The organism is Myxococcales bacterium (assembly GCA_016720545.1).
In the GTDB taxonomy this organism is placed as follows: Bacteria; Myxococcota_A; Polyangia; order Polyangiales; family Polyangiaceae; genus JAAFHV01.
The window spans coordinates 175,172-290,514 of sequence record JADKKK010000006.1; the positions used below are offsets into that span (position 1 = coordinate 175,172).

93 protein-coding genes, 5 tRNA genes and 2 pseudogenes (2 of these 100 running past the window's edge) are annotated in these 115,343 nt (G+C 71.5%); 66 read left to right on the plus strand and 34 right to left on the minus strand.

Translation table 11 applies throughout. The annotated features are described in order from the left end of the window. Both IPQ09_14490 and IPQ09_14495 read right to left on the minus strand, forming a co-directional pair. Positions 1 to 388, minus strand: the 5' end (the start) of a protein-coding gene (locus IPQ09_14490) for an MATE family efflux transporter (protein MBL0195409.1). The gene continues 953 nt to the left of window position 1, outside the view; only the first 388 of its 1,341 coding nucleotides appear in the window; it begins with the start codon at positions 386 to 388; its stop codon lies beyond the left edge, outside the window. Beyond that, positions 385 to 1,134: a histidine phosphatase family protein gene (locus IPQ09_14495; GenBank protein ID MBL0195410.1), complete on the minus strand. Its 750-nt coding sequence runs from the start codon at positions 1,132 to 1,134 to the stop codon at positions 385 to 387. The genes IPQ09_14490 and IPQ09_14495 overlap by 4 nt, the downstream gene beginning before the upstream one ends. A gap of 112 nt (positions 1,135 to 1,246) precedes the next feature. Between IPQ09_14495 and IPQ09_14500 the strand changes: the two genes are divergently transcribed. From IPQ09_14500 to IPQ09_14530, 7 genes are all read left to right on the plus strand, one after another. Beyond that, complete coding sequence (locus IPQ09_14500; GenBank protein MBL0195411.1) at positions 1,247 to 1,489, plus strand: DNA-directed RNA polymerase subunit omega; 243 nt, start codon at positions 1,247 to 1,249, stop codon at positions 1,487 to 1,489. A gap of 95 nt (positions 1,490 to 1,584) precedes the next feature. Then, positions 1,585 to 2,397 carry a methyltransferase domain-containing protein gene (locus IPQ09_14505; GenBank protein MBL0195412.1) on the plus strand — a complete coding sequence of 271 codons (813 nt, stop codon included), beginning with the start codon at positions 1,585 to 1,587 and terminating at the stop codon, positions 2,395 to 2,397. Beyond that, positions 2,394 to 3,083, plus strand: coding sequence for a YggS family pyridoxal phosphate-dependent enzyme (locus IPQ09_14510; protein MBL0195413.1), 690 nt, complete (start codon positions 2,394 to 2,396; stop codon positions 3,081 to 3,083). The genes IPQ09_14505 and IPQ09_14510 overlap by 4 nt, the downstream gene beginning before the upstream one ends. Before the next feature lie 224 nt (positions 3,084 to 3,307). After that, complete coding sequence (locus IPQ09_14515; GenBank protein MBL0195414.1) at positions 3,308 to 3,988, plus strand: hypothetical protein; 681 nt, start codon at positions 3,308 to 3,310, stop codon at positions 3,986 to 3,988. A 7-nt stretch (positions 3,989 to 3,995) separates the two neighbouring features. Continuing rightward, positions 3,996 to 4,499 carry a hypothetical protein gene (locus tag IPQ09_14520; GenBank protein ID MBL0195415.1) on the plus strand — a complete coding sequence of 168 codons (504 nt, stop codon included), beginning with the start codon at positions 3,996 to 3,998 and terminating at the stop codon, positions 4,497 to 4,499. A gap of 97 nt (positions 4,500 to 4,596) precedes the next feature. Further along, on the plus strand, positions 4,597 to 5,490 hold the full coding sequence (locus tag IPQ09_14525; GenBank protein MBL0195416.1) for a hypothetical protein: 894 nt from the start codon (positions 4,597 to 4,599) through the stop codon (positions 5,488 to 5,490). Further along, positions 5,487 to 6,050, plus strand: a complete 564-nt coding sequence (locus tag IPQ09_14530; protein MBL0195417.1) for a BPTI/Kunitz domain-containing protein — start codon at positions 5,487 to 5,489, stop codon at positions 6,048 to 6,050. Before IPQ09_14525 ends, IPQ09_14530 begins: the two co-directional genes overlap by 4 nt. Positions 6,051 to 6,067: 17 nt before the next feature. Here the strand turns inward: IPQ09_14530 and IPQ09_14535 are convergent, their stop codons facing one another. From IPQ09_14535 to IPQ09_14550, 4 genes are all read right to left on the minus strand, one after another. Next, positions 6,068 to 6,970, minus strand: a complete 903-nt coding sequence (locus tag IPQ09_14535) for a hypothetical protein (GenBank protein MBL0195418.1) — start codon at positions 6,968 to 6,970, stop codon at positions 6,068 to 6,070. Next, positions 6,967 to 8,613, minus strand: coding sequence for a hypothetical protein (locus tag IPQ09_14540; protein ID MBL0195419.1), 1,647 nt, complete (start codon positions 8,611 to 8,613; stop codon positions 6,967 to 6,969). The genes IPQ09_14535 and IPQ09_14540 overlap by 4 nt, the downstream gene beginning before the upstream one ends. Before the next feature lie 175 nt (positions 8,614 to 8,788). Further along, positions 8,789 to 10,042 carry a CapA family protein gene (locus IPQ09_14545; protein MBL0195420.1) on the minus strand — a complete coding sequence of 418 codons (1,254 nt, stop codon included), beginning with the start codon at positions 10,040 to 10,042 and terminating at the stop codon, positions 8,789 to 8,791. A 1-nt stretch (position 10,043) separates the two neighbouring features. Beyond that, a complete protein-coding gene (locus IPQ09_14550; protein MBL0195421.1) occupies positions 10,044 to 10,565 on the minus strand; it encodes a L,D-transpeptidase in 522 nt (173 codons plus the stop codon). An 81-nt stretch (positions 10,566 to 10,646) separates the two neighbouring features. Between IPQ09_14550 and IPQ09_14555 the strand changes: the two genes are divergently transcribed. Continuing rightward, positions 10,647 to 11,891 (plus strand): CapA family protein, encoded by a 1,245-nt coding sequence (locus IPQ09_14555; GenBank protein ID MBL0195422.1) that lies wholly within the window; start codon positions 10,647 to 10,649, stop codon positions 11,889 to 11,891. Here the strand turns inward: IPQ09_14555 and IPQ09_14560 are convergent. Further along, positions 11,879 to 12,601, minus strand: a complete 723-nt coding sequence (locus IPQ09_14560; GenBank protein MBL0195423.1) for a hypothetical protein — start codon at positions 12,599 to 12,601, stop codon at positions 11,879 to 11,881. The two genes, IPQ09_14555 and IPQ09_14560, sit on opposite strands and share 13 nt — an antisense overlap. 102 nt (positions 12,602 to 12,703) lie before the next feature. On the opposite strand from IPQ09_14560, the gene IPQ09_14565 reads away from it, so the two are divergent. Genes IPQ09_14565 through IPQ09_14575 form a run of 3 tightly spaced genes read left to right on the plus strand, consistent with a single transcriptional unit; the run spans position 12,704 to position 16,970 of the window. Beyond that, on the plus strand, positions 12,704 to 14,254 hold the full coding sequence (locus IPQ09_14565; protein MBL0195424.1) for a fucose isomerase: 1,551 nt from the start codon (positions 12,704 to 12,706) through the stop codon (positions 14,252 to 14,254). Next, positions 14,251 to 15,945, plus strand: a complete 1,695-nt coding sequence (locus IPQ09_14570) for an FGGY-family carbohydrate kinase (GenBank protein MBL0195425.1) — start codon at positions 14,251 to 14,253, stop codon at positions 15,943 to 15,945. The genes IPQ09_14565 and IPQ09_14570 overlap by 4 nt, the downstream gene beginning before the upstream one ends. 23 nt (positions 15,946 to 15,968) lie before the next feature. After that, complete coding sequence (locus IPQ09_14575) at positions 15,969 to 16,970, plus strand: substrate-binding domain-containing protein (protein ID MBL0195426.1); 1,002 nt, start codon at positions 15,969 to 15,971, stop codon at positions 16,968 to 16,970. A 51-nt stretch (positions 16,971 to 17,021) separates the two neighbouring features. Here IPQ09_14575 and IPQ09_14580 read toward each other — a convergent pair whose 3' ends face one another. Beyond that, positions 17,022 to 17,804 carry a hypothetical protein gene (locus IPQ09_14580; protein ID MBL0195427.1) on the minus strand — a complete coding sequence of 261 codons (783 nt, stop codon included), beginning with the start codon at positions 17,802 to 17,804 and terminating at the stop codon, positions 17,022 to 17,024. Positions 17,805 to 17,879: 75 nt separating this feature from the next. Here IPQ09_14580 and IPQ09_14585 point away from each other — a divergent pair, with 75 nt between their 5' ends. From IPQ09_14585 to IPQ09_14595, 3 genes are all read left to right on the plus strand, one after another. Further along, a complete protein-coding gene (locus IPQ09_14585; GenBank protein MBL0195428.1) occupies positions 17,880 to 18,293 on the plus strand; it encodes an acyl-CoA thioesterase in 414 nt (137 codons plus the stop codon). A gap of 95 nt (positions 18,294 to 18,388) precedes the next feature. Beyond that, complete coding sequence (locus IPQ09_14590; protein MBL0195429.1) at positions 18,389 to 19,810, plus strand: adenylate/guanylate cyclase domain-containing protein; 1,422 nt, start codon at positions 18,389 to 18,391, stop codon at positions 19,808 to 19,810. Between the two features lie 56 nt (positions 19,811 to 19,866). Beyond that, complete coding sequence (locus IPQ09_14595) at positions 19,867 to 20,475, plus strand: DUF2202 domain-containing protein (GenBank protein ID MBL0195430.1); 609 nt, start codon at positions 19,867 to 19,869, stop codon at positions 20,473 to 20,475. Between the two features lie 29 nt (positions 20,476 to 20,504). Here the strand turns inward: IPQ09_14595 and IPQ09_14600 are convergent, their stop codons facing one another. The 4 genes from IPQ09_14600 to IPQ09_14615 all read right to left on the minus strand — a co-directional run bounded on the left by IPQ09_14600 (position 20,505) and on the right by IPQ09_14615 (position 23,712). Next, on the minus strand, positions 20,505 to 20,696 hold the full coding sequence (locus IPQ09_14600) for a hypothetical protein (protein MBL0195431.1): 192 nt from the start codon (positions 20,694 to 20,696) through the stop codon (positions 20,505 to 20,507). Further along, positions 20,672 to 21,637: a BamA/TamA family outer membrane protein gene (locus tag IPQ09_14605; GenBank protein ID MBL0195432.1), complete on the minus strand. Its 966-nt coding sequence runs from the start codon at positions 21,635 to 21,637 to the stop codon at positions 20,672 to 20,674. Before IPQ09_14605 ends, IPQ09_14600 begins: the two co-directional genes overlap by 25 nt. Continuing rightward, the gene (locus tag IPQ09_14610) at positions 21,634 to 22,365 is read right to left on the minus strand and encodes a hypothetical protein (GenBank protein ID MBL0195433.1); all 732 of its coding nucleotides are present in this window, start codon (positions 22,363 to 22,365) and stop codon (positions 21,634 to 21,636) included. The genes IPQ09_14605 and IPQ09_14610 overlap by 4 nt, the downstream gene beginning before the upstream one ends. 372 nt (positions 22,366 to 22,737) lie before the next feature. Further along, on the minus strand, positions 22,738 to 23,712 hold the full coding sequence (locus tag IPQ09_14615; GenBank protein MBL0195434.1) for an aldo/keto reductase: 975 nt from the start codon (positions 23,710 to 23,712) through the stop codon (positions 22,738 to 22,740). Positions 23,713 to 23,839: 127 nt separating this feature from the next. Here IPQ09_14615 and IPQ09_14620 point away from each other — a divergent pair, with 127 nt between their 5' ends. Further along, positions 23,840 to 24,721, plus strand: a complete 882-nt coding sequence (locus IPQ09_14620; protein MBL0195435.1) for an MBL fold metallo-hydrolase — start codon at positions 23,840 to 23,842, stop codon at positions 24,719 to 24,721. 59 nt (positions 24,722 to 24,780) lie between these two features. Continuing rightward, on the plus strand, positions 24,781 to 25,293 hold the full coding sequence (locus IPQ09_14625) for a hypothetical protein (protein ID MBL0195436.1): 513 nt from the start codon (positions 24,781 to 24,783) through the stop codon (positions 25,291 to 25,293). A 237-nt stretch (positions 25,294 to 25,530) separates the two neighbouring features. On the opposite strand, the gene IPQ09_14630 is transcribed toward IPQ09_14625, so the two are convergent. Continuing rightward, positions 25,531 to 25,695 carry a hypothetical protein gene (locus IPQ09_14630; protein MBL0195437.1) on the minus strand — a complete coding sequence of 55 codons (165 nt, stop codon included), beginning with the start codon at positions 25,693 to 25,695 and terminating at the stop codon, positions 25,531 to 25,533. 281 nt (positions 25,696 to 25,976) lie between these two features. Between IPQ09_14630 and IPQ09_14635 the strand changes: the two genes are divergently transcribed. Next, positions 25,977 to 26,834, plus strand: coding sequence for a hypothetical protein (locus IPQ09_14635; GenBank protein ID MBL0195438.1), 858 nt, complete (start codon positions 25,977 to 25,979; stop codon positions 26,832 to 26,834). Between the two features lie 701 nt (positions 26,835 to 27,535). Here the strand turns inward: IPQ09_14635 and IPQ09_14640 are convergent. Then, positions 27,536 to 28,660: pseudogene (locus IPQ09_14640) on the minus strand (MBL fold metallo-hydrolase). 913 nt (positions 28,661 to 29,573) lie between these two features. Between IPQ09_14640 and IPQ09_14645 the strand changes: the two are divergent. The 6 genes from IPQ09_14645 (at position 29,574) to IPQ09_14670 (ending at position 32,027) form a co-directional block, all read left to right on the plus strand. Further along, positions 29,574 to 29,644: transfer RNA gene (locus tag IPQ09_14645), tRNA-Lys, on the plus strand. An 816-nt stretch (positions 29,645 to 30,460) separates the two neighbouring features. Beyond that, positions 30,461 to 30,535, plus strand: a tRNA-Arg gene (locus tag IPQ09_14650). A 201-nt stretch (positions 30,536 to 30,736) separates the two neighbouring features. Then, positions 30,737 to 30,807, plus strand: a tRNA-Gly gene (locus tag IPQ09_14655). A 290-nt stretch (positions 30,808 to 31,097) separates the two neighbouring features. Continuing rightward, positions 31,098 to 31,172: transfer RNA gene (locus IPQ09_14660), tRNA-Leu, on the plus strand. A 189-nt stretch (positions 31,173 to 31,361) separates the two neighbouring features. Further along, positions 31,362 to 31,865, plus strand: a complete 504-nt coding sequence (locus tag IPQ09_14665) for an HNH endonuclease (protein ID MBL0195439.1) — start codon at positions 31,362 to 31,364, stop codon at positions 31,863 to 31,865. An 89-nt stretch (positions 31,866 to 31,954) separates the two neighbouring features. Further along, positions 31,955 to 32,027 (plus strand) — tRNA-Pro (locus tag IPQ09_14670). A gap of 278 nt (positions 32,028 to 32,305) precedes the next feature. Here the strand turns inward: IPQ09_14670 and IPQ09_14675 are convergent. Beyond that, positions 32,306 to 33,796 (minus strand): FAD-dependent oxidoreductase, encoded by a 1,491-nt coding sequence (locus tag IPQ09_14675; protein ID MBL0195440.1) that lies wholly within the window; start codon positions 33,794 to 33,796, stop codon positions 32,306 to 32,308. A 42-nt stretch (positions 33,797 to 33,838) separates the two neighbouring features. On the opposite strand from IPQ09_14675, the gene IPQ09_14680 reads away from it, so the two are divergent. The 4 genes from IPQ09_14680 to IPQ09_14695 all read left to right on the plus strand — a co-directional run bounded on the left by IPQ09_14680 (position 33,839) and on the right by IPQ09_14695 (position 39,470). Further along, the gene (locus tag IPQ09_14680) at positions 33,839 to 35,413 is read left to right on the plus strand and encodes an FAD-binding oxidoreductase (GenBank protein MBL0195441.1); all 1,575 of its coding nucleotides are present in this window, start codon (positions 33,839 to 33,841) and stop codon (positions 35,411 to 35,413) included. Between the two features lie 162 nt (positions 35,414 to 35,575). Next, positions 35,576 to 36,250: a TetR/AcrR family transcriptional regulator gene (locus tag IPQ09_14685; GenBank protein ID MBL0195442.1), complete on the plus strand. Its 675-nt coding sequence runs from the start codon at positions 35,576 to 35,578 to the stop codon at positions 36,248 to 36,250. Next, positions 36,202 to 38,730, plus strand: a complete 2,529-nt coding sequence (locus IPQ09_14690) for a hypothetical protein (protein ID MBL0195443.1) — start codon at positions 36,202 to 36,204, stop codon at positions 38,728 to 38,730. The genes IPQ09_14685 and IPQ09_14690 overlap by 49 nt, the downstream gene beginning before the upstream one ends. Next, a complete protein-coding gene (locus IPQ09_14695) occupies positions 38,727 to 39,470 on the plus strand; it encodes a radical SAM protein (GenBank protein ID MBL0195444.1) in 744 nt (247 codons plus the stop codon). The genes IPQ09_14690 and IPQ09_14695 overlap by 4 nt, the downstream gene beginning before the upstream one ends. 535 nt (positions 39,471 to 40,005) lie before the next feature. Here IPQ09_14695 and IPQ09_14700 read toward each other — a convergent pair. Then, positions 40,006 to 40,446: a hypothetical protein gene (locus IPQ09_14700; protein ID MBL0195445.1), complete on the minus strand. Its 441-nt coding sequence runs from the start codon at positions 40,444 to 40,446 to the stop codon at positions 40,006 to 40,008. Between the two features lie 1,225 nt (positions 40,447 to 41,671). Between IPQ09_14700 and IPQ09_14705 the strand changes: the two genes are divergently transcribed. The 11 genes from IPQ09_14705 (at position 41,672) to IPQ09_14755 (ending at position 53,153) form a co-directional block, all read left to right on the plus strand. Next, entirely contained in the window at positions 41,672 to 43,690 is a 2,019-nt protein-coding gene (locus tag IPQ09_14705; protein MBL0195446.1) for a hypothetical protein, read from the plus strand. Continuing rightward, positions 43,687 to 44,118 carry a hypothetical protein gene (locus tag IPQ09_14710; protein MBL0195447.1) on the plus strand — a complete coding sequence of 144 codons (432 nt, stop codon included), beginning with the start codon at positions 43,687 to 43,689 and terminating at the stop codon, positions 44,116 to 44,118. Before IPQ09_14705 ends, IPQ09_14710 begins: the two co-directional genes overlap by 4 nt. Beyond that, complete coding sequence (locus tag IPQ09_14715) at positions 44,115 to 44,348, plus strand: DUF4266 domain-containing protein (GenBank protein MBL0195448.1); 234 nt, start codon at positions 44,115 to 44,117, stop codon at positions 44,346 to 44,348. Before IPQ09_14710 ends, IPQ09_14715 begins: the two co-directional genes overlap by 4 nt. Beyond that, positions 44,333 to 45,463: a DUF3570 domain-containing protein gene (locus tag IPQ09_14720; protein MBL0195449.1), complete on the plus strand. Its 1,131-nt coding sequence runs from the start codon at positions 44,333 to 44,335 to the stop codon at positions 45,461 to 45,463. The genes IPQ09_14715 and IPQ09_14720 overlap by 16 nt, the downstream gene beginning before the upstream one ends. 4 nt (positions 45,464 to 45,467) lie before the next feature. Further along, a complete protein-coding gene (locus tag IPQ09_14725; GenBank protein ID MBL0195450.1) occupies positions 45,468 to 46,049 on the plus strand; it encodes a hypothetical protein in 582 nt (193 codons plus the stop codon). Next, positions 46,028 to 48,499, plus strand: coding sequence for a hypothetical protein (locus IPQ09_14730; protein MBL0195451.1), 2,472 nt, complete (start codon positions 46,028 to 46,030; stop codon positions 48,497 to 48,499). The genes IPQ09_14725 and IPQ09_14730 overlap by 22 nt, the downstream gene beginning before the upstream one ends. Before the next feature lie 18 nt (positions 48,500 to 48,517). Further along, on the plus strand, positions 48,518 to 49,555 hold the full coding sequence (locus tag IPQ09_14735) for a hypothetical protein (protein ID MBL0195452.1): 1,038 nt from the start codon (positions 48,518 to 48,520) through the stop codon (positions 49,553 to 49,555). Positions 49,556 to 50,312: 757 nt separating this feature from the next. Beyond that, positions 50,313 to 50,570, plus strand: coding sequence for a hypothetical protein (locus IPQ09_14740; GenBank protein ID MBL0195453.1), 258 nt, complete (start codon positions 50,313 to 50,315; stop codon positions 50,568 to 50,570). Between the two features lie 141 nt (positions 50,571 to 50,711). Then, positions 50,712 to 51,599: a hypothetical protein gene (locus IPQ09_14745; protein ID MBL0195454.1), complete on the plus strand. Its 888-nt coding sequence runs from the start codon at positions 50,712 to 50,714 to the stop codon at positions 51,597 to 51,599. Positions 51,600 to 51,845: 246 nt separating this feature from the next. Beyond that, a complete protein-coding gene (locus IPQ09_14750) occupies positions 51,846 to 52,490 on the plus strand; it encodes a M23 family metallopeptidase (GenBank protein MBL0195455.1) in 645 nt (214 codons plus the stop codon). 84 nt (positions 52,491 to 52,574) lie between these two features. Beyond that, positions 52,575 to 53,153, plus strand: coding sequence for a hypothetical protein (locus IPQ09_14755; GenBank protein ID MBL0195456.1), 579 nt, complete (start codon positions 52,575 to 52,577; stop codon positions 53,151 to 53,153). 6 nt (positions 53,154 to 53,159) lie between these two features. Here the strand turns inward: IPQ09_14755 and IPQ09_14760 are convergent, their stop codons facing one another. Next, positions 53,160 to 56,894, minus strand: coding sequence for a protein kinase (locus IPQ09_14760; protein ID MBL0195457.1), 3,735 nt, complete (start codon positions 56,892 to 56,894; stop codon positions 53,160 to 53,162). Positions 56,895 to 56,962: 68 nt separating this feature from the next. On the opposite strand from IPQ09_14760, the gene IPQ09_14765 reads away from it, so the two are divergent. Together IPQ09_14765 and IPQ09_14770 are read left to right on the plus strand one after the other, a co-directional pair. After that, on the plus strand, positions 56,963 to 58,333 hold the full coding sequence (locus tag IPQ09_14765; protein MBL0195458.1) for a sigma 54-interacting transcriptional regulator: 1,371 nt from the start codon (positions 56,963 to 56,965) through the stop codon (positions 58,331 to 58,333). Between the two features lie 346 nt (positions 58,334 to 58,679). Further along, positions 58,680 to 59,207 (plus strand): hypothetical protein, encoded by a 528-nt coding sequence (locus IPQ09_14770; protein MBL0195459.1) that lies wholly within the window; start codon positions 58,680 to 58,682, stop codon positions 59,205 to 59,207. 104 nt (positions 59,208 to 59,311) lie between these two features. On the opposite strand, the gene IPQ09_14775 is transcribed toward IPQ09_14770, so the two are convergent. After that, positions 59,312 to 60,232: a UbiA prenyltransferase family protein gene (locus IPQ09_14775; protein MBL0195460.1), complete on the minus strand. Its 921-nt coding sequence runs from the start codon at positions 60,230 to 60,232 to the stop codon at positions 59,312 to 59,314. A gap of 126 nt (positions 60,233 to 60,358) precedes the next feature. Here IPQ09_14775 and IPQ09_14780 point away from each other — a divergent pair, with 126 nt between their 5' ends. Further along, positions 60,359 to 64,132, plus strand: a complete 3,774-nt coding sequence (locus tag IPQ09_14780; GenBank protein ID MBL0195461.1) for a DUF3857 domain-containing protein — start codon at positions 60,359 to 60,361, stop codon at positions 64,130 to 64,132. A gap of 60 nt (positions 64,133 to 64,192) precedes the next feature. Here the strand turns inward: IPQ09_14780 and IPQ09_14785 are convergent, their stop codons facing one another. Next, a complete protein-coding gene (locus IPQ09_14785; GenBank protein MBL0195462.1) occupies positions 64,193 to 64,498 on the minus strand; it encodes a DUF1232 domain-containing protein in 306 nt (101 codons plus the stop codon). A gap of 91 nt (positions 64,499 to 64,589) precedes the next feature. Then, on the minus strand, positions 64,590 to 65,768 hold the full coding sequence (locus IPQ09_14790; protein ID MBL0195463.1) for a DUF2914 domain-containing protein: 1,179 nt from the start codon (positions 65,766 to 65,768) through the stop codon (positions 64,590 to 64,592). Positions 65,769 to 65,939: 171 nt separating this feature from the next. Between IPQ09_14790 and IPQ09_14795 the strand changes: the two genes are divergently transcribed. After that, entirely contained in the window at positions 65,940 to 68,837 is a 2,898-nt protein-coding gene (locus IPQ09_14795; protein ID MBL0195464.1) for a hypothetical protein, read from the plus strand. A gap of 109 nt (positions 68,838 to 68,946) precedes the next feature. On the opposite strand, the gene IPQ09_14800 is transcribed toward IPQ09_14795, so the two are convergent. After that, positions 68,947 to 69,975, minus strand: coding sequence for a flippase-like domain-containing protein (locus IPQ09_14800; protein ID MBL0195465.1), 1,029 nt, complete (start codon positions 69,973 to 69,975; stop codon positions 68,947 to 68,949). An 11-nt stretch (positions 69,976 to 69,986) separates the two neighbouring features. Then, complete coding sequence (locus IPQ09_14805; GenBank protein MBL0195466.1) at positions 69,987 to 71,018, minus strand: hypothetical protein; 1,032 nt, start codon at positions 71,016 to 71,018, stop codon at positions 69,987 to 69,989. Between the two features lie 137 nt (positions 71,019 to 71,155). Here IPQ09_14805 and IPQ09_14810 point away from each other — a divergent pair, with 137 nt between their 5' ends. Continuing rightward, the gene (locus tag IPQ09_14810; GenBank protein ID MBL0195467.1) at positions 71,156 to 71,341 is read left to right on the plus strand and encodes a hypothetical protein; all 186 of its coding nucleotides are present in this window, start codon (positions 71,156 to 71,158) and stop codon (positions 71,339 to 71,341) included. A gap of 84 nt (positions 71,342 to 71,425) precedes the next feature. After that, positions 71,426 to 71,749 carry a hypothetical protein gene (locus tag IPQ09_14815; protein MBL0195468.1) on the plus strand — a complete coding sequence of 108 codons (324 nt, stop codon included), beginning with the start codon at positions 71,426 to 71,428 and terminating at the stop codon, positions 71,747 to 71,749. 508 nt (positions 71,750 to 72,257) lie between these two features. Here IPQ09_14815 and IPQ09_14820 read toward each other — a convergent pair. The 3 genes from IPQ09_14820 to IPQ09_14830 form a co-directional block, all read right to left on the minus strand. Then, positions 72,258 to 73,115 carry an SDR family oxidoreductase gene (locus IPQ09_14820; protein MBL0195469.1) on the minus strand — a complete coding sequence of 286 codons (858 nt, stop codon included), beginning with the start codon at positions 73,113 to 73,115 and terminating at the stop codon, positions 72,258 to 72,260. 69 nt (positions 73,116 to 73,184) lie between these two features. Continuing rightward, positions 73,185 to 73,775, minus strand: coding sequence for an N-acetyltransferase (locus IPQ09_14825; GenBank protein ID MBL0195470.1), 591 nt, complete (start codon positions 73,773 to 73,775; stop codon positions 73,185 to 73,187). 120 nt (positions 73,776 to 73,895) lie between these two features. After that, on the minus strand, positions 73,896 to 74,633 hold the full coding sequence (locus IPQ09_14830) for a ribonuclease HI (GenBank protein ID MBL0195471.1): 738 nt from the start codon (positions 74,631 to 74,633) through the stop codon (positions 73,896 to 73,898). A gap of 102 nt (positions 74,634 to 74,735) precedes the next feature. Here IPQ09_14830 and IPQ09_14835 point away from each other — a divergent pair. The 3 genes and pseudogenes from IPQ09_14835 (at position 74,736) to IPQ09_14845 (ending at position 78,688) form a co-directional block, all read left to right on the plus strand. Further along, positions 74,736 to 76,273 (plus strand): annotated as a pseudogene (locus tag IPQ09_14835) (2,3-bisphosphoglycerate-independent phosphoglycerate mutase). A gap of 7 nt (positions 76,274 to 76,280) precedes the next feature. After that, positions 76,281 to 77,711 (plus strand): serine/threonine protein kinase, encoded by a 1,431-nt coding sequence (locus tag IPQ09_14840; protein MBL0195472.1) that lies wholly within the window; start codon positions 76,281 to 76,283, stop codon positions 77,709 to 77,711. Next, positions 77,708 to 78,688: a LysM domain-containing protein gene (locus tag IPQ09_14845; protein ID MBL0195473.1), complete on the plus strand. Its 981-nt coding sequence runs from the start codon at positions 77,708 to 77,710 to the stop codon at positions 78,686 to 78,688. Before IPQ09_14840 ends, IPQ09_14845 begins: the two co-directional genes overlap by 4 nt. 40 nt (positions 78,689 to 78,728) lie before the next feature. Here the strand turns inward: IPQ09_14845 and IPQ09_14850 are convergent, their stop codons facing one another. Then, positions 78,729 to 80,693 (minus strand): hypothetical protein, encoded by a 1,965-nt coding sequence (locus IPQ09_14850; GenBank protein ID MBL0195474.1) that lies wholly within the window; start codon positions 80,691 to 80,693, stop codon positions 78,729 to 78,731. Between the two features lie 224 nt (positions 80,694 to 80,917). Here IPQ09_14850 and IPQ09_14855 point away from each other — a divergent pair, with 224 nt between their 5' ends. The 6 genes from IPQ09_14855 to IPQ09_14880 all read left to right on the plus strand — a co-directional run bounded on the left by IPQ09_14855 (position 80,918) and on the right by IPQ09_14880 (position 87,204). Continuing rightward, positions 80,918 to 81,232: a hypothetical protein gene (locus tag IPQ09_14855; protein MBL0195475.1), complete on the plus strand. Its 315-nt coding sequence runs from the start codon at positions 80,918 to 80,920 to the stop codon at positions 81,230 to 81,232. A 153-nt stretch (positions 81,233 to 81,385) separates the two neighbouring features. Beyond that, positions 81,386 to 82,807: a hypothetical protein gene (locus IPQ09_14860; GenBank protein MBL0195476.1), complete on the plus strand. Its 1,422-nt coding sequence runs from the start codon at positions 81,386 to 81,388 to the stop codon at positions 82,805 to 82,807. A 116-nt stretch (positions 82,808 to 82,923) separates the two neighbouring features. Then, on the plus strand, positions 82,924 to 84,198 hold the full coding sequence (locus IPQ09_14865; GenBank protein MBL0195477.1) for a hypothetical protein: 1,275 nt from the start codon (positions 82,924 to 82,926) through the stop codon (positions 84,196 to 84,198). Between the two features lie 79 nt (positions 84,199 to 84,277). Next, entirely contained in the window at positions 84,278 to 84,742 is a 465-nt protein-coding gene (locus IPQ09_14870) for an acyl-CoA thioesterase (GenBank protein ID MBL0195478.1), read from the plus strand. A gap of 68 nt (positions 84,743 to 84,810) precedes the next feature. Continuing rightward, on the plus strand, positions 84,811 to 85,830 hold the full coding sequence (locus tag IPQ09_14875; protein ID MBL0195479.1) for an aspartyl protease family protein: 1,020 nt from the start codon (positions 84,811 to 84,813) through the stop codon (positions 85,828 to 85,830). 93 nt (positions 85,831 to 85,923) lie between these two features. Then, positions 85,924 to 87,204 carry a hypothetical protein gene (locus tag IPQ09_14880; GenBank protein ID MBL0195480.1) on the plus strand — a complete coding sequence of 427 codons (1,281 nt, stop codon included), beginning with the start codon at positions 85,924 to 85,926 and terminating at the stop codon, positions 87,202 to 87,204. Between the two features lie 642 nt (positions 87,205 to 87,846). Here the strand turns inward: IPQ09_14880 and IPQ09_14885 are convergent. Next, on the minus strand, positions 87,847 to 89,742 hold the full coding sequence (locus tag IPQ09_14885) for a radical SAM protein (GenBank protein ID MBL0195481.1): 1,896 nt from the start codon (positions 89,740 to 89,742) through the stop codon (positions 87,847 to 87,849). 92 nt (positions 89,743 to 89,834) lie between these two features. On the opposite strand from IPQ09_14885, the gene IPQ09_14890 reads away from it, so the two are divergent. The 7 genes from IPQ09_14890 to IPQ09_14920 all read left to right on the plus strand — a co-directional run bounded on the left by IPQ09_14890 (position 89,835) and on the right by IPQ09_14920 (position 97,861). Further along, entirely contained in the window at positions 89,835 to 90,503 is a 669-nt protein-coding gene (locus IPQ09_14890; GenBank protein ID MBL0195482.1) for an AgmX/PglI C-terminal domain-containing protein, read from the plus strand. 130 nt (positions 90,504 to 90,633) lie between these two features. Then, positions 90,634 to 91,527 carry a hypothetical protein gene (locus IPQ09_14895; GenBank protein ID MBL0195483.1) on the plus strand — a complete coding sequence of 298 codons (894 nt, stop codon included), beginning with the start codon at positions 90,634 to 90,636 and terminating at the stop codon, positions 91,525 to 91,527. A gap of 395 nt (positions 91,528 to 91,922) precedes the next feature. Then, on the plus strand, positions 91,923 to 92,333 hold the full coding sequence (locus tag IPQ09_14900; protein ID MBL0195484.1) for a YjbQ family protein: 411 nt from the start codon (positions 91,923 to 91,925) through the stop codon (positions 92,331 to 92,333). Next, positions 92,330 to 93,799, plus strand: a complete 1,470-nt coding sequence (locus IPQ09_14905; GenBank protein MBL0195485.1) for a hypothetical protein — start codon at positions 92,330 to 92,332, stop codon at positions 93,797 to 93,799. Before IPQ09_14900 ends, IPQ09_14905 begins: the two co-directional genes overlap by 4 nt. Further along, complete coding sequence (locus IPQ09_14910) at positions 93,796 to 95,028, plus strand: MFS transporter (protein ID MBL0195486.1); 1,233 nt, start codon at positions 93,796 to 93,798, stop codon at positions 95,026 to 95,028. Before IPQ09_14905 ends, IPQ09_14910 begins: the two co-directional genes overlap by 4 nt. Positions 95,029 to 95,229: 201 nt before the next feature. After that, positions 95,230 to 96,876, plus strand: coding sequence for a DNA mismatch repair protein (locus IPQ09_14915; protein ID MBL0195487.1), 1,647 nt, complete (start codon positions 95,230 to 95,232; stop codon positions 96,874 to 96,876). A gap of 1 nt (position 96,877) precedes the next feature. Beyond that, on the plus strand, positions 96,878 to 97,861 hold the full coding sequence (locus IPQ09_14920) for a hypothetical protein (protein MBL0195488.1): 984 nt from the start codon (positions 96,878 to 96,880) through the stop codon (positions 97,859 to 97,861). Here the strand turns inward: IPQ09_14920 and IPQ09_14925 are convergent, their stop codons facing one another. The 3 genes from IPQ09_14925 to IPQ09_14935 form a co-directional block, all read right to left on the minus strand. Continuing rightward, entirely contained in the window at positions 97,862 to 100,027 is a 2,166-nt protein-coding gene (locus IPQ09_14925) for a serine/threonine protein kinase (GenBank protein ID MBL0195489.1), read from the minus strand. A gap of 43 nt (positions 100,028 to 100,070) precedes the next feature. Next, a complete protein-coding gene (locus IPQ09_14930) occupies positions 100,071 to 100,682 on the minus strand; it encodes a hypothetical protein (protein ID MBL0195490.1) in 612 nt (203 codons plus the stop codon). 93 nt (positions 100,683 to 100,775) lie between these two features. Beyond that, positions 100,776 to 102,668, minus strand: coding sequence for a hypothetical protein (locus tag IPQ09_14935; protein MBL0195491.1), 1,893 nt, complete (start codon positions 102,666 to 102,668; stop codon positions 100,776 to 100,778). A 605-nt stretch (positions 102,669 to 103,273) separates the two neighbouring features. On the opposite strand from IPQ09_14935, the gene IPQ09_14940 reads away from it, so the two are divergent. From IPQ09_14940 to IPQ09_14960, 5 genes are all read left to right on the plus strand, one after another. Beyond that, positions 103,274 to 105,028 carry a DEAD/DEAH box helicase gene (locus IPQ09_14940; GenBank protein ID MBL0195492.1) on the plus strand — a complete coding sequence of 585 codons (1,755 nt, stop codon included), beginning with the start codon at positions 103,274 to 103,276 and terminating at the stop codon, positions 105,026 to 105,028. A gap of 192 nt (positions 105,029 to 105,220) precedes the next feature. Further along, on the plus strand, positions 105,221 to 106,444 hold the full coding sequence (locus IPQ09_14945) for an ATP-grasp domain-containing protein (GenBank protein MBL0195493.1): 1,224 nt from the start codon (positions 105,221 to 105,223) through the stop codon (positions 106,442 to 106,444). Continuing rightward, on the plus strand, positions 106,441 to 107,568 hold the full coding sequence (locus IPQ09_14950; GenBank protein ID MBL0195494.1) for a hypothetical protein: 1,128 nt from the start codon (positions 106,441 to 106,443) through the stop codon (positions 107,566 to 107,568). The genes IPQ09_14945 and IPQ09_14950 overlap by 4 nt, the downstream gene beginning before the upstream one ends. Then, positions 107,565 to 108,722 (plus strand): enterochelin esterase, encoded by a 1,158-nt coding sequence (locus IPQ09_14955; GenBank protein MBL0195495.1) that lies wholly within the window; start codon positions 107,565 to 107,567, stop codon positions 108,720 to 108,722. The genes IPQ09_14950 and IPQ09_14955 overlap by 4 nt, the downstream gene beginning before the upstream one ends. A gap of 7 nt (positions 108,723 to 108,729) precedes the next feature. Beyond that, the gene (locus IPQ09_14960) at positions 108,730 to 109,965 is read left to right on the plus strand and encodes a hypothetical protein (protein ID MBL0195496.1); all 1,236 of its coding nucleotides are present in this window, start codon (positions 108,730 to 108,732) and stop codon (positions 109,963 to 109,965) included. 232 nt (positions 109,966 to 110,197) lie between these two features. Here IPQ09_14960 and IPQ09_14965 read toward each other — a convergent pair whose 3' ends face one another. Further along, entirely contained in the window at positions 110,198 to 111,085 is an 888-nt protein-coding gene (locus tag IPQ09_14965; GenBank protein MBL0195497.1) for a tetratricopeptide repeat protein, read from the minus strand. Between the two features lie 84 nt (positions 111,086 to 111,169). Between IPQ09_14965 and IPQ09_14970 the strand changes: the two genes are divergently transcribed. Then, positions 111,170 to 112,573, plus strand: a complete 1,404-nt coding sequence (locus tag IPQ09_14970) for a deoxyhypusine synthase family protein (protein ID MBL0195498.1) — start codon at positions 111,170 to 111,172, stop codon at positions 112,571 to 112,573. Between the two features lie 84 nt (positions 112,574 to 112,657). Here the strand turns inward: IPQ09_14970 and IPQ09_14975 are convergent, their stop codons facing one another. The 3 genes in view from IPQ09_14975 to IPQ09_14985 are tightly spaced (at most 47 nt apart) and all read right to left on the minus strand, a layout consistent with a single transcriptional unit that may run on beyond the window. Next, positions 112,658 to 112,999 (minus strand): alkylphosphonate utilization protein, encoded by a 342-nt coding sequence (locus IPQ09_14975; GenBank protein ID MBL0195499.1) that lies wholly within the window; start codon positions 112,997 to 112,999, stop codon positions 112,658 to 112,660. 47 nt (positions 113,000 to 113,046) lie between these two features. Continuing rightward, positions 113,047 to 114,369 carry an acetyl-CoA hydrolase/transferase family protein gene (locus IPQ09_14980; protein MBL0195500.1) on the minus strand — a complete coding sequence of 441 codons (1,323 nt, stop codon included), beginning with the start codon at positions 114,367 to 114,369 and terminating at the stop codon, positions 113,047 to 113,049. A 39-nt stretch (positions 114,370 to 114,408) separates the two neighbouring features. Next, a protein-coding gene (locus tag IPQ09_14985) for a succinylglutamate desuccinylase/aspartoacylase family protein (GenBank protein MBL0195501.1) crosses the window boundary here: on the minus strand, positions 114,409 to 115,343 show its 3' portion. The gene runs 250 nt beyond the window's last position; the window shows 935 of its 1,185 coding nt (coding positions 251-1,185); the start codon falls outside the window, past its right edge; the stop codon is at positions 114,409 to 114,411.

Genomic DNA, 115,343 nt, shown 5'->3' on the forward strand with positions numbered 1-115,343 from the left:
ACGCCCGGGCCGGCGCCACGAGAGACGCCTCGACGCCGAGCGCCGGCAGGGCGAGCGTGATCGCCCACGCGAGCAGCACGGTGGGCACCCACACGAGCGCGAGCGCGCCGAGCGTCCGCGTGAGCGCGCCCCACGCCCGACCCCGCTCGCCCGCCCCGACGGCCTGCGACGCGAGCGGCTCGAGCGCCCCCGCGATCCCGATGCACACGGCCATCGCTGCGAAGCCGACCGAGCGCCCGATGGACGCGCCCCCGAGATCGGCGACCGACACGCGCCCGAGGAACGCGACGTCGACGAGGCCGAGCAGCATGAGCCCGAGCTGCGCCACCGCGATGGGCCAGGCGAGGCGGAGGAGCTCGGCGAGCTCTCTGCGGGTCGCCCCGCTCATGGGAGTCGCCGCGAGGAGCGAGCAGCCGGCGGCGGCGAGGCGGTCTTGGCGGCAGTGAGCACGGCGTCGCGGAGGTGCGCGACATCGTTCCAGGAGACGAGGCGGGCGGCGCCGTTGGGCTCGCGCTCGAGCACGGTGACCGACGTGTTCGCGAGCGGGCCGAGGCGCCTCATGGCGTCGGCGACGCCGCCTCGGGAGCCCAGCACGCCCGCTACGTAGGCCTTGATGGCGGCGCCGTGCGAGACGACCATCACGTGGCAGCGCGCGCTCGGCCCCGACGCCGCCTGGGCCGCCGACGACGCCGCGAGCACCGCGCGGTCGACCGCCTCGCCCACGCGGGCCGCGAGCTCGGCGTAGGTCTCGCCGCCGCCGCGCGGCACGTCGAGGCCGGCCCGCCACGCGGCGTGCTCTTCCGGGAAGAGCGTCTCGACCTCGCGCGCGGTCTTGCCCTGCCAGGTGCCGACGTACACCTCGCGCAGACCCTCGTCGACGCGCACCTCGAGCCCGAGGACCTGCGAGAGCACCGTCGCGGTGTCCACCGCGCGCTCGAGGTCGGAGCTGTAGAGCGCGTGGAGATCGACTCCGGGCTCGAGCTCGGCGAGCCGGAGCGCGAGCTTCTCGGCCTGCACGCGGCCGCGCGCGTTGATGCCCCGGCCGCCTTGCCCCTGATACACCCCCGAGTGGTTGTCGTCGGTCTCGCCGTGGCGCACGAGGAAGAGGCGCGCGCATGGACCAGAAAAAGGCATGGTCGGGGCTCTCCTTCTGCCACACGCTTGCGGTCTCGGGCAAGGAAGGCTAAGTGGTCCTGCCCCGTCGTTATCGCCCCGCCCGCGCGGGGCCTCGCTGAAGGATTACCCCATGGCGCGTGTCACCGTCGAAGACTGCCTCGAGCGTGAAGAGAACCGCTTCGCCCTGGTGCTGCTCGCGGCCACCCGCACGCGCCAGCTCATGAAGGGTCAGCCTTCGCTCGTCCCGTCGAAGAACAAGGCGGCCGTCACGGCGCTCCGCGAGATCGCGGCGGGCAAGGTGCACTACGACCGCTCGAGCAACGACGTCGTCTCGGAGTGGATCGACGCCAAGGCGCGCGCCGGCCAGCCTTGAGCCGAGCGGTCTCGCCGCCCGCCGCGCGTGCGCCCCGTGCGCCGCGCGCGCAGCGCGCGAAGACCCCCTCCACCCCGACCGATCCCGCCGCCGCGCTGCGCAGGCTCGGCTCGTTCGCGCACTACGCGGACCCTGCATACTACACGCACACGTACGCGGCTCGCGACGCCGACGTGCGGTACTACGTGGAGCAAGGCAAGCGCGCCCGCGGGCCGGTGCTCGAGCTCGGGGCGGGCAATGGACGCATCACCCTGCCGCTCGCGCGCCACGGCGTCGAGGTCGTGGCGCTCGACCACTCGCGCCCGATGCTCGCCGACCTCCGCGCGCGCCTCGCGGACGAGCCTCCCGAGGTGCGCGCCCGGGTGCGCGTGGTCGAGGGCGACATCCGCGCCGCGCGCCTCCGGAGGCGTTTCGCGCGCGTGTTCTGCCCGTTCAACACGGCGCTTCACCTGTACACGCGCGACGATGTCGAGCGCTTTTTTGCTACGGTGAGACACCACCTGGCCCCGGGCGGCGAGCTCGTCGTGGACCTGTCGGTGCCGCTCGCGGAGAACCTCGCGCGCGACCCCGAGCGCCCCTACGGCGCGCCCCGCTTCCGCCACCCGACCGAGGGGCTCGTCCGCTACAAAGAGCTCTTCGACTACGATCCCGCGACGCAGGTGCTGCTCGTGACGATGCAGTTCTTCCCCGAGCCGCCGCGCGCCCCGTTCGCGACCGTGCTCGCGCACCGGCAGTACTACCCGAAGGAGTGGGAGGCGCTGCTGCACTACAACGGGTTCACGCGCCGCTCGGTGTTCGGTGACTTCTTCGGCGGCCCGCTCACGCGCGACAGCGACGTGATGGTCTGGCACGCACGACCTCGCCCCGCGGTTGGGCGCGCGCAGACGCGGACACGGGGGGGCGCGTGACCCTCGAAGGCCGCCTCGCCGATCGCCTCCAGCGCGTGCTCGGACGGATCGCCGAGGCGGAGCGCGCTGCGGCGCGAGCGCCGGGCGAGGTGAAGCTCGTGTGCGTGTCGAAGCGCCAGCCCATCGAAGCGATCCGGGAGGCCTACGCGCTCGGCCAGCGCCGCTTCGGCGAGAACTACGCCCAGGAGCTCGGCGAGAAGGCCGAGGCGCTCGCCGACCTGACCGACCTCGAGTGGCACTTCATCGGGCACCTGCAGTCGAACAAAGCGAAGGTCGTCGCGCGGTGGGCTTCGGTCGTCCACGCGATCGACGCCGCGAGCGTGGCGCGCGAGCTCGGACGCCGAAGGCTCGCGCTCGGCCTCCCGCCGCTCGCGGTGCTCCTCGAGGTGAACCTGGGCGGCGAGGCGCAGAAGCACGGCATGTCGGCCGCAGAGCTCCCCGAAATCGCGGCCCGCGTCGCCGCGGAGCCCGCCCTCGCCCTCCGCGGCCTCATGACCGTGCCGCCCGCCGGCGACCGCGAGGCCGCGCGACGCGTGTTCTCCACGCTGCGCACCTTGCGCAACGTCGCCGCGCCGTCGCTCCCCGAGCTCAGCATGGGCATGAGCGACGATCTCGACGTCGCGATCGCCGAAGGCGCCACCTATGTACGCGTAGGTACGGCGATTTTCGGCGAGCGGCGCGCCTGACTCTGCACCTCGTCGCCGCCGCGGAGCCCGCACCCACCCGACCGCGGGCACCGGTCGCGCGCCACTCAGCCGCGCCCGCGGCATCGGCGCAAACTGTGACACCACGCGCACGAATTGCGCGTCTCGAACGAGAGCGTCGCCGCAACCCCGCGAGAACTCTACGACTCCCATCGGCCCAAGACGGCACGATCTCTGCAAGATCCTGGGCAACGAAGGAGGACGGCATGCACACGCGTCGTTGGCTCGCTGGCGGACTCGGTTTGGTGACGATGGCGGCGGCCATCTCGTGCTCGAGCTCGACCCCTCCCGCGGAAATCCCGCTCGACGTGCTCGGGGGCGACACGAACGTTCCTGCCGCGCAGGTAGGGAACGTGGTCTCGCTCGGCACGGTGAAGGTGGGAGCCGACTCGGTCGACGTGAACGCGCGCATGACGATCACGAAGAACGAAGGCGGCCTCGTCACGGCGCGGGTGACCGCCGATCCGACGAAGGACCCGCGGATCGCCAAGTTCGCCGCGCTCATCCCCGCCTCGGCGAAGAAGGCCGACGGCACGGTCGACACCGAGGTGAAGTTCCGCGTCACGACAGAGGGCGTCCAGGACTTCTTCAACAAGGACGGCAAGCCGCACACGGTCGTGAAGTACGCGGGCAACGTCGGCGACACCTACAAGGTCTCCAAGTCGGACGGCGTGGTCATCACGCGCACGGTGGTCGCCAAGTCGGACAAGGACGACTTCCCGTATGGCTTCTTCAGTATCAAGACCATGACGATCGAGCAGGACTCGCGTATCCCGGGGATCAAGAAGATCGTCATTCGCGCGAATCACAAATTCGGTATCGTCCACGTCGAGGCGGTGGCCGATGACGGCAGCACGATGAGCTCGTACGTGCTGTCGAAGAACTGAGCGCAGGGTGGGCGCGCCGTCCTCGCAGCGGCCCCCGGCCGCGCTCCCGTGGCTCCCGGCAGCGCTACGGCCCGCCGGGCTCGCGCTCACGGTCGCCGGGGGTGCGCTCGGCTTCGCGGCGCTCGCGCGCGGCTTTCGCCCGCGCCTCCTCGACGTGAAGGTGTTCGCGCTGCACGCGCGCTACTTCGAGTCGAAGAGCTTCCAGGTCATCGAGAAGAACGTGACTCTCGAGATGGCGGCGCTCCTCCTCTTCGGGGGGCTCTTCTTCATGGCCTTCGCCCGCGATCGTGTGGAGACCGAAGAGACCGAGCGGATCCGACTGTGGGCGCTCGCCTGGGCCACGTGTCTCGGCGCGGCGCTCTTGCTCGTCGCCACGCTCACCCTCTTCGGCCTGGGGTTCGCGTACGCGCTGGGCGCCCACGCGGTCGTCACGCTCGCGCTCGCGTCAGCCCTCGCAGCGGCCTCTCGGGCGCGCACCGCGCTCGCGCGGAGACGAGGCGCGACACCATGAACGTGGCGAGCCCGCGCGGCAGGCGAGGTGTCGCCATGAACCTGGAGGTGAGCCCCGGGGCGACCGTCCTGTGCCGCCCGTCCGAAGGGAGGAAGGCATGAACGAAGCGGGGAACGAGCTCCTCTCGCGCACCTCGTGGCTCTACACGAAGCTCGTCGAGGGGCCGTTCTTCTTCTTCGACCTCTGGTCGCTCGCGCACCTGTACTCGGGCTTTTTCGTCATGCTCGTGGTCCTCGCGCTCCGCGCGCGGCGACCTTGGGCCTGGCTCGTCGCCGCGCTCGTCGCGTACGAGCTCGTGGAGCTCGCGTTCATCTACGTCGCGTTCCACGCCTTCCACCCCGAGACCTTGAAAGACCAGGTGACCGACGTAGTGGTAGGGTCGCTCGGCGCGCTCGTGGCGACCCAGCTCGTGCGGCGATGCGCGGCGACCCCCGGGCCAGGTCGAGCGCGAACCACCCGGCACGCGGCGGCCGCGCTGATGGCGGTCGCGATCGCCTTCGAGTGGGTCGGCAATTACGGATACCACTACAGCCGCCCCCTCTTCAACTCCCCGGGCCTCTGCTGGTGGGCATTCTTTCTTTGGACTCTTGGGTTCATCGCGATCGGCGAGGGATATGCCCTCTTCGAGGCGCGACTCGCCTCGCGCCTCAAGGCCCTCGCGGTGACCGTGCTGGGTTATGGGGCCGTGCTGGGTGTGGTGGAGTACCTTGGCTACGCGGTGCTCGAGATCCGCGAGGTGGGGCACCCGGAGCGGACCGCGCTCGCGCTCGACCTCGTGCACGGCACGCGAGCGCTGCATGCCTTCTATCTCGCGGCGCCCTGGGCTGGCGTGGCGGCCTTCGTGGGCCTGCGTGGCCTCCTTCGCCGGGCGACGGTAGCGGGCTGCGCTGGCGGCGTGGCGGGCGCGCGCGCGGACGCAGCGGAAAAAGGCGGCGCGAGACGGGGCACGGCGGTTGACCGCCGCGTAGAACGACGGATACTCACGCCATGAAGCGCCTCGCCCTCGCCCTCGCCCTCGGGCTCTCGCTGTTCGCCGTCGCGGCGCCGGGCTGCGATGGCTTCGTGAAGTCTTCCGACGACGCGGGAGCCACCGACTCGGCTTCCCCGCCAAGCGACGCGCCTCCGCTCGTGGACGCGACTCCGCCCGACGCCGCCGCCCCCGACAGCGCCTCGCGTGACGCCTCACTCGAAGCGTCAAGCGACTCTGGCGCCTGCGGCCTCCCGAGGGTGGTCGGGCCGTGCGAGGCCGCCATTCCGCGCTTCTGGTTCAACTCCGGAACCGGCCGCTGCGAGCCCTTCGTGTACGGCGGCTGCGGAGGGAACGCGAACAACTTCAAGGATGTAGCCGAGTGTGCCGCGGTCTGCGCCCCGGCGGTCGCGAACCCGTGCGAGATCACCGACTGCGGCGGCTCGGCGCGGTGCGTGTTCCAAGCCTCGGTGCCGCGGTGCGCTGAGCCGTGCGACGACGCCGGCGCGTGCGGCGCCCCCGCCGCGTGCAATTGCGGAGCGAGCTGCGCGAACTGCCGCGACTGCATCAAGGTCTGCCTGTAGCAGCCCGTGCCGTCGCGCTACTCGGCGGTGCTCACGAGCTGGACGCGGGTCACGGTCCCCGCGATGATCGGGTACTTGCCCGTGTTCACGGGCACGACGAGCGTCGGCGGCGCCACATGGCAGGCGCCGCGCTTCCCTGCGACTTCAAGCGCCCCCGGACCAGGGTTCACGTTTGAGATGAAGGCGAACGCCACGTCGCTCGTGACGGTCGCCTCGAGGGACGGCTCGGGTGTGAAGGTACTCCCGCCATAGCTGATTCTGGCCTCGGGGTGGTCGACGACGGTCAGTTGGTAGCCGCCGGTATCGCAGGCGCCGACCGGGTCGACCTCGACCAGGAAGTGGGCCTTTGACGGGTTGAACACGCCCGCGAACGGGTCCGGAACGGGGCTGCCGGCCAACTGCGGGTCCAGGGCGCCCTGCGAGATGAGGGGTACCACCACGTCGGCGCGAAGGTCTGGGTACTCGAAGTTCCAGATCTCGCTTGCGCTCGGGTAGTACCCCGGAGTCACCGATTCGACCCTCACGTAGAACGCGGCTCCGGTCGATGGGCTCACCCGCACAATCCCAGCGCCGCGAACCGGCGCCACGGAGCCTAGGCAGGCGTCGACGAGCCGCACGTTCACTTCAGGGCTCGCGACCTGCGTTCCGCGATACCGCCCGTCCAGCCGCGGCTCGACGTCGAGCTTCCCGGGCGTACCGCACGGCTTCGCGGCGTCCACCACCGGCGGGGGGGAAGCGTCGACCGGGGGGGGGAAAGCGTCGACCGGCAGCGCCGCGTCCGGCCCAGGCGTCGGCGGGGGTGCCGGCGGGGGCGCAGGCGCGGCCGGCGTGCTGCTGCAGTGGAGCAAGATGCCACAGCTGGCGATCGTTAGCGGGAGGAAGCGCAGGCGCTCCGCGAGGCGTCCGACGGGCGGGTTCAAGGTTCGACCGAAATCTTCCACATGTCGGCGATCCAGCGGTCGACCGGCACGACGGGGCCCGCGTCAACCTCCGAGTCTGCGAGGCCCGCTTCCGCCGCGCCCCCGTCGTCGGCGCCGGCGTCTTCGGAGTCGCCGAGGCTAGGGAGGTCCTCGTTTTCGGTGTTCCCGAGTCCCAAGTAGAGCGCGTCCCGGAACTGCCAGGTAGACGCGGCGTGGCGCCCTATGTAGCCCGGAGGAGTCACGAGCTCATACCAGTTGGACCCATCCGCGGTGTAAAACACATCCCTCAGGTTGCTTGTCTGGCCGAGCACCTGCTCGTTCGAGGCGCCGCCGAGGACCCAGAGGCGGTCGTCGAAGACGTCGACGTTGAGCATGTGACGAGGAATGAACGGCGTGTGCTCGAGATCGCGCCGCCAATTCACGCCGTCCGCGCTGCTCCAGACGTCGTCGTATTGCACGCGCTCGGGGCGGCTCGGCTCGTCGTAGAGTCCGCCCGAGACGAGCCACATGCGGCCCTTGAAGACGGCTGGTCCGAAGATCATGCCGCGAGGCGCCCAAAGCGGGCCCTCCGTTGGGACACGGGTCCACGTCGCCCCGTTCTGGGAGGACCACACGTCTGGGTAGGCCAGGGTGAACTCGCTGAAAAATGTCTGCCCGCTCACCACCCAGAGCTTGTCCTGGAAGCTGAACACCGGCTGAAGCACCCGCGCAGGGTAGTTCGTATTTGCCGAGACGCGGGTCCACGCGACGCCGTCCGTCGAGCTCCACACGTCACGTGTGGGTGTGTGGACGCCGTCGCCACCGACGATGAACATCTTCCCGGCGTGCGTGACGCAGCCCATCGTATGCCGCCCGCTCCAGTCGCTCGAGCTGTCGAAGGTCGCGGGGTCGTAAAACGTGTTGGGCTTGATGAGCTGCCACGTGCTCGCGTCGGTGCTGCGCCAGACGTCGTTCGCCGTGATCGCGGGGTACGCGAGCGGATTGTCGGGGTTCCAGCCGCCGAGCAACCACATCGCGCCGTCGTGCACGAGACCGCAGGCGCCGTCGCGCGGCCGGATCGGCAACTGTTCGGTTACGCGCACAAACGAGTACTTGCGCTTCTGCGAAGGGATGAGCGGGATCGACCGGCTGTCGACTTGGTGGCGTCCGGCCGTGACGCGCACGCGAATGGTGGTCCCGCCAGTCGCCGGGACGGTGATCCGGGCCCGCCGGGCGACCTCGTCCACCATGAGGCGTCCGGTCTCTCGGTCGTGTCGCGGGACGCTCGTCCAGGTCGCGCCCTCGTCGAGGCTGTAGGAGATCGTGACGCTACGAGCGCTGGAAAAGGGGTTCCGCGCGTACTTCTGAGTGGGCACGTCCCCCCAGAGGACCGCGTGCTCGCTCTCGCGTGCCCACGGCGTCTCGGCGGCGGAGGGCGAGACGAGGCGAAGGACCGGCCCGGCGTCCGGCGGCGTGGAGACGCCGCCCTCGGGCAGGGCGCTGGGGGGGACGGGCGGGGTGCTGCTGCCGCTGCCGCTGCTGCTCCCGACCGCCCCATCGGCCGACGACGGCGCGGCGCTGTCCGCTTGGCCGCATGAAGCGACCCACCCGACCGCCCCCGCGCACGCGACGAGGAATCCGAGGCGACGGGTCCTGAGGCTCATGAGTCTCCAGCGGATGAAATCCCTCGTGAAGTCGAGGAGTAGCGAGGGGTGGCGTAGCACGTCGCGGTGCGCCTGTCACGGTGGCTCGCGACGGAGCTCAACCTTTGCGACTTGGCCGGTCGCGGGCGGCAGCCGTCGACGACCTCCCGTCGCCCGCGCCGCATCGGCACGGCGGTCATCGCTCCGGTCCGGACTTCGGGGCGACGGCCGCGCAGCCATCGGCGCCGGTCGCCGCGACCTGGAGGCGCTCCTCGACCAGCCAGCTCACGCGGCGCAGCCGCGAGAAGAAGGTGCGCTCGAAGGCGTCACGACCAGGCACGCCCACGAAGGGCGTGGGCGTGAGGCCCACGATGCGAAAGGGGCACACTTCGAGCCGCGGTACCCCGCCGCGGGCGAGCGTGAGCCGCGCGAGGTAGCCGTAGGCGGTCGCCGGCACCCCACGGTGGGCCTGCATGAGCAGGTTGCCCATGCTGTAGAGGATCGGTTTGCCGCGGTACCACTCGATGCCCTGCACCACGTGGACGTGGTGCCCGAGCACCGCGTCGGCGCCTGCGTCGACGACGGCGCGCAGCAGGCGCCGCGTGCGCAGCGTGGGCGCGTCTTGGTATTCGTCGCCGCCGTGGTAGCTCACGACGATCGAGTCGAGCGAAACGTCGCGACGGAGCTCGGCCACCTGCCGCGGCAGGCGCTCGCGGTCCGCGTCTGCGACGAGATCGCGCGCGACGTGCGCGGCGAGCGGCCCCTGGTTCCAGATGTCGGTCACCGCGAGGAGCGCGAGCCTGTGCCCCTCGTGCTCCAGGATCACGGGGCTCAGCGCCTCGTCGCGCGTCCTGCCCGTGCCGACATGCCGCACCCCCACCCGGTCTAGGTTCTCCAGCGTCTCGACGAAGGCTCGACGCCCGAAGTCCCACGCGTGGTTGTTCGCGGTGGACACCACCGTGATCCGCGCCCGCGCCAGCGCGTCGGCCCCGACCGGCGGGCCCACGAAGACCAGAGAGTTTTGCCGCGAAATGGTGACACCCCCCTGCTCGCTGAGCTGGCTCTCGAGGTTCGCGAAGCGCACGTCTCCCGACGCGAGCAGCGGCGCCAGCGTGGCGAGCGGGTCGGTGGCCGGATCGCTGAGCAGCCGCTGGCCCATGGCTCGGGCGAGCTCGAGGTCACCACCGGCCACGAGGACGAGGCGCCCGGTCCCTACGCGCGCGGCAGCGGCGCCGGCGTCGCTCGTGCGCGCGCCGCCGTCCGGGGGCGCCGCAGAGACCTCCGCGCCCGCTTCACCCGTCGGCGCGGGCGCGGGCGCGGGCGGCGCAGCGGGTGGGACGCCGGGGTCGGTCTTCGCGGTGACGACCGGCCCGCAGGCCGCCGCGAACGCCAGCCAACACACCAGCCACCACGCGAGACGCCACGCGAGCGGTGCGCCTCGCGTGGCCACGTCAGTCGACGATGTCGACGTCGGTGCCGTCGGCGACGAGGGCGGCGATGACGTCGATCTCCGATTTCTCGAGCACCACACACCCGTGGCTCTGGTAGCTCGCCTTTTTGAAGGGGTGCTGGTCCGGCGGCGGTCCGTGGATGCCGATGTCGTTGCCGATGGTCGCGCCCTTGGGGAGCTCACCGCTCGCCTTCAGGCGGTCGAACCGGGCCTTGTCGTCCGCGTTCGGGTAGTCGAGCTCCAGGAAGATGTGGAGGTGCGACGGCGCGTGACGGACCACGTGGTAGTGCCCCACGGGCGTGACGAGATCCCCGGCACGGCGCTTCGGCCCGGCGCCGCCCTTGCCTACCGCGACCGCGTAGGTGAGGACCGCTCGGTCGCCGCTGTAGAGCTCCAGGGTGCGCGCGCTCTTCGTCACGACCACCCGCGTGACGGGCGGCATCGCGGGCGTGTGGCGAACCTCTCCGCAGATGAGCGGGAAGATCCCCATGAGAAGAGCGCTCGGAAGCCACCCGAAGGCCATGCTCCAAGTCTAGCTCCCTCGGCGACGACGGACCGCTTTTTCGACCGCGCGATAGGCCGCTGGTAGGCTCACGCCGACTCCATGGGACCCCCGCCCGGCCCGCCACCGCAGCGCACGAGTCCACGCCTCCCCGCGCGCGCTCGGCGCTGGGCTCGGCTCTGGATGGCGCCGCTCGCGCCCCTCGCGCTCGCTGCCGCCTGCTCGCGAGCCCCCGTCCAACCGAGCGCCCCGCCGCCGGGGCTCGCGCCAGCGCCGACAGCCAAGCGCGCGTGGGCCCCGTCGCCGGCGCCTCGTCCTTCGGGCACCGCGCCGGCCGTCGCGGCCGCGAGCGCCGTGACACCGGAGGAGGCGCTCCCCACGACCGCCGGCCCCGTGCGGCTCCTCGCCGTCGGCGACATCATGCTGGGGCGCACGGTCGGCGAGCGCATCGCGCGCGCGCCCCACAGCTCCCCGTTCGCCCACGTCGAGGACCTGCTCCGCGGCGCCGATCTCGCCGTCGGCAACCTCGAGTGTGTGCTCGGAGAGGGCGGCGTCGAAGCAAAGAAATCCTTTACATTTCGAGCACCTAGCGAGGCACTCCCGCTCCTCAAGGCCTCGGGCCTCGACGTCGTGCTCGTCGCCAACAACCACATCCTCGACTTCGGCGTGGAGCCGCTCGGCCCCATGCTCGCCTCGCTCGACGCGAGCGGAATACGCCACGCCGGCGCGGGCCTCACGGAGGACCAAGCGCACGCCCCGGCGATCGTGACGAGCCGCGGCCTCCGCGTCGCGTTCCTGGGCTACGTGAGCGTGCCGCGCGAGGGCGGCGGCGAGAGCGGCTTCAACGCGCGCGAATGGGAGGCGCGTGGCGCCCAGCCGGGCGTGGCGTGGGCCGATCCCCCGCGCGTCGCCACAGAGGTCGCCGCGGCGCGCGCCCGGGCCGACGTCGTCATCGTGCTCCTCCACGCGGGCAACGAGGAGCTGCGCACCACGAGCCGCGCTCAGCGGGACGCAGCCCGCGCCGCGATCGACGCGGGGGCGGCGGCCGTGCTCGGCAGCCACCCACACCGCGTGCAGGCGCTCGAGCGCTACCAGCGGGGAGTCATCGCCTACAGCCTCGGCGACTTCGTGTTCGACGGGCGCGACATTCTCTCGGCGATGCTGGAGCTGGAGCTCACGCGGAGCGGCGTCACGGCCACGCGGTGGATCCCGCTACACACCGCGCGCGGCACGCCCACGCCGTACGTGGGACGGGCGCGCGCAGACTGGAAGCTCTATCTCGAGCGGCTCGCGCCACCCGAGCCACCGCCGCGGCCGCGCCGTCCCGCGCGCGATCAGCCCCGGTAGGGGCCCTCGCCGACTCCCCGCTTCGCGGCGCTCAGCGCCTCCTCGAACGTGGCGGCAGCGTACTCGACGCTCGCCTGATCACTCCCCTGCACGTCGAGGTCACGGAAGCTCCCGTCGTCGAGGTTCATCGCCACGCTGTAGGTGGTGTTCTTGCCGTGCGTGACGCGGGGCGAGAACCCGAGGACGCGCTCGAGCGGGAGCGTCGTGTTGCCGCGGTCGGGCACCGGCCCACTGCGCCAGCTCACGGCGTCGCGCCCGATCGTGAGGCGCCGGGTGTTGAGCAACGTGACGAAAGCCTTGTGCGTGAGAAACACCCCCGCGCCGAGGTGCAGGACCCCGAAGGCCGCCATGAGCCAGGTGCCGCTGGAGAGCGCGATCGCGTACCAGACGATCATGAACGTGTCCCACACGAAGCAGAAGAAGAGCAGCGGCACCGCGGCCACGCGGTTCGGCGGGAGCACGCCCTCCCAGCGAGGCGCGGCCGCGTCGCCCGAGGTGCGCTCGACCAACCTGTACGACTCAGGCCGGTACACGCGGCCCGTCGCTGGCGAGAGCGGCGTGGGCGAGAACGGGGTGACCGCGACGGGGCTGGGCGGCATCACGGGGAACGGCACGATCTCGCCGCAGGGGCGGCACACACCGACCCCGCGCGACACATCCAGGTCCTCGCCCGGAACGGCCTGACCACACCGCGGACACTGAAGCTGCATGCGTGCTCTCTCCCCGAAGGCGACCGTAGCACCGGTGCTCGTCCTTTGGCTGGCTCGCGCCGCGTGCACGGCGCAGCCGTTGGGTCTACCCTTGCACGCGCGATGACACACGCGCAGGCTACGGCCCGGGGCCACGAAAAGAAGGTCGCGCTCTTCTGGCCGGGCGACGCCCGCGCGAAACCGAACGAGCTCGCCCGCGCCAGCGTGGCCGAGACGACGACCCAGCTCGAGCGCGCGCTGCGCAAGCTCGGTCGCACGCCCTACCTCGTCGAGGGCTTCGTCACGAAGCCGTGCGAGTCGATCGAGCGCCTCGGGCCCATCGACGATCCGATGATCGGCGTGTGTGTGCACTGGATCTACGGGCCACACACGACAACGGGGGTGGCCGGCAAAGACAACCCGCTCCTCCTCGCGAGCAACTTCTCGGGGCGCTGGCCGGGGCTCGTGGGGCTGCTCAACACCGGCGCCTGCCTCGAGATGCTTCGTCGCCCGTTCTCGCGTGTGTGGACCGACGCGGCGGATTGGACAGCCGATCCCGCGTTCATGGAGCGCCTCGACGAGTGGTGCTCCACGGGTCGCATCGCCTACCCGACGAGCGAGGTGCGGATGCACGCCGCGATCTCTCCCGAGGCCGCGGCGCGCGCCCGTGAGGTGGCGGCGGGGCTCCGCCGACGACGCGCCCTCATCCTCATGCTCGGCGACACGTCGATGGGCATGATCAACGGCTATTTTGGCCCGCGTCTGCTCCAGCCGCACGGCTTCGCCGAGCACAAGGTCGACCAGGCGTGGCTCCTCGACCGCGGGCCGCGCATCGCCGAGAAGCGCATCGACGACGCGCTCGCGTTCGTGAAGGACCGAGGCCTCACGTTTCATTGGGGCGAGGGCGGCGCCGCCGACTTCGACGAGCGCGCGACGCGCGAGCAGCTCCGCGACTACCTCGTCGTGCTCGACCTCCTCGCGGAGGAGCGCGCCGACTGCCTCGGATGGCAATACCAACTTGGGCTCCTGCCCCTCCGGCCCCCGTCCGACCTGTCCGAGGGCCTGCTCAACTCGGCGTGCCGGCCCGAGTCGAACGGCCACCCGATCGCCTGCGCGACGGAGGCCGACCAGGGGAACGTGGTGCCGATGGAGCTGCTGAAGCGCCTCCTCGTGGCGAAGGGCCTCCACGACGCCGTCATGTTCCACGACGTGCGCTGGGGCGCCGAGCACGAGGGCCGCTTCCTGTGGGTGCTGCTGAACTCGGGCTCGTGCGGCGCCTACGCGTTCAACCACGACCCCACGACGCTGCGCGGCGCCCACAGCTACCGCCAGCCCGCGGAGTACTTCCCCATCGCGGGCGGCACGCTGGCCGGTGAGAGCCTGCCGGGCGTCATGACCTGGGCGCGGGCCTACGTGAAGGACGACGTGCTGTGGATGGACGTCGGCAAGGGCGAGGTGGTGAAGCTCCCGCCCGAAGTGCGCGACGCCTGGTGGAACGGCACCACGCGCGAGTGGCCGTTCATGGCCGCCGACATGGGGATCTCGCGCGACACGCTGATGGCGCACTACCTCTCGAACCACGTGGCCGTGGCGTACGGCGACGTGTTCGAAGAAATGGTCGCGCTCTCGCAAGAGCTCGGGTTCCGCGTGCGCATCCTCGGGCGCGCCGCATGACCCCCCTCACCTTGGGCGTCGACGTCGGGACAGGCAGCGCGCGCGCCGGGCTCTTCGACGCGAGCGGCGCCCTCCGCGGGCTCGGCGTGTGCCCGATCGCGATGGGCACCCCCGAGGAGGACTTCGCCGAGCAGTCCTCCGAGGACATCTGGCGCGCGTGCGGCGTGGCCGTGCGCGCGGCGTTGGCCAGCGCCGGCGCGACCGCCGACGACGTCGCGGGCGTGGGCTTCGACGCGACCTGCTCGCTCGTGGTGCTCGACGCGGACGACGCGCCCGTCACCGCGAGCCCCACCGGCGACGACGCGTGGAACGTCATCGTGTGGATGGACCACCGCGCGATCGACCAGACGCGCCGCGTGAACGACGCGGCGCGCGCGGGCGGCCACGAGGTGTTGCGGTACGTGGGTGGCGCGATCTCGGTGGAGATGCAGACGCCCAAGCTGCTCTGGCTGAAGGAGCGCCTGCCGGCGAGCTTCCAGCGGGCACGACGCTTCCTGGATCTCCCTGATTTTCTTACGTTTCGCGCCACAGGCGACGACACCCGATCCCTGTGCTCCACGGCCTGCAAGTGGACCTACCTCGCGCGGAGCGCTCCTCGCGACGCGCGCGACGCGGTCACCGAGTCCGGCTGGCAGGCGCCGTTCTTCCGGGACGTGGGCCTCGGCGAGCTCGCCGACGAGGGCTTCTCGCGCCTCGGCCAGCGCGTGGCGCCGATGGGGCAGCGGGTCGGCGGGCTCACCGAGCGCGCCGCGCGCGAGCTCGGGCTCCGCGCCGGCACCCCGGTCGGCGCTTCGATCATCGACGCCCACGCGGGCGGCCTCGGTCTCCTGGGCATGACGATCGACGGGCAGGCACCCACCGCAGAGACCCTCGACCGCCGCCTCGCGCTCATCGGCGGCACCTCCACGTGCCACATGGCGGTGTCGCGGGAGCCGCGCTTCATCCCCGGCATTTGGGGCCCCTACTTCTCCGCCATGGTCCCCGACCTCTGGCTGACGGAGGGCGGGCAGTCGGCCACCGGCGCGCTCCTCGATCACACCCTCGCCACCCACGCGCTCGGCGCCGAGCTCTCGCGCGACGCGGCCGCGAGGGGACTCCGCGCGACCGATCTCTTGCACGAGCGGCTCGACGCGCTCGCCGCAGGCGCGCCGTTCGCGGCCGCCCTCACGCGCGACCTCCACGTGCTGCCCGATCACCACGGCAACCGCTCACCGCGGGCCGACGCGAGCCTGCGTGGGATGGTCTCGGGGCTGAAGCTCACAGGCTCGATCGACGCGCTCGCGTTGCTCTACCTCGCCACGGTGCAAGCGCTCGCGCACGGCACGCGCCACATCGTCGATACGATGAACGCCCACGGCTACCGCATCGACACGCTGCTCGCGACCGGCGGCGACGCGAAGAACGCCGTCTTTCTGCGCGAGCACGCCGACGCGACCGGGTGCCGCATCGTGCTCCCGCGCGAGCCCGAGGCCGTGCTGCTCGGCGCGGCCATGCTCGGCGCCACCGCGGCCGGACACCACCCAGGCGTGCTCGCCGCGATGAACGCGATGAGCTCGGCGGCGCGTGTCATCGAGCCGGCGCGCGGACCGGTCGCCGCGTTCCACGACGCGAAGCACCGGGTTTTTCTGCGAATGCACGACGACCAAGTGGCCTATCGCGCGCTCATGGCCTCGGGAGACTCCACATCTTGAAACGCCGCTCCCTCCTCGCCGCGCTGCTGGTCGCGCCGCTCGCGCCCGCAGCGCTCGTGTCGTGCAAACGCGACACGGCGCCTGCCGCCACGAGCTCCGACGGCGGCGCGAAGGCCACACGCCTCCGGGTCGCGGTCATCCCGAAGGGCACCACCCACGAGTTCTGGAAGGCCGTGCACGCCGGCGCGAACAAGGGCGGCGTCGAGGCCGGCGTCGAGGTCCTGTGGAAGGGCCCGCTGAAGGAAGACGACCTGAAGGCCCAGATCGACGTCGTCCAGTCGTTCGTCGCGCAGGGCGTGGCCGGCGTCGTGCTCGCGCCGCTCAGCGACACGGCGCTGCGCGGCCCGGTGAAGGCCGCGGTCACGGCCGGAATTCCGGTCGTGGTCTTCGACTCCGACCTCCGCGGCGACGATCACGCGAGCTTCGTCGCCACCGACAACGTGGCCGCCGGACGGCTCGCCGCCGACGCGCTCGCGAGGTCCCTCGGAGGCAAGGGGCGCGTGCTCGTGCTGCGCTACCAGGTCGGCTCGGCCAGCACCCAAGGCCGCGAGGAGGGCTTCCTCACCGCCATCAAGGAGCACGCGGGTATCCAGGTCGTGAGCGACAACCAGTACGGGGGGGCGACCACCGAGAGCGCGTTCTCCACGAGTGAGCGGCTCCTCGCAGCGCAGCGCGCCGGCGCCGACGGCGTGCAGGGCGTGTTCACCCCGAACGAGTCGACGACGTTCGGCATGCTGCTCGCCCTACGGAAGGGTGGCCTCGCGGGGAAGGTGAAGCTCGTCGGCTTCGACGCCTCCGAGAAGCTCCTGGCCGCCTTGGAGGGCGGCGACGTCGAAGGCCTCGTCGTCCAGGATCCCTTCAAGATCGGCTACTTGGCCGTGAAGACCATGGCCGCGCGGCTCCGCGGGCAGCCGATCGAGAAGCGCATCGACACGGGCGCGCGCCTCGTGACGAAGGCCACCCTCGCCGAGCCCGAGGTGCGCGAGCTCGTGCGGCCCGACCTCAAGAAGTGGCTGAGCGAGTGAGCGCGCGCGGACCCGCTACGGACGCGGGATCCGCCCAGGGGCGATGGAGGCTCACTGCTCGAAGCAGTAGAGGTGGCGCGCGTTGGCGCAGAGGTTCGTGCCCGAGCTCGTCCAGAAGCCTGGGAGATCCGCCCGGCCCACGGTGCCCATGAAGCGGCCGCCCGTGTCCCACCCGCCGCAGTGCTGGAGGGAGGTCCCCGCGGGGCTCGCGCCCGTCCACACGAGGATCGCCGTGCCGAGCGCCCCGGTCTGATCGGGGATGGATTCAAGCGGCTGGCCGCTCGCGGGGTTGCCCGTGAAGAGGAGCTTCGTGCGCGTGACGTCGTAGTAGGGGCCGGGCGCCGTGATGCGCTGCGCGGCGGACTGCGTCGAGTCAGACAACCACGCGCGGAAAGTGCCCGAGAGGCGCGCGCCCGCCGCGACCTGCGCGCAGACGAAATCGCCCCCGCGGGCGCCCGGGCCGCCGCCTCGCGCCCCCAGGGTGTCGCCCGCGTAGGTGGTGGACGTGAAGAACACTCTGCGCAGCGGCCCAGCGTCCGCGGCGTCGAGGCCTGCGTCGGGGCCTGCGTCGGGGCCTGCGTCGAGGCTCGCGTCGGAGCTCACGTCGGCCGCACCGTCACGGGGTGGGGCCACCTCCTGCGCCGCCGCGTCGCTGATCGAGGGCCGACTGGCGTCCTCCGGCTGCAATTCGGGCGCCTCGGGCGCGATAGCGTCGGGTTCGACGTCGAACCGACCGCCGCAGCGGACGAGCGCGAGCGCGACGAGGAGCCCCCCGCCCACCCTCGCGAGGCGCCGCAGCGCCCGTGTCCCGCTTCGACCGCGCATGATGGCCACGCTCGCAGCGTAGCGCACCCGCACGCGACGGCCACGCTGCATCGGAGCGCGCCGGCTTCGAGGTAGGCTGCGGGGATGTCCCTCCCTTCGAGATTCGTCACGCTCGCGCTCGACGTCCAGTGGGGCGACATGGACGCGCTCGGGCACGTCAACAACACCCGCTACCTCACCTGGTTCGAGTCTGCGCGCATCGCGCTGTTCGGTCGGATCGGCCTCGCGTCGGTGGCGCCGCTCACGGTCGGGCCCATCCTCGCGACCACCACCTGCGACTTCCTCCGCCCGGTCGTGTTCCCGGCGAGGGTGGAGGTCGGCGTGCGCGCCGTGTCGATCGGGGAGACCAGCGTCAAGATGGAGTACGAGGTGCGTGACGCCGCCGCGGCCGAGACCCTGTACGCCCGCGGCACGTCGGTCGTCGTCATCATCGACTACCGCACGATGCAGAAGATCCGCGTGCCGGACGACGTGCGCGCCGCGATCGCTGCGCTCTAGCTCTAGCAGCCTCGCGGGGCAGATGCATATTGCACGCTCCCCCGAACGATGGGGCGCGCTGCGGGCCTCGCGAACTCCTGGTAGCCTCCCAGGGCATGAGCACCGAGCCGCCGATCAACTCCGATCTCCTCGAGGCCCGCCTCGACAAGCTCTCGGGCGGGCCCGCCATCGAGCGCATTCGCGCGCGCCTCCAGGGAGCGGACGACCGCAGGCTCTTCCGCGTGAACCCGTATACGTTCGCCGCAGAGGAGGGCGTGGCGCCCGAACGCGCCGTGGAGCTCTTCCTTCGCGCGGCCGCCCTGGGACTGTTCCGCGCCGAGTGGCTGCTCGTCTGCCGCGGCTGCGGCGAGTACGTCCTGACCCACGCCGGCCTCCGCGACCTCGAGGCCGTCGTCCACTGCGTCACGTGCGCGCGATCGCGGGACGCAAACCTGGACGAGAGCGTCGAGGTGGCGTTCACCGTGCACCCCGACATCCGCCAGATCCGCTACGCGAACCCCGCGTCGCTCACGCCGGAGGACTACTTCACGTCGTACGCGCTCTGCCCGAGCATCCTGGTGCGCGGCGAGGGGCGCTCGCTCGTCGAGCACGTACGCCTCGGGGCGAAGGTGATGACCCGCCTGGCGGCGGGCGCGAGCCACACGTTCGACGTGGAGCTCGAGGTCGGGTGGATCGTAGGCAGTCCGCGAATGATGATCACCGTGGAGGGCGAGCCCACCTCCGAGCTGCGCGAGGTCACGCTGCGGCTCGAGGGCACGGCCTTCACGCCTCGGCCGAAGCTCGCGCCGGGCCCCGCGAGAGTGACGCTCGTCAACGGCACGGACCGCGACACGTTCGTGCTCTCGTACTTCACGCCCATCGTGACGTATTTCGACTACCTCCCGTTCCTCTCGGGCCAGCGGCTCCTGAACTCCCCCGAGTTCCGCCGGCACCTCGGCACCGAGGTCGTGCGCCCGGGCTCTGCCATCCCCACGCGCGACAACACGCTTCTCTTCTCCGACCTGCGCGGCTCCACGGCGCTCTACGACCACGTTGGCGACGTCGCCGCGTTCGAGCTCGTGTCGACCCACCTCGAGCGCCTCGCGCGGGTGATCACGCGGCACTCCGGCGTCGTCGTGAAGACCATCGGCGACGCCGTGATGGCGTCGTTCACGCGGCCCGTGGACGCGGTCCGCGCGGCCTTCGAGATGGGCGGCGAGCTCCAAGGCCTCGGCGACGAGGGGCAGCTCGCCCTCAAGATTGGCATTCACAGGGGGCCCTGCCTCGTCGTCAACGTGAGAGACGAGATTGACTACTTCGGACAGACCGTGAACATCGCGGCGCGCGTCCAGGGCCTCGCGAAGAGCGGGGAGGTGTGCCTCACCGACGCCGTGCTCGAGGGCGCCGAGGTCGCGCAGGTGGTCGCCGAGCACCGCCAGGCGGCCCACCCCGGGAGCGCTGCGTCGCCGCTGCCGAGCGAGTCCGTTGGGCTGCGGGGCGTGGGCACCCCGTGCGTCGTCCACCGCCTCGGTGGGTGACCGGCGAGACGCGAACCCATCCTGGCGGTCGCGGGCTCTCACGGGCGAGGTGCCCCATGAGGAAGACGTGCTCGCTCTCCTGGCTCTGGCGGCTCTGGCCCATGACCGCGCTCCTGCTGCCGCTTCTTGCCTGCGCGAGCAGCGCGAACGCGCCGCTCTCCGCCGCGGAGCGCGACGGCCTCGTGTTCACCCGCGAGGAAGAGAAGCTCGCGCGCGACGTGTACAGCGCGCTCCAGCGCCACGATCCTTCGTTCGTGAACGTCGGCGCGAGCGAGCAGAACCACATGGACGCGATCGAGACCCTGCTCGACCGCTACGACGTGGCGGATCCAGCGGAAGGGCGCGCGGTCGGCGAGCTCACGAACCCCAAGCTCAAGGGCCTCCACGACGCGCTCGTCGCGAGCGGCTCGCGCTCCCGCGAGGCGGCGCTCGCCGTGGGAGTCGAGATCGAAGAGCTCGACATCGTGGACATCGAGACGGCCCGCCAAGCCGTCACCCACACCGACATCCTCACGACCTACGACAACCTCACGCGGGGCTCCCGGAATCACCTGCGCACCTTCCACGGGAAGCTCGTGGCCGCGGGCGGGAGCTACACGCCGAAGCACCTCGACGCGGCCGCCTTCCGCGCGATCGTCGAGTCCGGCACCGAGCGAGGCCCATGACTCGCCAGAGCTAGCTAGCTTAGCTATCGCTAGAACGCCTCGTTGATCTGGATGTAGAAGGCGCTCGTGCCGTCGTTGGCCACGCCCACGTCGAAGCGACCGTTGAGTCGCTCGTCGCGGTCGAACATGAAGCGCAGGCCGCCGCCGGCGGTGCCCTTGATGTCGTGAAAGTCGAAGTCGAGCAGGCCGGGCGCGACTACTCCCGCGCTCGCGAACCCCACCCGCCGAAACGCCACACGATGGGGAAGCGGTACTCCACCTGAGAGATGATGGCGTTCTGATCGCGAAAGCGGCCGTCGAAGTATCCGCGCATACGGAACTGCCCGCCGAGCCCGGGCAGCTGGGTGAACGGCACGTTCCACGCCGTCGAGGCGGCGTAGCCCTGAATGGCGAACACGTGGTTCCACCAGAGGGGGAAGTACTTGCGCGCGTCGAGCGTGAAGAGCGAATAAGTGTGGGTGCCGCCCATCGCCGAGGAATAGAACATCCCCGCCGCGCCGAAATAGGCGCCTCGCGTGGCGGAGAGGTAGTTGTCGCGAGAGTCGTAGGTGAGGCGAAAGCCCAGCCCCGAGACAGTGCTCCCGCCCGCGCCCAGCACCGACGGGTTGGTGGCCAGGTTCGCGTCCTCCCGGTCGCGCTTGGTCACCTCGACGTGCTCCGCGTGGTACTGCATCCCGAAGTACGCGAACGGCGCGAGCCGACGATAGAGGCCGAAGCGCACGCGGAGGAGGTCGTAGTTGAACGTCTCCTCGTTTCGCTGGGGCGTGTTCGGGCCCACGCCGTAGAACCGGTCGAAGAGGCGCTCGTAGCTCACCTCGCTCTCGATGAGCAGCTTGCCGTGCGACAAGTACACAGTGGGCGTGAGCTGCACGAGCAGCTGCTTGTTGACCGTGTAGATCACGTCGCCGTCGACGTTGGAGGGGCGGTCGTCGAGCGTCTCGCCAGGGAGACGGAAATAGTAAAAGCCCGCGACGCCGAGCGCGAGCTTGGTCTCCGGGGAGTAGTACACCGCCGGCACGACGAGGCCGCCCGAGCTCGTGCGCTCGTCCTTCTTCTCGGGGCGCGCGCGGCGATCGTCGGTGGCTTGGGCCGCGGCCCGGTGCGCCGTCGCCAGCGAGGCGAGCGCGACGAGTGTGGCAAAGGCGGCGGCCGCGCGCCTCAAAACGGGAACTCCGGTAGGTAGACCTGAAAGCCTAGGTAGAGCCCGAACTCGGTCGAGTTGAAGCGAATGGCTCGGTCGTTCTCGCGGCCGGTGAGCCGCGCGAGCTGGGCCTTCCCGACGACGTCGAACGCGATGCCGCGCGCGAGAAAGTAGGTGAACCCGGCGCCGCCGCCGAGCGCGATGCCCTTGGCGGTCGCGGTCAGCGGGACACGGGTGTCGAGCGCGCTCTCCTCGCGAGAATAGAACGCGGTGTAGCCCCAGTCGGCCTCGCCGAAGATGGCCCAGCCGTCGGACATGGGCACGTAGTACCGAAACCACGGGCCGAGCGAGAAGGTCTCCTCCGAGCCCTCGGAGACGGTGCGGGTGTTGTTGCCCTCGCCCGTCGTGTCGCGACGGATCTCGACCTCGTACGCGAGGCGCAAGCCGACGATGAACCGCTTGGCGAGAAAGTAGCCGTTTCGTGAGGTGACGCCGTAGCGTGAGGCGCGGAGGCTGGTCGTGCTGGCCGAGCGGGCGCTGCGCTCCGTGGACAGCGCGCTGCCCGCGAAGCCCGCCGCCCAGGTGCCGGCGGGGAAGTACTCCGTGGGCGGGGTGAAATCCGGCTTAGGGGGGGCGCGATGGGGCTCGTCGGCCCGCGCCGACCCCGCACCGAGGCCCGCGGCGAGCCAGAGCGCGCTGAAGAGCGCGAGGCCGAGACCGACAGGTCGCTGGGGGAGGCGGGAACGCAATGCACCCGCGGCATAGCAACCCGCGTGCCGCGTGCGCAAACCCGAAAATTCGGGATCGCGCGGGTTCCGTGAACGACGGGCGACGCCCGGCGACGCGCGACAAGGTCACGGAAAGAAAAGCCCCACACGGGGGGATGTCCGTGTGGGGCGGTCCTCCTCGCGCAGGGAGGGTTTGCGCAGGAGAGAAGTAGAGGCGGCATGCGCCGACCGGATGGGGGGATGACCGACCGGCGCTTGCCTGAAAGGGCAGTTGCAACGAGCGGGCCAACCGCACGCGACAAGGTTCCGGGGGTTAGGGGCGACGGGCGGGAGGGTTTCGTTTTCGGAATCGGTCGTGCGTCCGTGCACTGTCACGGAGCGCGGTAGCTCGCTTCAGCCGAGATCGCCGCGCGCTGTCGCTTCGTCGATCTGCGCCATCAGCTCTGCCGTGAGCTTGGGCGCGATCGCGAGCGCGCGGAGGTTCTCGGTCAGCTGCGAGACCCGGCTCGCGCCCAGAATGACCGTGCTCACGCGCGGGTTCTTCAGGCACCAGGCGATCGCGAGCTGGGCGAGGGTGCACCCGAGCCCCTCGGCGATCGGCCGCAGCCGGTCCACCGCCGCGAGGCGCTCGGGCTTCGTGACCTGGGGCTCGAGCCACGAGTAGCCCTTCAGCGCCGCGCGGCTGTCCGCCGGAATTCCCTGCTGGTACTTGCCTGTCAGCAGGCCCGACGCGAGGGGGCTCCACGTGGTGGTGCCGAGGCCAACCTCATCGTAGAGCGGCCCGTATTCGACCTCCACGCGCCTCCGGTGGAGCAGGTTATACTCGGGCTGCTCGACGACCGGTCGGTGCAGGTGGCGTTGCTGGGCAACCCGGTGCGCCTCGCGGATCTCCTCGGCGCTCCACTCGGACGTTCCCCAGTAGAGCGCCTTCCCGGCGGTCACCATGTCGTGCATCGCCTGTACGGTCTCGGCGATGGGGGTCTCGGGATCGGGGCGGTGGCAGTACGCGACGTCGACATAGTCGAGCCCGAGCCGGGCGAGCGACCCGTCGATCGCCTCCCGAAGGTACTTGCGATTGAGGGTGTTCTTCTCGTTCGGGCCGTCGTGGAGACCCCAGTAGAACTTGGTGGAGACGAGGTAGCTCCCCCGTCGGAAGCCGAGCCGCTTCAGGGCCGCGCCCATGACCTCCTCCGAGCCGCCGCGGGAGTACACCTCGGCGTTGTCGAAGAAGTTCACGCCCGCGTCGTAGGCAGTCTTCATACATTCCACGGCCGCGTCGACGTCGACCTGTTTGCCGTAGGTGACCCACGAGCCGAACGAGAGCTCGCTCACCTTCACGCCTGCCTGCCCGAGTCGCCGGTAGCCCATGGGGATGCTCATCGCGCACGAGCCTACACGAGCCCCGCGCGCGCCCGCTACTGCGGGGTCGAACGCTCGAACGCTCGCCGCTCGAACCGTTCGCGCGGGGTACCGGCTCTCACGCACGGAGGCGACCATGAAGGTCCACGCGCTGTTCGATCCCGCCACGTACACCCTCACCTATGTCGTCTACGACGAGGCGACCCGCGACGCCGTCGTCATCGACCCGGTGCTCGACTACGACGCCGGCGCGGCGGCGACGAGCACGACGTCGCTCGACGCGCTCGGCGCGTTCGTAGCCCAGCACGGTCTCCGCGTGCACTTCGCGCTCGAGACCCACGCGCACGCCGACCACGTCTCGGGCGGGGCCGTGCTCCGAAAGCGCCTCGGCGCCCAGGTCGTCGTGGGCGCGCGCATCACCGAGGTGCAGCGCACGTTCCGGGGGGTGTTCGACCTCGGTGACGCCTTCGCGATCGACGGCAGCCAGTTCGACAGACTCGTCACCGAGGGAGAGCGCCTCGAGGCCGGCTCGCTCTCCGTCGGCGTCCTGGAGACCCCCGGCCACACGCCGGCGTGTGTGTCGTTCCTCGTCGGCGACGCGGTCTTCACCGGCGACGCGCTGTTCGTAGAGGACTACGGCACCGGCCGCTGCGACTTCCCCGCCGGCAGCGCGAGCGCCCTCTACACCTCGGTGCACGAGCGCCTCTACGCCTTGCCGGACGAGACCCGGGTGTTCGTGGGGCACGACTACCAGCCCGGGGGGCGAGAGCTCCGCTTCGAGACGACCATCGGTGCGTCGAGAGCCCACAACGTGCACATCCGACAGGACACATCGCGGGCGCAGTTCGTTCACCTTCGCGAGTCGCGCGACGCCACCCTCGCTCCCCCGAGGCTGCTCTTCCCGAGCGTGCAGCTCAACGTCAACGGCGGACGTCTCCCGCCCGCGCACGCCAACGGGCGCCGCTACCTCAGCGTCCCCTTGAACCTCTTTCGGCCCGCGACCGAGGACGACGTGTGACGGCGTCCCGCGCGAAGGACGTCGTGGCGCGCCAGACGCGAGCCTGATAACGAGAGCGTATGCGGCTACCGCGAGAGGCTCGTCACTGGCGCGCGCGGCGCCTCTTCGCCCTCCTCTTCGCTGCCTCGTCGGCGGCGTGTGGGGCGCTCGCGGCCTGCTCGAGCGGCACGACCGAGCCCGGCGGCCCTGCCGCCGCCGTGCCCTCCACGTCCGGGGTGGACGCCGGCGATCCCGAGGTGCGCCGTAACGCCCGCTTCCTCGCCGACCTCACCCTCGACGAGCGAAAGCAGCTCTGCGACTGGACGGCGGCGATCGGAGGCGGCTACGGCAAGGTCACGGCGTGCGAGGGCGGCCTCTCGGTCTCCACTCTGCGCGACCAGGCTGCCTGCCTCGAGGCGTACCTCGACGCGTGCGACACGGCCACGGTCACCGACTGGGAGACGTGCCGCCGCAAGGAGGTCTCCGACCCGTGCGCGCTCTTCCTCTACTCGGCCGAGGAGTGCCGCGAGATGCGCCGCTGCCTCGGGCGCACCGACGGCGGCCCGCCCCCCCCAGGCCGAGAAGGAGGCTGAGATGCGCCGCAAAATAGGTCTGATGTGTCTCGTCGCGCTCGCAGCCTGCAGCAGCGAGGGCGAGCCCGCGGGCGGTCCCGCCGATCCTACGAGCCTCTCCGAGCCGATCGCGACCGGCATCGCGATCGCCGAAGTGGCGATGTTCCAGTCGCTCAAGTTCCCGCTGGCGAACGCAGGCGCCGCCGCGCCGAGCGGGCGCGTCCCCCTCGTGGCGGGCCGCGACGCGCTGCTCCGAGTCTACGTCAAGCCGGAAGCAGGCTGGAGCGCGAAGCCAGTGACTGCCCGGCTCAAGCTCGTCACCGAGTCGCCGACAGGGACCTTCACGAAGTTGCTCTCGGCGACCAAGACGGTGAGCGGCGCCTCCACCGAGGCCGACCTCGAGTCCACTCTCAACGTGCCCATTCCGGGCGCGTTCCTCCAGCAGGAGGCGCGGTACGTCGTGGTCCTGAACGAGGCCGGCGGGACGCCGCCCAGCGCCGCGCCGTCGCCCGCACGCTTTCCCCAGGACGGCGCGCTCGCGCCGCTCGGCGCACGCGGCGCCGGGGAGTCGCTCCGGGTCACCCTCGTGCCCGTCGAATACCGCGCCGACGGCTCGGGCCGTCTGCCCGACACGACCGACGAGCAGGTCCGGCGCTACCGCGAGATGTTGTACAAGCTCTACCCGTCCGCGCGTCGAGGTCACCGTGCACGCGCCGTTCGTGTGGTCGGAGCCCGTCGCGGCCAGCGGGAAGGGCCTGAGCGAACTGCTCGCCGCGATAGGCCAGCTGCGCCGCAGCGAGAACCCGCCAAACAACGTGTACTACTACGGGGCAGTGAACCCCGCCGACACGTTCGACGCCTTCTGTCGCGGCGGGTGCACGACGGGGCTCAGCCCCACGGGCGCGGCGCACAGCGTCGGCGTCGGGTTCGGCGGCGAAGGCGGGCGGGGCGACAAGTCGGCCGAGACGGCCGCCCACGAGATAGGCCACGCGCACAACCTTCGCCACGCGCCGTGCGGCGGCGCGGGCGGGCCCGATCCGGAGTACCCCAGCGACGCGGACCACGCCGGCGCGAAGATTGGTGTCTGGGGCTACAACCTCATCACGAAGAAGCTGGTCGATCCGGGCGGGGCCGAGCCACCGAAGGACCTGATGGCCTATTGCCGTCCTAGCTGGATCAGCGACTTCCACTACGCGAAGCTGCTCGAGCGCGTGCGCAGCGATCACGAGCTGCTCGCCGGGCGCTCGCCGGGCGCGGCGGAGGCCGACGAGTACGACGGCTACCTGGTCGAGGCCACCGGGGTCATCACCCCCAAGGGCGTGTCGTCACGCTCGTGGGAGCTCGCGCGCGGCGAGGCGCACGCGCTCGCGTGGCTGGGCCCCACCGGGGCGCGGCTCGGCCCCGACGGGACGCCGCGCGCCGGCGCCGTCGTGCGGTATTTTCCGTACGATCACCTGCCGGGCGGGGAGCTGTGGGTCCCGCGCGCACCTGCCGGCGCGGTCGCGGCGGAGGTCGTGGGGCTCGGCCGCGAGCCCTCGCGGCTCGTGGTGCGCCCGCAGTAGGCACGCCGCGGACGTCCGTCACCCGGACAGGTGCCCGAGCTTCGTCGAGTCTCGGCGGACCGCGACCACCTGCACGGTCGCGCTCGGTCCCTTGTGATAGAGGCCTTCGTGGATCTCGCGCTCCTGATCTCCGCCCCACGATGACTCCCCCCGGCGTGAGCTCCACCGTGAGCCGCTCGAGGGTCATGCAGAGCGCCGCGTCTCGCGGGCCCCCCGTGTCGTAAGCGAGCTGGCGCGGCGAATAGGCCTCGAGGACGAACACGCCCCCCTCACGGAGCGCCTCATGCACCCACCCGTGGACCCGCAGGCGCACCTCCAGCGGCAGGTGGGCGAAGGTGGCGACGACGCCCGCGTACGCGCCGCGGCGAGCCCGTACGCCGCGAGATCGGCGTGAACCGTGGTGAGCGAGACGCCCCGCTCGGCGGCCAAGCGCCGGGCCTTGGAGGCCCTCCGGCGAGAAGTCGACGGCCGTCACGTCATGGCCTAGCCCCGCCAGATAGGCCGCGTTGCGTCCCTCGCCCTCGGCGAGACACAGCACCCGGCCGGCGGGGATGCGGCCCGCCTCGGCCCGCAGAAAGTCGTTGGGCTCTTTGCCATACGCGTAGGCCTCGGCGCGATACCGCTCTTCCCAAAACCCGTTGTTCATCGTTCTTCTCCTCGCACGCGCGCTCCACGCGTGTCCAGCGCGCGGATCCGAGCCTTCAGGGCTCGACGCCGTCCGGCTCCAGCGCGAGGTCCGCGGGGAGCGTGCCGCGCGCCTCGTCGACCGCCCGCCACCACGGCGCGACGGGCGCCTCCAGCGCGTGGGCCGGCTCGACGGCTTCGCCCACGCGCGGCATCACGAGCGGCACGCCGAGCCCGGGGGCGCGCGCGAGCAGCGTCTCGGCCGGCTCGTCCCACGCGTGGAGGGCGAGCTTGAACGTGCCCCAGTGCACGGGGAGCAGCGCGCCGCCGCCGAGCAGCGCGTGCGCCTCGAGAGCGTTGTCCGGCCCCAGGTGGATGTCGCCCCACGCGGGGTGAAACGCCGACCTCCAGCATGACCAGATCGACCGGTCCGAGGCGGCTGCGTATGTCCGCGTACTCGGCGGTGAGGCCCGTGTCGCCGCTGAAGAACACCGCGTGCCGCGGCCTCGCACGTGGAACGACGACCACGCCGTGCGGTTCCGATCGAGCAGGCTGCGCCCGGAGAAACGCCTCGAAGGCGCCGCGGTGACGCGCACGCCGCGCACCTCCACGCTCTCCCACCAGTCGAGCTCGACGACGCGGTCGTGCGGGACGCCCCACGCCTCGAGCCGCTCGCCCACGCCGAGCGACGTGAAGAACGACGTGCCCGTCCGCGCGAGCGCGAGGACGGCCTCGCGGTCGAGGTGGTCGTAGTGATCGTGGGACAGCAGCACCGCGTCCAGCGGCGGCAGCTCAGCGATCGACGCGGGCGCGGCGTGGAAGCGCTTCGGCCCGGCGAACGACACGGGGGAGGCGCGCCCCGCCCAGACCGGATCGGTCAGCACCCGCACGCCGTCGAGCTCGAGCAGCACCGTGGAGTGCCCAAGCCAGGTCGCGCGGAGCCCCGTGGCCGGCGCCTCCGCCCACGCCGCGTGAGGTCGCAAGACCGGGATCGCGCCGCGCGGCGTGCGGCGCACTCCGCCGCTCAGGTACTCGCGGAGCACGTCGCCGCGTGCGGCGCGCGGCCGCTGCGCGAGGGCCTCGATCGCGCCGGCGTCGGTCTGGGCGGCGACGATGTTCCGGAAGGCCGCGCCGTCGAACCGCGGACACGCGAGCACGCGCTCGCGGCGAAGGCCGCGCGCGCGGCCCTGGGGTGTGAGCATCGCGCGAAGCTAGGGACGCGACGCGACGCCCGCAACGCTTCGCCGCCCGCGCGGCGCCGCCGCGCGACGCGCGATCGCCCTTACCTTGATTGATTCCAGGTCGACCCGCAGCCGCGACCGAACGCTAGCGCGAATGTTTTTTTCGATTTCTTCTTGACGCCTCCCGAAGCAGGGGTCATAAGTTCTTTCATCGTCGCGCTTCGTCGACGACGCCACGCCCCTTCCGAGGACACGACGGCCCCGCGCCACGGGGCGTCACGTGCACGACCATGAACACCACGCACCTCCACAACGCCAAAGCCGACCGGCAGCTCTTCGCGAGCGACGCCGCCCGTCTTGGGTGTGCGGCGTGCGGATCGGTAGACGCGCCCAAGCCAGGTCGCGCGTTGGATCTTGTCGCTCTCCGCCTGCCGGAGAACGATCCCTAGAGGTATCTCGAGTCGTCACGGACGAACTCATCGAGGCCGCCTAGGGAGCCTCCCCAGGCGGCCTTCTTCGCGTTCGCCGCCCTCCCTCTCGCACAGACAGAGGTCCCTTGCCCCGTTCCTCTCGCCCGGTTCCCTCTCCGCCTCTCCGCCTCCCGCCTCGCTCTCCTTCACCTCCTTCCGCCTCGCCTTCGATGAAGACGATCGTCTACGCGGCCCGCTCTCGCCGGGCGCTCACTCCTTCTAATTCTCGCGCTCATTCACGGTTTCAAACAGGATACTTTCCATGTTTCAAATCCCATTTTTTCAGCTCTTCACGCCGGTGTCCGCCTCCCTGCCCTCGCGAGGCCGGGGTCCCGCGCCATGTGACGGGCGCCCGGCGTGCGATCTCCCCTGACCTCCCCCTCCCTGTACGGCCACCGAGGCCGCCGGGGCCCCCTCCGGCGGCCTCTCGCGCGTCCGGAGCGCATCTCGCGCACCTCGCGCACGGGTCCGTGGCGTAACGGCAGCGCACTCGGCTCTTGACCGAGGAGGCGAGGGTTCGAATCCTCCAGACCCACACACGCACGCACGGCGTCCCCACCTGCTCCCAGGAGCGGGCGCACGGCGCTGCGCGCTCTCCGCACTCCGCGCCGCTCGGCGCGCTCGCTCCTTGAAGACCTCCTCCCATGAACCGCGACGCGAGCCCACGCTCGGTCGCGACCGACACCCACTCCACTGCCCAACTCCACTGCTCAACTCCACTGCTCACCTCCACTGCTCACCTCCACTGCTCAACTCCACTGCCCACCTCCACCGCCCAACTCCACTGCTCACCTCCACTGCCCAACTCCACTGCTCACCTCCACTGCTCACCTCCACTGCTCACCTCCACTGCCCAACTCCACTGCTCACTTCCACTGTTCAACTCCACCGCCCAACTCCACCGCCAGCCACCCCTCCAGCCCGACCGGGCGTCGCTCGGTCGGCCTCACGCCCTGTGATGCGACCGGCGTCGCAGTCCCGCGTCTACGGGGCGAGACGGTTCGACTCCCGTACGAGGCGCCCACGTGGCCCCCACCGCGCGGCTCTTCTTCCCGTTCTGCCAGGCTTCGGCCTCGCCTGTTCCGCGAGTATCGTCCAACGGCGAGACCTCGGCCTTCCACCCGGCTGCCATCCTGGCGATGCGGGTTCGAGCCCGCTTCCCGCTCTGTCGAGCCGGCTCTCCTGAAGAAGAGCGCGGATTGCAACTCCGCGCGCGAGGGTTTGATTCCCCCGGTTCTCTTCGCGCTCAGTCTCGTTCGCCCTACTTGCCCAACGGAAGGGCGCCGCCTTCAAAGCGAGGATCCGGGGTCGAATCCTGCGGGGCTCTCGCCTGCTCGCTCTCGTCTCGCTCGCCCCCGTCCCGCCGGATAGCGGATCCGAGCCTCCGAAGCTCGGCGGCTCGGTTCGACTCCGAGCGGGGGCTCCACGGCAGATGCCGTGAGGACTACACCCTAACCACAGTGTCTTCACACGACTCGCTGCCGTCTTCTGCTCTCTTCATGAGCGTCATTCGTCGAATGCCGCGGCGACTCCAAGGGATCCGGACGCCCACGGGTGCACACGCGCCTACCGGGACCGGAATGTCGCCGTAATCCTCGTCGACGAACCGACCGCTCCCTCCTTCTTCGCGGTGATAGTTCAGTAGTAGAACGCGAGGGCGCCACCCTCGGGACCCGGGTGCGATCCCCGGTCACCGCTCGAACGTGCCGAATGCGCCGAATGCACCGAATGCGCCGAATGCGCCGAATGCGCCGAATGCGCCGAATGCGCCGAATGCGACTGGGACTCCAGGTAAAGACCGCGAGGTCGATCGGGTTCAAACCCCGAGAGCGCGTGCGCGAGCCCGCGAATGTCTCCGTCTTCTTGTCGGCCACGTTTCGGCGCTCAGCGCCTTCTCTGGACATAGCTCAACCTGGCAGAGCACTCGGTTCGGGACCGAGGATGCGTCCGAATCGCGCTGCTCAGACCGCGCACCCAGGTGCGACCTCGCCGACGTAGCCCAACTGGAAGGAGGCAGCACGCCCAGACTGTGAACAGTGTCCGTTCGAATCGGACCGTCGGTACTCGCTTCCTCGCTCGCCAACCCCACACACACCCACACGCCCACACAACAGCACGGATCGTCGCGCGAACGACGCGCTGCCTGCCCGGAGACACCATGCCGAACCACCCGGAGCTCAGACCCACCGTGCCCACCACTCCAACGAAAGAGATAGCCCCATGTCGACGCGAACCCTCACGCCACCCCGTGGATGGCCCCTCACCGCGTGATCACCTGGCAGCGCGCCGTCGTGCTCCTCACGCTCGGCAAGGTCGAGGTGCTCGAAGAGTACGAAGAGCCGATCGTCGCGCCGTCGCTCACGCTGCGCACGCCGGCCGTCGTGCGCCTCACGCGAGGGAACGTGTCGACCAAGCGAAAGGTGCGATTCTCCCGGCTGAACGTCTTCACTCGAGACGGTTTTCGCTGCCAGTACTGCGGTGTCCGCAGGGCGATGGATGACCTCAACTACGACCACGTCGTGCCCCGCGTTCGCGGAGGCAAGACGGGGTGGGAGAACATCGTCACCTCCTGCTACGCCTGCAACCTTCGTAAGGGGAGCCGCACTCCCGACGAGGCCGGCCTGAAGCTTCTCCGGAGGCCCTTTCGGCCGACCTCTCTGCCGCACACGCCGTTCCTCCGCGCGGAGAAGGGTGTCCCTCCCTTGTGGAGAGACTACTGCCCTCACCTGGTGGACGATCAGGCGAGCGTCGCGTGAGCGCGGCTTCGCGCCGTCTTGGGGTTGCCTCGTCGCGCTCTCGCGCGGCGTGTGTCTGCACCGGGCCCAGACGTAAAACAGGGCCGCCTCAGCGCGTAGCTTAGTGGCCAAAGCGTCGGCTCGGGGAGCCGAAGACCGCAGGTTCGAATCCTGCCGCGCTGACGACGTGGGGCGTCGGCCCGCTCGCGAACGTAGCCCAAAACTGGAAGAGGTACTCGCTAGCAGCCTGTTGATTTACGGACCGAGGCCCGGCGTCGTCCGCGCCCGGCCCGCCAAGGCGCGATCCGAGGAGCCCTCGGAGCCTACTTTTGTGCCTTTGTAGGTGAGCAGGCACCGGAGGCGCGCAACGCAGCCCGTGCCGATCGAAGTGGCGACCTCCCGAAAGCTCGCTCGCAGTCCTTCATGCCATCTCGACGGCGGTGCAGTAGCGCGCAGCGCGGTCAGATCTCGACCACGGCGCCGCCGTCGTGGCGCCGCGGGCGAAGCTTCGCTCGTAGCTGGGGCCACGCCACGGCGAGCGTGTCGCGGAGCAGCTCGAGCCGCACGCCGAGGCCCACTCGCGTGCGCACGCCGAGCCGCGGCATCATCATGACGCGGTTCTGGGTATAGCGAAACAGCGCCGCCGGGTGCTCGCGGAAAGGGTAGTCCACTCCAAAGGCTTCCCCGATGACCATGCCTGACGTGAAGGCGTCCTCGTGGCTGCTGAATGTGGTGTAGTCCCCACAGAACCAGGTGCGGTCGTGCCCTTGGAGCTTGTGCATCTCCATGCGCGCCTTCAGGGCGACGTCGTCGGCGATGAGGTGGGAGAACTCGCGGCGCGCGAAGCACGGAGTCGGCTCCTTGGGGGGGCGCTCGGAGAAGACCGACACGAGCACGGGGCCGTCGTAGCCCTGGAGGCCGGCGGCGTCCTTCATGCTGTAGGTCATGACGCCGTCCAGGGCGGGGCCGGGCGTCGGGTTCTCCGAGCGGTACTGGAAGAAGAAGCCGGGGCCGAAGCGCGCCGAGAGCAGCGAGGGGTCGGCGTGCAGGTACGCGACCGCGGGCTGATAGGTGTACATTCCAAGGACCCGCCGCTCGTCGGCGCTCGCGCCTTCGCCGAGCAGGCGGAGCGCGACGTTCGCGGCCGTCGCCAGCACGACGTGGTCGTAGACCTCTTCGCCCCCGCGCTCGTCGCGCACTCGCACCTCGCGGCCCGAGCGCTTCACGCCCACCACCTTCGTGGACACGAGCCGCCGCGCGCGGAACGACCGCGTGAGCCGCGCGATGTACTCGCGCGTGCCACCCGTGATCGTGCGCCAGGTCGTGGGGCTGAAGAACGAGAGGGTCCCGAAGCGGAACATCATCGAGAGCGACCACGCCGGCGTGCGCAGCAGGCTGTCGCGCGTGACGAGGAAGAGCGACAGCAGCGGACAGAGCCCCTGCGTGAGGAAGCGCGGCGTGTAGCGTCCCGAGTGCGGGACGCCGGGGTAAGGGGCGTCGAGGAAGCGCGCGATCGGCAACATTTGCTCGTTCAGCGGCAACGCCGCGATCTCGAACATCATCTGCTCGAAGCGGCTCGCCTCGGCCTCCAGGTACTCGCCGAAGAAGCCCGCGCCGGGCACGGGCGAGTCGGTGCTCCAGGTGAGCTCCTTCGTCGGGTCTTCGGGGTCGGGAAAGGAGACGAGCAGCGTCGCGGCGGCCGCGCGGGTCTCGATACCGTATTTCTGAAACATGCAATAGAGGTTCGGGTAAGCCCACGGCAGCGTGATCATCACGCCCATGTCGACCTGCACATCGGTGTCGTCGAAGGTGTGCGCGTAGGCGTTCCCGCCGAGCTCTGCCTCGGCCTCGTAGATCGTCACCTCGTACTTTTCGGCCAAGCGCCACGCCGCCCCGAGCCCCGCCGCGCCGCCGCCCACCACGGCGACGCGCTCGCGCTTTCCTGAGAACATTGGCGCAGCCTAGCAGGGGCCGACTGCTACAGTCCCCCCGCGATGGCGACGCCACCACGGAAACCTCGCCGCGCGCCCGACCCTCGGCTGTTCCATGTCGACCTGCACAGCTACGGCGAGGTCTCGCGCTCACGCAGCGAGGTGTACCACCCGGCGACGGTGCACGAGCTCCGCGTGCTGCTCGCCGGGCTCTCCGCCTCCGGCGAGCGTCGCCTCACGTTCCGCGCGGGGGGCTGCTCGCTCGACGCGCAGTCGCTGAACGACGACGTCGTGCTCTTCCTCGATCGCCTGGACGACATCGTGGTCCACGACGACCCCGACGCGCCCACGGTCACCGTCGGCGCGGGGGCGCGCTGGGGCGACATCGCGCGCGCGCTCGAGTCGGTAGGCCTCGTGCCGTTCGTCGCCGTGAGCACCAGCCGCGCCACCGCCGGGGGCACCGCCTCGTCCGACTGCATCTCTCGCTTCAGCTCGAGCATCGGGAAGGAGTCGCGGTTCATTCGGGAGGTGCGCGTGCTCACCCTCGACGGCGCGCTGCACGACGTCTCTCGCGACTCGCCGAGCGCGGCCGACCGCGCGCTGTTCCACGCCGTCATCGGCGGCTTCGGCTATCTCGGCGTCATCGTGCGCCTCACGTACGCGGTGTGGCGCCCGCCGGCGCCCGGGTTCCCGCGTACGCCCCTCCGCGTCAGCACCCTCGTGAAGAAGTGCGGCGATCTTCGGTCGTTCGTGCACCCGCTGGCCGAGCACGCCCCCCGCCCGGCGGCGCGCGCCGGCCGCCTCGGCGCGAACACCACCCACGCGCTCCACGACATCGCGCGCGGGTTCTTCGAGCGCGCGGCCGCGGGCGCCGCGAGCGGCTCCCCCGCCGACCCCACGGCCTTCTACGGCGTCGTGTGCCCTGGCGGAGCGCCGCGCGGCCTCGTCTTCGAGTCGCGCTACGTGCGCTCCGAGGCGCTAAGGCCGATGCTCCAGCACGTGCCCGCGCATCCGCTCAGGTTCCTCGCCGAGTGGACCGCGCGCGGCCGCCACACCGGCGCGCTGTTCTGGTGGGCCACCTACGAGATGTTCGACGAGGCGCCGTACCTCGACGATCTCCTCGGGTACACGTTCTTCATGGACGGCAACGTCCGCACGCGGACGCTCGAGCGCCGCCTCGGCATGACGACGTTCACGCTCCAGCAGACCTACGTGATCCCTTTTTCGCCGGAGGTGCTCCGCGAGTTCCTCAGCGACGCGCACGAGCTGCTCGACGCGCGAGAGCTCGTGCCTCTCTTGTTCGATGTGCTCTACATCCCGGGCGACGACGCGCTGCTCTCGGCGAGCCGCGGCCTCGACGGGTTCGCCGTCACCCTCGCGTTCGAGACGCGCAGTCGGGGCGATCTGCCTCTCCGGGAGGACGCGCTGCGTGAGCTGTCCCACGCGTGCCTCGCGGTGGGCGGTCGCGTCCACCTCGGCAAGACCGTGTGCGCGACGCGCGGTGTGCTGCGCGACATGTACGCGGGGGTGCTGGGTGAGCTGCGGGCGCTGAAGGATCTTTACGATCCCAGGCGCGTGCTGGCGAACCGCTTCCTGGAGGAGCGCTTCCCGGAGCTAGTGACGCCCGCGCCCTCGTGAGGGGCGAGCTGGGCAAGGGCGCGAGACGGCCTCGCTGCGTCCCCTGAGTGGTCCCGAGCGCCCTCGGGCCACGATCGGCCACAGCTTCGCGGCCAAGCAGATTTCTTCTTGACGAATTTGGGCGATCGCCTAAACCATATGCCTAACGGAAGGCGGTCACACGTGAGGCCAGACGAGACCCGGGAGAAGATCCTCGCCGCGACCGATCGGTTGTTTGGCGTGCTTGGCTTCGACGCGACGACCACGCGTGACATCGCCGAGGCCTCTGGCGTCAACAAGGCGCTCATCCACTACCACTTTGGGAGCAAGGACGAGCTGCTCGAGACCTTGCTCGAGGGGTATTACGACCGCCTCGGGGCGACGCTCGCCGAGGGCCTCGCGCAGCGCGGCGATCCCCAGGAGCAGGCTGAGCACGTCGTCGACGCCTACGCTGACTTCCTCGCCCAGAACCGCACGTTCTGCAGCATCGTGCAGCGCGAGGTCGCGGGTGGTCGGCACGTCGAGCGGATCGTCCTGCGCACGCTGCCCGTCTTCCGCCTCGGCTCGGCGTGGCTCGGGGAGGTCGCTCCCGACTCCCCGCCGACCCTCGACCTCGTGCACGTGCTGACGACCGTCTACGGGATGGTGGTCACGTACTTCACGTACGGCAGAGTGCTCGAGCGCATCACGGGCGAAGACCCCTTCTCGCCCGCGGCGCTCGACGCGCGCAAGCGCCACGTTCGCCACGTGGTCGCGCTCCTGTTTCGCGAGATGAGAGGCACCCCGAAGCCAGAGGAACGAGGCAAGACATGGGCACGCTCCACCCCAAGAACGCCGCGCAAAAAGCGCGGCTCCTGACCGCATCGCACTGGCTCTGCATCGAGCGCGCGAAGCATTTCACCGACTCGCACCGCGAGACGCCCGGGCTGTCTCCCTCGCTGCGCGCCGCGCGCGCGCTGGGCCGGGTCTTCGAGAGGATGACCGTCCGCATCGAGCCCGAGGAGCTGCTCGTGGGCAACCGCGCGTCGAAGGTCGTGGCCCCTCCGCTCGCCCCGGAGCGTGGGGACTTCACGTTCATCTTCGAGCACCTCTTCGACGAGCTGCTCGCCTTCGGCTATCGCATCGACCCGGCCGACGAGCGGGTGCTCTTCGACGACATCATCCCGTATTGGAGGGGTAAGACCGTGCGTGACGCCAAGATCGCGGCGTTGCGTGCGCGGGGCCTCTCGAGCGAGCTCGCGCTGTCTCCTCGAGAGCTCCGGCGCAAGGTCCGCGCCTTCGGCGTACGACCGCTCCTCCGGCTCGTCGTGGACGAGGAGGGCGACCGCGCTCCACGTGGCCTCGCGGAGCGCGCCGCGCGGGCGGGGCGCCTCGCCGCGCGCCTGCCGGGGCTCGCGCGCGCGGTGCGGGCAGGCGCCGGTGACAACCTGAAGGGGCGCGGCCGCTGCACCGACACGCAGGCGCACATCGTGCTTGGCCACAAGAACGTCCTCGCGCGCGGCTTCTCCGGCATCCAGGCCGAGGCCCGCGGGCGCCGAGCGAGCGTGGAGACGGCCCGCGAGCGCGCGTTCCTCGAGAGCGTCGAGCTCACCTGCGACGCGATGCGCGGCTTCTCGGAGCGCTTCGCGGAGGCCGCGCGGCTCGAGGCGGCGCGCACGGCCGACCTCGAGCGTCGCGCGGAGCTCGAGGTCATCGCCGCGACGTGCTCGCGCGTGCCGTGGCTGCCGCCTCGCACGTTCGTCGAGGCGGTCCAGTCGCTCTGGTTCACCCAGAACGCCGCGATCATCAGCTACGGCGCGGGGAGCGGCATCACCCCGGGCCGCGTGGACCAGCTCCTCTTCCCCTACTTCGAGGCCGACCTCGCTCGCGGAGTCCTCACGCAGGCGCACGCGCTCCGGCTCCTGGAGGAGCTCGTGATCAAGCTGAACGACAACGTCGTCATTTGGCCCAACATCGGGGGCGTCAAGCTGAACCACCTCGGCTCGGACGTCGAGAACGTCACCCTCGGCGGGGTCGATGCGGCCGGGAACGACGCGACCAACGAGCTTACTTACCTCTTCATCGAGGCCATCACGAACACGAAGCTCGCCACGACCGCGTCGTTCCGCGTCTCGAAGAAGAGCCCGGCGGACTTCACCCGTCGCGTCGTCGCGATCCATCGCGAGACCGGCGCGCCCGCCTTTCTGAACGACGAGACGGCCATCGCCGCGATGGTCCGCGACGGCTACGCGGTCGAGGCGGCGCGCGAGTACTGCCTCGTTGGGTGCGTCGAACCGAGCGGCAACGCCGACACGTACGGAGCGACGGGCGGCTCGAAGGTCTACTTCCCGACGGCACTCGACCTGGTCTTGAACCGCGGACGGACCACGTTCTTCGGCAATCAAGACGGGACCGACACCGGCGACCCCGCCCGCATGACGGGCTTCGGGGAGGTACTTAATGCATTCTACACGCAGCTCGAAGCGCTCGTGGGCTGGGTCACGGAGGCGACCCAGCTGCGCGACGCGATCTGGGCCGAGCGATTCCACAACCCGCTCATTTCCAGCACGATCGACGGCTGTATCCAGCACGCGAAGGACATGACGGAGGGGGGCGCTCGCTACAACTTCGGGTCGGTCGGCGGCGGCGGCCTGGGCACCGCGGTGGACTCGCTGGCCGCGATCCGCGCGTTCGTGTTCGAGCGCAAGCTCGTCACGATGGGCGAGCTGTGCGAGGCGCTCTCGAGCAATTTTCGAGGTCGCGAGGACCTGCGGCGGCTGCTCCTCGGGGGGCCGCGCTTTGGCAACGATCTCGAGGAGGTCGACGCCCTCGCGCGCCAGATCGTCGCGCGCTTCTGCGCGATGGTGTCCGCCCGACGGACGGCCTGCGGCGGCCACTACAAGGCGAGCCTCATCTCCTACGGGCTCAACGTCTACGAGGGCGCGCTCGAGCCCGCCACTCCGGACGGACGCCTCGCGGGCGAGCCCCTGTCGAACAGCATGTCGCCGAGCAACGGCGCCGAGCGGCGCGGACCGACCGCGACCCTGAACTCGCTCGCGCGGATCGATCACACGCAGATTGGCTACGGGAGCTCGCTCAACATGCGCCTGCCGGTCGGGATCCTCGGCTCCGAGAAGGGCGTCGAGAGCGTCGCTCACCTCGTGCGCGGGTACTTCGACAAGGGGGGCTTCCAGGTGCAGTTCGGCGTAGTCGACACGGCGACGCTCCGCGCGGCGCAGCGGCGCCCAGAGCGCTACGCCGATCTCGTGGTGAGGGTGTCCGGCTACTCCGCGTATTTCACGCGGCTCGGCCGCCGCATCCAGGACGACATCATCGGCCGGGCGGAGCTCCGTCCGTGAGCGCGTCGACCGACTGCAGGGTCTTCGACGTGCAGCGCTTCTCCATCCACGATGGGCCGGGGATTCGGACCACGGTGTTCCTCGAGGGCTGCTCGCTGCGGTGCGCGTGGTGCCAGAACCCAGAGTCTTTCCAGAGCGACGTCGCGGCCCGCATGTCGCCCGAAGCGGTCATCGCCGAGGTCTTGAAGGACCGCGAGTTCTACGCGGTGAGCGGCGGGGGCCTGACGGTCAGCGGCGGCGAGCCGCTCCTGCACCTCGGGCCCGTGCGGGCGCTCCTCGCGGAGGCGAAGCGCCACGGCCTGCACACCTGCGTGCAGACCTCGGGGGCGGTGCCCGAGGCGCACCTCGCGGCGGTGCTCGAGCTCGTGGACCTCTTTCAGCTCGACCTGAAGCACATGGACGAGCGGCGTCACAGGGCGCTCACCGGCGCGGGCCACCAGCGCGTCCACAGGGCGGCGTCGTTCCTCGTCGATCACGGAGCCGCGGTGCAGTTTCGCATGCCGCTCGTGCCCGGCCTGAACGACGACGCCGAGAACCTGGACGAGGTGGCGCGCTTTCTCGCGCGGCACGGCGCGACGTCGCTGCGCGTGGTCCCGTACCACGCGCTCTACCTCGACAAGTACACGGCCCTCGGCCTCGAGCCTCCGATGGCAGGGCTCGAGCCGCCTTCGGCCTCGAGGCTGGCCTGGGTCAGAGAGCACCTCGCGCGTCGCGACGTGACGGTCGAAGTGGACGGCTGAGCGCCGCCGCTCGCCCGCACGCGAGGCGAGCTCGCGCTCGATCGCGTCGAGTAGACGGCCGGCGGCGTCTATCGACGGGCCGCTATGGGAGGTTCGCCTCTTCTTCGCGACGCCAGCGCCCGTCTCGGCACCAAAGCGCTGTGCTGTGTCCACCACGCTGTCCCCACGAGAGGACACACCACGACTGCCCCTTCGCGCAGGGCGTGCCTTCCCGGGGCTCGGGTGTGCAGCGCCCGTCGCTCGAGCGGACGATGGGCTCTCCGGTTCCTGGCTCGGCCAACACCCCTGTCGAGGGCGTGGATCCGGGCGCATGGGACGGAGCGGGCTCCGGCCCGAGCCGACCACCGGCGTCTTGCGTTCGTGCCAAGTGCACCTCTGCCTCGCGCAGAGAACGGCGTTGCTCGCAAGCGACCACCACCGCCGCCAGAAGCCAGACTCCTCGCCTCACCTTCGTGACCGTCATCCCTAGCTCGCAGATCCAAATGGCGCCTTCGTCGAAGCGTAGCCGCGCTCGCGGTGGTGACCGAGCCCGAAACTACCACCGCACGTAGAACATCGCCTTCGCCAACACCACGATGGCCGCCATGTGGATCGCCACCGAGAGGTGCGTCCGCATGAACCGCCCCGATGTCATGCAGCCCTGCGTCGCCGAGCGGATCGCGGTCACGAAGTGCACCAGCACGCTCAGCGCGAGGGTGATTTTGACGGTCAGCAACAGGCCAAAGGCCGAGGCCCCCGGGGCCGACAGCGCCACGCGATGCACCCACGCCATCGCGAGGCCCGACAGGAAGAGCGTCCCCACGACCCAGGGCATGATGCGCCGCGCGCGCGCGATCAGCGCGACCTCGAAGAGGTGCATCACCTCGGCGGGCAAGCGGCCGCGGACCCCTTCGAGGAGGACCACCTCGAAGAACACCACACCGATGAACAGGATCGCGCAGAACAAGTGGATGACATGGACGACTCCGTAGGGCACGCGACACCTCGACGGGCGACCCTAGTTAAATGAAAAGGACTGTCAATATCATTAACATGAGGGCCACGGCCCGGCGCCGACGGCCCGCACGACGGCGCCCGGCTCACGCCACGCTCGGGGTGCGGCGATCGCACGGGAATTCGCGGTCCGTCTCGGCGCCCCGTGCGACGCTCGACGCTCGATGGAGGTGACGGAGCGCGATGCGCAGCGGCGCCGCTCACCAAAGGCGTAGTTGACCTAGATCACGCGCGCCCCTTGAGGCGCGCGCTACCCCGAGGGGTGGACGTGCTTCGCCAACGGGGCTCCGCGCCCTCGCGCGGCCGCGGGCCGTCGCTCGCGCGAGGGCTGGCGAGCTGCGCGGTCACCGCCCTGGTGACCGTCGTCGCGGTCGTCGCGCCGGGAGCGGGGGTGGCGTCCGGGCTCGGCGCGTGCGGTCATGTGGGCGGGCGTGAGCTCTTCGCCGCCGACGTCGCGCCATTGCTCGAGCGTCAGTGCCTAGGCGCGCCGTGCCACGGTGTGGCCCCGGGCGCCGAGGCGCGCGGCGAGGTGGTCAACTGGAGTCAGTTTCACGTGCGCACGACCAGCGACGGTCGGATCGCGGACATGGACGCCGCGTATTCGGTCGCGAAGGCGCGCATCAACACTGTGGAGCGTGCGGAGCTCTCGACGCTGTTGCGCAAGCCCCTCGCCCAGGGGGCCGGCGGTCTGCTCCACAAGGGGGGCGTGAGCTTCGCGCGCCGCGACGATCCCGACTACCAGCGCATCCTCGCGTGGATCGCCGCCGAGTCCGAAGGTGGTGAGGGCGGCTCGCACCTCTCCCCGAACGAGCGTCGCTTCGCGAGCGATGTGCTGCCGGCGCTAGCGACGCGCCAGTGCATGAACGGCCCTTGCCACGGGAGCGTCGCCCCGTTCACGGCGTTCGAGCCGCCGATGGAGCTCGACGGCGCGCTCGTCTTCTCCACCGAGGCGGTGCGAAAGAACTACCACGCCGCGCGCATGCACCTCTTCCTCGCCGGCGATCCCGCGCTGTCGCGCCTCGTGCGGAAGGCGCTCCCGCTCGACCGCGGTGGCATCCTCCATCGAGGGGGGAACGGCATCTTCTTCGCCCCGTCGGGCCCGGACCCGGGCTCCGACCCCACCGTGCGGGCCATCGTTGGCTGGGCAGGGGCCGAGCGCGAGGAGGCTCGGGACCCGCGGGCCTCCCGGCCTCCGCGGTGTGGTGCTCGTGCGCGGCCCCGTGGCTCCCGCGCCGGCCTTCGAGCACGACGCGTTCACTCCGGGGACGGACCTCTGGGTGCTCGAGCCGCCAGTGCCCGGCGGCACGCTGCGGAGCCTCACCGCGGCGGCCCACCCCGAGGGGCCCGCGGACGTGCGCGACCCTGCCGTTAGCCACGACGCCACGCGCGTGGTGTTCGCGATGCGAAGGAGCGTAGAGGACGCCCACAACCTCTACGAGATTCGCGTCGACGGGACAGGCCTGGTGCAGCTCACGCACGACCTCGGGCGGCTGCCTCGCGGCGGTCGCGCGGCCAACGTTCAGCCCACCTACGGGCCCGACGGACGTGTGTACTTCGTCTCGACGCGCGCGGGCCATCTCGCCGACACGGGCGCGCTCGACACCGAGATCTGGGCGGTGAGCCCCCGCGACGGAGCTCTCGAGCGCGTGACCCACGATCCCTCGCCCGAAGCCACTCCGGCGTTCATCGGTACGGGCAAATCGTACGGCACGCTCTCCTTCACTGTGCTCCGCGGGCTCGGTGGCCGCTCGAAGGGCGTCGTATTCCGGGGGCCGCTCGACCGGAACAAGAAGTACCACGGCGACCCGGAGCTCCACGTGCACCACGGCATCACGCCGGCCGCCGAGCTCGTCTACGGCGCGCGGGCGATGCCGGACGGGCGGTTCGCCGCGGCGCTCTTCGACCGCGCGAGCGTGTGGCGCGGTGGCCGGCTCGCCGTCTTCGATCGCCAGCTCGGACCGGAGATCGCGGGCGGCCACGAGGCGTCGAGCTCGGAGCCCGGCTACCGCGCTGCGTTCACGGTGCTCGACGAGCGCGCGGCCACTTCGGGGCGCTCGCCGGGGGGCGTGTACCGGCACCCCGTGCCGCTGCCGGACGGACGGATCCTCGTGAGCTACGCTGACGGGCCCCTCGATCTTGGCGCCACCGCCCCGTCGCCCTCGCTGTCGCTCGTCGCGCTCACGCTGTCCGAGGACCCACGGACCGGCCGCCCGGCGATCGCGAAGCGTGAGGTGCTCGCGACCGACCCGGGCGGCGCGATGTACGACGGTGAGCCGATCGCGCCGAGGCCGCTCGAGGACGATCCGACGCACGAGCCGGCGTGGGATCCCTCGCGCGAGACAGGCACGCTCTCGTACCGACACGTCGAGACGCTGGAGGCGATCATGTCGTACCTGGAGCCGCGCGGCGCGAAGCCCCTCCGCGCCGACCTCGTCTACGCGCGCCTCGTCGAGGCGGTGCCCACCACTCCCGACGATCTCGCCCAGGGCCCCGTCTCGCTGGGAGCGCACGGCCGCGCGCGCATCCTCGCGGAGGTGCCCCTCGCGGGGGGCTCGCTCCACCTGGAGGTGCCGGCAGGGAGGCCGTTTCGCGTGCAGACGCTCGACGCTGCGCGCATGGCGGTGGGCGCGCAGCACGACCGCTGGATCGACGTGGCGCCCGGCCAAGTGTTCCCCGGTGGAGTCTCCCCGGAGCTATATCCCACGCTCTGCGCGGGCTGCCACGGCGCGCTCTCCGGACAGGCGTCGAGCGTCGGCGGGGTGGTGCCGGACGTCGTGACCCAAGCGTCGGTGACCCTCGCGACGCACGCCAACATGGACCCGCGGCGGCCACTCCCGCCCACCAAGGTCGGCGACGCTCCGATCGCGGTGGACTTCCGTCGCGACGTGAGGCCCTTGCTCGCTCGCTCGTGCGCCGGCTGTCACGGCGGCGCGACACCGGCTGGGGGCCTCGACCTCGCCGCGCGCACCACCGCTCGGTTCGACACCGCCTACGAGGCCCTCCTCGCGCCTGGCGTGGGCTCGGGGAACGGGAAGCGCTACGTCGACGAGCCCGGCTCGAGCGCCTTCACGAGCCACCTCACCGAGCGCATCTACGGCCGCGAGCTCGGAGCTCCGCGCGCTGGGGTCGGTGCAGCTTGCACGGGATCTCCTGCGCTATCCGACTCCGAGCGCCTCGTCTTCGTGCGGTGGATCGACCTCGGCGCCACGTACCGGGGCTCACCGTGAGGAGCGCGTGCGCGTGCGCTCTGTCGCTGCTCGCTGCCTGCAGCGCGCCGGCGCTCGAGCGGGTGCGCCTGCCGGACCTCGATCGTGCCGTGTTCGAGCGCGAGGTGCAGCCGATCCTCGCGTCGCAGTGCGCGAACCCCACGTGCCACGGGAGGCCGGAGCGCCCCCTCTCGCTCTTCGCCCCGGGCCGGTTCCGGCGCGTGCCCGAGGAGCTGCACCTGCCCGGCCCACTCACGCCGGAGGAGCTCGACCACAACTACCGCGCGAGCGTCGCGCTGGCCGCGGACCCCGCGCCCGGCGACGATGCCCTCCTCGCTCGCAAGCCGCTCGCCGGGGGCGGGCTCTACCACGGGGGAGGCGCGGTCTTCGACGGCCCGACAGACCGCTCGTATCGCACCCTCCGCGCGTGGATGGAGACCGGTCGATGACGACCCTCGCACATCGTCCTGCGTTCGCGTTCGCGTGCGTGCTCGCGTTCGCGCTCGGGGCCTCGTCCTGCGCTCCGGTGCGGCCCTGGGAGCGCAGCGTCCTCGCCTCGGAGCCGATGCGCCCAGACGCTCGCCCCGAGGAGTCTCGCGCGAGGGGGCACATGCTCGGCGCGAGGGAGACCTCACAGGGGGCGACCGGCGAGAGGGGCGGCGGATGCGGCTGTCGCTGACCATCCCGCTCTCTCTGGCGCTCGGCGGTCTCGCCGTCGCGGCCAGCCCGGCGGCCTCCTCGGCTCAGACTCGCGCGGCCGGCTGGGTGGCCGTCTACGGCGCGAGCGACGGCCTCGTCGTGGTCTCGCCACAGGTGAGCGCGAAGGCCGAGGTGCGCGACACCCTCGAGGTGCAGGGTGGCTACGAGGTGGACGTGATCAGCGCGGCGAGCGTGGATGTCATGACCGCCGCCTCGCCGCGGGGCTACACAGAGGTCAGGCAAGCGGTCACCGCGGCGACGACGTGGAGGCCCAAGCCCGAGGCCCGCTTGAGCGCTCGCTACGTGCCGAGCTGGGAGCCAGACTACCAGTCGCACTCGGTGTCGGCATCTGGCTCCCACGAGTGGCTCTCGGGCAAGCTGACGACGGACGTGGGCCTGCGGGTCTCGTCCGACGAGGTCGGGCGCACCGGCGCGTCTCGCGACACGTGGCGCCCGCTCCACACGGGGGGCATCGACGCGGGGATCGGGTGGGTCTTCGGACCTCGCACGGTGGGGCAGCTCGCGTACGAGACGCAGGTGTCGAGCGGTCTTCAGTCGAGCCCGTACCGCTTCGTGCGCATGTACGCGCCGGGCTCGCCCGCCGCGGCGAGCGTGCCTTTCGGTGTGACCGAGTCGGTCCCCTCGGAGCGGGTGCGCCACGCGCTCGGCGGCGCCCTCCGCCACGCGATCACGCCGCGGTGGTTCGCGACGACCTCGCTGCGCTTCTACGCGGACAGCTGGGGAATCGCGAGTCACACCGAGGAGGTGGAGCTTCAACACATGGCCTTCGGACAGCGCCTCCTCACAGGTCTGTCGGCGCGGGTGTACGGCCAGAGCGCCGCGGCGTTCTATGAGCCTCACTACGTGTCGGACGGCGATCTGCCGCGCTACCGGACCGCCGACAAGATGCTCGTCCGCTCGCTCACCGGGCTCGCCGGGCTCCGTGGCTCGTACCTCGTGCGCACGCTCGGGGCGCTGCGCGACCTCCGCTTCACGGCGAAGCTCGAGCTCTATACGCAGCGCTTCTTCGCCTTCGCGCCGCTTGCGCTCCGTCACTCGATCATCGGGTCCTTCGGGATCGCCGGGGAGCTCTGAGATCATGGAAAAATCACCTACTTCGCCTGGCCGCCCAACGGGGACTCTCGTCGCAGCGCTCCTCCTCGCGTGCGCATGTACGGGAGGTGGCGGCCTCGCCCCTGACGCCGACGCTCCGGACGCCGACGCGTGCGTACGGCCGCTCGAGCTGTCGTGGGGCCGCAGAGAGGGCGCGGGCTTCACACCCTTCCGCGACGGGGATCCCGGCAAGATTACCCTTGGATTTCAGGGCTTTCGCTTCATCGACGGAGTGGCCAGGCTGGGCGGAACCCAGGCGAAGGCCGCCTCGTTTCGCTTGCAGGTTACGGTCGACGGTCACCGCCCGTCCACGCAGGACGTGGGGAGGATAGATCTGGTCGCGGGCCCGGACGGGGCGCTCTACGCCGAGCCGCTCCAGCTCTTCTTCAACGACACTCCGCTGCCAGAGCTGTTGGGTCGAAACGCCGCCGTGGTCCTCCGCGCGAGCACACCCGCCGCGGGGGGCTCTGGAGCGTGCTCGGCCCAGCAGTCGATGAAGCTCGCGCTCGAGCGCGGCGGCTGTCAGGCCGCCGACGGAGGGACCGAATGCCCCGACGCTGGACCCTGAACCTAGCCCTCGCCGCCGCGCTCGCCGCCTCCGCTACCGCGGCGGACGCGTGCTCCTCCCCTACGCTGGAGGGGCGTCGCACGCTCGAGCCAGGCCCGAACCCGTTTGGCCCCGGGGAGCCGCTGTGGGCGCCGCAGCCGCACCGCGATCACCCGGGCGCGCTCGCCATCACCCCAGACGGGCGCAAGCTCTACGTCGCGCTCGAGGGGACCGAGGACGAGCCGGGCTCCGAGATCTCGGTGGTCGACACCGCGAGCGCGCGCGTCACGACGCGCATCCGCGTTGGGGCGAGCCCGTCGGCGATCGCGATGCACCCCGGCGGCAGCTACGCCGTGGTCACTCATCGCTACTCGCGCTTCGCCTCCGTCGTCGACGTGCGCGCCGACCGCGTGGTCTCCGAGGTGCCGATACCCTACTACACCACCGGCGTGATCTTCACTCCGGATGGGCGCCGCGCCTACCTGGCGAACCGCTGGAAGGACAGCGTGCTCCGCTGGGACGTCGCCATCGACACATCTCTTCGGGTCGTGTCTACGAGCTACTCGGGCGCGCCGGACGACGCGAGAGTGGGCATTCCGGTAGGCGACAACCCCCGCGACCTCGCGGTGTCTCCAGACGGCGACACGCTCTACGTCGCCAGCCTGACCGGCCTCTCTCTCTCGGTGATCGATCTTCGTCGCGACGTGGAGGTGCGTCGGGTCGGGCTTGGCTCGCCTCCAGGCGGGGTCGTCGCGCTCGGGCGGTGGGTGTTCGTCACGCACACCGGTCGCGGATCGCAGCATCCTCCGGACGAGGGCTTCGACACCGACGGCGACGGCAAGCCTGGCGACGGGACCGCTAACGTCATGTTCCAAGATCTCCAGAACGAGATCGCCGTGTTCGACGCGACCGGGACCTTGGTGAAGAACTTCACGTCGGACACCATCTGCTGCGCGGACTTCCGCGACGTCGATCCAGCGCACCCGGAGCGGGGCGCCGCGCTCCCCGCGCCCGACACGTGGCCGGCGTCGCGCCTCGCGTTCCTCCCTCCTCGCGACACATGGATCGTCGCCGGGGCGCTGCCCGAGCGCATGGCCGCCTCGGGGGACACGCTGCGGGTGGTCTACTCCGGCTCCAACGAGGTGCAGAGCTTCCGGATCGCGCCCGATGGCGCCCTCTCCGCGCTCGACCGGGCCGGCAAGCTCCACCAGACCGGGATGAACCCGCAGCAGATCGTCCTGTCTCCCGACGGCGCCAGGGCGTACGTCACCGAGCGACTCGGAGAGCACGTCACCGTGCTCGACCTTCGCGCGGGGCCGGGGGCTGAGCGCCGAATACCCGTGGGCGATCTGTCTGGCGGGCCGTTCCCCGCCACCGACGCCGAGCTCGGCGAGGGCATCAACTTCGTGACCGCGAAGCTCACCGTGGACGGCGACCAAACCTGCGCGCACTGCCACCGCGAGGGCGGCAACATCGCGAAGGCGATCGCCATGCCGCTGCAGGCCGATCCGGTCTGGGGCAATCGAATGGTGATGGCCTATCGCGGCGCCTTCGACACGCGCCCTTGGTTCATGGAAGCCGCGATGAGCGAGACCAACTTCTTTCCGGTCATCAATGAGTTCGCTCGCAAGGAGAACTTCTGCTGCGAGCAGATTGACCCGCTCGTGTGGTCGAAGTATCCGTCGCCGGAGCGCTGCGCGTCCGAGCCGGGGCTCGCGGGGTGTGCGCACGTGCTCGACTGCGCCAACAACCCTCCTTTGGAGTGCAAGGGCCGCGCCTACGGTAGCCAGCACCTGAAGCGAAATGCACACTTTCTCGCCGCGTCCAAGGAGCTGTTTGGTCGCGACCACACCTTCGGCGACGCGCTCTTCGCGACCGTGTCGGCGGACGATGGCGCAGACCGGCGCGAGGCGATACCCCTCGACTTCAACGGAGTGACGCGCGCGCTCGGCGTCTTCTTGCTCCAGCGCCCTCGCCTCCTCCCGAACCCCAACGCCGCGATCGACGGCGCGTCGGCGCGGAGGGGCGAGCGCGTCTACCGAGCGCCAGCGGTCGGGTGCAACACGTGCCATCCCCTGCCGCTCACTACCGTGACACGCGAATTCAACCCCTCGGGGGTGCCGCTCCGGTTTCCCGCGGTAGTGAGCCCGCGGCGGAAGAGCACCGGCGAGGAGGTCGATCGCGTGACACCTGGATTTCTCCAGACCTTCCCCGAGGCGCAACAGGACCAAGGGGGCGTACGCTTCGGGGTCCCGCAGCTTCGAGGCATCTGGGACAGGGCGCAGGGCTTCTTTCACGACGGGCGCGCGCCGAGCCTCCGAGAGGCCCTCGCGACGCCGGGACATCCGGGGCTGCGCCCGGGCGAGCGAGGCTTCAACGAGACCGACGGTATGCCCGACACCCACGGCGCCACGTCCACTCTGTCAGCGGAGGAGCTCGACGACCTCGTCGCGTTCCTCCTCACCCTCTGAAGGCTCTCGAGGAGAACGATGCGAACGAACGGAATGCGGAGTCGAAGCGTCTTGGCGATCGCCGCGCTCGGGGCTGGTTTGTGCGGCTGCCCGGGCGCGAGCCCCGTCGCGCCGGCCGAGGCCGACGCGGCCCCCGCGCCGCGCTGGACCCTGCTCCGCGACGCGCTCGACCGCATCCCGGTCTGCGTGTGGGGCACGTCCCCGGACGACGTCCTCGTGGGAGGGGGGAGCTTCGGCGCCGGCGGCGGGGCGCTCCTGATGCGCTGGGACGGCGCGACCTTGACCGAGGTCCCCACCGGGAGGACCGAGTCGATTTGGTGGCTGCACGGAGTGTCCAGTCGTGACTTCTGGGCCGTCGGCGAGAACGGGCTGGCGCTCCACTGGGATGGCCAGCGGTTCACCACGGTCCCTACCGGCACGACCGCCACGCTCTACGGGGTCTGGGCCGCGACCGCGACCGACGTTTGGGCCGTAGGCGGCACCGCGTCCGGGAGCGGGCCCAACGACGTGCTCCTCCACTATGACGGTGTCGCCTGGAAGCTCGTCACGGTGCCCTCGCCGGCGAATGCCACGTTCTTCAAGGTGTGGGGGCGGAGCGCCAACGACGTGTTCGTCGTCGGGCAGGGCGGCGCTCTCCACTACGACGGAGTCACATGGACGCGCGAGCCCCTGCCCGGGATCTCGCTGTTCACCGTCCACGGTGGAGCGCGGGGCGTATACGCGATCGGGGGCCCGCCGCCCACCCTGCTGCGTCGCGATGGCGCGGGCTGGTCACCCGTTCGGGTCCCGGAGGACATGAGCGGGATCATGAGCGGCGTGTACGTCGACGCCGACGCGGTGCACATGGTCGGAGAGCGTCACCAGCGCTTCCGCTTCGACGGGCAGGCGACCTTCCTCGACGACAGCGCCGCGGGGGCCGAGAGTCTGGCGCGCGTGGACCTGCACGCCGTGTGGGGCGACGGCCGGGGTGGGGCCTTCGCGGTGGGAGGCAACTACATGATGCTCGGATCGCCCGGCGCGAAGCCTCGGGGCACCGTGCTTCGGTTCAGCAAGTAGCCTCCAGCTGCGCGTCAACGCGACCGAACGCCGCCTGCGTGACACGGAAGGAGCTCAAGGGGGGGAGCGCGAGGTACGAACGCCCCCGCCGCGAGGCGCGGGCGAGGCGGGCCGCCGCCACCCCACGGATCGTCGACGAGCCTCCCCTGCCGCTCCCATTTCTTGCTGCGAACCGCGCTCCCCTGACGAGGCATGCCGGTCGCTGATGGGGGGGGGCATGCACCCCTTCGCGCCCACCGGCTCGGGCCTCGGGGCTGGGATTGGCGACGCTCGCGCGGCCCTCGTGGCCCCGCGTGCCGGGGCGCTCACCTCGCCGAACAGCGGCGCGGTCCGCTACCCGGCGACGGGGGCGAGGCTCTCGTTGCCGCGCGCGACATGCTCTGCGCTGCAGCGCTCGAGCCTGAGGGAGCCACCGTGATCGCGTTGGGAGGTGTCGGCGTGGTCTCCGCGGATGTCCCGAAGGCGGCCGCGAGCCTGGCAGGTCTTGGCCTGGAGATCCGCCTGATCCGCGCCTCGGCGCTTCACGCGGCCGACGGCGGGCTGACGTGTCTCTCGCTCCGGATTCCTCGCGAGGGTGCCTGGACAGTGTGAGCCCCACGCGTTTTGGGGGGCCGGAGCACCGCCGGGTCTCCCTCTCGGGTCGCTGATCACATCACGCGCGAGAGAGGCGCTCCCGAGCCGTGGGTCTAGTGGCGGCCTGCACCTCAAGTCGGCGTGCACGCTCGCCAGCGCGACGACGCTCGTCTACGCGCCGGGCGTGCTCGCGCCCGACGCGCTCGATGTCCTTCGCGCCGCCGGCCTCACCTGTGTCCCGGCGCTCGAGCCCGAGGGCGCCAACGTGCTCGCCTTCGGGGACGTCGTCGTGGTCTCCGCGGACGCCCCGCGGACGGCCGACAGCCTGGCGGCCCTCGGCCTGGAGATCCGCGCGATCCGCGCGACGGCTCTTCACGCGGCCGACGGCGGGCTGACGTGCCTCTCACTCCGAATGGCTCGCGACGGGGAGTGGACCGCGTGAGCCCGCGCGCCGTTCGCGCGCGCTCCACGCGGCAGAAATCGGCCCGCTCGGCCGCTCGCGAACGCGAGTAGCGATCGCCGTCGGCCGCTCGTACGATGGTCACTTGTCATTCGCGAGGGGGCGAGTGGAGTGAGGAGCGAGATGAAGCCTGCAGACATGACCGCGCGTGGGATGTTGGCCGTGTGGGTGGTGGGGCTCGCCACGGTCGCAGGGGCATGCTCCGGTGAGACCGCGCCTGCCCCGGGAGAGGCCGAGGCGGGGGCGCCCTCCAGGACCACCACGGTCCCGGTGCCACCGCCGGCCCCGACGACGTCGGGCTCGGCCGGCCTCGACGCTTCGAGGCCACCGACGGACGCGTCGGACACGTCGGACGCGGCTCCCGATGCGCCGACCGACGCGGCTCCCGATGCGCCGACCGACGCGGCTCCCGATGCCTCCGACGCGGCCCCGGATGCCTCCGACGCGGCCCCGGATGCCGGGGGTTCGACGCTCGTCCAAGGTGCCGACGGCGTCCTCCGGGGGAACATCGTCGTGGGAGGCGAGCGGATTTGGGACGGGAGCGCCACGTTGGGTTCGGCGAGCTGTCCCGTTGGGGCGATGACCATGCGCGGCTGTTGCCGCTACTTCGGCAACTTCATGCGGGGGGCCGCCGTACCGCTCGAGCTCGACCTCGCCACGGGCGCCACCACGATCGCGGGCATCGGCATGTCGCTCGGCGCCCCCGCGCCTCAGGCGGACGGCACGCTCCGCTTCCAGCGGGCGACCATCACGGTGGCGACGCCCATGTGGCGAGTGGGCGTAGAGATCGCGCGGGCCGCAGGCGAGTCGGCCCAGGAGATCGACGAAATGTCCAAGCTCCTCGACGTCGCCCGCCCCATCTCCGACTCGCTCCGCAACATGGTGGTCACCTGGCACCCCACGACGAAGGTCTTCTCTCTCCGCCTCGATTCGACCGGGTTCCAGGGGAACGCGAGCGCGTGTGCGAGCGGGGTCTCGACCTTCGGCCGCGTCACCCTCTCGGGGCGCTGAGGCATCGAGTCCCCTGGGGCCGGGCACGAGGCGAAGGGCGAGCGACTCACGCCGGTCGCACCGCGCCCTGGCGGGTCGCCGCCACCCCACGGATCGTCGACGAGCCTCCCCTGCACCGCCCTCTTCTCCCGCAAACCCGCGCGCCCCGCGCTGGCATGGCGGTTGCTGTTTGGGCAGCATGCAAGCCCTCCCACACGTCGCCCTTGCCTCGAAGCGGGTCTCACCGCGCGGGGAGCGCTGCTGGGCATGGCGACGCTCGCGCTGCTCTCCTGGGCCCCGCGCGCGGCCGCGCTCACCTCGCCGATCAGCGGCGCGGTCCGCTACCCGACGGGGTCGAAGCTCTCGTTGCCATTCCCCGCGGGGTCCAAGATCAAGCTGCTCTCGGGTTACAGCCCGAGCGGCGGCTCGTCGCTGCACGCCGACACCAACGCCAGCGGCAAAGCCAACGATCACTACGCGCTCGACCTCGTCTACGACGGTCAGCCGGACGCCGGAAAGGGCCTCCCGGTCGTCGCCCCGCTGGCGGGCAAGGTGGTCAAGGCGGGGTGGGCGACGTCCGGGTGGGCCAACTACGGCCAACGCGTCATCTTGGAGCACGACCTCGGCGACGGGCACAAATACCACAGCCTCTACGCTCACCTCGACTCGGTCACGGTCACGGAAGGCGCGACCGTGAGCGCCGGGCAGAAGCTCGGCGCTCTTGGGCAGTCGTGCCAGGGAGCGCTCTCGTGCGCTTCGTTCTCGACACCGCACCTGCACTGGGTCCTGCACCGCGACAGCCTGGTCGGAGGCAGCGGCACGGGCGGCTCCTACGGCGGCAACGCGGCGGTGCCCGAGCCAATGGACGGGGCCGAGAACCTGATCCGATTCCGCCCCAAGGGCGCACGCTGAGCGAGAGCGAGCCGCTGTGCTTCAAGACCGCAGGGTCGCCTGCGTACTTGGCAGTCGGCCGCTGCGGGCCACGGCGGCTCGTTGATGTTCACGCTCGCGACGAGCGACGCCAACCCAGACAACTATGCGACCTGGGATCTGAACTCTGCCGACGCCGGCGACTACCTCGTCGAGGTCTATACCGCCAAGGCGTACGCAGCGGCGCAGCGGGCGACGTACACAGTGAGACACGGCGCGCGGACGTCGCAGAAGGTCATCGACCAGACGGCCCAAGATGGCTGGCAATCGCTCGGAACCTTCGCGTTCGCGCGAGGGGCGGCGCAGTCTCTGCGGCTCGACGACAACACCGGAGAGGCCGTAGGCCTGAAGCGCCAGCTGGTGTTCGATGCCATTCGGGTGACTCGAGCCGGTGACACCGGCGCCGACGGCGGCGGGGTGGGGACTGGCGGCGATGCGGGGCCGCGGGGCGATGCCGGGCCCGCGAGCGCCTCCGGCGGTCCGAGCGGCGCGGGAGCGAGCGACCTCGAGCGCCTCGAAGACGAGACGGGCGGGTGCCAAATCCGCGCCGGCGCCACCTCGCCTGAGGCGGCGGGGACGGGCGTGCTCGCGCTCGCGCTCGCGGCGCTCGGGCGGCGCCGACGCCGCGCGGGAGCGCCTGAATAGTCGGGGTTAGTCGCCGGTCGCGCGGCGGAAGCCGGGGGCGAGCATCGCTGCCCACCGCCCGGGCTCTTCGATGTCCTCGTCGGCCATGCGCGCGTCCGCCGTGCGGACCAGCTCGAGGCCCTGGGCTCCCCCCGTGAGCCGCCCGCGCTGTCGCCGCGCGCTGGCGGCGTAGAGCCGCATGTCGCACGCGTCGAACGCGCACTCCGCGCGCACCAAGAGCGCCGCGGCGCCCTCCAGGTCGCCCAGCACGGCGCGCGCGCCCGCGCGGATGAGCAGCGCGAACGGAGCGGCCCACGCGACCCCCTCCGCGTCGAGTTTGTCGGCGTCGGCCCGCGCCACCTCGGCGAGCCGCGTCGCGCGGGACGGCGCGTCGTCGGCGGCCGCGACGGCCGAGAGACCACGCTCGTAGTGGGCCACGATGCGGTTGGCCTGGGCGCGGAGCAGCTGCGAGCCCTCGAGCGCAGCGAACGAGCGCGCGAGGCGGTCGTACGCGTCGACGCCGCGTCCGTCGTAGCGGTCGACGTGGGTCTCCGCCAAGAGCGCCACGTAGTGCTGCAGGTGGAACGCGTCGCGCGACCAGCGCGCCATCACGGCGACCGGGTATGCGCGCGCGCCGGCCACGTCGTCGGCCGCGAGCATCACCCACGTGGTCGAGGTCGTGAGGTTCGCTTGCGCGTAGAGATCGCGGCGCTGCTCGGCGGCGCTCAGCGTCGCGGGGAGCCTCGCGGCGAGCTCGCGCACGCGGCCCGTGTAGAAGAGAGACCAGGCGGTCACCATGTCGGTCGTCGCGACTTCCCATGGCACGCCGCTGCACTCCTCGCGGAACACGCGCTCGGCCTGGGCGTACCACCGGAGCGCGCTGGTCCAGCGGCCGGCGGCGAACGCGTCGCACATGCCCGTCACGAGCAGCGCGAAGCCGCGCAGGTGGGGGCTCCCGAGGCGGTCGGCGAGGTCGCGCAGCTCGGCGGCCAAGGCCTCCGCCTTCGCGCGTCGGCTCGCTCCGACGAACGCGTTGGTGGTCGTCTCGAAGGCGAGCGCGCGGCCGATTCGGTAAGCGTCTCCATGTCTTAACGATAACAGGAGCGTGCGAGTCGCGAAGTCGGCGCCGCGGATCATGTCGACGCCGTTGAGCCCCACGGTGAGGGCCCAGCACGCGTCGATGCGGAGGCGCTGTTCGGGAGAGACCTCCGCCTCGGACCGCTCGCGGAAGCGCGTACCGCGCAGCGCGAGCTCGGCGCGTCCAACGAGCAGCGACGCGAGCGCGAGCCGCGGTGAGCGCGGGAGCCACACGCCGAGCGGCGAGAGCACCCCGCCGAGGACCTGAAGTCCCTCGTCGATGTGCCCCGAGCTCAGGAGCTGCTCGGCCGCGCGGCGGCGGAGCTCGAGGGCCGGCGTGCGGTCGCGCGGGTCGTGGGGGTCGCGCGGGTCGCGCTCGGCGGCGCGCAGGAACGCGGCGGCCGCCTCTGCGCCGCGCCCCGCGTTGGCGAGCGCCTCGCCGCGACGCCGCTCGAGCTCACAGCGGCGCGCGGGGGTGAGTCGGCTCCGCCGCAGCGCGAGGGCGTAGAGTCGCGCGGCGCGCTCGAACGCCAGCGCGTGCGCCGCGCGCTCGCCCGCGATTGCGGCCAGATCCGCCGCGCGGTCGCGCTCGCCCGCGCGCCCCCAGTGCTCGGCGAGCTGCTCGGGATCGCCCTCTCCGCGCCCCTCGAGCGCGGTCGCGACGCGCCGGTGCAGCTCGCGCCTGCGGCTCGGATCCAGGGCGGCGAGCACGGTCTCGCGCACGCGGTCGTGGTAGGTCTCGACCGTGTCCGCGTCCGAGAGGCCGCGCGCCCGGACGAGCCGCTGGGAGCGCAGCGTCGCCAGCGCGTCGCGCGGCTCGGCGCTCTCCGCCGCGTGCGCGACGAGGTGCTGTGCGACGGGGCCGCCGGCGATCGCGACCACCTCGAGCAGCCGCCGCGCGCCCTCGTCGAGGCCGCGGATGCGCTCCTCGAGGAGCCGCGTGAGGGTCACCTCGTCGCGTCCCCCGCGGAGCGCCGCGTGCGCGAGCTCCCACACGTAGAAGGGGCTCCCGTCGGACTCGCCTGCGATCGACGAGGCGAGGCCGTCGAGCTCGGCGAGCGGGCGCCCCGCGGCGGAGAGCGCCGTCAGCGCGAGCTCGAAGGCCTCGATCTGAGTGAGCGCGCCTAGCGGGACGTGCCTCGTGTCGCGCCAAACCCCGTGCTCACGCGCCTCGGTGAGCAGCGCCGTCACGCAGGCGCTCTTCGCCGCCTCCTCGCTGCGGTAGCTCCCGAGGAGCAGCAGGCGCGGCGCGGCCGGAGGGCGCTGTAGCTCGACGAGGACTCGCGCGCCGTCGAGATCGCCCCACTGGAGATCGTCGACCGCGAGCACGAGCGTGTGCTTGCGCCCGAGCGCCGCGAGCAGCCGCTTCAACGCCAAGAAGCCGCGCCGTCGCAGCTCCTGGTCGTCTTGCACGACGGGCGCCTCGAGCGCCGCCTCGGCGATGGAGGGGACGCGGAGCAGCGCCGGGAACACGCGCGCCAGCGAGGCTGCGTCGGGCGGGAGCAGCGAGGCGCGCTCGTCACGATCGAGCGATGTGAGGTGCTGGGCCAGCGCGTCGACGAGCCCGTCGACGGTTTTGTACGGGACGGTCTCGCGCTCGAAGCATCGGCCGCGCAGCACGAGGACGTCGCCGTCGGCCTCGAGGTCGTCGAGCACACGTTCGACCAGCGCCGTCTTGCCCATGCCTGACTGGCCCGCCAAGTGGACGGTGACCGAACGGCCCTCGCGGACGTCCCGGACCGCGTCGGTGAGCGCGCGTCGTTCGGCGTCGCGACCCACGAACGCGTCGAGGGGCTCGCCGAGCCGCGAGGCGGGCGCGTCGACCCCGAGCGCCGTCAGTACACGGGCCTCGGTCGGGCGCAGCTCGGGCCGCCGCGCGAGCAGCTGCGCGGCGAGGTCGGCGAGGTCCGCGGGCGCGCCGGCCGCGACGGCGAGCGGGTGTGGGGGATCCTCGAGGAGCTTGCGACGGAGCAGCTCTCCGAGCGGGCCGTCGTGCGGGCAGTGCCCCGTCAGCGCCTCGTAGAGCATGACCCCGAAGCTGTACCAGTCGGAGGCGGGCGACGGGCGGGCGCCCGTGACCTGCTCGGGCGCCATGTACGCGGCCGTGCCGATGAGCGGCTCGCTCTCCACGTCGCGCCGCCGGCTGCGGACGAGGCCGAAGTCGAGGATCACGAGGCGGCCGTCGTCGTGCACCATCACGTTGGAGGGCTTGAGGTCGCGGTGCACCTTCCCGGCGCGGTGGAGCGCCGACAGGCCGAGCGCGAGCTGGCCGAGTGCGTGACGCAGCCGCGGCACATCGACGGCGCCTTCCGGGCGGTCCTCGGCGCGCGAGGGCGTCTCGGTGGCGGACCGTAGCGCCTGCGACAGGCTGACCGTCGCTTCTTCGCCGTGGGGTCCCCGGCGGACGTACGCGAGGAAGTCGACGCCAAGCACGAGATCCATCGTGAAGAACGGCTCGCCGTCGTCCGCGGTGAGCAGCTCATGGAGCCGTACGAGGTTCGGATGGACGACGTCAGCGAGCGATCTAAACTCACGTTTTAACTGTTGAATTTCGACAGGTCCGACGCGCGCGAGCCGCTTCAGCGCCACGCGCTTGCCCTGCTCGCGGTCGAGCGCTTCGTAGACGACTCCCATGCCTCCCGCCCCGAGGCGCTGCCCGATCTGGAAGCGGGGCGCGGTCGCCATGCCCCGAAGGTACTAAGGGGCCGCGACGGGTGGGCAAAGATCCGCGCGGCCCGTATGCTCGCGGCGCCGTGGACGCAGACACCGAGCGACTCGACGAGGAGGACCGCGCGCGCGCCGCGCCCGGGAGCCCAGGCGCTTCACGCCTCTCGCTGCTCGTTTATCACCCCGGTGGAGCCCAAGCGATCGAGCTCGAGACCGGCCGCGCGGTGGTGGTCGGTCGCGGCGACGCTCCCGCCGGCACGCTCCAAGACGCGACGCTCTCGCGAAAACACGCGCGCTTCACGCGCGGCGCGGGGACGGACGTCGAATGCGAGGACCTCGGCGCGAGCAACGGCACCTGGTTCCGCGGCCGGCGCGTCACCAAGGTGGTGCTCGCGCCCGGCGACGAGGTGCGGCTCGGCGCGGTCGTCGTCGAGGTCCACGCGCGCGCCGCGTCGCTCGTCGGCACCCGGCCGCCCCCCGCGGAGGAGCTCGGGCGGCCCATTCTCGCCAGCGCCGCCATTCGCGCCGTGTTCGCGGAGCTCGCGCGGGCGGCCGCGTCCGCGATCCCCGTGCTTCTGCAGGGCGAGACGGGCGCGGGCAAAGAGGTCGCGGCGCGCGCGCTTCATGAAGGCGGCCCACGAGCCGCGGGCCCCATGCTCACGGTGAGCTGCGCCGCGATCCCCGAAGGGCTCGTCGAGAGCACGCTGTTCGGCCACGAGAAGGGCGCGTTCACGGGCGCGGGAGAGCGGCGCCGCGGGGCCTTCGAGGTGGCTTCGGGGGGGACCCTCCTGCTCGACGAGATCGGCGAGCTCCCGCTCCACGGACAGGCCGCGCTCCTGCGCGTCCTCGAGAGCAACCTGGTCGTGCGGGTGGGCTCGACGCGCGAGCTCCCGGTCGACGTGCGGGTGGTCGCCGCCACCAACCGCGATCTCCAGGCGCGCGTGCGCGAGGGCGGTTTTCGCGCCGATCTCCTCTACCGGCTGAACGGCCTCACGCTCACGGTGCCGCCGCTCCGCGAGCGTCGCGACGACATCCGCCCGCTCGCCGAGGCGTTCTTGCAGCGCGCCGTCGCCAGGACCGGCGCCGCGGCGCGGACCCTCGACGCCGCCGCCCTCGACGCGCTGACGGCGTACGCGTGGCCGGGCAACGTGCGCGAGCTGCGGAACGTCGTCGAGCGCGCCCTCGTGGTCTCCGCGCGCGATCCGATCACCCTCGCAGAGCTGCCTCCGCACGTCGCGTCTCCGGTCGCGGAGGCACGGGGCCCGGAGCCTGCGCGCCCGGCCGGGCGGCCGGCCGAGGCGGCCCGCGATCTCCGCGCGACGGTGCAGAGCTACGAGCGAAAGATCATCGCCGAAGCGCTGGCGGCATCCTCCGGCAACCAGACCGAGGCGGCGAAGCGACTCAACATGCCCCTCCGCACGTTCGTTCGGAAGGTCAAGGCGCTGAATCTTCGCTGAGCCGCTTCGGCCGCTCCGGGCCGCGCCAATGGCCCTCTTGGCGTTCGTGCACCGCTGGCCGAGCCTCGCACGGCGGTCGCCGCGCAGGATGTAGACCCCGCGAATCGTGACGGGTCGCGGCCGAGCCACTCCTGGCGCCGTCCTCACCCTCCCGTAGGCCCGTGTCCTCTGAGCCCTCCGCGCCGAGCTCTCCAAGGGGCTCGGCGCGGGGTGGCGCTTCCCGCGGACTACGCCAAGACTGGCGCAGGTACGCCACTTGTGGCGCGCCAAGACTGGCGCAGGGTCTGCCACCGACGCCACAAATCCCGGTGACCGTGCTGGCACCATTCCTGCCTAGAGCGTTGGCATGAACCAGCCCCCACGCAGCGAAGAGCGCGATCCCGCCGAGCGGCCTACGCGCCGGTTCCCCCGGCCGGTCGTGGTGCAGGAGACCCCCATCCCGCCGTCGGCGAAGCTCCCCTCTCTCGCCGACGACGCGGCGTCTCAGGCGCCCCCCGTGCCCGACGCTCCGCCCGTGCCGGACGGGGCCGCGACCTCGCCGGCCGAGACCGACAAGACCCTCGTGTTCGCGACCCTCGAGGACCGCGGCTGGGCCTGGCGCGACGGCGCCCTCTACGCGCCCAACGAGACCCTCTGGCTCGAGCCGGCTGCCCCTTGGAATGGGCATCTCCGCGCCTTCCGCGCGCGCGTCGCCGCCCGCGCGAGCCGCATCATGATGACCGACGTGGCCGGAGACACCGCCCGGGCGATCGAGACCGAGCGCGCGCTCTCCGACACGCTCAGCCTCGTCGCTGCCCTCGATACGCTGCTGGTGACGCGCGGTCTCCGTGGGGGCGCAGGCACGCGGCGCGGTGCTCGCTCGCTTGGGCTGTGATTTGGGTGTGGGCGTGCACGTCTGTGCAAGCGCGTGCACAGCAGCGCGTCCTCGTCCCGGTTCCGAGCGCTGGGCTGGTGACCACGGCGCGCCGGACGTGTCGGTCAGTCCGCCGGGTGGAGCCGGTAGACCACCGCCACGACCACGACCACCCACAGCACCAGGTTGAGCACGAAGGGCATGTCGCGAAGCATGTCCTGCGTGGGCGACTCGGCGCGCTTGCCCGCGCCCGCCTTGCCCGACACGAGCATGAGGAAGCGCAAAATGCCGAACAAGGTGAACGGCGCCGTCATCCAGAGGCTGTCCGACTTGAAGAAGGCGCGCGTCGCCGGGTCGAGCGTGTAGGCCACGTACGTGATCGCCGTCGCCGTGCCGGTGATGCCCAGTGCGACGTTGAGCGAGGTCTTGGAGTAAGCCTCCAGGGCCGAGCGCTGCTTGCCCGCGTGCTCGCCCTCCAGCTCGTGTCGGCGCTTGCCGAAGCCGAGGAAGAGCGCGAGCAGCGCCGTGCAGGCGATCATGTAGGTGGAGATCTTCGGCGTGTGAGTGGCGTAGCCGCCCGCGAGCACTCGCAGCACGAACCCGAACGCGATGAGGCCCACGTCGAGGAACGCCACCTTCTTCAGCTTGAAGCTGTAGGCGAGGTTCTCGAGGAAATAGACCAGCGCGACCGCCGCGAAGCGCACGTCGAGCCGGAGGGCCACGCCGAGCGACACGATCACCAGGGAGGCCGCCATGATCTTGGCCATGCCCTCGGGCACCTCGCCGCTGGCGATCGGGCGCTCCCGCTTGACCGGGTGAATGCGGTCCTGCTCGACGTCGACGAGGTCGTTGATGGTGTAGACGGCGCCGGCGAGCAGGCAGAAGACGAACGTGGCGATGAGCGCGCGCCCCGTGACCACCAAGTTCAGCGCCGGGACGCCGTTCGCCGAGACGAACACGTCCCGGTGGAAGAACATGGGCGCCAGCACGAACAGGTTCTTGACCCACTGGTGCGGGCGAATCGTCTTGAGCAGGCCTCGGACCATGCGAGCCGATCGGTATACCAACGCTGGCCCACGGCGGGCCAAACATTCGCGCGGCGCGGCCCGAAAACGACCGCTTGGGGCAAGCCCTCCTTGACGTGACCGCGGTGCGGGGCCGAAAACCTTGGGGTGAAGTCCCGAACCGTCCGTCCCGCGGGGGCGCAGTCAAGCGCCCGTCGCGCGGGGCTCGCCCTCGTCCTCTCCGCGTGCGCCTCGGCGCTGGTCGCGCCCGCGCCGCGGGTCGCCGCCGCCGCCGCCGGATCCGCTCCAGGCGCGCGCCTCGGCGACCGCCTCGACAAGCTCGGGCGTCTCCGGGACGAGGCTCACAGGGCGCAGGGCCCGCGGGTCTACGCCGCGCTGCGCTCGCTTTGGCTCGAGTACGACCAAGGCGATCCGGCCGAGCTCGAGGAGGCCCTCCGGGAGCTCGCGAGCGATCGCGCGCTCTCCCCGCCGGCCCGCGTGTACGCCGGGCTGCTCGAGGCGTACGCGCGCCGTCGCCGCGGAGACTTCGATGGGGCCCGCGCGCAGGTCTCGGGGCTCGGGTACGTCGGAAAGTGGCTCGTGGCGGGCCCGTTCGACAACGAGGGAAAGGCCGGCTTCGCGCGCGCGTTCGGCCCGGAGCAAGACCTCCGCGAGCCGCTCTCCTTCGGACGCACGTACGACGGCAAGGAGCGCCCCGTACGCTGGCGCGCCGTCCCCGACGTGGCCCAGTTCGGGTGGCTCGACGCCGGCGCCCTCGTGCGCCCCTCCGAGAAGTCGTGCGTGTACGCGGCCTCTTTCGTGCAGGATACACGCAAAGGCCAGGGCGCGCGCACCGTGTCGCTGTGGCTCGGCAGCGCGGGCGCCACCAAGGTGTTCTGGAACGGCGAGGCCGTCCTCGAGGACACGAAGTATCGCTCGCTCGACGCGGAGCGCTTCGCGACGCGCGTGCTGCTCCGCGAGGGCGCGAACCGCCTCACGGTGAAGACCTGCGGCGACGAGGACGGCGCCATCTTCTCGCTCCGCGTGGGCGCGGCCGACGGCGGCGTCGACCCCTTCGTTCGCGCTTCGGCCGATCCGGCTCTGGCGAGCGAGGCGGCCGCGCAGCGCTTCAAGAAGGACGCGACGAAGGTCGCCGGCGGCACCCTCGAGGGCCCGATCACCGCGTTCGAGCGGCTCGCCAAAGGCGAAGACCCCGCGCTCCTGGAGGCCTACGCCCGCTACCTCTCGCTCACCGCCTCCGACGATCCGGCCGAGCACGCCGCCCGCGCGCACGCCCGCAAGGCCGCCGACAAGGCGCCCACGATCGCGCGCCTCTTGCTCGCGGGCGAGCTCACCGAGGGTCGCAACCAGACCGCCACGTTCCTCGATCGCGCCGAAGAGCTCGTCCGCAAGGGCGGCACCAACGTCCCGATCGACGAGCGCGTCGACGTGCTCCTCGCCCGCGCCGCCCACGCTCGCTCGGGCGCCAACTTCCGCGACGCGATCCCGTCGTACGACAAGGTGCTCGGGCTCGACCCCGACAACGTGCGCGCCACGCTCGCGCGCGTCGAGCTCTACTCCGAGGCGAACCTGAAGGAGACGGCCCTCGCGCTGCTCGAGCGCGCCCTCTCCCGCCGCCCGAAGTCTGTCGCGCTGCTCCGCGCGACGGCGAGCTCGCTCGAGGAGCTGAGCCGCACGAGCGAGGCGGAGGCGGTCGAAGATCGCTACGCCGCCCTGCGCTTCGACGATCCCCACATCGCGCAGGGCAAGCTCGACGTCGCGCTCGCGCGGCGCGACCGGGCCGCTGCCGGGCACTGGGTCGATCGCCTCCTCGCCGCCAACCCCGACAGCGCCCTCACCCTCGGGCACGCAGCCCGCGCGTACGTCGCGCTCGGCGATCGCCCGAAGGCCGTCGCCTCGTACCGCCGGGCCCTCGAGCTCGCCCCCGAGGACACCGACGCGATGCGCGCGCTCGCCAACGTGTACGCCGTGGGGGGCTCCACGGAAGAGCAGCTCCGCCTCCTCCGCAAGGTGCTCGAGCTCCGCCCTCAGGAGAAAGACGTGCGCGAGTACGTCGCCCACACCGAGCCCGAGAAGCCCCGCCCCGACGAGGTCTACACGCGCCCGGCGAAGGAGTTCCTCGCCCTGCGCGGCGCGCCCGCCTTGGGCCGCGACCGGCGCACGTTGGTCGATCTCCAAGTGACCACGGTGTTCCCCAACGGGCTCGCCAGCCGCTACCACCAGGTGGTCTACCAGCCGCTCACCGACGCGGCCGCGGCGCAGGGCCGCGAGTACGCGTTCGGCTTCGAGGCCGACACCGAGACCGTGCAGCTCCGCGGCGCGCGCGTGTACCGCAAGAACGGCCAGGTCGACGAGGCCGCCGAGAGCGGCGACGGCCCGGCCGACAACCCGCAGATCGCGATGTACACGAGCCAGCGGGTCTATTACGTGCACTTTCCACGTTTGTTCCCCGGCGACGTGGTCGAGCTGCTCTACCGCACCGAAGACGTCGCGCCACGCAACGCCTTCGCCGACTACTTCGGCGAGGTCGTCTACATGCAGAGCCAGGAGCCCGTCTCGTACGCCGAGTACGTGCTCATGACCCCCAAGTCACGCACGTTCCATTTCAACCAGCCGGCCATCCCCGGGGTGGTGCGCACGGCCGCCGAGCAGGGCGATCAGCGGATCGAGCGCTTCGTCGCGCGGGACCTCGCCCCCGTCGACCCCGAGCCGCTCCAGCCCCCGTTCGCGTCGTTCCTCGGGCACGTCCACGTGTCCACGTACAAATCCTGGGACGACATGGGCAAGTGGTACTGGGGCCTCGTCAAGGACCAGTTCGTCGCGGACGACGAGGTGAAGCGCCGCGTCGCCGAGGTGACCCGCGGCCTCACCACCGAGGCCGAGAAGGTGCGCGCCATCTACGACTACGTGGTCCAGCGCACCCGCTACGTGGCCCTCGAGTTCGGCATCCACGGCTTCAAGCCCTACCGCTGCGCGCAGATCTTCGCGCGCGGCTTCGGCGACTGCAAAGACAAGGCGACCCTCATCGTCACCATGCTGAAGGAGGCGGGCATCCCCTCCACCATCGTGATCCTGCGCACGGGCATGCGCGGCGACTTCGAGTCGTCGCCCGCGAGCCTCGCGCCCTTCGATCACGCCATCGCCTACGTGCCCTCGCTCGACCTCTACCTCGACGGGACCGCCGAGTTCACGGGGTCGCGCGAGCTGCCCTCGATGGACCGCGGCGCGCTCGGCCTGCGCATCCACGAGGGCAAGCCCGTGCTCGTGCACCTGCCGGAGCCCCCACCAGAGGAGAGCGTCACCTCACGGAAGGTCGAGGCCACCCTCGCGGCCGACGGCTCGGCGCAGCTCGAGTGGCGCGCCGACGTGACCGGCGTCCACGCCGGCAGCTGGCGAGGCCGCTACAACTCGCTCTCCACGCAGAAGAAGCGGGTGCAAGAGGACCTCGCGAACGAGTTCCCCGGGCTCGAGCTCGCGCAGGTGACCGCCAACGACCTCGAGAAGATCGAGGAGCCCGTGGCCGTTCGCGCGCGCGGCAAGGTCTCGCAGCTCGCGCGCAAGGACGGGAACACCATGACGGTGTCCGCCGGTCCCCGCGAGCACATGGTCCGCGAGTACGCGACCCTCTCGGCGCGCAAGCGCGACCTCCGCATCTTCGCGCTCACCGCCGACGAGACCGAGACCACGCTCCACCTGCCGGCGGGCGCGAAGATCACGGGTCAGCCCCGCGCCGCGAGGGGCGACGCTCCGTTCGGCTCCTACCAGGTCGAGGTGGAGATCTCCGGGGCCCGGGTTCGAACGAAGACCCGCGTCGCGCTGAAGAAGTCCCGCATCGCAGCCGCCGAGTACCCGGCCTTCCGCGCCTTCTGCGAGGAGGTCGACCGGGCGCTCGGCCAGCGCGTCACCTACACCCGGAACTGACCTCGGCGCCCCGACCAGGCAGGCTCGCGGAGGAATAGGTCGGTTGTAACGGGGCGGCGATCAGCCGGCCGTGAGCGCCGCGACCTCGCGGTACTTCGCGGTGACCCGCGCGAGGTGGCCGAGGGCGAGGGCGACCACGCCGACGTCGTCGAGCCAGCCCAGCACGGGGACGATCGCCTCGGGGATGAGGTCGACCGGCATGACCACGTAGACCACCGCGAAGAGCACGAAGGCCTTGCCGAAGAACGACGCGTCCTTGTCGCCGAAGTAGCGCTTCACGGCCGACAGGCGGCCGACCTTGGCGAGCGAGACGCCATGAGAGGAGCGGGCGGGAGAGACGAGGGAAGCGCGAGACACGGTCGACATGCGGGGCCTCCTTCAGCGAGTGCTCCCAAGAACCTAAGGCGCCGCGCGGCGGGTGCAAGAGCGCGCGTCCTCGGGCCCGTGGCGAGCGCGCTCACTCCTCGACGACGAACGTGGCGCGCCCGACGAGCTGGCCGTCCTCGGTCTCCACGTCGACCGACCACGCGCCCACGAGCTGCGCGGGCAGGTTGTCGCCCGAGAGCCGCGAGCGCAGGCGCACCGAGCCGGCGGGCCCCGGTACGCGCGAGGTCTCCTCGTGCGCGCGCACGACCTCGTGCCCGTTGTGGCGCCACACGTGCCGCAGACGATCGCCCCGCCCGCCGGGCACGACCACGTCGGTGACGGCCTGGAGCTGCTGGATGACCGAGGGGTGCAGCGCCCGCACCTCCATCGCGAGCCGGCCGTCCGCGAGCGTCATGGGCCCGACCGAGGCGCGCGACAGGTGCATGGGCACCGGAGGGATGAACGTGCGCGCGGCGTACGCGACCAGCACCGCGAGGGCCGCCGACGTGCCGATCGCGACCTGCACGCCGCGCCTCCGGTACGCGGCGAGCTCGAGGTTCATCGTCCAGAACGCGAGGGTCGTGACGCCCGCGGCGATCATCAGCGACGTGAGCGTGCGGGTGTCGGGGAAGAGCGCCGGCACGATGAGGTTCACGCAGCCGAAGAGCGCGACGCCGTGGAAGACCGACGCGAGCGCCACCCAGCGCAACAGCACCCGGTCGAACACCACGTCGAGCGTGGAGAGCAGCGCGCACGCCGCCACGAGCACCACGAACCACCCGTTCCGCGAGTCGAGCGTGGTCGACTTCCAATAGAAGGGCAGCAGGAAGAACAGCATGCCCTGGTAGAGGTTCTTCAGCGCGTAGGTGAGCGCGTAAAACCGGAGCTTGGTCTTGGTCTCCGCGCCCTCGAGCGAGGCCTGGCGCTTCCCCGAGCCGTGGAGGCGGAAGAACAGCAGCACGAGCAGCCACGCGCCCCCGGCCGAGATCGCGAGGAGGCGGGCTTGCTGGAAGCCCTTCTGCGCGAACAGCACGACGCCGGTGCCGAGGCACAGCGCGTAGACCGAGTGCAGCCACCACAGCTTCTTGCCGTGCCGCGCGAGGAACGCGCGCACCTTGTCGCGGAGCGCGAGCGGGACCGGGGAGACCGAGCGTGGGGCCGGCGGCGGCGGCGACGGCGGGGCCGTCCGGGGCGCAGGCGCGGGCGCGACCGGCGCGACGGGGCCCGGGCCGGGGGTCTCCGCGGACGCGAGCAGCTCGCCGACGTCCATCGGCGCGCGAGGCTCGGCGTGAGGCGCGCGTTCGTCCACCCTGGCCTTGAGTTAGCGCGTTTCCGCGGGGCGGCACAGCGCGCCCTCGGGCCGGCCGCGGGGCGGCCATTACGCCGCGACATGCCTCGGGTTTTCGATTGCGCTTCGCGCGGCCGGGGACATAGTGGGGCCATGCGTACCCACCACGCGCTCGGCTCGCTGCTCGCGCTCTTGGTCCTCCCGCTCGCATGCAGCGCCCCCGTGGGCGACGAGGCGAGCGACCTCGGCCCGCCGGGCGAGGCGCGCGACCCCGAGACCGACACCCCCACGGCCGACGAGCGCGATCTGGAGCCGCTCGACGACGGACCGGTCGCTTCTCCGAATCGCCTGGCCGCCGCTCCCACCGTGACGGTCGAGCAGAACGTCACCGACACCGGCTTCGTGGGCGATCGGATCACCTGGACCGACAGCGCGAACCGCCCGCGCACGGCGTTCCTCGTGAAGAACGACGCGATCGACCCCGCGGGCGCGTACGGCGGCTACGCGCGCAAGTTCACGTACCAGCCTTCGGCCGGCGTCACGCGCACCGTCAGCGGAGGCACCACCGAGCCCGGCTTCGGCTTCGTGATGGCGCAGCGCTCCACCGACTACGCGAACATCTCGAGCAAGTACCTCGCGGGCACGCGGACGCTGCGCTCCGTGGGCGCCGGGCACGCGGTGATCGAGTACGCGTACTCCCAGCTGAAGACCAGCGCGGGGGTCGCCGTCCCCGTGCGCGCGACGGTGCAGTGGAGCTTCGTGAGCGGCCGCGACTACCCGCTCTGGACCATCACCTACGACACCTCGGCGGCCGGCGCGAACACCCTCTCGCTCGACAGCAAGTCGCCCTATGGCGCGGTCGAATACACGGGCTCCTCGGGCACGGTCGACGGCGTGGGCTGGGGCGATCGCCGCAAGTTCGCCACGACGGCCACCACCGGCCCCGTGACCCTGAGCTCGCCGTGGACCTACAGCGCCACGAACGTGGTGCCCTACGTGCGCTCGTGGAGCAACGCCACGAACAGCGAGATGGGCCTCGTGCAGACCCAGCGCACCACGCAGCACGACGCTGGCTACGGCTGGTTTTATTCGAACTGGGGCAAGACCAGCGCGACCCGCGTGATCGACGCCGGCAGCCCCGCCGGGCAGCTCATGCCCGCCTCGTGGAACTGGACGTTCCTGCTGAACCAGCACCAGCTCCCGGCCGGCACCAGCGTCAAGACCATGGGCTGGGGCATGAACTTCGGCGCGGTCGGTCAGACCTCGTTCCCGAGCTACGGGTACCAGGGCAACCTGAGCGGCTACCCCTACCAGAGCTACGGTACGTTCATCGTGCTCGGGGCCAAGGCGGCCACCACGAACCACGTCGCCCAGGTGGAGCGCCTCACCGCCGCGAGCCTGACCGCGACGCGGGGCCTCGTCATGACGGGCGGGGTCGCCGGCGTGGGCCGCGCCGACACCGTGACGTACGCCCCAGCGGGCTACAACCATGTGTATGCTACATGGGACTTGCGCGCCGAGCCCACCACGGCGGCCGCGGTGTTCACCATCGACCCGAAGGCCAAGTCGATCAAGAACCCGGTGTTCCGCGTCCTCGACTACTCGCGCGTGGCCCTCCCCACCGGCGTGCGCATGGGCACCACGAACCTCGTGGACGGGGTCGACTACGAGGCCTCGCGCGACGGCACCACGCTGTGGTTCACGCTGAAGAAGACCATCAGCACCCCCACCACGCTCGGCCTGAACGAAGACGGCGGCAACCCGGGCACGGGCCTCGACCCGTTCTACCAGCACTTCGACATCAACCACGTGCTCTCCACCGGGCAGAGCAACAGCGTGGCGAACTCGGGCACGCCGGTGCTCAGCACCACGCAGCCGTTCTCGAACCTCATGTTCAACGTCGGCGTGATGACGGCTACCAACTGCAACGGCGACGGGTGCACGGTCTACCAGACCCCCAGCTCGCTCGTGCCCCTGGTAGAGGGCGACAAGTTCCTGAGCTACTCGGTCGAGACCGCCTCGGCCGGAATCGCGAACCAAATCACGAACATCGCGCGCTCGGTATACCTCGTGGGGCAGCCGGCCGGGCGCACCAGCCACGACGTGATGGTGAGCCTGCACGGCCGCAGCGGCAACAGCTACCAGTGCCTCCGCCGCGGCGGCTGCTCGTGGCACTCGCCGAGCTACATCAAGGCGTTCGACGACGGCATGCGCCAGGTGAACGACGCGAAGGCCCTCGCGGCGGCGCGCGGCGCGAGCTACGTCGTGCGCGCGGTCACCGCGATCCACGGCGAGACCGACCACTACTACCCGGGCTTCCCGCTGGCCGGCACCGACGGCACGCCCAACAAAATCTTGAACTACTCCGACGCGCTCCTCGAGTGGCAGTCCGACTACGAGACCCAGGTGAAGGCGCGCACCGGCCAGACCCTCCCGGTGCCGCTCTTCATCTCGCAAATGAGCGGCTGGACCGACAAGCCCGCCAGCAGCATCGCCAACCTCCAGCTGGACGCGCACCAGCGGGCGCCGGGCAAGGTCGTGCTGGTCACGCCCGCCTACCCGCTGCCCTTCGCCACCGACTGCCTGCACTTCACGTCGCACAGCAACCGGCGCCTCGGCGAGTACTTCGCCAAGGCGTATCTGCGCACCGTGCTTCAAGGCAAGGCCTGGGAGCCCGTGCGCCCCACCAGCGTGACGCGGGTGGGCAACGTGCTCACCGTGAAGTTCGCGGTGCCGGTGCCGCCGCTCGTGCTCGACACGACCTTGGTCACCAACCCCGGCAACTACGGCTTCCGCTACACCGACAGCGCGTCCACCCCCGCGATCAGCAGCGTCGCCGTGACCGCCCCCGACACCGTGACGATCACCCTCGCCTCTACGCCCACGGGGTCGAACAAGCACCTCACCTACGCGCAGAACGCGCCCTCACCCGCGTGCCCGGGCCCGACCCAGGGGCCGCGCGGCAACGTGCGCGACTCGGACACGACGCCGTCGCTGTACGGGTACTCGCTCTACAACTGGTCCGTGCACTTCGACCTCACGGTGCCCTGAGCCGGCCCGGGCGGCGGTCGTCAGGCCACGCCGTTCCCTCGACGCGCTGGCCGCCACGTCCCGCGGCGCGTCGTCGCGCGTCCCGGGCGTGGCGCTCGTGCCGTGCCCGTCAGGGCGCCGGCGGGGTCTCAGCGGCGGCCGCGGCCTCGGCGGCCGTGGGGAGCGGGGCCTTCGCGCGGAGCGCGAGGTAGGGGATGACCCCGAAGACGCACGGGGCGATCTGGCCGAAGAAGAACACGTTGAACACGTCGGCGCCGTGCTGGAGCGAGACGGCCGTGAAGAGCTTCTCGAAGGCCATGTGCCCGACCCCCATGCCGGCGGCCGACACCGGCAGCATGAGGCTCAAGAGGCCGATGGGGTAGATCGTGGCGATGGCGCCGAGCGTGACCTCCTGGTGCCCGACGACCGCGGCGAGCAGCATGAAGAAGAGCATGTTGGTGCCGTGCAGGGCCATGCTGAGGCCGAGCGACGCGAGGAGCAGCGAGGGGCGCGCCGACACGAGGCGGAAGGCCGCGATGACCTTCTGCGCGAGCCGCCCCACGGGGGAGGTGCTGCCCTCCGCGACCGCCTCGAGGCGCGCACCGTAGGAGCGCATGACGAGCACGAACACCGCCGGACCCACGACGAACCCCGCGCCGAGCAGCAACACGAGGGAGATGAGCGGGCGAAAGAGCTCGTCTTGCCAGAGCGTGCGGCCGCGCACGAGCACGACGATGAGCCCGACCGTGATGAGGCCCGCGAGCCCGACCACGCGCTCCACGAAGGCGACGAGGAGCAGGCCCGCGCGGCGCTCCTTCGGCTCGTCGCGCGCGACGTAGAGCGCCTTCAGCACGTCGCCCCCCACGTTGCCGGGAATGACCACGTTGAAGAAGAGCGACACGAACTGCAGCGACACCGAGCGCCAGAAGCCTACGTGCGCTCCCGAGAGGTTCACGAGCAAGCGCCAGCGCACCGTGGCGATGAACACCGAGGCCGTGCAGAAGACCACGACGTTCAGCAGCAGCAGCCACGTGTTCTCGAGGAACACCCCGAGCGCGCGCATGTCGAGCGCGCCCTTCCGCGCGAGCCACGTGAGCAACGCGCCGGTGAACGCGAGCTTCGCGAGGAACGCGACGCGCTGCTTCGTCTTGGGGGTCATCGGCGCCGAGGCTACTCCTTCGGCCCCTCGTTGTACCCGCGCGGGCGGTGCTTGGGGTCCACGCCCTTGTGGGTCTCGCCGTTCGCGACGATGTCGTTGGTCAGCCACTCGAGCCACGAGCCCGGGTGGCGCGCGGCGATGGCGCGGAGCTCGGCGCGGGTCGCCGACTCGGGCGGCGTGGGCTCGCCGCCCTCGGCCTTCGGAGGCGTGATGAGCTTCTCGTCCCACAGGCACTGCAGGCCCAGCGACAGGAGGTTTACGTCGTTCTGGGCCATTTCGAAGCCCTTTTTGTAGTGCGGCCAGGCCTCGGGCGCGCGGTGCATGCGGCACAGCGTGTCGCCGAGGTAGATGCTCGCCATGGGCCACTCGGGCGCGAGCTCGAGCGCGATGGCGTTGGCCGCGCGCCGGGCCTCGAGGTCGCCGCGCGCGCCCTTCATGACCGAGTAGTTGAGGTGCGCCTTCGCGCTGCGCGGCACGGCCTTGCGGGTGGCGTCCCAGAAGGTGAGATCGGTCGTGTAGTCGTTCGCGTGGAGGCGCGCCGCGACGCTCTGGAAAAGGGTGAACGCCGCCACGAGGAGGCCTATCGCGTGCGCGCGGCGGAGGCCCGTCTTCTGGCGCAGGACCTCCCACGGGCCCTCGCCCGCCTCGCCCGCCTCGCCCGCGTCGACGGCGCGCGCGCGCTCGAACGCGCGCACCGCGGCGATCGCGAGCAGGACGCTGGTGCCGACCACCGGGAAGTACCAGAACCGCTCCGCCCGCACGGTGGGCAGCACGATGGGGATATTGGACACCGGAAAGTACGAGGCGACCACCCAGACGAGGCTCACCGCCACGAGGGCGCGGTAGTCGACCTGGTCGGGGGCGACCTCGAGGCTCGCGGCCGGCGCGGGCTTGGCGGGCTCCGGCTCCGCGGGCGCGGTGGCCTTCGCGGTCTCGCCCGCGTCGGAGGTCTCGACCGGCTTCGCGGTCTCGGCCGGCTTGCCTCTCCCGTCCCAGAACGAACGCAGCGCGAGCGCTGCCGCCACGGGGAATGGGAGAATCATGCAGAGTGCCCAGTACGCTCTCGGGGAACACGAGCGAGGCGGGCACCGGCTCCTGCGGTGACGAGTAGTCGCCCGACAGGGTCTTCGGGAACACGACCTGGCCGAGGCCGCGGGCGTAGACGCGGAGGGCGCCCGCGATGCGGTGGGGCGCGTCGGTCGCGGCGAGCGGGTTGTTCAACAGGTCGCGCGGCAACGTGGGCTGTCCGTACCACCGCATGAGCGCCGCGAAGGCGCGGTGCGAGGCCGAGCGACCCTCGTTCGCCGCGGCCGTGAACGCGGGCGGCACCCCCGCCGGGAAGAGCCGCCGCCGCGTCTCGACGTAGAAGACGAACGCCGCCGCGGCCGCCGCGAAGGCCACGAGCGCGCGGGCCACTCGTCGCGGCTTCTCGGGGAAGAGATCCTTCGCCGTGGCGAGCGCGAACAGCGGCACCATCGGCACGCACACGAGCGCGCTCTCCTTCGAGTACAGCCCGAACAGCGTGGCGAGGAACACGAGCGGGCCCATGGCCGGCAGCCGCGTCGTGAGCGCGAGCAGCGCGAGCAGGCACCCGAACGTACCGAACACGTCGGAGATGCCGACCACGCCGCTCACCGCCTCGGTGAGCACCGCGGAGGCCACGAGGAACATGCCCGCCAGCCACGAGACGCCCTTCCTCTTCGTGACGCGCCACACGATGAGGGTGAGGAGCGCGCCGTTCGCGCCGTGGAAGAGGACGTTCACCCAGTGGTGAAGGAACGGGTTGTGCTCGCGCGCGCCGCACATCCACAAGAAGCGCCACACGAGGTTCGGGATGGGGCGGTAGGAGCCGATGCTCCGCTCGGGCCCGAGCCCCCAGAAATCGCGGCGAAACGCGTCGAGCCAACCGAACTTCGGGTGCGCGTCGGCGACGCTCCGCACGTACGGGTTCGCGAGCAGCGCCTCTTGCTCGTCGAAGATGAAGTTCGTGCGGAACGGGTGCCGCGTGAAGAGGAACATCGACAAGAAGCAGAACGGCACGAGCGCGGCGAGGAACTGCGGATCCTCGGCGAGGAAGTATTCGCGGAGCCACCGGAACACCCGCTCGTGCACTCGAGCGCGCGGAGCGATGGCTGTGGCGACCGGAGGGGTCGTCGTCTCGACCCCCGCAGCGGGCGCGGGCGCGACGGGTGCCCCGTCGGCCTCCGCGGGTGTCGCCGGAGCGTCGCCGGGCACCTCGGGCACGCGCGCCCCGCCTTCGCCTTCGCCTTCACGCTCGAGCGTCATGTGTCCCCGGCGCGTCCGCCCTTGTCGCGCAGCGTCGCGAGCACCGCGGGCTCGGGCGCGCCGTTCGACTCGGGGATGACCCAGTTGTCGCCCCACAGGTGCGCGCCGCCGTCGATGTACCAGGTCTCGCCCGTGACGAACCAGGCGGCCTCGCTCGCGAGGTACGCGATGAGCTCGGCCACCTCCTCGGCGCAGCCGAGGCGCTTCATGGGCGTGCGCACGCGGCTCATCTCGAGCAGCTCCGGCCCGTACTGATCGGTGCCCGAGGTCTTGATGATGCCCGGCGCGACGGCGTTCACCTGCACGTTGTGCTGCGCCCACTCGACGGCGAGCGTCTTGGTCATGTTGTCGACGCCCGCGCGCGCGGCGCCAGTGTGCACCATGCCCGGGAACCCCCTGGCTATATTTGCGATAACATTCACGATTCTCCCTCGCTTCGCCGGCAACATGTGCCGCACGGCGACCGCCTGGGTCATGAAGAACGTGCCGTTCAGGTTGTTGCGGACGACCGCCTCCCACCCGCGCGGCGAGACGCTCTCGGCGCTCGTGGGGAACTGGCCCCCCGCGTTGTTGACGAGCACCGTCACGGGGCCGAGCGCGGCGCCCACCGCGTCGACGAACGCGCCGATCGCGTCGGGCTCGCGGATGTCGCACGCGTCGGCGAAGACCGTGACGCCGCGCGCCTCGAGCTCCGCGCGGGCCGCGTCGAGCTTCTCGCGCTTGCGCCCGCAGATGGCGATCTTGGCGCCGAGCTCGCCGAGCGTGTGCGCGACGGCGAGCCCGATGCCGCTACCCCCGCCGGTGATGAGGGCCACGTGGCCGTCGAAGAGGCCGGGTCGAAAGATGGTGGTCATGGGCGTCCTGCGCGGAGCGAATCGGAGCGAGCGGAGCGAGGTCGTCGGAGAGCGGCCTTCGGGTGGCGACTAGCCGCGCCGGACCACGCCATCGCGCTCGCGCACGAGCTTGTCCCCGTTCGCGGCCACGGCCACGTCGTGCTCGTCGAACGTGGCCTTGGCCCCGTCGGGGAACACATAGCCCACGATGCGCGCCGGGTTGCCCCGCACGAGCGCGAAGTCGGGCACGTCCTTCGTGACCACCGAGCCCGCCGCGACCATGGCCCACTCGCCGATGGTGACGCCACACACGATCGTGGAGTTTGCGCCCAGCGCCGCGCCCTTCTTCACGAGGGTCTTCGCCACGATCCAGTCGTCGGCGCTCTTCAGGCTGAGGTCGGGGTTCACCGCGCGCGGGCGCAGATCGTTGGTGAAGCACACGTGCGGCCCGGCGAAGACCCCCTCTTCGAGGGTGACGCCGTGGAACAGCGACACGTTGTTCTGGATCTTGCAGTTTCTGCCGATGGTGACGTCGCTGTCGACGTACACGTTCTTTCCGAAGACGCAGTTTTCGCCGATGGTGACGTTCTCGCGCACCTGGCAGAACAACCAGACCTGGGTGCCCTCGCCGAGGGTGGCCTTCTCGTGGACGACGGCGGTGGGGTGAATGCGGATGCCCATGGGGTGCGCAGCCTAGCATTCCCTCGCGGCGCTGGGCTCCCGGAAGTGCCTCGGCCCGCTCACGCGCCGGATGAGAAGAAGGCCGAGGTGTTTCAAGGCCTTGGCGTCACCTCGCGGAGGCTAGGCCGGGGCGCTGGGCGCGGACTTCGCGCCAGCCGCGCCGAGCGCCGGGAGGCGGGTGCTCTTTCGGCTCGACACGGCGAGGCGCGCGAGCTCGTCGGCGCGCTCGTTGAGCGGCACGCCGGCGTGGCCCGGCACGTACACGAGCCGCAGCCCGCGGCGCCCCTTCACGAGCGCGACCGTCTTGGCCACGAGCTCGACGTTCGCCTTCGCCTTCCACCCTTTGGTGAGCACCCCGATCGCGTATTGGCTGTCGGTGTGGACCACGAGCGCGCGGTCTGGCGCGACCGCCTCGATCGCGCGCAGGATGGCGGTGAGCTCCGCGACGTTGTTCGTGGCCGAGCCGAGGTACTCGCTCGCCTCGTGCCGCTCGCCCTCGGGGGAGGTGACCACCACGCCGAGCCCGGCGGGGCCCGGGTTCCCGGAGCAGGCGCCGTCGGTGTACGCGACGAAGGCGTCTGCCGGGATCGCAGCCGCGCTGGTCGTGGCCTTCTTCGCGGCCACGACCTTCTTCTCTTCCTTCGTGCGGGGGACGGCGTCGGCGGGCGCGCAGTGGTCGTCGGGGAGCACCTTCGCGGGGCTCACGACCGCGAGGTTGCCGGCCGCGGCCTGGTACGCGCGGCCGTCGGTGGGCTTGTAGCGGATCTCGACGCGACCGCCCGCGGAGACGAGCGCCCCGGCCTCCGAGCAGCGCGCCAACACCCGCTGACCTCGAAGCTCGGCGACCACCCAGGGCATGAGGCTTGATACCGCAAGTCTCGCGGCGTGTCCCGCGTCCGCATCGTCGCGCTCGTCAGGGCGCCGCGCGCCTACGCGTGGCGGTGGTAGAGTGCCCTGCCCATGAGCGCGCCGCGACCCCTCGTCCTCCTCATCCTCGACGGCCTCGGCGAGCGCCCCGAGACCGCAGACAACGCTGTGGCCCTCGCGCGCACGCCCGAGCTCCACGCGCTCACCGCGAGCTGCCCGCACACCACGATCGGCGCGAGCGGCCCGACGTGGGCCTGCCCCCCGGGCAGATGGGCAGCAGCGAGGTCGGGCACCTCAACTTCGGCGCCGGGCGCGTCGCGCGCATGGACATCTCGCGCATCGACATGGCGGTCTTCGACCGGTCGCTCGGCGCGAACGAGGCCATCGCGAAGGCGCTCGCCCAGGCTGCGCAAAATTCTGGAAAGATTCATCTTTTCGGCCTCCTCTCCGACGGCGGCGTGCACAGCATGAACACGCACCTCTACGCGCTCATCGACGCGGCCCATGAGGCGGGCGTTGGCGTGGTCGTGCACGCCTTCCTCGACGGCCGTGACGTGCAGCCCGGGACGGCGCCCGCGTACCTGGCCGAGCTCGAGGGGCGCCTCGCGGGCAAGGGCGTCATCGGCACCGTCAGCGGCCGCTATTACGCGATGGACCGCGACAACCGCTGGGAGCGCGTCGAGCGCGCGTACCGGGCGATCGCGCACGCCGACGCCCCGGTGGTGCAGGACGCGACGGCGGGCGCGCGCGCGAGCCTCGAGAGCGGCACGAGCGACGAGTTCGTCGAGCCCTTCGTGGTGGGCGACTACGCGGGCGTCACGGTCGGCCGCGACGTAGGCCTCTTCTTCAACTTCCGGCCCGACCGCGCCCGCGAGATCACCCGCGCTCTCGCCGCGCCCGAGCTCTCGGGCTTCGCGCGCGGCGCGGCGCCGTTCGCCGACGCGTACACGTGCATGACCCAATACGACGCGTCGCTCGGCCTCCCGGTCGCGTTCGGAAAAGAAGTACTGCCCGACATCCTCCCCGAGGTGCTGTCGCGCGCGGGCCTCAGGCAGTTTCGGTGCGCCGAGACCGAAAAATACGCCCACGTGACGTTCTTCTTCAACGGCGGGCGCGAGGAACCCTTCGCGGGTGAAGACCGCAAGCTCGTGCCCTCCCCCAAGGAGGTCGCGACCTACGATCTGAAGCCCGAGATGAGCCTCCCGGCCGTCGTCGAGGCCACGGTGGCGGCCATCCGGTCGGGCACGTACGCGTTCGTGCTCGTGAACTTCGCGAACCCCGACATGGTCGGCCACACGGGCAACCTCGCGGCGACGATCCAGGCCATCGAGGCCGTCGACGCGGGGGTAGGGCGGGTGGCGCGGGCGGTGCGCGAGGTGGGCGGCGCGCTCCTCGTCACGGCCGACCACGGCAACGCCGAGCTCATGCGCGATCCGGAGACCGGCCGGCCCCACACCGCCCACACGACCAACCGGGTGCCGTTCGTGTATCTGAACGCTGGCGATCCGGGCGCCACGCTCCGGGAGGGCGGGCGCATCGCCGACGTCGCCCCGACCGTGCTCGCGCTGCTGGGCATGCCGCAGCCCGCCGCCATGACGGGTGAGTCGCTGCTCGCGCGGACCCCAGCGTGAGGCCCGCGTGATCGAGCCCCAGTTCGCCGGCTACCGGGTCGTGGACACGATCGGCTCGGGCGCGCTCGCCACGATCTACAAGGCAGAGCAGGAGAGCCTGGGGCGCACGGTCGCCATCAAGGCCCTGAAGGGCTCGATCGCGCCCTCGTCCAGCTTCGCCGCGCAGCTCGATCGCGAGGCCAAGGTGCTCGGCGAGCTCTTCCACGCGAACGTGGTCCTGCTCGTCGACTACCGCGCCGCCGCGACGGACGAGCCCTCGTTCCTGGTGCTCGAGTACGTCGACGGCCCGAGCCTCGCGGAGCTCGTCGCGCGACGACGCGTGCTGCGCCCCGAGGCCGCGGCGGCCATCGGCTACCAAGTCGCGGAAGGCCTCGCCCACACCCACGAGCGCGGCGTCGTGCACCGCGACATCAAGCCTCAGAACGTGCTGCTCTCCCGCCGGGGAGATGTAAAGATCATTGACTTCGGCATCGCAGAGCGCGAGCGACTGCCGAGCGTGGCCGAGCCGCTCCCCGCGCGCGATGGCCCGGAGCGGAGGCACGCGGCGTTCGGGACGCCCGCGTACATGTCGCCCGAGCAAATCCTCGGCGACACGGTCGACGCGCGCAGCGACCTCTTCTCCCTCGGGGTCATCCTCTACCGCATGCTCACGGGCACGCGGCCCTTCGAAGGCGAGGCGAGCGGCGGCGTGGCCGCCCGGGTCGGCGCGCCACGCCTCCGCCGCGACGCCCCGGTGCCGTTTCGAGAGCGCGCCCCCGACGTGCCCCGCCCGCTCGAGCGGGTCGTCATGAAGCTGCTCCAGAAGAACCCGAGCGACCGCTTCTCGACGGCCCGCGAGGTCGCCGACGAGCTCGGCACCTTCCTCAGGTCGTTCTCGGGCGCCTCTCCCCAGCGCCTCGTGGTCGCCGCGCTCGTCGAGGCCGGCTACGTCAAAGACGACGTCGGGCGGCGGCCCGGCGTGTCCGACGCCTCCACGCGGCGCACCCGCAGGTCGGCGATGAGCGTGCGCGGCTCTGCGCTGGGCTTCGCCGCGATCGGCGCGGGCTTCGTGCTGTTCGCGGGGCTCTCCGAGGTGGTGGCCAGCGACTCGCGCACGGTGCGCGCCGCCGGCTCGAGGCCGCTCGAGCTCGCGCCCGCCCAGGGGGGCTCGCTGCGGGTGCTCGCGACGCCGTGGGCGGAGGTCGCCGTCGACGGCCAGTTCGTCGACACCACCCCCTTCGCCCGGTCGATCCCGCTGCCGCCTGGTCCCCACTTCGTCACCCTCACGCACCCGAACGCACGCCCCGAGAGCCGCCAAGTGCAGATCCGCTCCGGTGAGGTCGTCACGGTCGACGTGGCGCTCGACCTCGGCGAAGCCCGAGATGCAGGCACCGACGCCGACGACGCGAGCGCCTCCGCGTCGAGCGCGAGCAGCGCAGCCCCGTCGAGGGCGCCGTGACCGGCCGCCCCTTCCCGGCCCGCGGGCTACGCCTGCTGGGGTGTGCCGCCGCGGCATCCGTCGGGCTCCTCGTCGGCCATGCGGACGTCGCGGCCTTCCCCCACACGCTCCAGCCAGGCGAGACCCTCGCCCAGCTCGCGGTTGGCTACTACGGCAGCGCCCGGTTCGAGGCCGTGCTCGCCGGCGCGAACGGCCTCGACTCGCGCGGAGCGTCGGTCGTGCCGGGCATGCGCCTCGAGGTGCCCGCCCCCAGCCACCACCGCGTGGTGGAGCGCGAGACCTGGCCCGACCTCGCGGAGCGCTTCCTCGGCGATCGCCGGAGGGCCGACGCGCTCGCGAAAATGAACCACGCCGTCCCTTGGGTGCCGCCCTCGATCGCCCAGGAGATCGAGGTGCCCGCGGTGCTCGTCCACATCGCCGGCGACGACGAGAAGATGAGCACGCTCGCGGCACGCTACTTCGGCGAGCCGAACCGCTACTGGGAGCTCAACGCCTACAATTTCCGCAAGAACGACGGCTCCGCGAAGGCCGACCAGCTCGCTCGCGGCGAGGTCGTGCTCGTGCCCCTGTTCGAGCTCGTGCTCACCGAGGGCGGCAAGCGCGAGGCGCGCCGCGGCGGGCAGCGCGTGCTGAGCGAGGGCGGCGGCGAGGCGCACGTGGCGCAGCGCCGCGCCGAGACCGAGATCCCGCCCTTGCTCGCCGACGTGCGCGGCGGTCGGTACGTCGACGCGGTCGCGCGCGGCAACCGCCTGCTCGGCAGCGGAGATCTCACGCGCGCGCAGCTCGCGGTCATCCACCGCGCGCTCCTGGAGGCTTATGTGGCGCTCGACGCCTGGGGCGCGGCCGTGGGGGCGTGCACCGCGTGGCGCACGGCCAGCGAGGCGAGCGCGCCGCAGGCGCCGCGAGACGCCCCCCGGTGGGAGCTCGATCCCCGCACGGTGTCGCCTAAGATACGCGCGGCGTGCACCGGAAAATGACGAGCAGTAACGGGCGTTTGTGCCTACTTCTGGCCGGCGCCTAACGCACCGGCCTCGCGCAGCGGCCGCCGGTCTTGCCGTATTGGAACGTGACCGGCTTCCAGTTGCTGGGGTTGGCCGCGTTCCCGGCCAGATAGGCCTCGTTGTAGCGCGCGTGGCCCTCCCACGAATACCCCACGAGGGGAAGGTGCGGTAGCGGACCCTCGTGCCGAAGGACGCCGTTCACGCCCTGGCGGACGCAGGGGCTCTCGCCGGGGCCCGGGCGCGCCGACGTGTCGCAGATATCGTAGATGGCGCCCGAAGGCGTGACGGGCGGGTCAGGGACCCAGCCGGTCTCGAGCGAAGCGCCGCCGATATCCATCCAGCCGTCGCCGCTCGTCGAGGTGGCGGCCGTGACGTCCGCGGGGAAGCGCCCGGGCGCCGAGATGAGCCCCGACGCGTCGTTCTCCGAAGCCACCCCGCCCGGGTATCGGTAGTGGATGCCCTGCGCGGGCCACGTGTCCTTGGGGGTGCAGCCCGGCCAGCCCGCGATGGGGCAGTCGAACGTGCCGTTTTGCCCGTTTCGCCAGTTGAACTCGCCCGGCCCGAGCACTGAGGCCCAGGGCACGTACACGTTCGTCGCCCCGACGACCTGCGGGTTGTTTCCCCACACCTGCTGGTAGTCGGTCATCGCCGCCAGCTCGCCGCCGTCCCACGCGCAGAACGCCATGAAGAGCAGCGACATCGCGCAGTTCATGGGCTTCTCGTCCAGGGAGGCCTGCGAGAAGCGCCGGTTGCCGTTGTTGTCGATGCCGTACGCGCGGAGCGTGGCGGCGTCTTGCCAATAGGTGGGGTGGCCGTACGAGCCCGAGCCCACCCAACACCCGTCGAGCGCGTTCATCGGGTCGAGGGGGTACACGCCGAGGTGCACCGAGAGCGGGGGCTTGGCGCTGAGCGCGCTGGACGCCGGGAGGATGTCGACCACGCTGGGGTAGTTGGCTGCCAGATAGCCGAGCTGCGAGTCGGGATTGGCGGCCCCGAAGTCGTAGGCGAACTGCCGAATATTGGCCGTGCCGTAGGTCGACGTGATCCCGTCGACGAAGCGGCGCACGCGGCCTGCGGTCACCTCGTACTTGTCGAGTCGGCGCGTCGGGTCGAGCGGGAGCGGGAGCGACTTGCAGCAGCTCTCGTGGGACTCGCCGCCGGAGCCCGTCTCGCCCGCGCCGCAGGTGTCCACGCCGGACGCCGAGTCGCCCGCGCCGATGCCGCACGAGGTGCCCGCCACGCACACGCCCTTCGAGCCGCTGCACACGCCGCTGCGGCAGTCGGTCGCCACGGTGCACACCACGCCGTCATCACACCGGAGCGCGGGATCGTCCACTGCGCCCGGGCCGCCGCAGTCGCCGCCGCCGCCGGGGCCCGGGCCGCCGCCGCCGTCCGGGACGCACAGGAAGCTCGTGTCGGCGTTGCTGATCTCGCCGGGCGCGCAGGCGACGCACTCGGCCGAGGTCGCGCCCGGACCCGCGGTCGTGAGGCCGTCGCCGCACGCGCCGCAGGCCGCGCTCCCCTCGGCGTCGCTGAACTGGCCTTGAGCGCAGGGCGTGCATGTCCCGCTGCCGGCGTCCGCGAAGGTGCCCGCGGGGCACGCCGCGCACCCAGTGCTCCCCTCGAGCTCCGCGTAGAAGCCGGGGTCGCACGCGGTGCAAGCGGCGCTCCCGTCGGCGCCGGTGAAGGTGCCGGTCGGGCACGCGGTGCAGGCGGCGCTCCCCGCCTCCGAGGCCGAGCCCGCGGCGCAAGGCAGACACGCCTCGCCGCCGACCGACGAGGTGCCGGCGGCGCACAGCTGGCACCCCTCGGCGCCGTCGGGCTCCTGGCCGTCGGGGCACACCTCGCCCTCGGCCAGCGCGCTCTTTGCGCGCGCGGTCCGCGGCGCGCGGTCGGGCTCGTCGGCCGGGGTGCTGCACCCGGCGAGGGAGAGGAGAGTGACGCCCAGCACACCGACCGTTGCGAACGAAGTCAGCCGCATACTTCCAGCGGTATCAGGGGGGCGCGCAAGCGCAACTACGCGCAGCTTCGCGCCCGTCGATTCGTCGGTGCGTGTGGGCGTTCGCCGTACGCGCGCACCTCGCGCACACCTCGCGCGCACCTCGCGCACACCTCGATCACGCGTCGCTCGCGCCTCGCTCGCGTCGCGCGTGATGCTCGCCTCGAGCGCCGCCGCACACCGCCGATCTCCGCTATGCGTGGAGGATGCGCGCTCGCTCTCTGTTGCCTCCGATCGTCACGGCGCTGTGGCTCGTCGCGCTCGCGGGGTGCCCAGCGCCTCCGCCCGCCACGGCGCCGGGCGAGGGGAAGCCGGACGTGTGGCCCCCGAAGTGCGAAGAGGGTACGATCTGGCTCTATTCCGAGCCCGGGTGTGGCTCCGGTGAGCGCCGGCCCACGGGGGCGTGTGTGGCGGCGCCGCCCTGCGTGGAGGACTTCTGCTCCTGCGATCACGCCACGGTCTCCGGCTGCGGCGGCGCCCCCGAGCCGTGGGTCTCGCGCGGCGCGTGCGCCCCGAAGTGAGCCTCGCGGCGGCGCTGGCAGCGCATGCCGCGCACGAGGTACGCTGGTGAGGCGCGCGCGACGCGCCGGCGCGATGACGCCCGATCACGGGATGTCGAGACGCCGTCACGACGCGACGGCGTAAGCGGCCACGACACAAGGAGACGAGCGACGATGCGCGACGACACCCGGCGGACGGTCCTCGCGAGCGCGTCACTCGCTGCGCTGACGCTCTCGGTCGCGGGCGAGGCGCGCGCAGCGCCGCGCGACCTCGGCTTCAACGTGCACCAGTCACCGACTGTGGGCCTCGACGCCACGCGCGACGCCGGCGTGGGCTGGGTGCGCATCGACTTCAACTGGCTCGACGCACAGCCACGCAGCGCGGCCGCGTACGACTGGACCCGGTTCGACGCGCTCATCGACGGCGCGATCGCCCGGAAGCTCCGCGTCCTCGCGGTCGTGGGCTACACGCCCGCGTGGGCCTCTCAGGCCGACGCGAAAGGCGGCGGCTCGGCGAACGACGTGCCCAAGGCCGGCACGTTCGGGCCCTTCGTGACCGCGGTGGTGAACCGCTACAAGGCGAAGGTGACGCACTACGAGATCTGGAACGAGCCCAACCTCGAGCAGTTCTTCGAAGGCTCGCCGCGCGACTACATCGATCGCGTCTTCTTGCCCGGCGCCGACGCCGTCCACGCGGCGTGCCCGGCGTGCAAGGTGGTGGGGCCGGGCCTCGCCTCGATCGGGAACGAATACGGCGACTGGCTCGATCAAGTGCTGAGCGCGGGCAAGAGCAAGCTCGACATCGTGAGCGGCCACATCTACGCGGGGTTCCCGCCGCCCGCTGGCGGCGGTGGCGCTGGCACGACGTCGGACAGCTTCTTCAACAAGCTCGAGCGGCACCGCGTCGTCGAGCTCGGCGGGGTGAAGGTCTACGAGGGCTCGCGCTCGTTCAAAGAGGTCATGGATAAGCACGGCGTGACCGCGCCGTTCTGGATCACCGAGACCGGGCGCGAAGCGACCGCCGGCGACGCCACCCAAGAGGAGGCGCAGCGCGTCTACTACCGCCAAGTGCTCGAGGTCATGCTCACGCGGCCGTGGTGGACGGGCACGATCTTCTACGAGGCCTTCGACGAGCCGCCTGCTCCGTACACCTGGGGGATCGTGGTGAGCGACCCGGCCGCACCAGGTGGGTACCGGGCGAAGCCCGCGCTCGCGTTCCTGAAGAAGGTGACGAGCTCGCAGCCCGAGCTCGGAGGCAACAAGACCGACTGCGACGACGGGCTCGACAACGATCTCGACGGGCGCGTCGACTTCCCCTCCGATCGCGAGTGCGCGTCCGCCACGGGCGCCTCGGAGGGCACCGCGCCTGCTCCAGGCACCGGCAACAACGGAGGCCCCACGGGTCGAGACGCCGGCGTCCCGGCGCCGCCCGATGAAGAGGACGCGAGCCCCGGCGCGTCTCCCCCGGCCGCCGCCACGGGCGACGCGGGGGGTTGCTCGACGTCCGGCGCGGGCTCGCGGCTCGGCGCTGCCTTCGCAGCCTTTTCGGCCTTCGCGCTCGCCCTCGCCATGAGGCGGCGCCGGCGCCCCCGCTGAGCACTACAACCTTAATGGTTTCGCGCACCTCGGGTTCGCCCGGGAATTTTCCCGATTTCGGTGGGGAGATGTTCCTGGAACTTGCGTAGAACTGCGCCAGAAGGAGAACGCGACACGTGCAATACCTCGGCTTTTTTCTGATTTTCGTCGCCCTGATCGCGGGCGTCGTCGGCTTGATGCAGCACCTGAAGATGAAGAAGATCCTCGCGGCCCCGTTCAAGAAGACGGGCGAAGCGGCGGGTGGACAGGGCGCGGACGCCCAGGGGCGTATCAGCACCGAGGGCGCCGTTCAGCCTGGCCAGCAGCAGCTCGTCGCGCCTTGCTCCGGCAAGCCCTGCCTCTACTACGAGATCGAGATCATCCAGCACTGGCACAAGTACGTGCAGACCGAGAACGGCACCAAGAAGGAGACGGGCAAGACCACCGTCAACACCCAGAAGGTCGGCTCCGTCTTCTACGTGAATGACGGCTCGGGCCCGGTCGCGGTCGACGCGACGAAGGGCATGGACGTCGAGCTCGAGAAGTCGTTCAACCAGAAGCAGGGCGTCTCCTGGGGCGACGTGATGTTCGGTCAGGGCTACCGCGTGAGCGTGAGCGTCCCCGGCGGCGACAAGACCGGTGACGGCGTCGAGTGCATCGAGAAGCTCGTCGCGCCGCAGGGGAACCTCTTCGTCATGGGCAAGTTCAACGCGGGCGCCATCACGAAGGAGGACGGCATGCTCGGCAAGCTCCTCGCTTCCACCAAGGGTCGCGACAAGCTCGTCGGCGCCACCAAGCGCAACTCGCTCATCGGCTTCATCGGCGCCGGCGTGTCGATGCTCATCGGGCTGCCCGTGTCGATCTTCGCGGATCCCCCGGCGCCCGGCGTCAACTACTGCCAGATCACCGACCAGACCGAGGCCGGCAAGAAGTGCACGGGCAAGATCTACAACGACACCGGCGAGACCGTGTCGCTGAAGGTCACCAAGGCCGGCACCTACCACATCCACGCCCAGGCCCCTTCCCACATCAAGATCCCCCTCTCCCCGGTCCTCAACGTGACCAGCGCCGCGGGCAAGGTCGTCGCGAAGGACGAGCACACCGACGCCGAAGTCGAGCTCGAGCCGGGCGACTACAAGATCAACATCACCGACTCGTTCAAGGGCGATCCCTCCCACTTCAAGGGTGGCTTCAGCTTCGAGCTCGAAGTGAAGCAGACCAAGGTGGCCGAGGCCGCGCCGAGCGCCTCTGCGGCCGACAGCGCCGAGCCCGCCGCCAGCGCCAGCGCGAGCAGCAGCGCCAAGCCCGTCATCGCGAAGCCCGGCACCAAGCCGGCGCTCAAGCCGGCCCCCGCGCCGACCGCCAAGCCGACCGCGAAGCCCGCGCCCGCGAAGCCGGCTCCCAAGAAGTAACGGATCTCCTCCCGTCCTTCACGCGCCAGGCGGCGACTTCGGTCGCCGCCTTTGGCCTTTTGTGGGCGACACTCGCCGCATGAGCCGCGACGAGTTCACGCTCCTCTTCCCGAACCGAGTCCGCTGGGCGGAGGTCGATCGCCAGGACGTCGTGTTCAACCCGCACTACTTCACGTACTTCGATCTGGCCGTGTGCGAGTACTGGCGCGCCGCCCGCATCGCCTACCCGAAGGGCTACGTCGACGTGTACGGGTGCGACACGTTCGCGGTGAAGGCCACCGCGCAATTTCACGCCTCGGCGCGCTACGACGAGCTGCTCGAGCTCGGCTGCCGCGTAACGCGTATCGGCGCGACCTCCCTCGTCTTTTCACTCGGGGTGTGGCGTGGCGACGAGCACCTCACCTCCGGTGAGCTCGTGTACGTGAACACCGACCTCGCGACCCGCACCGCGACGCCTTGGCCCGAGGCGTTCGTCGCCAGCGTCCTCGCCTTCGAGCGGGTCGCCCCGCGCGTCGCGGTCGCGCCCGCGCGGCCCACCGAGTGATGTGCACCACGCGACTTGCGCGATCTGCCGTCGCTCGCCCCCGCCTGCGAGCCGCGTGGGCCTCGTCGTTGCTGGTCGCGCTCGCGGCGTGCGACGTGCCTCCGACGCCCGCCGTCCCCCGCGCGTCGGTGGTCGCCCCGCCGCATCTCGGCGCCAGCGACGCGCGAGCGGGCCCGCCGTCCTCGAGGCTCGCGCGCCTGCAGTTCGAGGTGTCGGGCCGCGCCTTCCAGCTCCCGGTCGTGACCGGGACGGTGGGGGGTGTGCGCACCTTGCTCCTGGTGGACACGGGGGCCAGCGCGAACATGGTCACCGGGTGGATCGCGCGGCAGGCCAAGCTGCCGCTCTCGAGCCACGGAGACACCGGGCGCGACCACGTGGGCAAGACCGTGACGACCGCCCGCACGTCGAGGCCGAGCCTCGCGGTAGATGGCTGGGGCGCGCTCCCAGATCGCGAGACGCTCGTGGTGGAGGTGCCGGCGGCCCTCGAGCGGCTGGGGATCGGCGCGTTCCTCTCGCCGCAGCGGCTCGACGCCGCGGCCGTCGTGCTCGATCTGCCCCGGGGCGAGCTCCGCGAGGGCAGAGACCTCGGCGACGAGAAGGGCGCGCTGGCCGAGTGGGCGAGCCTCTCGCGTCCCGAGGCGCGCGGGCTCCCCGAAGCGCGCGTGTGCCTCGACCGCGCGAGCCTCGTGGGTGGCTTGGCCTTCGTGCTCCCCGCCAGGCTCCGCCCCCCCGGCGGATCGCCCCCCCGCGAGGCGGAGCTCCTCGTCGACACCGGCGCCCAGCGCACCGATCTGCTCACCACGTCCCCCGCAGGGCGGGCGCTCTCTCCAGGATCCGAGCCGGGCGAGTCGGTCTTCGCCGCGTCCGGCACCATCACCACGCGCCGGCTCCGCGGGGTCGACCTGGAGATCGGCGACGTACGCGCCCGCCTCGACGTGGAGCTCCTTCCAGGGTCCACGCACCCCTCGTGCCCCCGGGACGGCGTGCTCGGCATGGACGTGCTCCGGAGGTGCGTCCTCGTCTTCGGGCAGCCGCCGGGCGGGCCGCCTTCGCTCCACGCCCGCTGCCTGGTCGACGACCTGCGCTGAGCCGTGTTGTGCCAGAAGCCACGAGCGATGGAGAGCGCCCGCTGGCTTTTCTCGGATAACCTGGGAGGCATGTGGTTTGCTACCGCCCCGCGTATGCGCACCTGTCTGGCGTCTCTCTTCCTCCTCTCCCTCTCCGCTGCCGGCTGCTCCAGCTCGACCGAAGGCGCGACCTCTTCCGCGCCAGCGCCCGAGCCGGAGGCCGCCGCCGCGGCCACGCTCTCCGACGCCGACCGCGCGCTCCTCGGCAGCTACGAGATCCCGCTGCGTAGCACGAGCGCCGGGGCAGGAAGCTACTCCCAGCGCATGCGGCTCGATTTCGTCGCCGGCGCGAAGGGCGTCGAGGCCTACCTCCAGTCCACGAACTTTTTCGGACTCGGGCTCGCGCGTCCGGAGGTGACGCTCACCGCCGAGAAGGCGCTGCTCGAGTTCACCATGCAAGGTCGAACGGCCAGGCTCACCGTGGCGCGCCGTGAGAACGGCGCGCCCGGGCGCGCGGTGTTCGAGGGCTACAGCGGCACCACGCCCTACGAGGGCGAGGTGGGCCCCGACATCACGCCGCCGCAAATCACCTCGCAAGGCGGCAACGCCCCGCCCTGGGAGGCGCAGCTCGTCCGCTTCAGCGAGACGCTCCGCGCGAAGGACGTCATTCTCCCCGAGGGGGGGCCCCTCGCCTACTCGCTCTCGGCGATCGAGGGCACCCCATGGATCGGCGGCGTGGGCGTCCGCAAGGCGCTCTCCTCCGCATGGGACGGTGAGACCGCGGCGAGCCTGAGCGGGCTCACCGCGAAAGACCCCTCGGGCAACTCGCTGAAGCTCCAGCAGCGAGACGTCTACTTCCAGCCTGTCGGCAAGGCCGTCACTGCGTACGATTTCGCGAACGACAACCCCGCGTTTCCCCAGGTGGTGAGCCGCCTCGCCTCCGCCTCGGACTGCGATGGTGCGCCGTCCTGCATCCGCGTGTCGCAGGGCGCGAAGCTCGGGCTCCGGATCGCCGCGGGGAGCCGCGCGGTTCGCGTGCGCTTCGCCCTGCGCGCCGGGCAGTTCAAGGGCGTCCCGCCAAAGTCGACCGTGGTGCTCTCGGGTGTGGTCGCCCCGGGCGACGGCTCGGTCACGTCGCCGCTGCCGAAGCTCGAGGTCGCCTGGACGCCGGAGGCGGCGCCTACCGCCACGCGCGCGTTCGCGACGGCGTACGCCGACCTCGTGATCCCTCTCCCGAAGATCGACGCGGAGACGGGCATCACGCTTCAGTTCGACGGCGAGCCCCGCGACCCGGCCCCGGTCGTCTCTGGCACGACGCCGACCCCGAGCGTCCCCTCGCAGACCGTCGAGGCGAGGCACATGGTGATGCTCGTGCGGAGCGCCCGCGCGGAGTGAGCGCCGGGACCTTTGGGCGTGGAGGCCGGTGGGCTAGTCCCCTGGAGTCGTGGTTCGTATCAGAAGTCCGGTCTTCGGTGTCATGCCGAGGAGCGAGGGGGTGCCCCGTTTTCGGCGGCGGCGGGCCCGTCCTCAACTCGGACGTCGTTCCGCGCGGTGGAGGCGGCGCTTTGCGCTCAGGGGACAGTGGTTTCGGGTGTGACCGCGCGAGAACGCCGACCCTCGAACATGAGTATCCTCCCACCGCCGCCGAAAACGGGACACCCCCTCGCTCCCTTGTGGCGAAAGGCCGAGCCGCGCGACTTCTGTAAGGGATCGCGCTTCCAGGAGACTGGCTAGCCCTAGCCCCGGCGCCCCCGGCGGCCCGTTGATTTACTCCCGTCGGCCCGTCGCCGCCGCATCCCGACCGCCGTCGTTGCGATCCTGCGGTGCGTGCTCACCTAGAAACGCCCACCTGGAACACGCTCCGCGCGCTCCTCGGATCGCGCCTTGGCAGGCCGGGCGCGGACGGCGCCGGGCCTCGGTCCGTAAATCAACAGGCTGCTAGAGCTGGAGAACTAGCCTCCACGGGCTCCTCGGATCGCGCCTCGGCGGGTCGGGGCGGGTGCCGTCGACGACCTCGGTCCGTAAATCAACAGGCTGTTAGGGCGTGTCGTTCAGCACCCGCAGCGTGACGCGGCGCTTCGGCGCGGGCGTCGCGACCGGCTCGGGCTCGCCCGCGTGGACGATCGTGCCGAGCGCCGGCGGCAGCGAGAGCACCTGGTTCTTCGCGTAAACGGCGTGGCGCCCGTGCTCGCGGTACCAGTCGGCCACCGACGCGTTCGCCTTCATCTTCTCGAGGATGTTCCGCCAGCCGACGCCCGTGTTGTAGGCGCAGAAGCTGATCTCGCCCATCTGCGTGCCGTACGGGATGATGCACATCTCGGTGCGGCGGAAGTCGTAGTTGAAGAGGTCTTGGAACCACATGCCGGCCACGAAGAGCAGGCGCCACTCGAACTCGTGCGCGTCCTTCTCGAACTCGCCTATCTTGGAGCCGCGCGCGCCGGTCTGGCTCAGGAACTGGCGGACCAGCGTAGGGAACGAGAACCCCGCGGGCGCGGCGGCGGGGTCGTAGTTGCGGAGGAGGGCGACCACGAGCTCCGCCAGCGTGACGGTGCGCCCCTGCGCGGCGTCGGTGATCTCCTGGATGTCGACCAACAGCTGCTCGAGGTTCACGAACTGCGTGAGGGGCACACACTGTTTCGTGCGCTTGTTCACGAACAGCACGGTGCCGATACCGCAGTTGGGGTGGCACCCGCACTTCATGGATCCCCAGTCGGCGCGCTCGCCGAGGAGCGTGTCGGTGAGATCGCTGAACGGCCCCATCGCAGAGAGCGGGAACCAGTCGCGGAGCGGCTCCGAGAAGCCGCACTGGTCCTTCACGTCGCGCGCGAGGTGCGAGAGCGTGTAGCGCTGGGCGCGGCGGGTCTCGTCGTCGATGTCCTCGTCGCGGCCGGTGAAGCTCACGGGCTGGAAGCTCACCACCGTGATCTTGTCGGCGTTGTCGATCGCGAACTGGATGATCTTGCCGACCTGCTCGTTGTTGACGCCGTTCACCACGGTGACCACGAGGATGACGTCGATGCCGGCGGCGTGCAGGTGCTCGATCGCGCGGAGCTTCACGTCGTACAGGTTGCCTACCTTTCGGTGGGAGTTCGCCTCGTTGCCTATTCCGTCGAACTGGAGATAGGCCATGCGGAGCCCCGCCTCGCGCGCCTGCTTCGCGAGGTCCGGGTCTTGGGCGAAGCGGACGCCGTTCGTGGCCACCTGCACCGCGAAATAGCCCTTCTCGCGCGCGTAGCGGATGGCGCCCAGGAAGTGGGGCGAGAGCGTGGGCTCGCCGCCCGAGAACTGCACGCTCATCTGCCGGCGAGGCTTCACCGTGAGCGAGTCGTCGAGGATCTTGGTGACGTCTTCCCAGGCGAGCTCGTGCACGAAGCCCACCTGATTGGCGTCCATGAAGCACGGATCGCACATCATGTTGCAGCGGTTCGTGAGGTCGACCACGAGCACGCTGCCGCGCCCGTACTGGATGCTGGAGGCGCCGTGATCGCGCAGCTTGGTGAGCGGCGCGAGGTAGTCGCGGCCGGGGTAGAGCTGCTCGATGCGGCGCAGGAACCGGGCGTCGAGGGCCATCACGTCCTCGAACGCGCCGTGGCGCGGGCAGGTCTTGCGCATGAGCACGGCGCCGCCCTCTTCCACGATCTGTGCCCGAATCTCGCCGGGGTTGTCGCTCACGAGCGACGAGAGATCGCGCTGGCCGGAGAGCACCGCGGCGCGCACCTCCTTGACGCAGGTGGGGCAGAGCGAGTCGGTCTCGCGGGGGAAGCCCAGCGACGGGAACGAGCGGTCCTTGCGCTTCAAGAGCGGGCCAGGCGCCCACTTGGGCGCGATCGCCGGGCGCTGGATTCGCGCGTTCAGTCGGACGAGCCAGGGCCACACGGCCTCGGCGGTTCTCTGGAGTGCGCGCTCCGCGCCGCGGCCGATGTCTGCTCGCATGTGGCGGGAAGCTTAGCCGACGGCGCGCGCGTCGACCACCGCTGCGGCTCCCATCCGTCGGCGGTCGCGCCGGGGAGTGCTATCGTCGTGGCGTGGAAAAGTACCGCGTTTGGCTGGCCGGCGCCGCCGCGATCTGCGTGCTCTTTGCGATGTTCGCGCTCTTGAAGCGCCCGGGAGCGCCCTCGGTGCGCGAGGACGAGGGTGGTAGCTCATCCACGGGCGCCTCCAGAGAGCCCTACGCGCAGAGCGCCTGGGTCGAGCCGCCGCCCGCGGCGCTCGACGGGGGTCGGCAGCGCCTCGATCCTGTCGCACACGCGGCGCTCCAGCGCCAGATCCACCAGGCCCTCTGGACGGCCTCGGGGCAGACGCCGCCGACGGGCGCCGCTGGGCCGGTCGGCGCGCCCGCGGGCGTCACCGAGCTGTCGCGCGAGTACATTCAGGAGCGCATCCGCGCCGACTTCAAGCCCATGGCGATCAAGTGTTACGAAGAGCTGCTCGCGCGCGAGCCCGACGCTGGGGGACGCGCCGTGATGGAGTTCACCATCGTGGCCGACGAGAAGCTCGGCGCCCTCGTCGAAGACTCGGCGCTGGGCGACGGCGGCACCCTCACGGACCCACGGTTCTCGACCTGCCTGCGGGAGTCGATGAGCGGCGTCGTGTTCGAGGCGCCCCCCAAGGGAGGCAAGACCACCGTGCGGTACCCGTTGATCTTCTCTCCGGGCGACGACGACGCGGCGGCCCCGTCTCGTTCTTCGCGCTGAGGCGCGGCTAAAAAAAATGAGACGCGAGGGAGGACCGCGCCGCTCGCGCGCGTAGTAGGTAAATGGCGGCAGTCCCGGTCGCGTGTGGCCGCGGCGTCGCACATTGCATTACATCATCTCGGAGTCCTCCATGCGCTTTGGCACTCGTCTCTTCGTCGTTGGCACGCTCGCTTTGGCCTCGCTCGCGGCATGCTCTTCCACGGTCGTCACCACCACGAGCGACGGTGGCGACGAGGACGCCGCGGTCCCGGTCGACGCGACCACTCCCGCACGGGACGCGTCCACCTCGCAGGACGCCGGCGTGCGCGACTCCGCGACGCCTCGCGACTCGGCGCCGCCGCCCCCGGACGCTGCGCCGCCGCCCCCGGACGCCTCGCCGCCCCCGGACGCCTCGCCGCCCCCGGACGCCGCGCCGCCCCCGGACGCCGCGGTGGACGCCGCGGACGCGGCGAAGGATACCGGCAGCGACGCAGCGGTCACCGCCTGCTACGCGCCCGACGACGCGCTCGCCTTGACCGCCGCCGCTCCGCGGCTCAGCCCGTCGCTCTGCACCGCCGCCCAGATCGTAGGTGCGCAGACCGCATGCCTTGGCCCCGCGGCGACGTCGGCCACGTGCAACAACTACCTCGCCGCCAACCGCTCGTGCGCGCGCTGCATCTTCGGGGCGCTCGCGGGCGACACCCCGGCGACGACCCCGCTCGGATCGCTGATCCCGGTCTCGGAGGACTCCGTGGCGCCGGCCATCGGGGGCTGCGCGGCGCTCATCATCGGTAGGCCCGAGTGCGCGGTGCCCGTCTCCCAACAGACCGTCTGCACGAGCTCCGCGTGCGCCACGTGCATGGATGCGGCGTCGGAGGAAGCCTGCCTGGGCACCGCGTCCCTTGGGATCTGCGCCGGTCTCGGCGATGGCGCTTGCAACGCGGCCATCGACGCGACGGTCGCCACGTGGGGCCCCCGTTGCCGCGGGGCGGCCTTCAACGACACGTATCTGAAGGTCGCCACGGTGATGTGCGGCGCACCCTGAGCGCTTGAGTCCGTTCCGGCGCGAGGCGTGCCCGAAAGCGGCGCGTCTCGAGCGGGAGGGACGCGCGACGGACGAGGGGACGCCCTCGCGCTCGCGGGGGCCTGCGCCGCCGCGCGCGTCCTTGTCTTTGGCGCGCGACCCGCGCCACCGGCGCACCGCGCCGCCATGAGACCGCCTTCGTCGCGATCCTGCAGCCCGTTGATTTGCTCCCGTCGGCCCGTCGCCGCCGCATCCCGACCGCCGTCGTTGCGATCCGGCGGTGCGTGCTCACCTAGAAAACTAGAAACGCCCACCTGGAACACGCTCCGCGCGCTCCTCGGATCGCGCCTCGGCGGGTCGGGCGCGGACGACGACCGGCCTCGGTCCGTAAATCAACAGGCTGCTAGACTGCTCTCGTGAGAGCCCACACCGAGTACTTCACCTACCGCGCGGCGAAGCGCGAGCTCATCCACATGACCCCGACGCTCGACGACGTGCTGAAGCGGAGCGGCGTCCAGGAGGGCTTCATGCTGGTGTCGGCGATGCACATCACCGCCGGCGTGTTCGTGAACGACGACGAGGGCGGGCTCCACGAGGACATCTGGAAGTGGCTGGAGGGGCTCGCGCCGTTCAATGCAAACTACAATCATCACCGCACGGGCGAAGACAACGGCGACGCCCACCTCAAGTCGCTGCTCGTGCATCACGAGGTCACCGTGCCCATCACCGCGGGCAGGCTCGACCTCGGGCCGTGGCAGCGCGTCTTCTACGCCGAGTTCGACGGCGAGCGCGCCAAGCGGGTCATCGTGAAGATCCTCGGGCTGTGAGGCTCCCCGTGGCCCACCTGCCCTCCGTGGTCCGCCGGCTCCGCCAGCTCCGAAGCTCCGCCCTGACCGCGCTCGCGTTGCCGGTCCTCGTTGCCGCTTGCTCGCCTCCGAGCGCCGTTCCGGCCACTGCGCCGTCGCGGCCTGCGCCTGCCGCGCCCGCGCTCGCCGGGCCCGAGGAGCGCTTCTTGGTCCGGCTCGCGGCGCTCGATCCCCGCCTTGCGAGGCGGCTCGGCCGTTCGCCCACGCCGGGCGAGCTCGCGGACCTCGCCGCGCGGGTGGGCGTGGACGGCGCGCGTGAGGGCGGCGTCGTGGGCGCGACCCTCGATCCGTTTGCGTTCGACGCGCGCGCCCGCGAGCTTTCGCGTGCCCTCGCGGAGCTCGACGCGGGGACGGCCCATGTCGCCCCTGGCGAGCGCGCCGAGCTCGCGCTCGTGCGGGCCCTCTACGCCGCCGAGGCCACCCGCGCGCGGCGCGAACGCGACCTCACGGTCTCGGGCGGCGATCTGCTCGTGGCCGCCGCGCAGGTCGCCACCGACGCGATCGGCGACGACGCCGTGGCGGCGAGCGACGCGTGGCTCGCCGAGCGGCTCGGCGACGTGGCCGAGGCCGTGACGTCACGCCGCCCTTCGGTCCCGCACCGCAGGGAGCTCGCCGACGCCCTCGATCCGGTCGAGCGCGCGCTCGCCGGTGCGCGCCTGCCCCGCGCGCTCGCGGCCCTGGTCGGCCTCAGAGAGGCGGTCGGTGAGGCAAAAATCATGAGCGATGGCGCTATTTTACCCGTGGCGGCCGAGGCGCGCCTCGACGACGTGCGCGCTCTCGTGGGGGAGACCCTCACCGACGCGGACCTCGTGGCCGCGCTCGCCGCGGCCGAGCGTGTGCTCGCTCTCGAGGCGAACGCAGCGCTCGCGAAGCTCTCCGACCGCGACGCCGATCGGGCGCGGCTCGCCGCCGGCATGCGCCTCGCGGTGCGCGCCCCCTGCAAGAACCCGTCGACCGGCTCGGTGATGCGCAGTCTGCCGGCCCCCCGCGAGCGCGAAGCGGGCTGCCTCGCCGTGCGCGCGCTCGCCGGCGCGCGCCGCGACGTGGGGTCCGAGTCCGCGGAGGCGTGGGTGCTGCTGCACGACCGCGCCGCCGTGGCCCTGTGGTCGGCCGCCTTCCACGCCGAGCACGTCACGCTCGACGCCGCGCGCGGGCGCGCCCGCCTGATGGGGCTCCCCGAAGAGTCCACGAAGAGCGCTCTGCTGCGCGCGGCGGCGGTGCGCCCGGGCGAGGCGATCGGCGCGGGGCTCATGGTCGCGTTGGTGGTCGACGGGCCCGACGCCAGCGCCGAACGGGCGCGCGCCGTCGTCGCGTTCGGCGACGCGGGCACCGCGACCCTCCGGGCTCACCTCGCGCCGCCCACGCCGCCGGAGCCGCCGGGCCGACGGCAGCCAGTCAACGGGCGCCAAGCTGGTCTTCGGCGGTGACTACCGCGAGGCGCGCGCCCCACCCCGTCGTCTGGACGATCCTCTACCTCCCGTTTGGCGCGTTCAGCGGCTTCGTCACCGTGGCGCTCACGTTCCTGGCCACCAAGAAGGGCCTCAGCATCTCCGAGGGTGCGCTGCTGAACGGCGCGCAGATGCTCATCCAGTGGCTCAAGTGGATCTGGGCGCCCGCGGTGGACGTGACCCTCACGCCGCGCAAGTGGTACGTGCTCTCGACCTCTCTCTCGGCGTCGGCGATCCTCGCCATGTCGGCGATCCCGCTCGGGCCGAGCACCCTCGGGGTGCTCCTGCTGCTCATCGCGGCGGCGAGCTTCGTCAATTCGGTGGTCGGTATGGCCATCGAGGCCATGATCGGCGGGTGCACCGCCCCCGAAGACGCAGGTCGCGTGAGCGCTTGGTTTCAGGCGGGAAATCTGGGTGGGGCCGGCCTCGGCGGCGCGCTCGGACTCTTCCTCATCGTCTCCATGCCGTCGCCGTGGATGGCCGGCGCGATCATGGGCGGGCTCTTCCTCGCCTGCTGCGGGGCGCTGCGCTTCACGCCCAACGTCGACGCGCTCCACGAGGGAAAGGGCCCCCGGGCCGCGGTCGTCGGCGTCGTCGCCGATCTCCGAAAGATGCTCCGCAGCAAGGGCGGCCTGCTCTCCGCCATCCTCTGCGTCATGCCCATCGGCACGGGCGCCGCGCAGGTCGTGCTCACTCAGGGAAAAGTCGCTCAGCTCTGGGGAGCGGGCGAGCGCGAGGTGGAGCTGCTCCAGGGCCTGCTCGCCGGCCTCATCACCACGCTCGGGTGCTTCGCGGGCGGCTGGGTGTGCCACCGCGTGCGCCCCCGCACGGCCTACGCGGGGATCGGCATCGGCCTCGCGATCGTGGCCACGGGGATGGCCCTCAGCCCCGCGACCGTGACCATGTACGTGGCGTGGAGCCTCCTCTACTCGTTTGGCGTAGGTCTCGCGTACGCGGCGTTCACCGCCGTCGTGATCCACGCCATGGGCAAGGGCTCGGGCGCCACGAAGTACAACATCTTCGCGTCGCTCTCGAACTTCCCCATCTGGTGGCTCGGCCTCGTCCTGGGCGTCGCTGCGCAGCGCTGGGGCCCGCGCTCGATGCTCCTCACCGAGGCCGCGTTCGCCGTCGTCGCCGTGGTGATCGTCGCCGCCTCGAACACGCTCGTGGGTCGCTCGAAGCTCCCGGAGATGGCGGCGTCGGAATGAATCCGAGGGCCCGCTACCTCGCGCGCTTCGAATGGTCGACGTCTAGCAGCGTTGATTGACTCCCGTCGGCCCGTCGCCGTCCGCGCCCGGTGCCGGCGCGAACGGCGCAGCCTCGATGACTTGTACGATGCCACCGCCTGCGCGGCCCGTTTCGGTGGCAACGCCCCAAGCGCCGGCAGCCTGCTAACGTCTCACCGCGCGATGTCCGAACCCCGCGCCGCGCTCGACCTCTTGTTCCCGACGCCCGCGCTCCGGATAGACCTCGAGCAGACCTCGCTCGGCCTCGACCTCGCGTTCGCGGGCGGCGTCGCCGGGGGCCTCTTCAGCGACGCGCTCGACCGCGCGCCGGTGGGCCCCACCGCGTGGAAGGCCGCGTCGTTCGCCGCCGATCTCTTCGTGCCCGCCTTCGTCGCGAGCTGCTTCACCATCGGCGACGGGCAGCTCGTCTCGCAGAAGCACCTCGTCAAGCTCGTCACGAGCCCGCCCGTCGACCCCGCCGTGGTGCTGCACCGCCGCGCCGTGGTCGACGAGCTCGTGACCCACCCGAGCCGCCGCGAGGCATTGCATGCACTCTACACCGATCTACTGCGCCTCCGCTCCATGCTCGAGGGCGCGGCAGGCGCGGGAAAATGGGACGCGAACCGCCGCCAGCTCGACATCCTCGCCCTCGTGAAGAAGCTCTTCGACCGCCTGGCGGAACCGCCGGCCGAGGGCGCGTCGTCGTCGGCGCTCGCGAGGTTGTCCGACTACGGCAGGCGCGTGTTGGCCAGCGAGCCCTACCGCTCGCTCGCAGATCTCTTGCGGTACGACGAGAGCATGGCGACCCTCAGCTTGAAGGTCGGCATCGGGGCCGACGGGCGCATCCGCGGCTTCCAGCTGCTGTCGGTCGAGGAGGACCGCTCGAACCCCTTCGTGAGCTCGGCGTGGCGGAGGTGGCTCGCCAAGGTGGAGCTCTTCGTGCGCGGCTACCGCTTCGGCGACGGCGAGGTGATGGCGCGCCTCATCGACGCGGTGTTCGACGGCCTGCGTGACGAGCTCGCGCCCCTCGTTCAGCTCGTCGGAGATCTCGAGTTCTATCTGGGCGCGCTCGGCCTGCGCGACGCGGCGGCCGCGCGCGGGCTCTCCATGTGCCTCCCCAAGCTCGCCGAGCCGGGCGAGCCCCGCGTGCTCGAGGGCCTGTGGAACCCGCTCTTGCTCGCGAGCGGCGTCGCGCCCGTGCCGTGCGATCTGCGGCTCGATCGGCACGACGCGTGCGTGCTCGTGACCGGCCCGAACTCCGGCGGAAAGACCCGCCTCTTGCAGTCGGTCGGGCTCTCGCAGGTGCTCGCCCAGGTGGGGCTCTTCGTGCCCGCGCGCGCGGGCTGCGTGATGCTCGGCTCGAGCCTCGTCGTGTCGCTCATCCAGGAGACTCGAGTCGATCAGGCCGAGGGTCGCCTCGGGATGGAGCTGCTCCGCATCCGCGAGCTCTTCGAGAGCCTCCCGCCCGGCGCCATGGTCATCCTCGACGAGCTCTGCTCGGGCACGAACCCGTCGGAGGGCGAGGAGATCTTCGAGCTCGTCATTCGAATGCTCACGCGGTTGCGGCCGCAGACGTTCATCACGACGCACTTCCTGGCGTTCGCGACCCGGCTAGAGGCCGCCGGCGAGATCGAAGAGCTCCGCTTCCTCCAGGTCGAGCTCGATCCCAACCACCTGCCCACCTACCAGTTCACGCCCGGCGTCGCGCAGACCTCGCTCGCGGGCAAGGCCGCCGCGCGCCTCGGGGTCACGGGCGAGCAGCTCTTGGCGCTCATCGAGCGAAACCTCGCCGCCGCCGCCAAGCCCGCTCAGGGGAGCCAGGCGCCCTGACATGCCCACCTTCCTCGTGACCTCACGCATGAGCCCCGCGCTCGCCGCGCGCGTGGAGGCCAGCGTCACCGGGCGCTCGTCGAGCCCCCGCGCGGCGGGTCGTCGGCTGGTCGCGCTCGCGCGCTTCGTGGGGCTCGGGGTCGTCGCGTTCGCCGTGGTCTCGCTCGTGGCCGCGCGCCGCCGCGCGGGCAGCGAGCTCGAGATCGCGCGCGCCGCGTTGCTCGCCGACGTGCGCGCCCACGCCGCGTCGCTCACGCCGGCGGAGCACGAGCTCCCGACGCGGATCTCGCCGTGGATCGTCGCGGGCGCCGGCGCCTACGCGGGCGACCTCGTCGACCCCGAGCTCCGCGCGCCCGGCGCGCTCGAGGCCCGCCTCGCCGAGCCGACCGTCTACGTCCGCGGGGCCCAGCCCACCCTGACGACGCCTCGCGGGGTCGTCGAGGCCGCCCGGGCCTCCGCGAAGGACGCGCTCCTGCTCTGCCTCGTGGAGCCGCCCTCGGCCTCCACCGAGAAGGTCATGCTCGGCCGCGTGCGTGTCGCCTACACCGGCGGCGCAGAGGCCCGCACGCCGCGGGTGCGCAGGCTCGGCGACGCGCACGTGGGCCTCCCGTTCCTCGCGCCCGCCTGGGAGCGCCGCGTGCTCGAGGCCGAGAGCCCGCGCGCGCTGCGGGATCTCCGCCGCGATCTCGAGAGGGCGCCGCTCGCGTCGGCGAAGGCCGCGGCGCAGGCGCGCTGGCTCCTCTTCGCGATCGACGAGCCGGGCCACGGCGCCGGCCCCACAGAGATCGACGGCGAGCGCGCCCACGCGATCCGCCTCTCGCTGCTCGAGGTCTCGACCGGGCGCGTCCTCTTGCGGCTTCGACGCGAGGTCGATCCTTCCGGCTTCACCGAGGCCGCGCGCGTGCAGTTCGCGAGCGGCCTCGACTCGTGCCGCTTCGCGCTCGACGTGCTCGAGGCGACGCACAAGCCTAGTCAATACAATTGACTACTTGGGCGCCGCGCGGACGCGCGCTTGGATCGCGGCGATCGCCTTGTCGAGCGAGCCGTCCGCGCGGAGGCACGCGAGCGGATCGCGGCGCGGGCGGCGCCTCGCGGCCACGGCCTGGAGCTGCGTGAGCGAGCGGCGATCGCCCACCTTCGCCGCCCGGTCGAGCAGGGGCTTCCACTCGCATCCCGACGCGGCGCGGAGGTCGAGCGCCACCGCCAGCGCGTCGTCGGCCCGCCCGCGCACCGCGGGGTCCGTGAGCGTCGCGCGCGCCCGCTCGCGCGCCTTGGGGTACTGGTGGGCGTACGCGCCGTACGCGAGCTCGTAGAGCACGTCGATCCCGTTCGCGCCGAGCTCGCTGCGCAGCGCCGTGAACGCCTCGTCGGCCGCGGCCTCGCCCAGGGCCAGGTCGCGAGCGACGACGAGCACGTCGACCCCGCTCCGCGCGCGCGGCGACCTCTTCACGAGGCGGTTCAGCTCGACCAGCGCGCGCCGAGGGTCCGACTCCTTGAGCGCGGTCATGAGGGCTCGGTGCACCTGCGGCGGGCAGTCGGCGTCCCCCGAGCGTGGCCCGAGGAGCGCGACGCCGCGCGCCGTGTCGCCCGCCTCCATGGCCGCGAGGCCCTCGCGCAGCTTCGCGTCGGTGATCGCGGGCTCGACGTCGGCGTCCGGCGTGAGCAGATCGAGCTCGAGCTTCCCTAGGGCCGCGTCGTCGCTCGCGCTCGCGACCGCGATCGCGCTCGCGCTCGCGTTCGCGTTCGCGCTCGACTGCGTGGCGTCCGCGTCCACCTCGGCGGGGCGCGGTCGCGTGAGGGAGAAGACGAGCCCCCCGAGGAGCAGCGCCCCCACAGCGACGCCGGCGAGCACGCGCCGATTCAGCTGCGGGCGGAGGCCGAGCGGCAGCGCCGGCGAGATCGCGGAGGGGTGGGAGATGGCGTCCACGGGCGCGCCCGCGCCGAGGAAGCCGGAGGGCGGCGTGCCCGCGCCGAGGGTGCTAGACGGCGCGCCCGCGCCGAGGGTGCTGGAGAGCGGCGCGCCCCCGAGGATCGTCGGGAGCTTCCCCTCGAGGCGCCCCGAGGCCACGAGCAGCGTGGTCAGGCCGTCGAGCTGCTCGAGCAGGGTCTTCGCGTCCGGAGTGCGGTCGGAGGCCTCCTTCGCGAGCAGCCGGAGCACCACCGCCGCCACCTCGGGCGGGACCTCGGCGCCGCCCATCTCGGACATGGGCGGCACGGGCGCGGTGACGTGCTTGCCCAGCAGGCGCACCTTGCTCTCGTCGTCGAACGGGCGCGCGCCGCAGAGCATCTCGTAGGCCATGATGCCGAGCGAGTAGAGATCCACGCGCGCGTCGATCTCCTGCCCGAGGGCCTGCTCGGGCGCCATGTACTCGGGCGTTCCGTAGACCATCCCCGCTTGCGTGAGCACCGGCGCTCCCGGCGACTTCGACGAGGAGCCTCGGGTGAGCTCGCCCACCGGCACCTTGGCGATGCCGAAGTCAAGAACCTTGACGAAGTCGGGCTCGCCGTCGCGCTCGACGAGCATCACGTTCTCGGGCTTGAGGTCGCGATGCACGATGCCAAGGCCGTGCGCGCGGACGAGCGCGGTGACGATTTGCCGCACGATGCTGAGCGTCCGCGCGAGCGACAGCCGCCCCCGCGCGAGCATCTCGCGGAGGTTCTCGCCCTCGATGTACTCGAGCGCGAGGAAGAACGAGCCGTCCGGCAGCTTGCCGAAGTCGGTCGCCGCGGCCACGTTGGGGTGCTCGATGTGCGCCGCGGCCATGGCCTCGCGCTCGAAGCGCGCCACCACCTCGGGCAGGTGGGTCATCTCGGGGTGGAGCACCTTGATCGCCATGCGCTTGTGCATGTGCGTGTGCTCCGCGAGGTAGACCGCGCCCATGCCACCTTCGCCGAGGAGCGAGAGCACGTGGTACCGATCCGAGAGCACGACCCCCACGAGGGCGGCGGCGCCGATCGGGGCGGGAGGCGCCACCGAGGCGGGCTTGACGGTCTCAGCTTGGCTGCCGCTCGCGCCGAACGAGTCCCCCGCGAGGCTCGTCACGTCGGACACGCTCGACACGCTCGAGAGGCGCTCGAACGGCGCGTCCCCGCCCGACGCCTCCTCGGCGTGCGCTCCGGACGGCGGATCGGCGGGAGGAGAGGGCGGCATTCTTCTCTCCAGGCCTACCACATCGGGGCCACTACCGCGGGCGTCAGAAGTCGACGAGCACGCCGAGCGCGAACGCGAGCGCGACCGTGTCTTTGCCTGCCCCGGTGGCGTACGCCGCGCCGTGGTGGGCGGCGCCGAACGTCGACTGCAGGTCCGCGAACAGAGAGACGGGACGCCGGAGCTTGTAGCCTGCACCTATCCCGACGGGGATCTCCAGGAAGCCGCCCGAGCCCGCGGGGGTCGACAGCGCGCGCGCGTAGCCCGCGCCCACCGAGAGCCACACCGAGAAGCGCTCGGTGCGGGGCAACGGCGAGATCGCGCGAGCGTGCAGCCCGAGCGACCCGAGCGTGCGCCCGGAGCCCGCCTGCGGGGCGAACGCGAACGCGCCGTACGCGCCCACTCGGACGAACGGGAAGGCCGCGAGGTGGCCGCGGAGCTCGGCGCGGACGCCGGGATCCGCGTCGGACACGCCCGCCGCGCGCCCACCGAGGAAGCGCTTCTCGACGCCCACCTGGGCCGAGGCGTCGGCGTGGAGCTGCGCCCGCGCCGCGGAGGGCGACACCAGCACGCCGAGGCCCAGAAGAGCGGCCGCCGCCTTCAGCGGCGAGGCGACTTGGCGAGAACGCGCGCTCGCGGGGACCAGGGTCGGGGACACGCCGGACACGCTACCACGCGCACGAAGGCACGCTGGCACGCACCTCTAGCCTGGCTATCGCCGGCGACCGCCTCGGTGGCGCGGGGCGCGCCTTCACCTGCAGACGATCCCGTCACGGGCGCAGCGCAGCGCGCGCTGGGCCTCGTAGAGCGACGGCGGATCGAGCGCGACGCCTGGGCTCTCGGTGAAGTCCTGCGGGGCGCCCTGGTCGAGCGCGGCCCACCCGGAGTTCGAGAAGCTCGTAGGGCAGAGGAGCGCGGTCGCGCCCGGGGCCGCGGTCGACCCGAGCAAGTAGCCGTGCCCCCACTGCGCGCTCTCCACGGCGCACCCGCGCGCCGTGGGGTGGTTCCTGAGGACGTGCGGGTTCCAGAACACGAAATCGGTCGCGGTGAACCCCGCCCCGGAGCTGGTGGTGCCTCGGTTCACGGCTTGGAGCCACGCCCCGTCGAGCGAGGCGTTGTCGAACAAGACCGCCTGCGCGAGGAACCGGTGCGCGTCGTCCGCGTAGCGCGTGTCCACGCTCGCGTCGCGCAGGAAGACCGCCCCGCTCACCGCGCTGCTGAGGATGAAGGCGTGCCGCGAGCGCTCGGAGCGCGAGTCTCGCACCATCGCGTCGGCGCCCTGCACGAGGAAGGTGTAGCCGTTGCCGCCGCCGCCCCGGTAGAGCGGGAAGCTCATGTCGCAGCTCGACACGCTCACGCGGAAGGTCGCGGTGTTCACGAAGATGCCTATCGACAGGAGATGTGCGTTCGTCGTGTTCACCGCCGGTCGGTAGCTCGCGACGTCGTGAATCCATGCATCATGCACGCGATCGAGATCGATCGCCCGCGAGGAGTGGACCTCGTAGCCCGTGGTGCCTGGCACGTCGTAGTCGAGGTCCGCGGCGGGCTCGGCCACGCTCGACGTGAGGTTCTCGGTCATGCCGATCGCGAGGGACTCGAGCCCGACCTCCTCGATGAAACCCGTGAGCCTGTAGAGCCGCGCGGCGTCGCGCACCGCGACGGGGTGACGTGTGGGCGCGTCGAGACCCACGCGGCCGCCGCCGACGCTGGTCACTCGGCGCGGATAGACAAGGCCCAGGAACGACGCGCTGGGCCAGAGCCCGGCGACGCCCGAGGTCGCCTCGTCCATCCGGTGGTCGGCGCGGAAGGCGTCGGTCACGTCGGTGCGCACCGTGACGTAGTCGCCCACGGCGATGGGCCCGGTCGCGGCGACCGGCACGGACATCGAGGGCTCGGGCACGTCCGCGGTGAGGGGGTAGGTGGTCGCGCCCACCGGGTCGTAGAGGCTCCCCGCGCCGCGGAAGAGGATCATGGCCCGGCTCCGGGCGTTCGTGGGGTCGTCGAGCCAGAGGTGCGTGCTCGCGCGCCCCGCGCCCCGGATCACCACGCGGCTGCAGGTCACCGAGAGCGCCGGCCCGGTGGGCGCGGGGAACGTGAGCCGGAAGGTGCCGGGCGGCAGGAGCACCACGCCTCCACCGGCCGCGCAGGCCGCCGCGATGCCCGCCTGGATGCCGGCGGTCGCGTCCACCACGCCGTCGCCAAGCGCCGCGCTCACGGTCGCGACGACGGTCCCGCGCCCGATGGGTGGAGGCTCCACGCCCTGGTGGTAGCCGGCGTAGGAGAAGTCGGGGAGCGCGCGCCCCTCCGCGTCGCGCGCGCCGCCGGCGTGCACCGGCCGCCAGCCAAGCGGGAAGAGCACGCTCCGCGGCCCCGCCGGCGCCGCGTCGGGGGTCGCGTCCGCTTCGGCGTCGGTCGCGTCGGTCGCGTCGGTCGCGTCGGTCGCGTCGGTCGCGTCGGTCGCGTCGTCGCCGGAGTCTTTGAGGCCCGCGCCTGCGTCGTGCGCGGCCGCCTCGGCGCTCGCCCCGTCGGCCGGGGGCGCCTCGACGCCCGCGTCGGAGGGCGCAGGCGGGCCGTCCGCGCCGCCACACGCCGCGAAGAGACCGCGAGCGCGACGAGCGCGCCGCCGCGCGATGCGTAAGAGCACCTCATCGAGCGATGGTGGCACGACGGCGAACACGCCACAACGACGGCGCTCCGCGGCGCAAGGAGCGTGTATTCTGCACCCCAGGGAGGCCCCGTGCCCACACGTCGGGCGAGCGCCGCGCCGCCGGCGTGTGACTCGTGTGTCAGGTGGCCTGACGAAAAAAAGTGGGGGCCCATCGGGTCGCGCCGAAGGATGTCAGGCACTTCCGCAGGGGGCGCGCGATGGCGCGGTTGGTGCATTCCAGGTGGGCTCGTAGGGACCACGAAAAAGGCCACTGGCGTGGCGCCCGAGAGGGTCGGTGGTGTCAGCCTCGGTTCGATTCCGGGACCTACGACCGCTCACTCCGCTCCGCTCCCGAACCGCCGACCGCGCCCTCGCGTGCCGTGGCGTACATTTGGAGTCTCGAGCCTCGGAGAGCCCGCGGCGGTTTCCGTGAGCGGCAGGCGCCGGGGATGGTAGCCACTGGGCGATGTCCCTCGTTCGCATGAACCTCGAAGTGAGCCCCGAAGGGGCGAACGGTGGTCTATGGCGGCCCCGAGCCGAAGGCGAGGTGTCGCCATGAACGGTGGTCTATGGCGGCCCCGAGCCGAAGGCGAGGTGTCACCATGAACCGCGCCGTCGGCGCCCCGAAGAAGCTCTCCAGCGCCGCGGCGAAAGGCGCGCGCGCACCTGCAGCGCGCGGCCCCGCCGAGGCCCGCGCGATCGCCCTCGACGTGCCCTTCGCCATGCGCGGCGTCGCGGCGGCCTGCGGCGCGCGCTGGAGCACCGAGCACGGCGTCTTCGTGTGGCGTGGCGTCGAGCTGCCCGAGGGCCTCGCGCCCTTCGCGCCCGCGCCCTACTCCTGGGAGGCCCACGTGCAGCGCGAGCTCGACGACGAGGCCGGCTTCGCGCCGCCGGCGCCGCCGCGTGCCCCCTCGAGCGGGCTCGTCCCGCGCCCCCACCAGGAGCAGGCGATCGCCTCCGTGCTGGCGGCGCACCGCGCCGGGCGTCCCGGCTTCTTGCTCGCCGACGACGTGGGCCTCGGGAAGACCATCAGCGCGTGGGAGGCCATCCGGCGCCTCACCCCCGCGACCCCTTCGCGCCCCGCGCGGATCCTCATCGTCTCCCCCCTCGCGGTGCTCGCGCACTGGCGACGCACGATTGAGGCGATGGGAGGCCTGGGCGGGGACTTGGGCCACGACATCGTGCTCATGAACTACGAGCGCTTGGGGAAGCTCTTCGAGGTGACAGCGAGCGCGCGCCGCGCCATCAAGAGCAAGAAGGGGCTCGCCCGCAAGGGCACCGCCGCGGAGCTCGACGTCATCGTGTGGGACGAGAGCCACAAGTGCAAGAACCCCACCTCGGCGCGCTCGAAGCTCGCCGCGAAGCTCACCGCCAAGGCGTCGTTCTGCCTCTGGCTCTCCGCCACGGCGGGCCAGAACCCGCTCGAGCTCTCGTACCTCGCGCCGCTGCTCGCGAGCGTCACGGGGGCCCGCGCCGCCGATCTGAAGGACTTCGAGGCGTGGTGCACGAGCCAGGGCCTCGGCCTCGGTCGCGGCGCGTTCGGAAAGTGGGAGTGGCGCGGCGACGCGGCGGACACCGCGAAGGTGCGCGCGCTGCTGTTCGAGCCTCGCGCCGACGGAGCGCCCGCCGCCGGCCTCCGCAGGCGGCCGGAGGACATCGCGGGCTGGCCGGAGCTCCAGCGGATCCTCGCGCCCATCGGCCTCCAGCCCGAGGCACGTGCACTCTACATGGAAGCGTGGACCGCGTTTCGGCGCGAGCTCGAGCTCGCGCCCCGCGGTCGGGATCCCCGCTCCGCCTTCGCCGCCGCGCTCCGCTTTCGCCAGAAGGGCTCGCTCATTCGCGTGCCAGGCACGGCCGAGCTCGTCCGCGAGCTGCTCGACAATGGCCAACAGGTCGCCGTGTCGGTCGCGTTCGTCGAGACCCTCGAGCACCTCCGCGACGAGCTCGCGCCGGCGGGCGTCGCCCTCATCCACGGCGCGCTCCCCGCCCGCGAGCGCGAAGAAGAGCGCCTCCGCTTCCAGCGGGGCGAGGCGAGGGTCGTGATCTTCACCGTGGAGGAGGGCATCTCGCTCCACCAGGGCGAGCACAACGACGCGCCCCGCTCCGAGGTGATCCACGACCTGCGGTGGTCGGCCATCCAGATGGCGCAGATCGAGGGGCGCTGCCACCGCGACGGGCGCTTCGCCCAGGTGTACTGGACCTACGCGGACGACACGATCGAGGAGCGAATCGCGCGCGTCGTGGTGCGCCGCCTGGTCTCCATGAAGGACCTCGTCGGTGACGATCTGGACACGGTGAAAGAGATCGAGCGCCTGCTCGGAGAGGGCACGGCCGACGCCGCTGATGGCCTCGCCTGAGCGTGCGCCCCCGGGCGTGCGGCGCGGAGAGCTCGGCGGCGTCGCCGCGCCTCGCGGACCGCGCGGCGCACGCAGCACCCACGTCTGCCCACCCCGCCGCACGTGCGCCTCGAGGGCGCCTTTCGCGCGGGCAGTTGCAGGGGCGCGCGGCTCTCCCGTCCCGCGCACGCGCGTTTGGTATATAGCCAGGGCGTGGACGTCGTCTTTCTCGAGCCGTGCTTCCCCCAGAACCAGCGCGAGTTCGTGCGCGCCCTGCACGCCGTCGGCGCGCGCGTGACCGGCATCGGCGAGCGGCCGAAGTCGTCGCTCGACCCCGACCTGCAGCGGTGGCTCACCCACTACGAGCAGATCGGCAACGTCACGAACGAGGCCGAGGTCGAGAAGGTCGTGCGGTGGCTCCAGGGCCGCGTCCGCGTCGAGCGCCTCGAGGCGGTGATCGAGGCGCACGTGATGACCGCCGCCAAGGTGCGCGAGCGCTGCGGCATCGAGGGCACCAGCGTGCAGACCACCTTCCTGTGCCGCGACAAGCCCTCCATGAAGGAGGCCCTGGTGCGCGCCGGCGTGCCCTGCGCGCAGTCGATCGGCAGCGGCGATCCCGCCGAGATCCGCGACTTCGCCAAGCGCATCGGGATGCCCGTCATCGTCAAGCCGCGCGACGGCGCCGGCGCCTCCGGCACGCGCCGAGTCAGCTCCGCGGCCGAGCTCGAGGAGGCCATGGCCGCCTTCGGCGTCGGGCAGGGGCGCAGCGTGGCCGTCGAGGAGTTCATCGAGGGGCACGAGGGCTTCTACGACACCATCACGATCGACGGCCGCGTCGCGCACGACTTCGTCTGCCACTACTACCCGAACGTGCTCGAGGCGATGCGCACGCGGTGGATCTCGCCGCAGTTCATCGCGACCAACCGCCTCGACACCTCGCCTGCGTACGCCGAGGTGCGCGCGCTCGGAAAGAAGGTCATCGAGGTGCTGGGAATCCACACCTCCGCCACTCACATGGAGTGGTTCTTTGGCCCGAAGGGGCTGAAGTTCAACGAGATCGGCTGTCGCCCGCCGGGCGTGCGCGCGTGGGACCTCTACGCCGCCGGCAACGACGTCGACATCTATCGCGAGTGGGCCATGGCGGTCGTACACGGCAAGACGAGCCAGCGCCTCTCGCGGCGCTATTCGGCGGGGATCATCGCCCTCCGGCCCGACCGCGACGGCCACATCACCGGGTACGACGGCCTCGAGGAGATCGAGCGGCGCTTCGGCCAGCAGCTCATCGATCGCTACCTCCCGCCGCCTGGCACCCCCACGCAGCCCGTCGAGGCGGGCTACATGGCCAACGCGTGGCTGCGGCTGCGTGCGCAAGACTACGACGACTGCCGGGCCATGCTCGACATCGTGGGTCAGACCCTCAAGGTGCGCGCCGGATGACCTCGCGCCGCAGCACGAAGCTGCGCGCCGCCAGCGAGGCGCCGCGCAGGCCCGAGCGCAGGACCCAACCCCCGCCCAGCGCGTCGAGCGCCGCGGCTCGTGGCCCACGCGCGCTCGTGCTCCTCGGCGCACAGCGCTTCGACCCCACCCTGCGCGACGCGGTGGCGGAGCACGGTGTCCACGGCAAGATCGCGACGGTGACCGCCGGCTGGCAAGAGCGCGAAGACGACGACGCCGACCTCTCCGAGCACTGCGCGGGCGGGGCGGTCAACCTACGCCTCCACGCGCGCGCCGAGCGGGTGTTCGCGAGCGATCCGGTGTTCCACGAGGCCCACCGCGAGCGTCAGTCGCTCCTGCGCCACCGCCAAGACTTCTACCGCATTCGCCTCGAGCACCTCCTCGACGCCGAGCAGGTGCTGAAGAACCGCCGGGCGCCAAAGAACATTCTGGAAGACGAGGAGCGCGCGTCGCTCGCCGCGATACGCGACCTCGACGCGCAGCACCTGTCGCGGTGCGCGCGCGATCGACGCACCTTCGAGGAGCGCTGGCGTCCGCTCGAGCGCGCGGTCGTCGCGAAAGAGCGGGCCGAGGTCGCCGAGATCGTCGCGGACTGCTCCGCGATCGCCATCGCCGGCGGCCACGTCGCGTCACTCCTGAACCGCCTGGCGCTGTTCGGCATTCAAGACCTCATGGCCGACAAGGTCGTGTTCGCCTGGTGCGCCGGGGCCATGGCGCTCAGCGATCGCGTGGTGCTCTTCCACGACTCGCCGCCTCAGGGGCCTGGCGCCGCCGAGGTGCTCGAGCCAGGCCTCGGCCTCGCGGAGCGCGTGGTCGTGCTCCCACAGCCGGAGTTTAGGCTCCGCCTCGAGGACACCGAGCGCATGGGGCTCATGGCCAGTCGCTTCGCCCCCGCGCTGTGCCTGGGGCTGCCGGCGCGCTCGTGGGTGACCTGGCGCGACGGGGCCCCGAGCGACGCGCACGGGGTCTTCGAGCTCACCGAGCCTGGCGCGCATCGCCCGCTCGGCCGCCCTATCCCGCCCCCGCGCGGTGACGCGCCGAGGAGCGAGCCCGAGCCCGTGCCCGTGAGCCTGCTCACGAGCCCAACGATCGAGGAGGCCCAATGAGTCCACATGGCACGCCGGCGCAGCTCGCGATTTCATCGCTGCTCGACGGCCACGCGAACGGCGAGAAGGTCGACGCCTTCCTCGCGGGGCGCGCGTTCCCGCTGGTCGAGGGCCCCAGCGTCACGTTCGTGTATCGCGGCGAGGCCGAGGGCGTGAGCCTTCGGCACTGGATCTTCGGCCTCGAGTCCTCGAACTCGCTGTCGCGAATCGCGAACACCGATCTGTGGCACCTGACCCTCGACATCCCGCCCAAGTCACGGGTCGAGTACAAGCTCGAGGTCCACCACCACGGCGGCAGCCAGTGGATCGAAGACCCGCGGAACCCGAACCGCGCGCGGGATCCCTTCGGCGCGAACTCCGTGATGCACAGCGAGGGCTACGAGGTCCCGCTCTTCACCCAAGACGATCCCGAGGCACGGCCCGGCCGCCTCGAGCCGTTCCGCTTCAAGAGCCGCGCGCTCGGCGGCTGGCGCGCGGGGCACATCTACCTGCCGGCGAGGTTCCGTCGCACGCGCCTCTACCCGCTGCTCGTCGTGCACGACGGCGCCGATTACCTCAACTACGCGCGCATGAAGACGGTGCTCGACAACCTGATTCACCAGCTCGAAATACCCGATCTCATCGTCGCCTTCACCGACTCCCCCGACCGCCTCCGCGAGTACGCGAACGACGAGACCCACGCGCGCTTCCTCACCGAGGAGCTCTTGAAGGACCTCACGCGGCGCCTCCCCATCCTGGACAAGCCCCAGGCGCGGTGCCTGATGGGCGCGAGCTTCGGCGCCGCGGCGGCGCTCTCCACCGCGTGCCGCTACCCCAACGTATGGGGCCGCCTGCTCCTCCAGTCGGGGTCGTTCGCCTTCACCGACATCGGCAAGAGCAACCGTCGGGGCCCGCTTTTCGATCGCATCGTCGAGTTCATGAACGAGTACCGCCGGAGCCCCGCCGCGGTGAGCGAACGCGTGTTCATGAGCTGCGGCGTGTACGAGTCGCTCATCTACGAGAATCGCTCGCTCGCGCCCCTGCTCGACTCTACGGGAATGCAGGTGAAGTTCGTCGAGTCGCGAGACGGGCACAACTGGGAAAACTGGCGCGATCGACTGCGGGAGGGGCTCTCTTGGCTCTTCCCTGGTCCGCTGATGTTCATCTACGAGTGAGTCCACAATGGCAGATCTGACAAGGCATATCGGTCTCTCCCTGGGCGCGGACGTCTGCTGGCCGCTCTGCTACGAGGCGCTCATGGAGCGGCTCGATCTCCACCTGCCCATCGGCGAAGATCGAGTGAGCTTCGACGTCGAGCGCGTCACCATCGAGCCCTACGATCTGCGTCAGTCGTGCAAGTACGACGTCGTCATCGACAGGCTCACGCACTGGTACCACACGAGCCGCGAGTGGATAAAGAAGTCCATCGTGATGAACGATCTCTACGTGTTCAACAACCCGTGGAGCGTGCAGTCGAACGAGAAGCACACGAGCTACTGCGCGATGATGAAGCTCGGGATGCCCATCCCCGAGACGTGGATGATCCCGCCGAAGAGCTACGAGCCCGGCAACCCCGATCTCAAGCCCACCCTCACGCGCTACGCCAAGCTATTCGACGTCACTCGGCTCGGCAACCGCATGGGCTGGCCCATGTTCATGAAGCCCTACGACGGCGGCGGCTGGCGCGCGGTCACCCGCGTGGCCGACGAGGCCGCCATGGCGGCGGCGTACGAGGAGAGCGGCAAGTCGGTCATGCACGTGCAGGCGGCCGTGAGCGACTTCGATCGCTTCGTGCGCTGCATCGGCTTCGGCCCGCAGACCCACTGCGTGCTCTACGACCCCGACGCGCCGCTCCACGACCGCTACACGACCAAGAAGGACTTCATCAGCGCGGCGGAAGAGGAGCACCTGCGCAAGGTCACCCTCACCATCAACGCGTTCTTCGGCTGGGAGTTCAACTCCTGCGAAGCGCTGCGCAAAAACGGCGTCTGGCACCCCATCGATTTTGCCAACCCGTGCCCCGACTCGCAGGTCACGTCGCTCCACTACCACTTCCCGTGGATGGTGAAGGCCTACGTGCGGTGGTCGGTGTTCTGCGCCGCGACCAAGCGCAAGATGCAGAAGAACCTCGACTGGGATCCCTTCTACGAGGTCGCGGCGATGGACCTCTCCTACGAGGAGAAGCTCGACAAGTACGCCGCCCTCGCCGACGCCCACTTCGAGACCGCCCGCTTCGAGGAGTTCTGCGCGACGCACCTCGCGCACCTCGACGAGGTCGCGTGGGAGTTCTTCGGCACCGACCAGGCCAAGTCTGCCGTGCAGCAGAAGGTGACCGCGCTCTTCCCGCCGCACGAGATCGAGCGCTTCACCGAGCTGTTCTGGGGCCGAATCCAGATCTGGCGCAGCGAGCAGGGGTAGACCCCCGCCTACCCCCGCCTGGCCCCCGCCTGGTCCCCCCGGTGGATATGTAGAATACAAGCAGCTTCCCCACGCGGGGTACGTGGAGCGCCCGGCGAGCCCGCGTGAGGCCGCGCGGGCTTGGGCCTCGGCCGCCCAGCCCGCCTCGCGGTCGACCCCGGTGATGCGGGCGTCGGCGGGCAGCATCGGGGAGAGGAGCGCGCTCCAGTGCCCAACGCCGGCGTGAACGCCCTCAGTTCAGCGCGCGCCTCGACGCGGCGCCGAGGCGGGTGATGTGGGCGCGGAGCACGGCCGCGTCCTTCGCCTCGGGCTCGAGCTCGAGCACCCGCTCGAAGTCGGCGCGCGCGGCGGCCGTGGCGCCGAGCTTGTCCGCCAGGCTCCCGCGCTCGCGGAGCGCCGAGGTGGCGCTGGGCGTCAGGCTCACGATGCGGTCGAGGGCGAGGTGCGCCCTCGGGAGGTCGCGCCGCGCGAGGTGCACGAGCTTCAGGTTCGTGAGCATGCGCACGAGCGTGCCTCGCGGGCTCGCCGGCAACAGGTGGAAGGGCGCGAGCTCCGCCTTCTCGCCGAGCGTTCGGCGGAGGAGCCCGAGCAGCGCGGGCCGCTCGATCACCTCCCCGGCGAACGGGTCGATGAGCGCCGCGGGCGCCGCCCGCGGACCGTCCGCGAGGGCGGCCGGATCGTCGACCCGCACCAGGAAATGGCCAGGGAACGCCACGCCGCGGGCGAGCACGCCGGCGCGCGCGCCGATCTCGGTCGTGACGAGCGCGAGCGTGATGGGGATGCCGAGGCGCCGCTCGAGGACGTCGGAGAGCAGGCTGTTGCGCGGGTCGTGGTACTCCCCTTCGTTGCCCCGAAAGCCGAGCGTGTCGCGCACGTGCGCGGCGAGCCGCCTCGCCTGCTCGGCCGCAGCGAGCCCCGCCATGGCCGACGCGGGGAGCCCGTCGGCGAGGCGCGCGAGGCGCGTGAGGAGCTGGTCGACGTCGACCTGGCCGTAGGCGTCCCTGGCGATGAGGGCCGCGCCGGTCGCGACGTCGAGCTCGGCGTCGCTGAGGCGCGCGAGCTCCTCGAACGTGCGCGGCCTTCGGGAGAGACTTCGGCTGGGCTCGAGGGGGCGGCTCATTCCCCACAGGTTTTGCCCCTCGCAGGAGATTTCCGCAAGGCGCGCTTGACGTGGACCGCCGTCGCGAAAAAGAGTGCGACCACGATGGCGAAGTCAACGACCGACAAAGGCACCGCGAAGCGCTCAACAAAGGCCACCACGAAGGGCGCCGCGAAGGGCCCGCGGCCCCCGAGCAAGCCGAAAAAGGCGACCGACAAGCCCGCGGGTACGCGGCGCGCGTTCGAGCGCGCCAAGAGCGTTCAACCCGTGGGTATCACCGGGAAAGAGCGCCCCCACGACATCATTACTCAGATGTTCCCGGCCTACGTCGGCCGCCAGGAGCGCACCGCCTACGAGCTCATGCGGAGGAGCGCCCTCGAGGACCACTGCGTGTTCCTCACGCTGTCGGGCGCGATGACCCCCGCCGGGCTGCACCAGTCGTCGCTCATTCCGCTGCTCGAGCGGGGCGTCATCGACTGCATCACCACGACCGGCGCGAACCTCTACCACGACGCGCACCGGGTCATCGGGCACGGCATTCGCGAGATCGATCCCAACGCCGGCGATCTTCAGCTCCGTCTCGCGCGGGTCATCCGCATTTACGATCTCGGCTTTTGGGAGGAGACCCTCCTCGAGACCGACAAGCTCTTCTCGGCCATCCTCCAGAAGCCCGAGTTCCAGCGCAAGATGACCACGCCCGAGCTCCACTACCTGCTCGGCAAGAACGTCGCCGAGCTGGAGGACGCGCTCGGCGTGAAGAGCCCCTCGCTCCTCTCGACCGCGTACCGCTACGGCGTGCCCATCTTCGTCGGCGCGGTGCAGGACGGGAGCATCTTCCTCAACATCGTGAAGCTCAAGCGCCTCCTCGGCGACGCCTTCAAGCTCGAGATCGACGTGAACGACGACGTGTTCGAGATGGGCGCCATCCAGCACCACTGCTTCGGCACGCTCGGCAAGAAGATGGCGATCTGGATCCTCGGCGGTGGAGTGCCCAAGAACTACACGCTCCAGGGCGAGCCCCTGCTCGACCAAATCCTCGCCGTACCGACCCACGGCTTCGACATCGATCTCCAGTTCTGCGTCGACCCCGTCGACAACGGCGCCCTGTCTTCGTGCCCCGCGGGCGAGGGCCACACGTGGGGGAAGGTGTCGGCCGAGAGCGTGCAGACCGGCAGCGTGTACGTGCACTGCGACGTCACCGCCGTCTTCCCCTGGCTCACCTACGCGCTGCTCAGCGATCCTCGCGTACACCGCGCGCCGCGCCGCCTCTACGACGCGCGCGAGCGGGCCGTCGCCGCCCTCGACGCCGAGGTGCAGAAGCGTCGCAAGAAGCTCGCGCCCACCCTCACGTATGCCCTGCCCGAGGCGCGGTTCGTCGAGCCGGCACCCGTCGAGCTCGCCTCTGGTGGGCGAGGCGGGATCGCCAAGAAGAAGAAGGGCGCGGCGTCAGGGAAGAAGCGCGCCCAGCCGAAGAAGGGGAAAGGCGCGGTCGCCCGGAAGAGGAAGTAGCGCCCTCCGCGCCGAGGCGCCGCTTGATGCTGGGCCAAGACTCCCGCCCGCGCCCGGCGAATCGCGGGCGCCGACGCGCGCGGCTCAGGCCCGCCGCACGAACTGCGACTTGAGCTGCATCGCGCCGAAGCCGTCGATCTTGCAGTCGATGTCGTGGTCGCCGTCCACGAGGCGGATCTTCTTCACCTTCGTGCCCACCTTGAGCGGCGCGGAGGCCCCCTTCACCTTGAGCTCCTTGATGAGGATCACGCTGTCACCGTCGCGGAGCTCGTTGCCGTTCGCGTCGCGCACGACCCGGGCCACGACCGGCTCGGCGGCCGCGGCGATCATAGGCCACTCGTGCGCGCACTCGGGGCAGATGAAGCGCTCGCCGTCCTCGTAGGTGTACACCGATCGGCAGGAGGGGCATGGGGGTAGCTCGCTCATGCAGGCCTGATATCACGTGGGGGCGTTCGCGGGCGCCTTCGCGTCGGTCAGCCTCCGAGGTCGAAGTGCCGAATGCGCTTCAGGTCGCGCGCGAGCTCCGCGCGGAAGTCGGGGTGGGCGATGCCGATCAGGGCCTCGGCGCGCTCGCGCAGCGTCTTGCCGTGGAGGTTCACGGCGCCGTATTCGGTGACCACCCAGTGCACGTGGCCCCGCGTGGTGACCACCCCTGCGCCCGGCTTCAGCTCCGGCACGACGCGCGACACCGTGCCCTTCGCCGCCGTGGAGGGGAGGGCGATCACGGGCACTCCGCCCGGTGACCTCGCCGCCGCGCGGATGAAGTCCATTTGACCGCCGATACCCGAGTAGATCGCGTGCCCCATCGAGTCGGCGCACACCTGCCCCGTCAGGTCCACCTCCAGAGCCGAGTTCATCGCCACCACGCGCTCGTTCTTCGCGATGAGCCACGTGTCGTTGGTGCGGTCGCACGGGTGAAACTCGACGTCTTGGTTGTCGTTCACGAAGTCGTAGAGGGCCTGACTCCCCGAGACGAAGCTCGTGACCGTGCGGCCGGGGTGGACCTTCTTGTACTTGTTCGATACCACGCCGCTCTTCAGCAGCGGCACGAGCCCGTCGGAGAACATCTCGGTGTGCACCCCGAGATCGCGCTTGTCGCCGAGCCGCGCGAGCACCGCGTCGGGGATGGCCCCGATGCCCATCTGCAGGCAGGCGCGGTCGGGGACGAGCGCGGCGATGAGCTCTCCGATGCGGAGCTCGACCGGCGTGGGCGCGACGGGCGGGTGCGAGTGCAGGGGCCTGTCGGTCAGCGTGAAGGCGCCCACCTCGCCGAGCGGCACCATCGACGGGCCGAGGGTGCGGGGCATCTGCGCGTTGACCTCCGCGAGCACGGTGCGGGCCGAGGCCGTCGCGGCGAGCGCCGCGTCCACGGAGGTGCCTAGCGTGCACTGCCCGTGGCGGTTGGGCAGCGAGAGCTGCACGAGCGCCACGTCGAGCTGGATAGCCCCCGACGCGAACAGCCCGGGAATGTCGGAGAGGAACACCGGCATGAAGTCGGCGTCGCCCCGCGCGATCGCGGCGCGCGTGGAGGGCCCCGCGAAGAGCGAGACCGAGCGGAAGCGGCGGGCCTGCTCGGGCCCCACGAAGGGCGCAGGCCCTTGTGTGTGCAGGTGGTAGAGGGTGACGTCCTCGAGGTCTTCGCGCCTCGCGAGGGCCTCGAGCAAGGGCGTCGGCGTGGCCGCCGCGCCGTGCACGAAGACCTTGTCGCCGCTCCGCACGCGGCGGGCGAGATCTTCGAGGCTCTGCGCGCGGGACGACCACGTGGCTGGCGAGAGCTGCGGAGCTTCAGGGGTCATGCGCGGCGAAGGATAGACCTCCCGGGGCGAGAATGCACCTCAGCCGAGCTGGCGCTCCACCACGAGCCTGCCGCTCCGCTGGCGAATGCGCCGATACCCGAGCACGTGGAACACGTCGAGCGGGTAGAGCCGCGCAATATGGGTGTTCACCAAGAAGCGGGAGGGGTGAGTCTCGTCACGGCGCACGCCCGGCAACCAGTCGAGGAAGCGGTCGAGCTCGAGGTGCCGGACCGCCTCCGACGCGAGCAAGCGCGCGGTGCTCACGGCGCGACCCCAGAAGAAGCCGTCGGCGCCCAGCCCTTGATAGAGCGGGAGGAGCACGAGGCCGTCGCGCGGCGCGCGGATGGCGCCGCCCTTGTCGTGGGCCAAGAGCTGCCCGGCCCTCGCGTGGTCGAGGTTGCGGAAGCCGGGCTCCATCTTGAAGTGGTCTTCCTCGGCGATCGCGTGCCGGCTCACGACCTCCATCACGCGGGGCAGATCGCCGCGCCGGCCCTCGAGCAGGGTGTGCGCGGCGCGCGTCTCCACGAGCGCGCCGTGCGCGAACACGCCCGCCTCTTGGGCCGCCAGGAGCAGCGCGGCCTCCAGGTTGTCGACCGCGCCGGGGTCTCGGTGCTGCCCACCCTCGACCGTGAACGTCACGCACCCCTGGCGCGTCCAGTACTCGGCGAGCACGCCGTCGACCTGCTCTTCCAGGCCCATGATGATGGGCAGCGGCAGGTGCCTTACGAAGTGCCGCTGGGGCAGCGTGTCACCGAAGATGACGAACGGCACCCCGCTCGCGCTCGTCGTGTGGAGATCGACGAGGTACACGGGCCCGCGTGCGCGCCCGATGGCCTCGCGAATGGCCGCGAGGAGAGCCAGCTGCTCGCGATCCTCGCTGTCGAGCTCGGCCTCCGGAGGCCCCGCGTCGAGCCGCGCCACGGCCCGCTCGTTCCACTGACGGTTCAGGTCTTTCGCGTGGTAGCGGAGCCCCT

What these genes read in the sequence shown, in the direction of transcription:
- IPQ09_14790 (MBL0195463.1), bottom strand. Translation starts at nt 65,768, where the DNA reads ATGGACGTCGGCGAGCTGCTCGCGTCCGCGGAGACCCCCGGCCCGGGC.
- IPQ09_14925 (MBL0195489.1), bottom strand. Translation starts at nt 100,027, where the DNA reads ATGCCGCCCTCTCCTCCCGCCGATCCGCCGTCCGGAGCGCACGCCGAG.
- IPQ09_14570 (MBL0195425.1), top strand. Translation starts at nt 14,251, where the DNA reads ATGACCCCCCTCACCTTGGGCGTCGACGTCGGGACAGGCAGCGCGCGC.
- IPQ09_14755 (MBL0195456.1), top strand. Translation starts at nt 52,575, where the DNA reads ATGTTCACGCTCGCGACGAGCGACGCCAACCCAGACAACTATGCGACC.
- IPQ09_14960 (MBL0195496.1), top strand. Translation starts at nt 108,730, where the DNA reads ATGGCAGATCTGACAAGGCATATCGGTCTCTCCCTGGGCGCGGACGTC.
- IPQ09_14540 (MBL0195419.1), bottom strand. Translation starts at nt 8,613, where the DNA reads ATGAGCCTCAGGACCCGTCGCCTCGGATTCCTCGTCGCGTGCGCGGGG.
- IPQ09_14980 (MBL0195500.1), bottom strand. Translation starts at nt 114,369, where the DNA reads ATGACCCCTGAAGCTCCGCAGCTCTCGCCAGCCACGTGGTCGTCCCGC.
- IPQ09_14595 (MBL0195430.1), top strand. Translation starts at nt 19,867, where the DNA reads ATGAGGAAGACGTGCTCGCTCTCCTGGCTCTGGCGGCTCTGGCCCATG.
- IPQ09_14735 (MBL0195452.1), top strand. Translation starts at nt 48,518, where the DNA reads ATGCGAACGAACGGAATGCGGAGTCGAAGCGTCTTGGCGATCGCCGCG.
- IPQ09_14850 (MBL0195474.1), bottom strand. Translation starts at nt 80,693, where the DNA reads ATGCGGCTGACTTCGTTCGCAACGGTCGGTGTGCTGGGCGTCACTCTC.
- IPQ09_14795 (MBL0195464.1), top strand. Translation starts at nt 65,940, where the DNA reads ATGCGTACCCACCACGCGCTCGGCTCGCTGCTCGCGCTCTTGGTCCTC.
- IPQ09_14970 (MBL0195498.1), top strand. Translation starts at nt 111,170, where the DNA reads ATGGCGAAGTCAACGACCGACAAAGGCACCGCGAAGCGCTCAACAAAG.
- IPQ09_14855 (MBL0195475.1), top strand. Translation starts at nt 80,918, where the DNA reads ATGCGCGCTCGCTCTCTGTTGCCTCCGATCGTCACGGCGCTGTGGCTC.
- IPQ09_14810 (MBL0195467.1), top strand. Translation starts at nt 71,156, where the DNA reads ATGCGGTGGGGCGCGTCGGTCGCGGCGAGCGGGTTGTTCAACAGGTCG.
- IPQ09_14725 (MBL0195450.1), top strand. Translation starts at nt 45,468, where the DNA reads ATGGAAAAATCACCTACTTCGCCTGGCCGCCCAACGGGGACTCTCGTC.
- IPQ09_14615 (MBL0195434.1), bottom strand. Translation starts at nt 23,712, where the DNA reads ATGGGCTACCGGCGACTCGGGCAGGCAGGCGTGAAGGTGAGCGAGCTC.
- IPQ09_14870 (MBL0195478.1), top strand. Translation starts at nt 84,278, where the DNA reads ATGAGCCGCGACGAGTTCACGCTCCTCTTCCCGAACCGAGTCCGCTGG.
- IPQ09_14920 (MBL0195488.1), top strand. Translation starts at nt 96,878, where the DNA reads ATGCCCACCTTCCTCGTGACCTCACGCATGAGCCCCGCGCTCGCCGCG.
- IPQ09_14745 (MBL0195454.1), top strand. Translation starts at nt 50,712, where the DNA reads ATGAAGCCTGCAGACATGACCGCGCGTGGGATGTTGGCCGTGTGGGTG.
- IPQ09_14785 (MBL0195462.1), bottom strand. Translation starts at nt 64,498, where the DNA reads ATGTCGACCGTGTCTCGCGCTTCCCTCGTCTCTCCCGCCCGCTCCTCT.
- IPQ09_14560 (MBL0195423.1), bottom strand. Translation starts at nt 12,601, where the DNA reads ATGCAGCTTCAGTGTCCGCGGTGTGGTCAGGCCGTTCCGGGCGAGGAC.
- IPQ09_14860 (MBL0195476.1), top strand. Translation starts at nt 81,386, where the DNA reads ATGCGCGACGACACCCGGCGGACGGTCCTCGCGAGCGCGTCACTCGCT.
- IPQ09_14805 (MBL0195466.1), bottom strand. Translation starts at nt 71,018, where the DNA reads ATGATTCTCCCATTCCCCGTGGCGGCAGCGCTCGCGCTGCGTTCGTTC.
- IPQ09_14965 (MBL0195497.1), bottom strand. Translation starts at nt 111,085, where the DNA reads ATGAGCCGCCCCCTCGAGCCCAGCCGAAGTCTCTCCCGAAGGCCGCGC.
- IPQ09_14775 (MBL0195460.1), bottom strand. Translation starts at nt 60,232, where the DNA reads ATGGTCCGAGGCCTGCTCAAGACGATTCGCCCGCACCAGTGGGTCAAG.
- IPQ09_14770 (MBL0195459.1), top strand. Translation starts at nt 58,680, where the DNA reads ATGAACCAGCCCCCACGCAGCGAAGAGCGCGATCCCGCCGAGCGGCCT.
- IPQ09_14750 (MBL0195455.1), top strand. Translation starts at nt 51,846, where the DNA reads ATGGCGACGCTCGCGCTGCTCTCCTGGGCCCCGCGCGCGGCCGCGCTC.
- IPQ09_14515 (MBL0195414.1), top strand. Translation starts at nt 3,308, where the DNA reads ATGCACACGCGTCGTTGGCTCGCTGGCGGACTCGGTTTGGTGACGATG.
- IPQ09_14760 (MBL0195457.1), bottom strand. Translation starts at nt 56,894, where the DNA reads ATGGCGACCGCGCCCCGCTTCCAGATCGGGCAGCGCCTCGGGGCGGGA.
- IPQ09_14885 (MBL0195481.1), bottom strand. Translation starts at nt 89,742, where the DNA reads ATGCGAGCAGACATCGGCCGCGGCGCGGAGCGCGCACTCCAGAGAACC.
- IPQ09_14830 (MBL0195471.1), bottom strand. Translation starts at nt 74,633, where the DNA reads ATGCCCTGGGTGGTCGCCGAGCTTCGAGGTCAGCGGGTGTTGGCGCGC.
- IPQ09_14590 (MBL0195429.1), top strand. Translation starts at nt 18,389, where the DNA reads ATGAGCACCGAGCCGCCGATCAACTCCGATCTCCTCGAGGCCCGCCTC.
- IPQ09_14915 (MBL0195487.1), top strand. Translation starts at nt 95,230, where the DNA reads ATGTCCGAACCCCGCGCCGCGCTCGACCTCTTGTTCCCGACGCCCGCG.
- IPQ09_14625 (MBL0195436.1), top strand. Translation starts at nt 24,781, where the DNA reads ATGCGGCTACCGCGAGAGGCTCGTCACTGGCGCGCGCGGCGCCTCTTC.
- IPQ09_14675 (MBL0195440.1), bottom strand. Translation starts at nt 33,796, where the DNA reads ATGTTCTCAGGAAAGCGCGAGCGCGTCGCCGTGGTGGGCGGCGGCGCG.
- IPQ09_14820 (MBL0195469.1), bottom strand. Translation starts at nt 73,115, where the DNA reads ATGACCACCATCTTTCGACCCGGCCTCTTCGACGGCCACGTGGCCCTC.
- IPQ09_14630 (MBL0195437.1), bottom strand. Translation starts at nt 25,695, where the DNA reads ATGGGCACGTTGAGAGTGGACTCGAGGTCGGCCTCGGTGGAGGCGCCG.
- IPQ09_14550 (MBL0195421.1), bottom strand. Translation starts at nt 10,565, where the DNA reads ATGGCCTTCGGGTGGCTTCCGAGCGCTCTTCTCATGGGGATCTTCCCG.
- IPQ09_14800 (MBL0195465.1), bottom strand. Translation starts at nt 69,975, where the DNA reads ATGACCCCCAAGACGAAGCAGCGCGTCGCGTTCCTCGCGAAGCTCGCG.
- IPQ09_14585 (MBL0195428.1), top strand. Translation starts at nt 17,880, where the DNA reads ATGTCCCTCCCTTCGAGATTCGTCACGCTCGCGCTCGACGTCCAGTGG.
- IPQ09_14525 (MBL0195416.1), top strand. Translation starts at nt 4,597, where the DNA reads ATGAACGAAGCGGGGAACGAGCTCCTCTCGCGCACCTCGTGGCTCTAC.
- IPQ09_14555 (MBL0195422.1), top strand. Translation starts at nt 10,647, where the DNA reads ATGGGACCCCCGCCCGGCCCGCCACCGCAGCGCACGAGTCCACGCCTC.
- IPQ09_14620 (MBL0195435.1), top strand. Translation starts at nt 23,840, where the DNA reads ATGAAGGTCCACGCGCTGTTCGATCCCGCCACGTACACCCTCACCTAT.
- IPQ09_14665 (MBL0195439.1), top strand. Translation starts at nt 31,362, where the DNA reads ATGGCCCCTCACCGCGTGATCACCTGGCAGCGCGCCGTCGTGCTCCTC.
- IPQ09_14975 (MBL0195499.1), bottom strand. Translation starts at nt 112,999, where the DNA reads ATGAGCGAGCTACCCCCATGCCCCTCCTGCCGATCGGTGTACACCTAC.
- IPQ09_14680 (MBL0195441.1), top strand. Translation starts at nt 33,839, where the DNA reads ATGGCGACGCCACCACGGAAACCTCGCCGCGCGCCCGACCCTCGGCTG.
- IPQ09_14530 (MBL0195417.1), top strand. Translation starts at nt 5,487, where the DNA reads ATGAAGCGCCTCGCCCTCGCCCTCGCCCTCGGGCTCTCGCTGTTCGCC.
- IPQ09_14720 (MBL0195449.1), top strand. Translation starts at nt 44,333, where the DNA reads ATGCGGCTGTCGCTGACCATCCCGCTCTCTCTGGCGCTCGGCGGTCTC.
- IPQ09_14715 (MBL0195448.1), top strand. Translation starts at nt 44,115, where the DNA reads ATGACGACCCTCGCACATCGTCCTGCGTTCGCGTTCGCGTGCGTGCTC.
- IPQ09_14880 (MBL0195480.1), top strand. Translation starts at nt 85,924, where the DNA reads ATGCGCACCTGTCTGGCGTCTCTCTTCCTCCTCTCCCTCTCCGCTGCC.
- IPQ09_14500 (MBL0195411.1), top strand. Translation starts at nt 1,247, where the DNA reads ATGGCGCGTGTCACCGTCGAAGACTGCCTCGAGCGTGAAGAGAACCGC.
- IPQ09_14895 (MBL0195483.1), top strand. Translation starts at nt 90,634, where the DNA reads ATGCGCTTTGGCACTCGTCTCTTCGTCGTTGGCACGCTCGCTTTGGCC.
- IPQ09_14730 (MBL0195451.1), top strand. Translation starts at nt 46,028, where the DNA reads ATGCCCCGACGCTGGACCCTGAACCTAGCCCTCGCCGCCGCGCTCGCC.
- IPQ09_14690 (MBL0195443.1), top strand. Translation starts at nt 36,202, where the DNA reads ATGGGCACGCTCCACCCCAAGAACGCCGCGCAAAAAGCGCGGCTCCTG.
- IPQ09_14955 (MBL0195495.1), top strand. Translation starts at nt 107,565, where the DNA reads ATGAGTCCACATGGCACGCCGGCGCAGCTCGCGATTTCATCGCTGCTC.
- IPQ09_14825 (MBL0195470.1), bottom strand. Translation starts at nt 73,775, where the DNA reads ATGGGCATCCGCATTCACCCCACCGCCGTCGTCCACGAGAAGGCCACC.
- IPQ09_14565 (MBL0195424.1), top strand. Translation starts at nt 12,704, where the DNA reads ATGACACACGCGCAGGCTACGGCCCGGGGCCACGAAAAGAAGGTCGCG.
- IPQ09_14495 (MBL0195410.1), bottom strand. Translation starts at nt 1,134, where the DNA reads ATGCCTTTTTCTGGTCCATGCGCGCGCCTCTTCCTCGTGCGCCACGGC.
- IPQ09_14940 (MBL0195492.1), top strand. Translation starts at nt 103,274, where the DNA reads ATGAACCGCGCCGTCGGCGCCCCGAAGAAGCTCTCCAGCGCCGCGGCG.
- IPQ09_14950 (MBL0195494.1), top strand. Translation starts at nt 106,441, where the DNA reads ATGACCTCGCGCCGCAGCACGAAGCTGCGCGCCGCCAGCGAGGCGCCG.